Annotated in this window: 96 protein-coding genes and 1 pseudogene (2 of these 97 running past the window's edge); 55 read left to right on the forward strand and 42 right to left on the reverse strand. The window is 70.4% G+C overall.

The window, feature by feature from the left end; translation table 11 throughout:
• Positions 1-134: the 5' end (the start) of an ABC transporter ATP-binding protein gene (locus WMF28_RS33975; RefSeq protein WP_437597649.1), read on the reverse strand. 856 nt of this gene lie to the left of the window's left edge; only the first 134 of its 990 coding nucleotides appear in the window; its start codon is at positions 132-134; its stop codon lies off the left edge, out of view.
• Positions 135-313: 179 nt separating this feature from the next.
• Between WMF28_RS33975 and WMF28_RS33980 the strand changes: the two genes are divergently transcribed.
• Entirely contained in the window at positions 314-1,306 is a 993-nt protein-coding gene (locus tag WMF28_RS33980) for a phosphotransferase family protein (RefSeq protein WP_437597650.1), read from the forward strand.
• Positions 1,307-1,662: 356 nt separating this feature from the next.
• Here the strand turns inward: WMF28_RS33980 and WMF28_RS33985 are convergent, their stop codons facing one another.
• Together WMF28_RS33985 and WMF28_RS33990 are read right to left on the reverse strand one after the other, a co-directional pair.
• Positions 1,663-2,046, reverse strand: coding sequence for a hypothetical protein (locus WMF28_RS33985; RefSeq protein WP_437597651.1), 384 nt, complete (start codon positions 2,044-2,046; stop codon positions 1,663-1,665).
• A 55-nt stretch (positions 2,047-2,101) separates the two neighbouring features.
• Complete coding sequence (locus tag WMF28_RS33990) at positions 2,102-2,305, reverse strand: hypothetical protein (RefSeq protein ID WP_437597652.1); 204 nt, start codon at positions 2,303-2,305, stop codon at positions 2,102-2,104.
• Between the two features lie 332 nt (positions 2,306-2,637).
• Here WMF28_RS33990 and WMF28_RS33995 point away from each other — a divergent pair, with 332 nt between their 5' ends.
• A complete protein-coding gene (locus WMF28_RS33995; RefSeq protein WP_437597653.1) occupies positions 2,638-3,447 on the forward strand; it encodes a Uma2 family endonuclease in 810 nt (269 codons plus the stop codon).
• Between the two features lie 89 nt (positions 3,448-3,536).
• On the opposite strand, the gene WMF28_RS34000 is transcribed toward WMF28_RS33995, so the two are convergent.
• Positions 3,537-6,443, reverse strand: coding sequence for a glycosyltransferase (locus WMF28_RS34000; RefSeq protein WP_437597654.1), 2,907 nt, complete (start codon positions 6,441-6,443; stop codon positions 3,537-3,539).
• Between the two features lie 20 nt (positions 6,444-6,463).
• The gene (locus WMF28_RS34005) at positions 6,464-7,897 is read right to left on the reverse strand and encodes a formylglycine-generating enzyme family protein (RefSeq protein WP_437597655.1); all 1,434 of its coding nucleotides are present in this window, start codon (positions 7,895-7,897) and stop codon (positions 6,464-6,466) included.
• Positions 7,898-8,374: 477 nt separating this feature from the next.
• Here WMF28_RS34005 and WMF28_RS34010 point away from each other — a divergent pair, with 477 nt between their 5' ends.
• Together WMF28_RS34010 and WMF28_RS34015 are read left to right on the forward strand one after the other, a co-directional pair.
• Complete coding sequence (locus WMF28_RS34010) at positions 8,375-8,713, forward strand: hypothetical protein (protein WP_437597656.1); 339 nt, start codon at positions 8,375-8,377, stop codon at positions 8,711-8,713.
• 146 nt (positions 8,714-8,859) lie between these two features.
• Positions 8,860-10,119 (forward strand): hypothetical protein, encoded by a 1,260-nt coding sequence (locus tag WMF28_RS34015; RefSeq protein ID WP_437597657.1) that lies wholly within the window; start codon positions 8,860-8,862, stop codon positions 10,117-10,119.
• Positions 10,120-10,185: 66 nt separating this feature from the next.
• Here the strand turns inward: WMF28_RS34015 and WMF28_RS34020 are convergent, their stop codons facing one another.
• Positions 10,186-11,010: a tetratricopeptide repeat protein gene (locus tag WMF28_RS34020; RefSeq protein WP_437597658.1), complete on the reverse strand. Its 825-nt coding sequence runs from the start codon at positions 11,008-11,010 to the stop codon at positions 10,186-10,188.
• Between the two features lie 399 nt (positions 11,011-11,409).
• On the opposite strand from WMF28_RS34020, the gene WMF28_RS34025 reads away from it, so the two are divergent.
• The 3 genes from WMF28_RS34025 (at position 11,410) to WMF28_RS34035 (ending at position 15,234) form a co-directional block, all read left to right on the forward strand.
• A complete protein-coding gene (locus tag WMF28_RS34025) occupies positions 11,410-12,732 on the forward strand; it encodes an STAS domain-containing protein (RefSeq protein WP_437597659.1) in 1,323 nt (440 codons plus the stop codon).
• 174 nt (positions 12,733-12,906) lie between these two features.
• Positions 12,907-14,364 carry a lamin tail domain-containing protein gene (locus WMF28_RS34030; RefSeq protein ID WP_437597660.1) on the forward strand — a complete coding sequence of 486 codons (1,458 nt, stop codon included), beginning with the start codon at positions 12,907-12,909 and terminating at the stop codon, positions 14,362-14,364.
• 102 nt (positions 14,365-14,466) lie between these two features.
• On the forward strand, positions 14,467-15,234 hold the full coding sequence (locus WMF28_RS34035; protein ID WP_437597661.1) for a thaumatin family protein: 768 nt from the start codon (positions 14,467-14,469) through the stop codon (positions 15,232-15,234).
• Here WMF28_RS34035 and pssA read toward each other — a convergent pair.
• Both pssA and WMF28_RS34045 read right to left on the reverse strand, forming a co-directional pair.
• Complete coding sequence (gene pssA, locus WMF28_RS34040; RefSeq protein WP_437597662.1) at positions 15,210-16,127, reverse strand: CDP-diacylglycerol--serine O-phosphatidyltransferase; 918 nt, start codon at positions 16,125-16,127, stop codon at positions 15,210-15,212. The genes WMF28_RS34035 and pssA overlap by 25 nt on opposite strands.
• 176 nt (positions 16,128-16,303) lie before the next feature.
• Positions 16,304-16,660 (reverse strand): antibiotic biosynthesis monooxygenase family protein, encoded by a 357-nt coding sequence (locus tag WMF28_RS34045; protein WP_437480252.1) that lies wholly within the window; start codon positions 16,658-16,660, stop codon positions 16,304-16,306.
• 247 nt (positions 16,661-16,907) lie between these two features.
• On the opposite strand from WMF28_RS34045, the gene WMF28_RS34050 reads away from it, so the two are divergent.
• From WMF28_RS34050 to WMF28_RS34095, 10 genes are all read left to right on the forward strand, one after another.
• A complete protein-coding gene (locus tag WMF28_RS34050; RefSeq protein WP_437597663.1) occupies positions 16,908-17,474 on the forward strand; it encodes a DUF1003 domain-containing protein in 567 nt (188 codons plus the stop codon).
• 445 nt (positions 17,475-17,919) lie between these two features.
• Positions 17,920-19,038, forward strand: a complete 1,119-nt coding sequence (locus WMF28_RS34055; protein WP_437597664.1) for an NAD-dependent epimerase/dehydratase family protein — start codon at positions 17,920-17,922, stop codon at positions 19,036-19,038.
• The gene (locus WMF28_RS34060; protein ID WP_437597666.1) at positions 19,035-20,156 is read left to right on the forward strand and encodes an SDR family NAD(P)-dependent oxidoreductase; all 1,122 of its coding nucleotides are present in this window, start codon (positions 19,035-19,037) and stop codon (positions 20,154-20,156) included. Before WMF28_RS34055 ends, WMF28_RS34060 begins: the two co-directional genes overlap by 4 nt.
• The gene (locus tag WMF28_RS34065; protein ID WP_437597667.1) at positions 20,153-21,457 is read left to right on the forward strand and encodes a TIGR04295 family B12-binding domain-containing radical SAM protein; all 1,305 of its coding nucleotides are present in this window, start codon (positions 20,153-20,155) and stop codon (positions 21,455-21,457) included. Before WMF28_RS34060 ends, WMF28_RS34065 begins: the two co-directional genes overlap by 4 nt.
• Positions 21,450-22,637: a glycosyltransferase family 4 protein gene (locus WMF28_RS34070; protein WP_437597668.1), complete on the forward strand. Its 1,188-nt coding sequence runs from the start codon at positions 21,450-21,452 to the stop codon at positions 22,635-22,637. The genes WMF28_RS34065 and WMF28_RS34070 overlap by 8 nt, the downstream gene beginning before the upstream one ends.
• A 3-nt stretch (positions 22,638-22,640) precedes the next feature.
• Positions 22,641-23,777, forward strand: coding sequence for a CgeB family protein (locus WMF28_RS34075; RefSeq protein WP_437597669.1), 1,137 nt, complete (start codon positions 22,641-22,643; stop codon positions 23,775-23,777).
• The gene (locus WMF28_RS34080) at positions 23,774-24,910 is read left to right on the forward strand and encodes a CgeB family protein (protein WP_437597670.1); all 1,137 of its coding nucleotides are present in this window, start codon (positions 23,774-23,776) and stop codon (positions 24,908-24,910) included. Before WMF28_RS34075 ends, WMF28_RS34080 begins: the two co-directional genes overlap by 4 nt.
• Entirely contained in the window at positions 24,907-26,004 is a 1,098-nt protein-coding gene (locus WMF28_RS34085) for a CgeB family protein (RefSeq protein ID WP_437597671.1), read from the forward strand. Before WMF28_RS34080 ends, WMF28_RS34085 begins: the two co-directional genes overlap by 4 nt.
• Positions 26,001-27,011, forward strand: coding sequence for a UDP-glucuronic acid decarboxylase family protein (locus tag WMF28_RS34090; RefSeq protein ID WP_437597672.1), 1,011 nt, complete (start codon positions 26,001-26,003; stop codon positions 27,009-27,011). Before WMF28_RS34085 ends, WMF28_RS34090 begins: the two co-directional genes overlap by 4 nt.
• Positions 27,012-27,082: 71 nt before the next feature.
• Positions 27,083-27,325: an inositol-3-phosphate synthase gene (locus WMF28_RS34095; RefSeq protein WP_437604334.1), complete on the forward strand. Its 243-nt coding sequence runs from the start codon at positions 27,083-27,085 to the stop codon at positions 27,323-27,325.
• Here the strand turns inward: WMF28_RS34095 and WMF28_RS34100 are convergent.
• Complete coding sequence (locus WMF28_RS34100) at positions 27,267-28,913, reverse strand: cell wall anchor protein (protein WP_437597673.1); 1,647 nt, start codon at positions 28,911-28,913, stop codon at positions 27,267-27,269. The genes WMF28_RS34095 and WMF28_RS34100 overlap by 59 nt on opposite strands.
• A 1,924-nt stretch (positions 28,914-30,837) precedes the next feature.
• Here WMF28_RS34100 and WMF28_RS34105 point away from each other — a divergent pair.
• Complete coding sequence (locus WMF28_RS34105) at positions 30,838-31,926, forward strand: glucuronyl esterase domain-containing protein (protein WP_437597675.1); 1,089 nt, start codon at positions 30,838-30,840, stop codon at positions 31,924-31,926.
• Between the two features lie 692 nt (positions 31,927-32,618).
• Here the strand turns inward: WMF28_RS34105 and WMF28_RS34110 are convergent.
• A complete protein-coding gene (locus tag WMF28_RS34110; protein ID WP_437597676.1) occupies positions 32,619-32,840 on the reverse strand; it encodes a hypothetical protein in 222 nt (73 codons plus the stop codon).
• A 210-nt stretch (positions 32,841-33,050) separates the two neighbouring features.
• Between WMF28_RS34110 and WMF28_RS34115 the strand changes: the two genes are divergently transcribed.
• Complete coding sequence (locus tag WMF28_RS34115; RefSeq protein WP_437597677.1) at positions 33,051-34,877, forward strand: discoidin domain-containing protein; 1,827 nt, start codon at positions 33,051-33,053, stop codon at positions 34,875-34,877.
• Positions 34,878-34,901: 24 nt separating this feature from the next.
• On the opposite strand, the gene WMF28_RS34120 is transcribed toward WMF28_RS34115, so the two are convergent.
• A complete protein-coding gene (locus tag WMF28_RS34120) occupies positions 34,902-36,128 on the reverse strand; it encodes an RtcB family protein (protein ID WP_437597678.1) in 1,227 nt (408 codons plus the stop codon).
• Between the two features lie 280 nt (positions 36,129-36,408).
• Here WMF28_RS34120 and WMF28_RS34125 point away from each other — a divergent pair, with 280 nt between their 5' ends.
• Positions 36,409-37,485: a formylglycine-generating enzyme family protein gene (locus WMF28_RS34125; protein ID WP_437597679.1), complete on the forward strand. Its 1,077-nt coding sequence runs from the start codon at positions 36,409-36,411 to the stop codon at positions 37,483-37,485.
• Positions 37,486-37,804: 319 nt separating this feature from the next.
• On the opposite strand, the gene ric is transcribed toward WMF28_RS34125, so the two are convergent.
• Positions 37,805-38,509, reverse strand: coding sequence for an iron-sulfur cluster repair di-iron protein (gene ric, locus WMF28_RS34130; protein ID WP_437597681.1), 705 nt, complete (start codon positions 38,507-38,509; stop codon positions 37,805-37,807).
• 130 nt (positions 38,510-38,639) lie between these two features.
• Here ric and WMF28_RS34135 point away from each other — a divergent pair, with 130 nt between their 5' ends.
• The 3 genes from WMF28_RS34135 to WMF28_RS34145 are packed head-to-tail and all read left to right on the forward strand — an operon-like array spanning position 38,640 to position 40,571.
• On the forward strand, positions 38,640-39,623 hold the full coding sequence (locus WMF28_RS34135; protein ID WP_437597682.1) for a sigma-54 interaction domain-containing protein: 984 nt from the start codon (positions 38,640-38,642) through the stop codon (positions 39,621-39,623).
• Positions 39,624-39,678: 55 nt separating this feature from the next.
• The gene (locus WMF28_RS34140; protein ID WP_437597684.1) at positions 39,679-40,146 is read left to right on the forward strand and encodes a hypothetical protein; all 468 of its coding nucleotides are present in this window, start codon (positions 39,679-39,681) and stop codon (positions 40,144-40,146) included.
• Positions 40,143-40,571 (forward strand): hemerythrin domain-containing protein, encoded by a 429-nt coding sequence (locus WMF28_RS34145; protein WP_437597685.1) that lies wholly within the window; start codon positions 40,143-40,145, stop codon positions 40,569-40,571. The genes WMF28_RS34140 and WMF28_RS34145 overlap by 4 nt, the downstream gene beginning before the upstream one ends.
• Positions 40,572-41,221: 650 nt before the next feature.
• Here the strand turns inward: WMF28_RS34145 and WMF28_RS34150 are convergent.
• From WMF28_RS34150 to WMF28_RS34170, 5 genes are all read right to left on the reverse strand, one after another.
• Positions 41,222-41,491 (reverse strand): hypothetical protein, encoded by a 270-nt coding sequence (locus tag WMF28_RS34150; protein WP_437597686.1) that lies wholly within the window; start codon positions 41,489-41,491, stop codon positions 41,222-41,224.
• A gap of 1,768 nt (positions 41,492-43,259) precedes the next feature.
• The gene (locus WMF28_RS34155; RefSeq protein WP_437597687.1) at positions 43,260-43,847 is read right to left on the reverse strand and encodes a hypothetical protein; all 588 of its coding nucleotides are present in this window, start codon (positions 43,845-43,847) and stop codon (positions 43,260-43,262) included.
• Complete coding sequence (locus WMF28_RS34160) at positions 43,844-44,560, reverse strand: PD-(D/E)XK nuclease family protein (protein WP_437597688.1); 717 nt, start codon at positions 44,558-44,560, stop codon at positions 43,844-43,846. Before WMF28_RS34160 ends, WMF28_RS34155 begins: the two co-directional genes overlap by 4 nt.
• A gap of 204 nt (positions 44,561-44,764) precedes the next feature.
• Positions 44,765-45,082 carry a helix-turn-helix domain-containing protein gene (locus tag WMF28_RS34165; RefSeq protein ID WP_437597690.1) on the reverse strand — a complete coding sequence of 106 codons (318 nt, stop codon included), beginning with the start codon at positions 45,080-45,082 and terminating at the stop codon, positions 44,765-44,767.
• A 96-nt stretch (positions 45,083-45,178) separates the two neighbouring features.
• Positions 45,179-46,183, reverse strand: a complete 1,005-nt coding sequence (locus tag WMF28_RS34170; protein ID WP_437597691.1) for a hypothetical protein — start codon at positions 46,181-46,183, stop codon at positions 45,179-45,181.
• Positions 46,184-46,849: 666 nt separating this feature from the next.
• Here WMF28_RS34170 and WMF28_RS34175 point away from each other — a divergent pair.
• From WMF28_RS34175 to WMF28_RS34185, 3 genes are all read left to right on the forward strand, one after another.
• Positions 46,850-48,559: a hypothetical protein gene (locus tag WMF28_RS34175; RefSeq protein WP_437597692.1), complete on the forward strand. Its 1,710-nt coding sequence runs from the start codon at positions 46,850-46,852 to the stop codon at positions 48,557-48,559.
• Positions 48,556-50,706, forward strand: a complete 2,151-nt coding sequence (locus tag WMF28_RS34180) for an SWIM zinc finger family protein (RefSeq protein WP_437597693.1) — start codon at positions 48,556-48,558, stop codon at positions 50,704-50,706. The genes WMF28_RS34175 and WMF28_RS34180 overlap by 4 nt, the downstream gene beginning before the upstream one ends.
• 286 nt (positions 50,707-50,992) lie before the next feature.
• Complete coding sequence (locus WMF28_RS34185; protein WP_437597694.1) at positions 50,993-52,594, forward strand: reverse transcriptase family protein; 1,602 nt, start codon at positions 50,993-50,995, stop codon at positions 52,592-52,594.
• Between the two features lie 24 nt (positions 52,595-52,618).
• On the opposite strand, the gene WMF28_RS34190 is transcribed toward WMF28_RS34185, so the two are convergent.
• Both WMF28_RS34190 and WMF28_RS34195 read right to left on the reverse strand, forming a co-directional pair.
• On the reverse strand, positions 52,619-53,263 hold the full coding sequence (locus WMF28_RS34190) for a hypothetical protein (RefSeq protein WP_437597695.1): 645 nt from the start codon (positions 53,261-53,263) through the stop codon (positions 52,619-52,621).
• A 205-nt stretch (positions 53,264-53,468) separates the two neighbouring features.
• Entirely contained in the window at positions 53,469-54,542 is a 1,074-nt protein-coding gene (locus tag WMF28_RS34195; protein WP_437597696.1) for a protein-glutamine glutaminase family protein, read from the reverse strand.
• A 545-nt stretch (positions 54,543-55,087) separates the two neighbouring features.
• Between WMF28_RS34195 and WMF28_RS34200 the strand changes: the two genes are divergently transcribed.
• Positions 55,088-55,678 carry an NmrA family NAD(P)-binding protein gene (locus tag WMF28_RS34200; protein WP_437597698.1) on the forward strand — a complete coding sequence of 197 codons (591 nt, stop codon included), beginning with the start codon at positions 55,088-55,090 and terminating at the stop codon, positions 55,676-55,678.
• A gap of 38 nt (positions 55,679-55,716) precedes the next feature.
• On the opposite strand, the gene WMF28_RS34205 is transcribed toward WMF28_RS34200, so the two are convergent.
• The 11 genes from WMF28_RS34205 to WMF28_RS34255 form a co-directional block, all read right to left on the reverse strand.
• Complete coding sequence (locus WMF28_RS34205; protein WP_437597699.1) at positions 55,717-56,292, reverse strand: TetR/AcrR family transcriptional regulator; 576 nt, start codon at positions 56,290-56,292, stop codon at positions 55,717-55,719.
• A 13-nt stretch (positions 56,293-56,305) separates the two neighbouring features.
• Positions 56,306-56,926: a sugar O-acetyltransferase gene (locus WMF28_RS34210; RefSeq protein ID WP_437597701.1), complete on the reverse strand. Its 621-nt coding sequence runs from the start codon at positions 56,924-56,926 to the stop codon at positions 56,306-56,308.
• Positions 56,927-57,021: 95 nt separating this feature from the next.
• Positions 57,022-58,077: a glycosyltransferase family 4 protein gene (locus tag WMF28_RS34215; RefSeq protein WP_437597702.1), complete on the reverse strand. Its 1,056-nt coding sequence runs from the start codon at positions 58,075-58,077 to the stop codon at positions 57,022-57,024.
• Positions 58,068-58,934, reverse strand: coding sequence for a PIG-L deacetylase family protein (locus tag WMF28_RS34220; RefSeq protein WP_437597703.1), 867 nt, complete (start codon positions 58,932-58,934; stop codon positions 58,068-58,070). The genes WMF28_RS34215 and WMF28_RS34220 overlap by 10 nt, the downstream gene beginning before the upstream one ends.
• A 316-nt stretch (positions 58,935-59,250) precedes the next feature.
• Positions 59,251-60,138, reverse strand: a complete 888-nt coding sequence (locus WMF28_RS34225) for a glycosyl hydrolase (RefSeq protein ID WP_437597704.1) — start codon at positions 60,136-60,138, stop codon at positions 59,251-59,253.
• Positions 60,135-60,962 (reverse strand): TIGR04290 family methyltransferase, encoded by an 828-nt coding sequence (locus WMF28_RS34230; RefSeq protein ID WP_437597705.1) that lies wholly within the window; start codon positions 60,960-60,962, stop codon positions 60,135-60,137. Before WMF28_RS34230 ends, WMF28_RS34225 begins: the two co-directional genes overlap by 4 nt.
• Before the next feature lie 11 nt (positions 60,963-60,973).
• The gene (locus tag WMF28_RS34235; RefSeq protein WP_437597706.1) at positions 60,974-61,702 is read right to left on the reverse strand and encodes a sugar phosphate nucleotidyltransferase; all 729 of its coding nucleotides are present in this window, start codon (positions 61,700-61,702) and stop codon (positions 60,974-60,976) included.
• Positions 61,703-61,727: 25 nt separating this feature from the next.
• Complete coding sequence (locus tag WMF28_RS34240) at positions 61,728-62,798, reverse strand: CgeB family protein (RefSeq protein WP_437597707.1); 1,071 nt, start codon at positions 62,796-62,798, stop codon at positions 61,728-61,730.
• A gap of 17 nt (positions 62,799-62,815) precedes the next feature.
• On the reverse strand, positions 62,816-63,775 hold the full coding sequence (locus WMF28_RS34245; protein WP_437597708.1) for a DUF4202 family protein: 960 nt from the start codon (positions 63,773-63,775) through the stop codon (positions 62,816-62,818).
• A gap of 195 nt (positions 63,776-63,970) precedes the next feature.
• Positions 63,971-65,716: a hypothetical protein gene (locus tag WMF28_RS34250; RefSeq protein WP_437597709.1), complete on the reverse strand. Its 1,746-nt coding sequence runs from the start codon at positions 65,714-65,716 to the stop codon at positions 63,971-63,973.
• A 272-nt stretch (positions 65,717-65,988) separates the two neighbouring features.
• The gene (locus WMF28_RS34255) at positions 65,989-66,720 is read right to left on the reverse strand and encodes a penicillin-insensitive murein endopeptidase (RefSeq protein ID WP_437597711.1); all 732 of its coding nucleotides are present in this window, start codon (positions 66,718-66,720) and stop codon (positions 65,989-65,991) included.
• 150 nt (positions 66,721-66,870) lie between these two features.
• Between WMF28_RS34255 and WMF28_RS34260 the strand changes: the two genes are divergently transcribed.
• A complete protein-coding gene (locus WMF28_RS34260; RefSeq protein ID WP_437597712.1) occupies positions 66,871-67,728 on the forward strand; it encodes a CvfB family protein in 858 nt (285 codons plus the stop codon).
• A 91-nt stretch (positions 67,729-67,819) separates the two neighbouring features.
• Here WMF28_RS34260 and WMF28_RS34265 read toward each other — a convergent pair whose 3' ends face one another.
• Together WMF28_RS34265 and WMF28_RS34270 are read right to left on the reverse strand one after the other, a co-directional pair.
• The gene (locus tag WMF28_RS34265) at positions 67,820-68,290 is read right to left on the reverse strand and encodes a Dps family protein (protein WP_437597713.1); all 471 of its coding nucleotides are present in this window, start codon (positions 68,288-68,290) and stop codon (positions 67,820-67,822) included.
• A 194-nt stretch (positions 68,291-68,484) separates the two neighbouring features.
• The gene (locus WMF28_RS34270; protein WP_437597715.1) at positions 68,485-69,081 is read right to left on the reverse strand and encodes a YqgE/AlgH family protein; all 597 of its coding nucleotides are present in this window, start codon (positions 69,079-69,081) and stop codon (positions 68,485-68,487) included.
• Positions 69,082-69,245: 164 nt separating this feature from the next.
• On the opposite strand from WMF28_RS34270, the gene WMF28_RS34275 reads away from it, so the two are divergent.
• From WMF28_RS34275 to WMF28_RS34285, 3 genes are all read left to right on the forward strand, one after another.
• Positions 69,246-69,656, forward strand: a complete 411-nt coding sequence (locus tag WMF28_RS34275; protein ID WP_437575348.1) for a 6-pyruvoyl trahydropterin synthase family protein — start codon at positions 69,246-69,248, stop codon at positions 69,654-69,656.
• A gap of 64 nt (positions 69,657-69,720) precedes the next feature.
• Positions 69,721-71,202: a DEAD/DEAH box helicase gene (locus WMF28_RS34280; protein WP_437597717.1), complete on the forward strand. Its 1,482-nt coding sequence runs from the start codon at positions 69,721-69,723 to the stop codon at positions 71,200-71,202.
• Positions 71,189-72,409 carry a DUF790 family protein gene (locus WMF28_RS34285; protein ID WP_437597718.1) on the forward strand — a complete coding sequence of 407 codons (1,221 nt, stop codon included), beginning with the start codon at positions 71,189-71,191 and terminating at the stop codon, positions 72,407-72,409. The genes WMF28_RS34280 and WMF28_RS34285 overlap by 14 nt, the downstream gene beginning before the upstream one ends.
• A 7-nt stretch (positions 72,410-72,416) precedes the next feature.
• On the opposite strand, the gene WMF28_RS34290 is transcribed toward WMF28_RS34285, so the two are convergent.
• Together WMF28_RS34290 and corA are read right to left on the reverse strand one after the other, a co-directional pair.
• Entirely contained in the window at positions 72,417-73,502 is a 1,086-nt protein-coding gene (locus tag WMF28_RS34290; protein WP_437597719.1) for a PHP domain-containing protein, read from the reverse strand.
• Positions 73,503-73,700: 198 nt separating this feature from the next.
• Entirely contained in the window at positions 73,701-74,903 is a 1,203-nt protein-coding gene (gene corA / locus WMF28_RS34295; protein WP_437597720.1) for a magnesium/cobalt transporter CorA, read from the reverse strand.
• Positions 74,904-75,106: 203 nt separating this feature from the next.
• On the opposite strand from corA, the gene WMF28_RS34300 reads away from it, so the two are divergent.
• Together WMF28_RS34300 and WMF28_RS34305 are read left to right on the forward strand one after the other, a co-directional pair.
• A complete protein-coding gene (locus WMF28_RS34300; RefSeq protein WP_437597721.1) occupies positions 75,107-76,537 on the forward strand; it encodes a hypothetical protein in 1,431 nt (476 codons plus the stop codon).
• Between the two features lie 740 nt (positions 76,538-77,277).
• Entirely contained in the window at positions 77,278-78,888 is a 1,611-nt protein-coding gene (locus WMF28_RS34305; RefSeq protein ID WP_437597722.1) for a glycoside hydrolase family 1 protein, read from the forward strand.
• Positions 78,889-79,365: 477 nt separating this feature from the next.
• Here WMF28_RS34305 and WMF28_RS34310 read toward each other — a convergent pair whose 3' ends face one another.
• Both WMF28_RS34310 and WMF28_RS34315 read right to left on the reverse strand, forming a co-directional pair.
• The gene (locus WMF28_RS34310; protein ID WP_437597724.1) at positions 79,366-83,247 is read right to left on the reverse strand and encodes a protein kinase domain-containing protein; all 3,882 of its coding nucleotides are present in this window, start codon (positions 83,245-83,247) and stop codon (positions 79,366-79,368) included.
• Positions 83,248-83,427: 180 nt separating this feature from the next.
• Positions 83,428-83,769, reverse strand: coding sequence for a DUF2934 domain-containing protein (locus tag WMF28_RS34315; protein WP_437597725.1), 342 nt, complete (start codon positions 83,767-83,769; stop codon positions 83,428-83,430).
• A gap of 416 nt (positions 83,770-84,185) precedes the next feature.
• On the opposite strand from WMF28_RS34315, the gene WMF28_RS34320 reads away from it, so the two are divergent.
• The gene (locus tag WMF28_RS34320) at positions 84,186-85,334 is read left to right on the forward strand and encodes a sigma 54-interacting transcriptional regulator (protein WP_437597726.1); all 1,149 of its coding nucleotides are present in this window, start codon (positions 84,186-84,188) and stop codon (positions 85,332-85,334) included.
• An 826-nt stretch (positions 85,335-86,160) separates the two neighbouring features.
• Positions 86,161-87,453, forward strand: coding sequence for an HNH endonuclease (locus WMF28_RS34325; protein ID WP_437597727.1), 1,293 nt, complete (start codon positions 86,161-86,163; stop codon positions 87,451-87,453).
• Positions 87,454-87,706: 253 nt separating this feature from the next.
• On the opposite strand, the gene WMF28_RS34330 is transcribed toward WMF28_RS34325, so the two are convergent.
• Positions 87,707-88,003 (reverse strand): phage integrase N-terminal SAM-like domain-containing protein, encoded by a 297-nt coding sequence (locus WMF28_RS34330; protein WP_437597728.1) that lies wholly within the window; start codon positions 88,001-88,003, stop codon positions 87,707-87,709.
• Between the two features lie 192 nt (positions 88,004-88,195).
• Here WMF28_RS34330 and WMF28_RS34335 point away from each other — a divergent pair, with 192 nt between their 5' ends.
• From WMF28_RS34335 to WMF28_RS34360, 6 genes are all read left to right on the forward strand, one after another.
• The gene (locus WMF28_RS34335; protein ID WP_437597729.1) at positions 88,196-89,077 is read left to right on the forward strand and encodes a hypothetical protein; all 882 of its coding nucleotides are present in this window, start codon (positions 88,196-88,198) and stop codon (positions 89,075-89,077) included.
• Positions 89,078-89,398: 321 nt separating this feature from the next.
• The gene (locus WMF28_RS34340; protein ID WP_437297539.1) at positions 89,399-89,626 is read left to right on the forward strand and encodes a DUF433 domain-containing protein; all 228 of its coding nucleotides are present in this window, start codon (positions 89,399-89,401) and stop codon (positions 89,624-89,626) included.
• Positions 89,623-89,955: a DUF5615 family PIN-like protein gene (locus WMF28_RS34345; protein ID WP_437597730.1), complete on the forward strand. Its 333-nt coding sequence runs from the start codon at positions 89,623-89,625 to the stop codon at positions 89,953-89,955. Before WMF28_RS34340 ends, WMF28_RS34345 begins: the two co-directional genes overlap by 4 nt.
• Positions 89,956-90,429 carry a VOC family protein gene (locus tag WMF28_RS34350; protein WP_437597732.1) on the forward strand — a complete coding sequence of 158 codons (474 nt, stop codon included), beginning with the start codon at positions 89,956-89,958 and terminating at the stop codon, positions 90,427-90,429. It abuts the gene before it with no gap.
• A gap of 227 nt (positions 90,430-90,656) precedes the next feature.
• Complete coding sequence (locus WMF28_RS34355) at positions 90,657-90,857, forward strand: hypothetical protein (RefSeq protein ID WP_437597733.1); 201 nt, start codon at positions 90,657-90,659, stop codon at positions 90,855-90,857.
• A 10-nt stretch (positions 90,858-90,867) separates the two neighbouring features.
• Positions 90,868-91,290: a hypothetical protein gene (locus WMF28_RS34360; protein ID WP_437597735.1), complete on the forward strand. Its 423-nt coding sequence runs from the start codon at positions 90,868-90,870 to the stop codon at positions 91,288-91,290.
• Positions 91,291-91,557: 267 nt separating this feature from the next.
• Here the strand turns inward: WMF28_RS34360 and WMF28_RS34365 are convergent, their stop codons facing one another.
• Positions 91,558-92,445, reverse strand: coding sequence for an SDR family oxidoreductase (locus tag WMF28_RS34365; RefSeq protein ID WP_437597736.1), 888 nt, complete (start codon positions 92,443-92,445; stop codon positions 91,558-91,560).
• A gap of 110 nt (positions 92,446-92,555) precedes the next feature.
• On the opposite strand from WMF28_RS34365, the gene WMF28_RS34370 reads away from it, so the two are divergent.
• From WMF28_RS34370 to WMF28_RS34390, 5 genes are all read left to right on the forward strand, one after another.
• Complete coding sequence (locus WMF28_RS34370; RefSeq protein ID WP_437597737.1) at positions 92,556-93,464, forward strand: AraC family transcriptional regulator N-terminal domain-containing protein; 909 nt, start codon at positions 92,556-92,558, stop codon at positions 93,462-93,464.
• A 223-nt stretch (positions 93,465-93,687) separates the two neighbouring features.
• Entirely contained in the window at positions 93,688-93,843 is a 156-nt protein-coding gene (locus tag WMF28_RS34375) for a hypothetical protein (protein ID WP_437597738.1), read from the forward strand.
• Between the two features lie 263 nt (positions 93,844-94,106).
• Entirely contained in the window at positions 94,107-94,508 is a 402-nt protein-coding gene (locus WMF28_RS34380) for a hypothetical protein (protein WP_437597740.1), read from the forward strand.
• A complete protein-coding gene (locus WMF28_RS34385) occupies positions 94,498-94,869 on the forward strand; it encodes an HNH endonuclease (RefSeq protein ID WP_437597741.1) in 372 nt (123 codons plus the stop codon). Before WMF28_RS34380 ends, WMF28_RS34385 begins: the two co-directional genes overlap by 11 nt.
• A 197-nt stretch (positions 94,870-95,066) precedes the next feature.
• Complete coding sequence (locus WMF28_RS34390; protein WP_437597743.1) at positions 95,067-97,469, forward strand: alpha-amylase family glycosyl hydrolase; 2,403 nt, start codon at positions 95,067-95,069, stop codon at positions 97,467-97,469.
• A 19-nt stretch (positions 97,470-97,488) separates the two neighbouring features.
• Here WMF28_RS34390 and WMF28_RS34395 read toward each other — a convergent pair whose 3' ends face one another.
• Complete coding sequence (locus WMF28_RS34395; protein ID WP_437597745.1) at positions 97,489-98,511, reverse strand: NADP-dependent oxidoreductase; 1,023 nt, start codon at positions 98,509-98,511, stop codon at positions 97,489-97,491.
• A gap of 196 nt (positions 98,512-98,707) precedes the next feature.
• On the opposite strand from WMF28_RS34395, the gene WMF28_RS34400 reads away from it, so the two are divergent.
• Together WMF28_RS34400 and WMF28_RS34405 are read left to right on the forward strand one after the other, a co-directional pair.
• Positions 98,708-99,193, forward strand: a complete 486-nt coding sequence (locus tag WMF28_RS34400) for a hypothetical protein (RefSeq protein WP_437597746.1) — start codon at positions 98,708-98,710, stop codon at positions 99,191-99,193.
• A gap of 112 nt (positions 99,194-99,305) precedes the next feature.
• On the forward strand, positions 99,306-103,559 hold the full coding sequence (locus WMF28_RS34405) for a kelch repeat-containing protein (protein ID WP_437597747.1): 4,254 nt from the start codon (positions 99,306-99,308) through the stop codon (positions 103,557-103,559).
• On the opposite strand, the gene WMF28_RS34410 is transcribed toward WMF28_RS34405, so the two are convergent.
• Complete coding sequence (locus tag WMF28_RS34410; protein ID WP_437597748.1) at positions 103,504-104,541, reverse strand: D-alanine--D-alanine ligase; 1,038 nt, start codon at positions 104,539-104,541, stop codon at positions 103,504-103,506. The genes WMF28_RS34405 and WMF28_RS34410 overlap by 56 nt on opposite strands.
• A gap of 915 nt (positions 104,542-105,456) precedes the next feature.
• Between WMF28_RS34410 and WMF28_RS34415 the strand changes: the two genes are divergently transcribed.
• The 4 genes from WMF28_RS34415 to WMF28_RS34430 all read left to right on the forward strand — a co-directional run bounded on the left by WMF28_RS34415 (position 105,457) and on the right by WMF28_RS34430 (position 108,495).
• Complete coding sequence (locus WMF28_RS34415; protein ID WP_437597749.1) at positions 105,457-107,049, forward strand: ATP-dependent DNA ligase; 1,593 nt, start codon at positions 105,457-105,459, stop codon at positions 107,047-107,049.
• A 392-nt stretch (positions 107,050-107,441) separates the two neighbouring features.
• Entirely contained in the window at positions 107,442-107,579 is a 138-nt protein-coding gene (locus tag WMF28_RS34420; RefSeq protein ID WP_437597750.1) for a hypothetical protein, read from the forward strand.
• A complete protein-coding gene (locus tag WMF28_RS34425) occupies positions 107,576-108,136 on the forward strand; it encodes an RNA polymerase sigma factor (protein ID WP_437597752.1) in 561 nt (186 codons plus the stop codon). Before WMF28_RS34420 ends, WMF28_RS34425 begins: the two co-directional genes overlap by 4 nt.
• Complete coding sequence (locus tag WMF28_RS34430; RefSeq protein ID WP_437597753.1) at positions 108,133-108,495, forward strand: hypothetical protein; 363 nt, start codon at positions 108,133-108,135, stop codon at positions 108,493-108,495. Before WMF28_RS34425 ends, WMF28_RS34430 begins: the two co-directional genes overlap by 4 nt.
• 279 nt (positions 108,496-108,774) lie before the next feature.
• On the opposite strand, the gene WMF28_RS34435 is transcribed toward WMF28_RS34430, so the two are convergent.
• Together WMF28_RS34435 and WMF28_RS34440 are read right to left on the reverse strand one after the other, a co-directional pair.
• Positions 108,775-109,491, reverse strand: a complete 717-nt coding sequence (locus tag WMF28_RS34435) for a hypothetical protein (RefSeq protein WP_437597754.1) — start codon at positions 109,489-109,491, stop codon at positions 108,775-108,777.
• A complete protein-coding gene (locus WMF28_RS34440; RefSeq protein ID WP_437597755.1) occupies positions 109,478-110,668 on the reverse strand; it encodes an AAA family ATPase in 1,191 nt (396 codons plus the stop codon). Before WMF28_RS34440 ends, WMF28_RS34435 begins: the two co-directional genes overlap by 14 nt.
• Positions 110,669-111,011: 343 nt before the next feature.
• Between WMF28_RS34440 and WMF28_RS34445 the strand changes: the two are divergent.
• The 3 genes and pseudogenes from WMF28_RS34445 to WMF28_RS34455 form a co-directional block, all read left to right on the forward strand.
• A pseudogene (locus WMF28_RS34445) lies at positions 111,012-112,132 on the forward strand (transposase).
• Between the two features lie 438 nt (positions 112,133-112,570).
• On the forward strand, positions 112,571-113,245 hold the full coding sequence (locus WMF28_RS34450; RefSeq protein WP_437597756.1) for a hypothetical protein: 675 nt from the start codon (positions 112,571-112,573) through the stop codon (positions 113,243-113,245).
• A 26-nt stretch (positions 113,246-113,271) separates the two neighbouring features.
• Positions 113,272-114,295, forward strand: partial view of a hypothetical protein gene (locus WMF28_RS34455; RefSeq protein ID WP_437597757.1) — the 5' portion only. Its footprint extends 71 nt past the window's final position; only the first 1,024 of its 1,095 coding nucleotides appear in the window; it begins with the start codon at positions 113,272-113,274; the stop codon falls past the right edge of the window.

The following is a 114,295-nucleotide window of genomic DNA, read 5'->3' on the forward strand; positions in this document are numbered from 1 at the left end:
AACGAGACGCCCGCGAGCGCGTCGACGGCGCGGTAGCGCGGGCGCACGAGCCCGGCGACCGCGCCCCACGCGCCCGGACGGCGCTCGGCCACCCGGTAGGCCTTGCGCAGATCCTCGACGACGATCAGCGGCATGGCGGCGGCGAGGGTCGCACGGGTCGAGTCTCACCCGCCAGACTCTTCACGAGACGTCGCGCACCCAGGAGTGGACGGCGACCGTGCCGGGCAGGCCGAGCGTCGCTCGCCGGAGGCCGCATGGGCCGATTCCGCGATGGCGACCCTGACGCGCGCGGGTTAGCGTGCCCGGCGCGTCGATGCCGACCGATCCCAGCGCGCCCCCGGGCGATCGAGCCCTGTTCCCGCCGTTCGACGGCCCCGGCGGATTCGACCGGATCCGCGCCGATCTGGGCGCCTTTCTCCCGGCGATCCGCGCGGTGTGCGAGCGCCACGGCCTGACGACGAGCGGCCTCTCCGCGTTCGAGCGCGGGACCAACGTCGTTGTCTCGAACGACGCGGGCCAGATCATCAAGCTGTTTCCGCCCTTCCTGCGGCACCAGTTCGAGGCCGAGCGCCTCGCGCTCGCGCGGTTCCACGGGAAGGTCCCGGTGGCCACGCCGGAGATCCTCCGGGAAGCGGAGCTCGACGGATGGCCCTATCTCGTGTTGTCGCGCCTCCCGGGGCGCACGCTGGAAGAGGTCTGGCCCGCGCTGAGCGGGGCGGAGCGGGTCGAGGCGCTCGCCCGCATCGGCGAGATCATGAGGGCCGCTCACGCGCTGCCCACCGGCGGACTGGAGAGCATCGACCTCGGCTGGGACGCGTTCGTCGAGCGCCAGATCGCCGGATGCGAGGGCCGCCACCGGCGAATGGGCCTGCCCGAGCACCTGGTCTCCCAGATCCCGGCGTACCTGGCGTCCGCCCGTCCTCTCCTGCCGACCTCCGTGGTCCCGGTCCTCCTGACGGGGGAATACACGCCGGAGAACCTCCTCGTTACCCCGACGGGCGGGGCGTGGCGCCTCACCGGTATGATCGACTTCGCGGACGCGTGCCTTGGGCCGCCCGAGGTCGACCTGCTGGGCCCGTGCCTCTTCCTCGCCGCCGGCAGCGCGGACCTCCTGCGCGCCTTTCTGGGCGCCTGTGGATACAGGATCACCGACCTGAGCCCGGCGCTCGGCCGCAAGCTGATGGCGCTCGCGCTCCTGCACCGGTACAGCAACCTCCGATACCAGCTCAGGATCGAAGGATGGGAGTCCCAGGTCTCCTCGCTCTCCGAGCTGGAACAGAGGATCTGGCCGTTCTCGGCCCGCTGATCTCGGCGCGAGATCTCGTGACGGGGAGCCCGCGAGCCGCTGCCGCGGCGCGACGCGCGGCGTAGCCCCGCAGCACGGAGCCCCGCCACGGCGCCCGGCGGTTCCATCTCAAAGAGAAATATCTAACCACGACGTAAATTTTGAAGCTTCCCGTTGCATGGGTCCCTGGTCGCGAAGCACACCACAGGCGTCACAGGCACAACCAGCCTGTGATTTTCCTTTCGCTTCTTCGTTACTTGGATCGGTGATCCTCGTTTGCATCAAGGCAAGGTGACCATGCGTGTTCTTGGCGGTCTGAACGTGCGGCAGGCTCGACCGTGGCAGTGCGCGCGGTCGAGCCTTCCCCGTGAAAGCCCTCAAGCACAGAAATAGTGTAGCTCGCGCGTTCCTCCGGCGCGGCAGCGGACGACCAGCAGATCCTGCATGCCGCCGGGATAGGGCTCATACGGGCACTTGGGTCGCCGGGAGCTGCTCTTTGGCTCGGGCAGTCTCGGCGCGAAGATGATGCCCCGATAGCGGATCTCTGGACCTTCCCGGACAACCTCGTCGATCTGGTGATGAGCAGCCATCCGCAGGATGTGCTCGGCGAGGAGCCTTCCGTTCTCGATCTGCTGCCTGGAGCCGTCGATCCTGCCGGATTTCAGCTCGCACAGGAATACATACACAGGGTTTCCCGTCTCTTCGCGGTGCTGGTAGAAGATGATGTAGTCGCAGATCGAGTGAACCCCGGGCCGCGCCACGAAGAGCGGGAAGACGCGGTCACCTACCGAGAACGTGCGCGGGCAGTCGGTTCGCTCACACGCCCTCGGCCCCCGCGGCCGCCAGGAGCTTCTTGCCGATGCCCTCCAGCCCCTTCGGAGGCGTGCGCGGGAGACCGTACACGCTCCACGCGAAGTACGTCTTTCCCGTGTTGTTCGGCCCTGTGAGGACGATCAGGTCCTTGGACAGGTCCACCTCCGCCTCGCGCAGCGGTCCCAGGTTCTCGACACGGAAGCGCATGGTTTCACCCGCAAGCTACCCCCCTGCCCGCGCCAGGAGCAAGCTCTTCGCTCCGTCTCCTCGCGCGCTCCTGTGGCCGGTCGCCCCGGGCGGTCTGCGCCAATGGAGGAGGCCCGCTGTGGCCCTGCAGCGCGTCGCTGTACCCCGGAGCTCTCAACCCTGCGCGAGCAGCTCAAGCGCGAACGACGCTGGCCATGACCCTGTAAGCGCGCGGCCGCTGTGCGGCGTCCGAGCTACGGAAGAGCACAGCCAGACGTCTTGCCACGCCAGCTCTCACGCGTCTCCAGATGGACGCCGGGCCCTGCCCGGAATAGATCCACATGAGATATTCGATGACCGCGCCTCCCCGCCACCCTGTGACAGCCGACCAGCTTCGCCCGGGAGATCCCTACGAGCTGTCAGAGGGCCGCCTCGTCGAGTGCCTGCCCAGCGGTCGCCGCGGCGGCCGGAGCAACGGCACCGGGTTCGAGGTGCTCGACAGCGATCCGCTCGCCGAGGCCGCCGCGGTCGATCTCGGCGTCTCGCTGCGGCCGGAGATGCTGCGCGCGCCCGACATCGCGGTCGGCCCCATCCCGGACGAGCCCGGCTGGGCCACCGAAGCGCCGCCGCTCGCTGTCGAGTACGCGGACACAGGCCAAGACGAGGCGGAGCTGCAAAGCAAGATCGACGAGCTGCTGGCGGCCGGCACGCGCTGGATCTGGGTGGTGCGCCTTCAGGGCACGCGTCGCGTCGAGCTCTACGAGGCCTCGGGATCGGCCGGGCAGAAGGCGCCGGCTCGCAGGGCGCGGGCGAGCGTCGGCGCGCAGAAGACCCGGCGTCTGCCAGCGCGTGTGGCCTTCCCGGGCGAGGCGCTGGTCGCGCCGGGGGTGCTGAAGAACCCGGTGCTGGTCGAGGCGCTCTACGATCGCGAGGCCGCGCACGAGGCGACCCTGCGCAACCTGCTCCAGCGCAGGGGCTACGCAGACATCGAAGCGGTCCGGGAAGAAGGGCATACGCGGGGACTGCGAACCGCGGTGCGGGACCTGTGCGAGGTGCTCGGCATCGCCCTGCCACCGGACCGCGAGGCAGCCCTCGAGGCCATGGCGGGACCGGAGCTCTCTGCCCTGCGCGAGCAGCTCAAGCACGAACGACGCTGGCCCTGACCATGTAAGGGTGGGACCGCTGTGAGGCGTCCCTGCCAGGAAAGCGGACAGCCAGACGTCTGGCCACGGCCGCTCTCACGCGGCTCCCCTCACCTCCCCCGCCCCTCCCGCCCGCCCAGGCACACGCGCACGTAGTCGGCGACCATCCTCTCCAGCGAGAACCGCTCCCTCGCGCGCTCCCACCCCGCCGCGCCCATGCGCGCCCGCCGCTCCGGGTCTTCCGCCAGCTCCACGAGCGCCCCCGCGAGCGCTTCCGCGTCGCCCGGCGGCACCAGCCGCCCCGTCACGCCGTCGTCCACCTGCTCGGACATGCCGCCGACCGCCGTGGCCACGACCGGCAACCCCTCGGCCATCGCCTCCAGCGACGCGTTCGGGCACCCCGCGGGCTCGGCGATCAGCGCGAACATATCGAGATCGCTCAGGAAAGCGCGCGTGTCGGCGAGCTCGCCGACCCACTCGACCGAGAGCCCCGCCGCCATCCGCCGCAGCGCCTCGGCGTGCGCCTCGGCGCCGCGCTCGACGCCGCCCGCGATGCGCAGCACGTGCGGCGGCAGCCGCGGCGCGGCGAGGCGCAGCGCGGCGAGGAGCTCGTCGAGCTTCTTGTGCGGGTGGACGCGCGCCGCCGTCCCGATCACGAGCCGCGCGCGCTCGCCGCCGGACGCGAGCGGGCGCGGACCGAGCGTGACGCCGTTCGGCACCACGTGCGCCGGCGCCCCGAGCACCTCGGCGGCGAGCGCCGCCTCGGCCCCGAATTTGACGATCACCCCGGCCAGGCGGGCGCCGTAGTCGCGCGGGGCGCGGTACGGCAGCCCGCGGCGCGGCGACGCGAAATAGCGGCGCAGCGAGGCGAAATACATCTCGCCCGGGCTGATGTCGAAGAGCGGAACGTCGAGCAGCCCGTCGGCCAGCAGCACCTTGTGCTCGGCGATCACGTTCCACATCAGCACGGCCTCGGGCGGGTCCTCCTCGATCGCGCGCAGCAGGCGCTCCACCGCCTCGGCCGGCTCGACGTCGGCCGGCGGCGGCACCGCCAGCACCGGGATGCCCGCGGCCGCGAGCGCCCGCCGGCCCGGCGTCGGGTACTCCGGCTGCTCCTCGATCACGGCCGCACGGCCGCGCACGCCCGCCGCCGCGAGGCCGAGCAGCAGCCGCCGCGCGCTCGACTGGGCACCGCCGGTCGAGAAGTTGTTCGTGACGAGGAGCAGTCCGTCCCCCCGGCACAGGCCGCGGTTGCGCGCGATCGCCCGCGGGTAGATCCTCGCATAGCCCTCGGCCATCCGCGCGACGCTGAAGTGCCGCGCCACGACCTCCCGGCCGCCCGGCGGCGCGGCCCGATCGCGCGCCGCCGCCGCGATCGCCCCGGCGAACCGCTCCGGCGCGGCGTCGAGCGGCAGGTGGACAAGCGCCGGGGTCTCGGCCGCGATCTCCGCCGTGCCGCCGGCCCCGGTCGCGACGACCGGCAGGCCCGCCGCGAGCGCCTCGAGGTGCGCGAGGCTCAGCCCCTCGTGGGCGCTCGGCGATACGAGCACGTCGGCCGCCGCGAGCAGGCCGGCCACGTCGCCGACCGCCCCGGCGAAGCGCACCTCGGCGCGCAGGCCGAGCCGGTCGACCTCGCGGCGGAGCTCCGCCTCCGCGGCGAGCGCCGGCTCGCTGCCGGGCGAGGCGCTCCCGGCGATCACGAGCCGCGCCGCCCGCGGATCGCCGGCCGCCGCGAGCGCGGACCGCGTGGCCGCGAGGATCGCCGGCAGGAGGTGCAGCCGCTTCTGCGGCCGCGGGTTCGCCACGGCGAGCAGGACGAGATCGGCCGGCGCGATCTCGAGGCGACGCCGCCACGCTGCGGCCGCGGCCGAGCCGCCACCGCGGGCCTCCGGCGCGGCCTCGCGGGCCTCCGCCGGCCCCGCCGATCGGCGCGCCGCCTCCGCCGGCCCGAGATCGATCCCGTTCCAGACCGTGCGCCGCGGCACCGGCAGCGCGCACGCAGCGAGCTCCGCCTCGACCGCGCGCGCGCACGCCACGAGCAGCGCCGCGTCGTCCGGACCGAGACGATCGAGCCCCGCCGGCCAGCCCGCGGCCACGTTGTGCACCGTGACGAGCGGCCGGTACCCGCGCGCGGAGAGGCGCGCGAGGTCGTCGGCGTCGAGCAGGTGCGCGTGCGCGAGATCCGCGCCCCACGCGGCGAGCCCGCGGGCGAGCGCGTCGAAGCGCGCCTCGCGATCGCCGCGCGCCCCGGAGAGATCGAGCGTTTCCGGCGGCGCGTCGAACGTGGGGCGGGTCGGCCGGTACACCGCGTAGACGCGCGAGCGGATGCCGCGGCGCGGCAGCTCGGTCGCGAGGTCGATCGCGATCCGCTCGGCGCCGCCCTGCTGGAGGCTGGTCACGACCTGCGCGACCCGCGGCGCCGCGTCGTCGCACACGTCGAGCGGCGCGTGCCGGACCACGCGCGCGCGCCGCGCCGCGAGCTCGCCCTGGAGGGCGGCGTCGAGCGGATCGCCCGCGCGCAGGCGCGCCGCGACGCCCGCGGCGAGCGGGGCGTCGAGGTACACGCTCGCCGCGCGGGGCAACCCCGGTGGGCGGCGCGCGCGCGCGGCGCGGCTCAGCTCACCGCCCGTCGCCCGCAGCAGCTCGGCCCACGCCGCGGCGTCGGATGCCGTCGCTGTGCGCGCCGAGGCCGCGGTCGGCGCCGAGGCCGCGATCGGCGCGGAGGCCGCGGCTAGGTCGAGCGGCGCCAGCACGGCGCCGAACGCGCAGAGCGGCAGCCCTGTGTCGCTCGGCGGCGGGAACGGGTCCAGATCGAGCGCCGCGGACGGCGCGGGCCAGGCGCCCCCGCGCACGAGCCACACCGGCCCCGCCGCGAGCGCCTCCGCCGCGGCCGCGAGCGGCGCCGGCGTGAGGTCGACCGGCGCGAGCCCGGCGAGCCGGAGCGCGCGCAGCGTGCGGCCGGCGCGGGCGCGGTGCGCGGGCGCTTCGGCGAAGACGGCGCAGATCGGAGGGCGCATGCGGGACCGGGCGGCGCGGCTCAGTAGGCCGAGGGATAGCCGCGGAAGGGTGCGGCGACGGCCACGTCCGGCGCGCTCGAGATGCGCTCCCGCGAGCGACGCCCCCGCGAGCGATGACCGCCCCTGGCGGCGCGCGGCGCGGGAGAGGGCGCCGCCGCCCACGCGGCCGCGCCGAGCTGCTCCACCTCCACCGCAGACGGCGCGCCGCCCGTGTAGACGAACTGCCCGCGCGGGCTCGGCTCGATCGGGACGGACGCGCGCCGGATCACGCCCTTCACGAAGCAGCGGTAGTGGAGCACCGACCCGTGCAGGTGCGGGGGCGCGTTCAGCCAGAAGCCGTCGCCCTGCGGCCGGAACGTCACGCCGGGCGGCGCGCCGGCCATGGGCTTGCGGCGGGACGCGCGGTGCACGAGCACGCCGACGAGGCCGACGACGGCGCTCGCCAGGACGAGGCCTCCGCCGACGAACGCCACCGTCGCCGCGGTCGACAAGGAGCTCGAGCGCGGCGCCGCCGGCCCGGTCGGCGACGCGACGGCCGCGGGGGCGCTCGCCTCCAGCGCGGCGACCACGCGGAAGCCGTTGTCCGCGTTGCGGCTGCCGGGGTCGTTGCGGTACCGCGCCGCGGCGCGCAGGTGCTTCGCGTCCTTGAGCCACGACCCGCCGCGCAGCACGCGCCGGGGCTTGTCGCCGCCCGGCGCCGAGGTCTGCTCGGGGTCGGCCGCCGGGCCGGGGGCATAGGGACCGTACCAGTCGCGACACCACTCGTAGACATTGCCGCTCATGTCGTGCAGGCCGAAGGCGTTCGGCTGCTTCTGCCCGACTGGCTTCGTGCCGCTCCCGGCGTTGCCCTTGAACCACCCGAGGGCGGCGGCGGCCCCGTCGTCGTTCCCCGCATAGAACCGCGTCTGGGTCCCCGCGCGGTGGGCGTGCTCCCACTGCGCCTCGGTCGGCAGATCGAAGACGCGGCCGGTTCGCTGCGTCAGCCAGCGGGAGAACTCGCCCGCGTCCTTGAAGGTCACCAGCGTCACCGGGTGCTGGTCGGTCTGCGGGAAGCCGGGCGCCCTCCAGGTGAACTCCTTGCGCTGCGAGAGGCCCTTGCCATCGAAGCCGAACCCGCCGGAGGCGCCGACCTCGGCCTCGGTGCGGTAGCCGGTCTGCTCGACGAAGCGCTTGAACTGCCCGACCGTGACCGGAAACTTCCCCAGGTAGAAGGCGCGGCTCAGGGTCACCTCGCGGATCGCCTCGTCGTCGCCGCGGCCCGCCTCCGCCGGCGGCGAGCCCTGGCGAAAGCGGCCGGCCTTCACGAGCACCAGGTCGAGCTGCGCCCCCCCGAGGTCGATCGCGAGGGCGGGCGCCGGGTCCGCCGCCTGCGCGGCTGCCGGGGCGAGGAGCGCGACGGCCGCCGCAAGGACGAAGACAGGAGGGAGGTCGCGGGAGCTGGGGTGGAGCTGCACCGGCTCAGGCTACCAGACAGCGCGCGCGAGCTGTGCGAGCTCGACGCAACCGCAGCGGCCCAGGGGCCCGAAAGAGGCGCTCGCCGCGGTCGCCCTCGCCCCACGCCCTCCCCTCCCTACCGGAGAGAGGGGCGCGCCGGCCGCGCGGCGGGCAACGCAGGCTGCGCTCTTGCCCCCTTGCCGGACGCGCGTCATGCCTCCGTGTCGCACTCTCCATTCGACCGAGCGCGCTGGCCCAGGCCCGCTCGCGAACCAGCGAGCGACGCAGCCAACATCCCGTCCCTATCGATTGACCTCTTCGCCCGACGCCGACGACATCACGTTAGTCCAGATATCTTTGCAATTCTTAACTCGACACATCGAGCGCGCCCTGGCCACGATGCGTGGCTCGTCTTCCCGCGCGAGGACGTCGTATTCTTGCTACGCGATGGGGACATCGGGAAGCTCGACGCGGCGCTGAGCGTAAGGATCGACGCCGTGAGCGATACCGTCGAGGAGCGTCGGAAGAGACCGCTGGACAACGATGTTCTGACGCCGCGGACCCAGGCCGAGGTGCAGAGCGACCTGCTGAGCAAGGATGCCCTGGTCGTCGCGTTCGATCTGCTGCGAGGCGACGATGCAGGCATTGCTTTCGGCGGCGACACCCACTATTGCATCGGGGCGACGCTGGCTCGCCTCGAGGGGCGGATCGCCATCGACTCGCTCCTCAGCCACTTCCCCGAGATGGAGCTCGCGAGGCCGGCGGTGTTCGCTCCGCACCTCTCGATCCGGAAGATGTCCTCGTCACCCGTCCGCCTCCGGCCCGCCAGAGGATGAGGGCGGCTGCGGCCAGTCCGGCGCGGGACAGCCGGCGACGACCGATTTCCCTGGGCGAGCGCGACGCCGCCGCGGGGGGAACAATGCGCGCGCACGATCACCGGCGCGCGCACGACGTGAGACCAACACACAGCAGGGATCAACGCATGCGCACAACTACCTCGCTTATCGCTCTCCTCGGCGCCGTTGCGCTCTTCGGATGTTCTTCCTCGGACACAGGCACCGGGAACGAGACACCGGAGGACCAGCTGCTGGAGCCGCCGGCCGAAGGCGCCGGCGTGCAGTATCGGATGACCTCCACGATCCAGCCGGGGGAGGAGGTCGAGCGCTGCCAGCTCTTCGTGGCGCCGCCGGAGGGGCTCAATGTCAACCGGGAAGTCGTGCGGTACTCGGGCGGGAGCCACCACGTCCTCCTCTACACGACGCCGTACACAAAGATCCCGACCGAGACGATCAACGGTGTTGCCCTCGATGCGACCCAGGTCCACGACTGCAGCAACGGCCCCCAGGCCGAGTGGGACGTCAACGGCGTGGTCGCGGGCTCGCAGTCCCCCGACGGCAACTCCTTCCTCGGCGAGCTCCCGGAGGGCGTGGCGGTCAAGGTCGCCCCGGGCACGGTGCTCCTGATGAACACCCATTACCTGAACGCCTCGAGCGCGCCCCTCGAGACCGACGCGCGCATCAACCTCTACACGATCGCGGACGACGAGGTGGAGATCGAGGCGGGCATGCTCTTCCACTACAACCCGTTCATCAGCGTGCCGGCGCGCGACGAGTCCTCGGCGCGGATGCGCTGCACCACCGAGAAGGACATCTCGGTCGTGAGGATCCAGTCGCACATGCACCGCCGCGGCGTCGGCTACGTCGCCCAGAAGGTCGACCTCGACGGCAAGATGACCGAGCTGTACGCCCACGAAAAATGGGAGGGGGTCCCGTCGCAGGAGTTCACGCCGTTCCTCGAGGTCAAGGCGGGAGAGGCCCTGGACTACCGCTGCGATTTCAGGAACAGCGAGGATCGCGACATCGCGCAGGGCCTGACCACGAAGGACGAGATGTGCATGCTGATCGGGCCGTACTTCCCGCGCTCCCGGGCGTACGAGAATTGCGCGAGCGAGGAGGGGGGCTTCCGCGCCTCGACGTGGTTCGGCTCCGGGACGTCCACGTGCACCGAGGCGCTCTCGTGCCTGAACACGCCCGACCAGGACGAGGCCGCGTTCTACGGCTGCGTGGTGAACAGCTGCGAGAGCGTCGGGCCCCAGCTCTCGAAGGTGATCACCTGCCAGATCAGCGGGGGTTACGGCGCGTGCAACGAGGACTGCAGCCAGGACCCCGAGGCGTGCAACACGTGCATCACCACGGCGTGCGCCGCGGAGATGGAGGCCTGCGAGGCCGCCACGTGCGACTGACCTGACCAGGAGCGGCGCGGCGGGGCGGCTCCCGCCCGCCGCTCACGCCTCCCCCCACCGATCGCATCAGAACTTCCCCTGGATCTCGATGCGCCCGAGGCCCACTCCGGCGCTCCAGACCACGCCGCGCTGCGCTCGCGGCGAGGCGCCCGCGGCGTCGGGCGCGGCGTCGCCGCCGGGCCGGACCACGAGCAGCACGACGCCCGCCGCGGCCGACGCGGCGCCCACGATGAAGCTCACGGTGGACACATGGCCCAGCGTGGTCGCGGCGTCGGCATCGCCCTTCAGCTCGGGCGGGCAGCGCCGGCCGTCGCAGCGCTCCTCGATGTCGGACACCTTGGAGAGCGACACGAGGCCCGTCGCGGCCCCGACGCCGATGCCCACCGCCCCGAGCCCGAACGCGAGCCCAGCCGGCAGCAGCGAGCCGCCGCCCTCCGCGCCGCCCGGGGCGGGCGCGTCGCGGGGCGGGAGCTGAGGCGCGGCGGGCGCCTCCAGCGTCGCGCGCACCGCCGCGAGCTCGGTCTCGGCGTCCTTCCGCGCGTCGAGGAACGCCGGCGGCGGGTCCTCCGGGAGCGGCTCGGCGAGGACCTGCTCGTACAGCTCGCGCGCGGCCCCCAGCTGGCCGAGCTTGCGCTGGCACCGCGCCATGTAGAGCACGAGCGTCGGCGCGTGATAGAGCCCGTCCGCCTCCTTGAAGACCTCGAACGCCTCCTGCCAGCGGTCCGCGCCGTAGAGCTTGAGCCCCTCGTGCGCCCGGGTCCGGGCGAGCTGCTGCGTCTCGGCCGAGGCGCCGTCCGGCGGCTTCGCCGCGAGCGCCGGCGCCGCGGCCAGCAACGTCACCGCGAACGCGCACCGGCGAAGACAGTTCGAGAGCATCATCATCCTTTCCATCAGAATCAGAATCCATCCGAAGCAGAAGAGAGCGCCGCGCCTGTCGTCTGCTGCACGGCCTTGCGCGCCCGCACAGGCAAGCTCACCAGGGCGGTCGACACATTAAGGGGGATCGTGCGCCACCGTCCAGCGGCGTCACGGACGGTCCGGGGCGCGATCTCCTCCGATCCTGGACATTTCGGTCGCTCGGCCCAACGCGGTCACCGCGGCGTCGCCGCGCCGTGACACCGTGGCCAGGACCGGCGCGCAGATCGCGCCCGACGGCGCAGCGGCCCCCGCCGAGATCGCCTCGCCGCGGAAACCGATCGGATACATTGAGCGTGTTACGCCTCATGGATGACCGGTCTCATCAAACGCTCGGAGGAAGTGTCGACGAGAGCGCGATGGAAACTCGATAACGTGCTGACGGACGAGCGGTCGCTCGTGGAGCTGCTCCGGGTGGTCACCGTCGACGTGCACGAGGCGGCGAGCGTCGAGGAGGCGCTGCATCGCACCATCGCGCACATCTGCGGCCATCTGAGCTGGCCGGTTGGACACGCGTACGTGCCGGCGGCGGACGATCCCGCGCTGCTCCTCCCCACGGCGCTCTGGTACCTGCACGACGAGGTGAAGTACGCGACCTTCAAGGCGGTCACGGAGGCGACGCAGTTCACCGCGGGGGTCGGGCTGCCCGGGCGGGTGCTCGCCAGCAAGCAGCCGGTCTGGGTGCGCAACGTCACGGAGGACGCGAACTTTCCGCGGGCCAGGCTCGCGAAGAACCTCGGGGTCAAGGCGGGGTTCGCGTTCCCCGTGGTGGTCGGCGCCGAGGTGGTGGCGGTGCTGGAGTTCTTCTCCGACGCCGAGCACGCGGACGACGGGAAGTTCACCGTGACCATCGGCCGCATCGCGCGGCAGCTCGGCCGCCTGTTCGAGCGCAAGCACGCGCAGGAGATGCTGGGCCGCGAGCGGGACTTCATGGCGGGCGTCATGGACCTCGTCGACGGCCTCATCGTGGTGCTCGACGCGCGCGGGCGCATCGTGCGCATGAACAGCGCCGCCGAGCGGGCGCTGGGCAGCGCGCGCGGGTCCCGCGAGCCCCGGTACCTGCGGGATCTCACGCCCGATCCGGCGGCGTCGGCGCAGCTCGAGGGCCTCTTCGAGGAGCTCGGCACGGGCGCGTCGCGGAAGCAGGTGGAGGTCCCCTGGACGACGACGGACGGCGCTCGCCGGGTGACGGCCTGGTCGGGCGCCGTCCTGAGCGGCAAGGACGAGGGGTTCCGGTTCGTCATCATGACCGGCATCGACCTGACGGAGCGCAAGCGCGCCGAGGAGGAGCGCGCGCGGCTGCGGGAGGAGGTGATCCAGGCCCAGGACGCGGCGCTGGCGAAGCTCTCCATGCCGCTCATCCCCATCCGCGACGACGTGCTGGTCCTGCCGCTCATCGGCCCGCTCGAGGCCGGGCGCCTGCGTCGCGTGACCGAGGCGCTGTCGCGCGGCATCGCGAAGCGCCGCACGCGGATCGCCATCCTCGACCTGACCGGCGTGGACGAGCTCGAAGCAACGGCGACCGAGGCGCTGCTCGAGGTGGTGCGGGTCGTGGGCCTGCTCGGCGCGCGGGCGGTCCTCACGGGGATCCGCCCCGAGGTCGCCCACCGCCTCGCCGGGAGCGGCGTGGACCTCGGCCGGCTCGACGTGAAGAGCTCTTTGCAGAGCGGGATCGCCTTCGCCATGAGGGGCCGCTGAGCCCCGGCGTCGGGCGCGCCGAACCCCGCCGGGCGCCGCGACCCGGGACCGATGTCGTTCGTTCTCAACACGAACCGCATCATCACTGCATGGGACACGGGCGAACATGGCCCCCGCTGTGCCCCTGTTTCGTGTTGCAATGCAATGATCCCGAGAAAGGCCCGGTGCAACGATATGCGATCGATGTCTTCGATGCTGGAGCGGCTCGTACGGGTCCGGCTGCCTTTGCTTGTCGCGGCGCTGGCCGCGGCCGCATGCGCGGCCAGGTCGCCGCTGGACGGGGAAATAGGCCCGGAGGCGGCCATCCTGGGCGAGCACGCCGACGCGCTCTCGACGCGCGTCCGGCTCATGGCCGCAAACCTCACGAGCGGCAATCACCAGAGCTACGATCCGGGGCACGGCAGGCGCATCATGCAGGGGGTCCAACCCGATATCGCCCTGCTGCAAGAATTCAACTACGGCGGCAATACAACGTCCGACATTCGCTCCTTCGTGGACGTCACGTTCGGCGCCGGGTTCAGCTACTACCGCGAGGGAGGGGCGCAGATCCCGAACGGGATCGTGAGCCGGTGGCCGATCGTCGCGTCCGGCGAGTGGGACGACACGTCGGTCAGCAACCGGGACTTCGCCTGGGCGCGCATCGATGTTCCCGGCCCGACCGACCTCTGGGCCATCAGCGTCCACTTCCTGACGTCGGGCTCGGGGGCGCGCAACACGGAGGCGGAGCACCTCGTCTCGTTCATCAATACGCACGTCGATGAGGACGATTACCTGGTGATCGGCGGCGACTTCAACACCGGGAGCCGGACCGAGGCGTGCATCGGGACCCTCTCGGAGGTCGTCGTCACGTCCGCGCCCTATCCAGTCGACGGCAACGGGAACGGGAACACCAACGCCGGCAGGACCAAGCCCTACGACTGGGTGCTCGTCGACGGCGCTCTGGAGCCGCTCGAGACCGCCGTTGTCATCGGCGGGAGCAGCTTCGCGAACGGCCTCGTGGTGGACACGCGCGTCCATTCTCCGCTCTCGGCGATCAGCCCCGCGCTCTCGGCGGACAGCGGCGCATCGAACATGCAGCACATGGGCGTCGTGCGCGACTTCCTGATCCCCGCCGGCGGCGCCGGCGGCGGAGGCGGCGCCGGCGGCGGAGGCGGCGCCGGCACGGCCGTCGTGATCATCAACGAGGTCCTCGCGAACGAGCCGGGGAGCAACGTGGCCGGCGAGTTCGTGGAGATCGTCAATGTCGGCTCGGGGGCAGCGTCCCTCGCCGGCTGGACGATCTCCGACAGCACCTCGACGCGGCACACCTTCCCCGCCGGAGCGTCGCTCGCGCCCTCCACGGCCGTCGTGGTGTACGGCAACGCCTCGGCGGTGCCCGGCACCGTGAGCGGCGCCGTCGGCGCGTCCACGGGCTCACTGAGCCTCAGCAACAGCGGCGGCGACACGGTCACGCTGCGGAACGCCTCGGGCGCGACCGTAAGCAGCGTGACGTACGCTTCCACGCTCGCGAGCCAGGACGGCGTCTCGATGAACCGCAGCACCGATCTCGACGGGGGCGCGTCGTTCGTGCTCCATTCCACCCTCGGCGGGAGCTCTTCACCGGGCAAACGCGTGAACGGCGCGGCGTTCTAGCCGGCGTGGCGCTCGGGCGAGAACGGGGTGAACTCACCGCTTCTCGGCGGACTGAGCTTTCTGTATCCTCCTTCCTCCACCGAAGCGCAAGGGAGACCCGTCATGTCGCAACATTGGAAAATTGCGGCCGCACTGTTCACCTTTGCGCTGCTGGATGCCGGCTGCGCGGATGCCGAGCAGGACGCCTCCTCCGGCGCGGCGAGCGGCGGATCCACCTCGGTGAGCTCTGCGTCCAGCTCGACCGGCGGAGCCTCGTCGAGCGAAGCCAGCAGCTCGTCGACAGGCCAGCCGACAAGCAATCCGGTCGAGGTCGATTGCCGCACCCCCGGGGACGGGAAGTCCACCCTGGCCTTCGTCAACAAGTGCGACAAGCCGCTCCAGTTCCTGGGGAGCCTCATCGATGGCGGGGAGCTCGACCCGGGGCAGTTCGCGTGCCGCGACGTGGGCACAAGCGAGGAGCCGCTGTCGTCGCTACGCTACTGGGCGTATGCCGGGTCGGACCCCGGCGGGGGCCGACACACGCTGGCCGAGATGACCCTCAACACCGATTTCAACGACTTCGACTGGTACAACATCAGCCACGTGGACGCGCACAACCTCCCCATGGCGATCGTGCCCGTCGACCTGCCGGATTGCCGGACGCTGTCATGCCCGGAGAGCCTGCTCGCGCGGTGCCCGGAGGTGGGTCACCACAAGGACGCGAGCGGCGCGACGATCTCCTGCGTGAGCCCCGACCGGGATGATCCCACGAACCCCGTGGCCGCGTACTTCGAAGAGCAATGCAAGGACGCGTATTCCTGGTCCGGGGACGACCAGGAGTCGATGGCCGCCTGCGCCGGGGAAGACTACGACATCGTGTTTTGCCCTTGACCTGCTCCCTCACATCCCCGCTCGCCGCGCCGCCGCTCCGGGAGGCGCCAGAGCAACTCGGCCACGCCGAGCAGGACGTAGGCGCTGATCAGCCAGACAACGACGAACGCCGGCGCCCAGCGGGCCGAGATGATCGCGCTCGAGCCGACAACGAGCGCGACCGACAGCGCGGTGCGGGCGTCGAGGCGGAGATCCTTGAACGAGCGGAACCGGAGGGTCGACACCATCAGGAGCGAGAGGAGCAGCGTCGTCGCGAGGACGGCCGGCGCGGCGCCGGCGCCCCCGAGCCGCCCGTCCGCAACGCCATGCTCCATGACGATCGCGACAAGGATCCCGGCCGCGCCGGTGACGGGGAGGCCGACGATGTACCGCGGCGGCGTCGACGATCGGCCCGCCTCCCGGATGGAGATGACGTTGAAGCGAGCGAGCCGGATCGCGCCGCACGCCGCGAAAACGAACCCGCCGAGCACGCCGGCGAGGCCGAGGCGGTGCAGCGCCCACTGGTACACGAGGACGGCCGGGGCCACGCCGAACGAGACGAGATCGGCCAGCGAGTCGAGCTCCCGCCCGAACGCGCTCTCGGTCCTGGTCATCCGCGCGACGCGGCCGTCGAGCGCGTCGAGGAGCATCGCGAACAGGATGAGGAGCGCGGCGCGCTGGAAGTCGTCGTCGGACCGCGCGGACGCCGAGAGCCGTACCGCGTCGAAGCCGCAGAAGATGGATGACAGCGTGATCAGGTTGGGGAGGAGAAACAGCGTCTTCCTGGGGGTGCTCAGCGGCCGCGTCGTCTCGCCGCGCGGTCGCTCGAGACCCGCGCCTTGGCCCGATCGTGAGCTCGCGGGGCACAAGCGCTCGACGCCGGCGCCCCGTCCTCCTGGATTGAAATCTGACATGATGGCGATGTCGGCGGGGCACCAGCGCCGCGCGGATCTCGACCCGCGGCGCGACGAGCCCGCTCGCCCGGCCTCGTAGTACACGAGGCCACGCGCCTTCAAGCCGGGAGGCGCGCAGCCGCGCAGGCGGGAGCGCGCGCAGCCGCGCAGGCGCCCCCTGGCGGATCCTCGGGTCGCTAGCCCTGCAGATCGGTGCTGAGGAACACCTCGTGGATATCGATCTTGCTCGGCCCCGCGAACATCTCCTTCGGCGCGCGGTTCCGGTGCGCCTCCGCGAACGCGGGGCTCCTCGTCCAGGCGATGAAGTCGTCCATGGACTGCCACCAGGTCTTGACCTCGTAGAACCCCTGCGCGTCCGGGTCCGGGCTCCAGGCGCCGGTCGCGTGGTCCAGCTTCATCGGCTTCGGCCGGTGCACCTCGTTCCGGATGAAGCCGGGCGCGCGGTCGACCAGATGGACCCGGTTCTTGAAGCGGTCCTCGAAATCGGCCTCATGGCCCTCGGCGACGGGGATGCGGTTGGTGACGACGATCATGGCTCCTCCTTGCTGGTACCCGGGGGCCCGCGCCGGCGCGGGCGGCGGCGAGCTTAGCAGCGCTCCCCCCTTTGCGGGGTCCCCGCCTCGCACGTTGCCCCCGCTCGCTGCAAATTATCTTGGAAATTCTCGGAGCTCATCGCAACGCAGTCTGCGGCATGCAACCGGCCACGTCCGGTGTGGCAACTCCGCCGAAATTGGATTGACAGATCGGCCTTTCGGAGCCCTCATCTCGGGAGGTCCCGTCATGAACGACTCCGAGACGGCTCGCGACGTCCCGACAGGAGATGGGCTCGACCGCTCCGAGGTCGAGGGCGTCGTGCGCCGGAACATCCAGGCGCTCTTGCAGGTACGGAAGGAGCTCGAGCGGAACAAGGGCTTCCAGGAGACCCTCGCCGACGCGATCACCGGGTTCACGGGGAGCATGACGTTCGTCTTCCTCCACGCCGTCCTCTTCGGGGGCTGGCTCGTGGTGAACACGGGCGTCATCCCGGGCGTCAAGCCGTTCGATCCGTTCCCGTTCGTGATGCTGGCGATGATCGCGTCGGTCGAGGCGATCTTCCTCTCGACGTTCGTGCTCATCAGCCAGAACCGCATGCAGGCGCTCGCCGACAAACGCGCCGATCTCGATCTCCAGATCAACCTCCTGGCAGAGCACGAGGTCACCCGTCTCATCGAGCTCGTCGACGGCATCTCCAGGCACCTCAAGGTGCCCCGGGACAGCGACCCGCACCTCGAGGAGCTCAAGAAGGATGTCCACCCCGAGGTGGTGCTGGAGGAGATCGAGCGCGCGCAGCGGGACGTGAAGGAGTAGTCAATACGGGCTCTCCCTAGAAAGCGCCGGTCGCGCCTGACATCGCCGCGAGGTGAGGTGACGAGACCTCCACCGCCCGCAGCCCCCGCGCACCTCGCTTGTCTGGTACAGATTGGGTACCGATACCCCTGAAGACTGTCCGTGAAATCCCCGAAGGCCTTGTCGGGATTCGGACGCTCGCCAGCGTGATTGCAAGCTCGTACTGCGCGGGATCTTTTTGCATCTCTCACAAACCACTCTTGCAAGCACGTGAGTTAAGTGTTAATCGGATGGCGTCCGGGGCGTCGATTATACGATGTCCGCACTGGACAGAATTGGACACGGGCGCAGCGAGCCGTCCGGGCGCGGTGCCGCTGTGAGGGCACCTCGTTATCCAGCCTAGCCTAGCCTCTTTCACTCAGGTTCGTGGCGTTTTGCCACGCATTGACCATCGACCCAGAGGAATATGGCCAGTCACGTCCTCATCACCGGTGGAGCGGGGTTCATCGGCTCGCACGTCGCCGACGAGCTCCTGCGTCAAGGGTATCGCGTCCGGGCGCTCGACAGCCTCAACCCCCAGGTGCACGGCCCCGAGCGCCGGCGCCCGGCGTACCTGAACCCGGAAGTCGAGCTCATCGTGGGCGACGTCCGCGACCGGAGCGCGGTGAAGTCGGCGCTGCGCGGCGTGGACGTCGTGTACCACTTCGCGGCCAGGGTCGGGGTCGGACAGAGCATGTACAAGATCGAGGAGTACACCTCGGTCAACAACGTCGGCACCGCCATGCTCCTGGAAGAGATCGCCGAGAGGCCGGTCGCCCGGCTCATCGTCGCTTCCAGCATGAGCGTGTACGGCGAGGGGCTCTACCGGACCGCCTCGGGCGCGGTCATCCCCGGCACGAGCCGCCCGCTCGATCAGCTGAAGCGCGGCGACTGGGAGGTCCGGAGCGAGGCGGGGGAGGCGCTCGTGCCCGTCCCGACCCCCGAGTCCAAGGCGCCGGCGCTCGAGTCCGTCTATGCGCTCTCCAAGTACGACCAGGAGCGGCTCTGCCTCACGATCGGGCGCGCCTACGGCATCCCGACCGTCGCCCTCCGCTTCTTCAACGTCTACGGCCGCCGCCAGGCCCTCTCCAACCCGTACACCGGCGTCCTCGCCATCTTCGCCTCCCGGCTCCTCAACGATCGTCCGCCCCTCATCTTCGAGGACGGGCTGCAGCGGCGCGATTTCGTGAGCGTCGCCGACATCTCGCGCGCCTGCGTCCGGGTCCTCGGCGCCGACGCCGCGGTGGGCCAGGTGCTCAACATCGGCAGCGGGCGATCGACAACCGTGCGCGAGGTCGCCGAGCACGTCGGCAAGGTGATGGGGAAGGACGGGATCGACCCCGAGATCACCGGAAAATCGCGCCTGGGCGACGTCCGGCACTGCTTCGCGGACATCAGCGCGGCGCAGCGCAAGATCGGGTATGAGCCCCAGGTCACCCTCGAGGACGGGCTGCGCGATCTCGCCGGCTGGCTCGAGGGGCAGGTGGCGAAGGACGCTGTCGCCCAGGCCCGCGCCGAGCTGGAGTCCCGGGGGCTCACGGTATGAGCGCCGTGGGTCGCGATTCCAGCGGTGCGGCCAGGGAGCCGGCGCGCCCGGCGCTGATCACCGGCGGCGCCGGCTTCATCGGGTCGAACGTGGCCCACCGCCTGCTCCTGGCGGGAGAGTCGGTGATCCTCTTCGACAACCTCTCGCGCCCCTCCGTGGCGCGCAACGTGGACTGGCTGAAGCGGGTCCACGGCGACCGCGTCACGCTGATCACCGGCGACGTGCGCGACGCCGGCGCGGTCGCCGATGCGGTCCGGCGCGCCTCCAGCGTCTTCCATCTCGCCGCCCAGGTCGCCGTGACCACCAGCCTGGTCCAGCCGGTGGAGGACTTCGAGATCAACGCCCGGGGGACGCTCAACGTCCTCGAGGCGATCCGCGCAGAGAGCGCCCCGCCGCCGCTCCTCTTCACGTCCACCAACAAGGTGTACGGCGGCCTCCCCGACGTCCCGCTCCGGTGCAGGGATCGGCACCATGAGCCCGAGGACCCGGAGCTCCGCGCCTCCGGGATCTCGGAGGCCCGCCCGCTCGACTTCCACAGCCCGTACGGGTGCTCGAAGGGCGCGGCGGACCAGTACGTGGTCGATTATGCCCGCACCTTCGGGCTCCCCGCGGCGGTGTTCCGGATGAGCTGCATCTACGGACCTCGCCAGTTCGGGACCGAGGACCAGGGGTGGGTCGCTCATTTCCTCCTCCAGGCGCTCCGGCGCGAGCCGATCACCCTCTACGGCGACGGGATGCAGGTCCGGGACGTGCTGTTCATCGACGATCTCGTCGACGCCTTCCTCCTCGCCCGCAAGCACATCCGGCAGATCTCGGCGTCGGCGTTCAACATCGGCGGGGGCCCGGAGAACACCCTCGGCCTGCTCGAGCTGCTCGATCTCATCGAGGAGCTCGACGGCAAGCGCCCCGCGACCGGCTTCGAGGCGTGGCGGCCCGGGGATCAGCGCTATTACGTCTCGGATTGCCGCCGGTTCAACGCCGTGACGGGGTGGTGGCCGCGCGTCCAGTCGCGCGAGGGCGTGCGCAAGCTGTACGGCTGGCTGCGGGAGATGCACGGCGCCGGCAAGGCCGCCGCCGGCCAGGCGACCGAGGAGCTCCGCATGGAGGGCGCCGGGTGAGATTCGCGCTCGTCAACCCGCCCTGGAGCTTCGAGGGGAGCATCTACTTCGGCTGCCGCGAGCCCCACCTGCCCCTCGAGTACGGCTACGCCAGGGCGCTGCTCGCGGCCGCGGGGCACGAGGCGACGATCGTCGACGCCCAGGCCCGGAATCTGTCGCAGGACGCCGTCCGCGACGAGGTGGCCGCGCTCCGCCCCGACGCCATCGTGGTGACCACCGCGCCGAGCTACCTCTTCTGGCGCTGCGCCCCGCCCGAGCTGCGCGTCCCCCAGCAGACGCTCCACGCGCTGCGCGACCTGCCGGGCCTCCGGTTCGCCGTGGGCCCCCACGCCTCCACCACCCCCCGCGCCACCCTGCGCAAGCTCGCTGTCGACGCGGTGGTGATGGGCGAGTGCGAGGAGGTGCTCGTGCAGCTCGCCGATCTTCCCCCCCGCGCGCGGTGGGGCGAGATCGCCTCGATCGCGTACGTGGAAGGCGAGGAGGCGCGCGTCCAGGGCGGGCCGCACGCTTCCGACATGGGCCGGCTCCCGGCCCTCCGCTGGGACGCGGCGACGGTCGCGCGCCACGCCCACCACCACCACCGCTTCGACAGCACGCCGGTCGGGCCGGGCGCCGAGGTCGAGGCGTCCCGAGGGTGCCCGTACCACTGCACCTTCTGCGCGAAGGACAGCTTCCGCGATCGCTACCGCAAGCGCCCTCTCCCGGCGCTCCTCGACGAGCTCGATGGGCTCATCGCGCAGGGCGTCCGTTACGTCTATTTCATCGACGAGATCTTCCTCCCCGACCGCCCGCTGCTCGAGGCGCTCGTGGATCGCCCGGTGTCGTTCGGCGTCCAGATGCGCATCGACAACTGGAACCGAGAGTCGCTCGATCTGCTCGGGAAAGCGGGGTGCGTCTCGATCGAGGCGGGGGTGGAGAGCATCACGAAGGAGGGGAGGAGCCTCCTTGCGAAGCACTGCAAGCTCTCGACCGAGCAGCTCAGCGACCTCCTGATCCACGCCAAGAAGAGCGTCCCCTTCGTCCAGGCGAACCTGATCCAGTCGCGGACCGACGACCCCGCGGACGTCACCGCCTTCCGGGAGCGGCTCCGGCAGCACGGGGTGTGGGCGAACGAGCCGGTGCCGATGTTCCCCTACCCGGGCTCGCCCGATTACACGATGCGCTGGGGCAGCCCCGACGATCAGGCGTGGGAGCGCTCGGTCACGCACTACCTCGATCAGTTCGACCACTTCAGCGACCTCCAGGAGAGCCGTCCTCTCCCGCTCTCGGAGCTGGAGCTCGCCGCGCCCGGCCATGGTTGACGCCCTGCGCGCCCCCGGCTCCGTCCTGATGACCGCCGACACGCTCGGCGGCGTCTTCTCCTACGCGATCGAGCTCGCGCGCGCGCTCGCGGAGCGCGGGGTCCGGACGTCGCTCGCCACGATGGGCGGGCCGCTCTCGGCGCCCCAGCGCGAGGCCGCCGGCCGCGTGCCCGGGCTCTCCGTCGTCGAGAGCTCCTTCCGGCTCGAGTGGATGGACGATCCCTGGGACGACGTCGCGCGCGCCGGGGACTGGCTCCTCGAGGTCGAGGAGCGCGCCCGACCGGACGTGATCCACCTGAACGGCTACGCGCACGGCGCCCTCGGCTTCCGCGCCCCGAAGCTCGTGGTGGCCCACTCGTGCGTCCTCTCCTGGTGGGCCGCCGTCCTCGGCGGGGAGGCGCCGCCGCAGTACGATCGCTACCGCCGCGAGGTGGCCCGCGGGCTCGCCGCCGCGTCGGCGGTCGTGGCGCCGACCCAGGCGATGCTCGACGCCCTCGTGCGCCATCACGGCGCGCTCGCGTCCTTCCGGGGCGCCCGGACGGTGGTGATCCCCAACGCCGTCGCTCCCGACCGGTTCGCCCCGCGCCCGAAGGAAGGGCTCCTCCTCGCGATCGGGCGGCTCTGGGACCAGGCCAAGAACATCGCGGCCCTCGGCGAGGTGGCCCCTCACCTGCCCTGGCCCATCCAGGTGGCCGGGAGCGACGTCCACCCCGGCGGGGGCGCGCGGCCCATCCCGTCGCTGCATCCCCTCGGCGTGCTCTCGCCGTCCGGCGTCGCCGCCGCGCTCGCCCGCGCGTCGATCTACGCGCATCCGGCCCGCTACGAGCCCTTCGGCCTGTCGGTCCTGGAGGCGGCGCTCTCCGGCTGCGCCCTGGTCCTGGGCGACATCCCCAGCCTGCGCGAGGTCTGGCGGGACGCGGCCCTCTACGTGGATCCCGGCGACACGGCGGCCCTCCGGAGCGCGCTCCAGGCGCTCATCGACGATCCCGGCAGGCGCCAGGAGATGGCGTCGCGCGCCCGCGCCCGCGCCTTCGACTTCTCGCCGCGGCGGATGGCCCGGAGCTACCTGCACCTCTACGGCGAGCTCCTCCGGGACAGCTCCAGGAACGAGCGCTCGCCGGCGCGCGAGACGCGCGAGACGTCGAACACCGCCGCGGCGGCCGCCGCGGGAGACGAGTGAGCCATGCGCATCGCCCTGTTCTGCCACTCGCTGCTGTCCGACTGGAATCATGGGAACGCGCACTTCCTCCGGGGCGTGGTCACCGAGCTCGCCGAGCGCGGGCACGAGATCGTCGTCTTCGAGCCGCGGGACGCGTGGAGCCTCCAGAACCTCGTCGCCGATCACGGCGAGGCCCCGCTGCGCGAGGTGCGGGAGGTCTATCCGCACGTCGACCCGATCCGCTACGACCTCGCCTCGCTCGACCTGGACGAGGCGCTCGAGGGCGCCGCGCTGGTGATCGTCCACGAGTGGAGCGAGCCCGAGCTTGTCGCCCGCATCGGCGCCCACCGGACGGGCGCGTCGTACCGGCTGCTCTTCCACGACACGCACCACCGGTCGGTCACCGACCCCGGGGCCATGACCCGCTACGACCTCACCCACTACGACGGCGTCCTCGCCTTCGGCCGGGTGATCCGCGACATCTATCTCGAGCGCCGCTGGGCCCGCCGGGCGTTCATCTGGCACGAGGCCGCCGACACCCGGGTCTTCCGCCCGCGCCGCGAGCTCCAGCCCGAGCGCGACCTCGTGTGGATCGGCAACTGGGGCGACGAGGAGCGCACCCGCGAGCTCGACGAGTTCCTGATCGGCCCGGCGCGCGCTCTCGGCCTCTCCGCCCGCGTGCACGGGGTGCGCTACCCCGAGCACGCCCGCGCCGCGCTCGAGGCGGCCGGGATCGAGCACCGCGGCTGGCTCCCCAACCACCGCGCGCCCGACGCCTTCGCGCGGGCGAGGGTGACCGTCCACGTGCCGAGGCGGCCCTACGTCGCGTCGCTCCCGGGCATCCCGACCATCCGGCCGTTCGAGGCCATGGCCTGCGCCATCCCGCTCGTCTGCTCCCCGTGGAGCGACGCGGAAGCGCTGTTCTCGCCCGGCCTCGACTACCTCGTCGCGCGGGACGGCGCGGAGATGAAGAAGCACCTCGCGGCCCTCCTCGCCGAGCCCGCCATGGCCGCCGAGCTGGCGGAGCGGGGGCGCAAAACGGTCCTCGCCCGCCACACCTGCGCCCACCGCGTCGACGAGCTCCTCTGCATCTCGGCCGACCTCGGTATCGAGGTCGATCTCACCGTGCCCGCCATCACAACCCAGCGAGCCACGTCATGAATCGACACAACCAACGCCCGACCTCGAGTCGACAGCTCGACATCGCCTTCTTCGGATCGAGCCTCGTCTCCGCCTACTGGAACGGAGCCGCCACCTACTACCGCGGCATCATCCGCGCCCTCGCCGCGCGAGGGCACCGGGTCACCTTCTACGAGCCGGACGCCTACGACCGACAGGAGCACCGCGACATCGAGGATCCGCCGTGGGCCCGCGTGGTTGTCTACTCCGGCGCGGACGCCGCCGAGCCCAGGCGGCTCATCGAGCAGGCGAGGAGCGCCGACGTGGTCGTCAAGGCCAGCGGCGTCGGCGTCTTCGACGAGCTCCTCGAGGCCGAGGTCGCCGCGCTCGAGCGGCCGGGGCTGACGACCGTCTTCTGGGACGTCGACGCCCCGGCCACGCTCGAGCGGGTCCGCGCGAGCCCGTCGGAGCCGTTCCGCGCCCAGATCCCGCGCTACAGCCTGGTCTTCACCTACGGCGGCGGCGACCCCGTGGTGCGCGGCTACGAGGCGCTCGGCGCCCGGCGCTGCGTGCCGATCCCCAACGCGCTCGACCCCGAGACGCACTTCGAAACTGCATCAAGTCCTCGATTTGATTGTGATTTTGCGCTCCTCGCCAACCGCCTCCCGGACCGGGAGCGGCGCGTGGAGGAGTTCTTCCTGCGGCCCGCGGCCGCGCTCCCCGAGCTCCGGTTCCTGCTCGGCGGCAGCGGCTGGCAGGACAAGGCGATGCCCCCGAACGTCCGGTACGTCGGGCACGTCTACACCGCCGATCACAACGCCTTCAACGCGAGCGCCCGCGCGGTGCTGAACGTGGCCCGCGACAGCATGGCGTCGGTGGGATTCTCCCCGGCGACCCGGGTCTTCGAGGCCGCGGGCGCGGCCGCGTGCCTCATCACCGACGCGTGGGAGGGGATCGAGCTCTTCCTCGAGCCCGAGCGCGAGGTGCTTGTCGCCAGGAGCGGCGACGAGGTCGCGGAGCTCCTCCGGGCGCTCACGCCCGCGCGGGCCCGCGCCATCGGCCAGGCGGCGAAGCGGCGCGTGCTGGCCGAGCACACCTACGCGGAGCGGGCGAAGCAGGTCGAAGCGCTGCTGGCCCGCCCCGACGACGCACCCCTCACCGCGGTCGCGCCGTGAGGCCCATCTCCTTCGTTTTCCTGGGCCTGTCGATCACCTCGTCGTGGGGCAACGGCCACGCGACGACCTACCGCGGGCTCCTCAAGCGGCTGGCGGAGCGCGGGCACCGCGCGCTGTTCCTCGAGCGGGATCTCTGGTTCTACGCGGAGAACCGCGATCTGCCGCGCCCGCCGTACGGCCGGACCGAGCTCTACCAGGGGCTCGACGACCTCCGCGCGCGCTTCGGGGACGCGGTGCGCGACGCGGACCTGGTGGTCGTCGGCTCCTACGTGCCCGACGGGGTCGAGGTCGGCGCCTGGGTGACGGAGGCGGCGCGCGGGAAGACCGCGTTCTACGACATCGACACGCCGGTGACGCTCAGGAAGCTCGAGCGGGGCGACACAGAGTACCTGTCTCCGGCGCTGATCCCGCGCTACGACCTGTACCTCTCGTTCACCGGCGGCCCCACGCTCGAAAGGCTCGAGCGCCGCTACGGGGCGAAGCGGGCGCGCCCGCTCTACTGCTCCGTGGATCCGGACGAGTATTTCCCGGAGCGCACCTCGCCCCGGTGGGATCTCGGTTATCTCGGCACCTACAGCCCCGATCGCCAGCCCACGCTGGATCGCCTCCTTGTCGAGCCGGCGCGCCGCTGGGCGCAGGGCCGCTTCGCTGTGGCGGGGCCGCAGTACCCGGCGGACATCGGCTGGCCGGCGAACGTCGACAGGGCGGATCACATCCCGCCGGGCGAGCACCGCGGCTTCTACGGCGCGCAGCGCTTCACGCTCAACGTCACGCGGCGGGACATGCTCGAGGCGGGGTACTCCCCCAGCGTGCGCCTCTTCGAGGCGGCGGCCTGCGGCGTGCCGGTGATCAGCGACGACTGGCCGGGGCTCGCCGAGCTCTTCGAGCCGGGCAAGGAGATCCTCGTGGCCCGCTCCCCGGAGGAGGCGCTCCGCCTGCTCCGCGAGCTCCCGGAGCGGGAGCGGATCGCGATCGGGCAGCGGGCGCGCGGGCGCGTGCTCGCCCGGCACACCGCGGCGCACCGCGCCGAAGCGCTGGAGAGATACGCCCGGGAGCTCCTCGAGGAGCAGGGAAAGGAGGTCAGTGAGACATGAGCGCTGCGCTGCGCATCCTGGTGACCGGGGGCGCCGGCTTCGTCGGCTCCCACCTTTGTGATCGGCTGATCCGCGACGGCCACGAGGTCGTCGCGCTCGACGATCTCTCGACCGGATCCCGGGTCAACGTCGCTCACCTCCTTCCCCATCGCCGCTTCCGGCTGGTGGAGCACGACGTCACCCGACCGTACGACGTCGAGGTCGACCGCATCTACAACCTCGCCTCGCCGGCGAGCCCACCCCATTACCAGCGCGATCCGGTGCGGACCACGCTGGTCAACGTGGTCGGCACGTTCCACGCGCTGAAGCTCGCCGAGGGCCGCGGGGCGCGGGTCTTCCAGGCGTCGACGAGCGAGGTCTACGGCGATCCCGAGGTCCACCCGCAGCCGGAGAGCTACAGGGGCTCGGTGAACCCGGTCGGGATCCGCTCGTGTTACGACGAGGGGAAGCGCTGCGCCGAGTCGCTGATGATGGACTTCCACCGTCGTCACGGCGTCGAGGTGCGGCTGGCGCGGATCTTCAACACCTACGGTCCGCGGATGGCGCTCGACGACGGGCGCGTGGTGTCGAACTTCATCGTCCAGGCGCTCCGGGGCGAGGATCTGACGGTCTACGGCGCCGGCGCCCAGACCCGGAGCTTCTGTTACGTGGACGATCTCGTCGAGGGGATCGTCCGGCTGATGGAGCACCCCACCGAGACGGGCCCCGTGAACCTCGGTAACCCCGAGGAGTTCACGGTGCTGGAGCTCGCCGAGGAGGTGATTCACCTGACCGGGAGCCGGAGCCGGATCGCGTTCCGCCCGCTGCCGCAGGACGATCCGCGGCAGCGGCAGCCGGTCATCGATCATGCGAAGCGGGCGCTCGGGTTCGAGCCGAAGGTGCCGCTGCGGGTGGGCCTGCGCCGGACGATCGAGGGTTTCCGGAGCGCGCTCGGGCTGGCCCGTCACGCGCCTGCGCTGGCGGGGTCGGAGAGCGACACGCCGCTGCCCCGGGCCGCCAACGGCTGAGCTGGATCGAGGCAGGCCGGGAGCGGCTGAGCTGAATCCTGTCGAATCACCCGGCCATCTCGAGCTCGCAGATCTACGCCTGGGCGTGCCTCGAGGAGGGGGTCCCGTTCGCCAACGGGGCGCCGAACCCGACCGTGGATTTCCCTGCGGCGTGGGAGCCCGCCGCGACGGCGCCCGCGCGCGGCGGCTCGGACATCTCCAGCGGATCTCGGCCGCTCCTCGGCCGAGATCCGCTGTGTGGTCCTCTGTCTCGTCCTACTGGCGAGCGACGCGCTTCAGCGGGTACGGCGCGGCTTCTCTCTCGGTCATCGTGAAATATCCGGAGCCGTCCGCATCGTATTCGATGGACTCGCCTTGCCCCTCCACCGTGTCGGTGAGCGCGACGGGCGACGCCGCAAAGGCTGACTCGAAGCTCCCTCCGGCAGGCGCTCGGTACTCGTAGACGGCCCGGTAGGTGCGCAGCAGGAAGCGGTTGGCGCACGGATGGATGGTCCCGGCGGTGACCGACCGGGCGTTCTCGTCCGCGCCCAGGGGGATCTGGAGATCTGCCACGTGAATCAGCGTGGACATGGTGTTGGGCGCCGGAAGCGGCTTGGGGAACTTGTACGCCTTGCTGAGCCCTGTGGTGCCGACCTTCGTGACGACGTAGATGTCCCCCGTCGTCGGGTGCACCATGAGCGCCTCCGCGTTCTGCGGCGTGTCCGGATACTGGAAGGGGAACCTGTCGCCAGACACCGTGCCGCTCGTCTCACCCGCGGCGAGGTTCGGCTCCCGCATGCGGTACACGGCGAAGGTCGTCGGCTCGGGCGGCGGATGCCCGCTCTTCTTGCCGATGTCTGCCATGAAGATGCAGCTCCCCGCAGGGCACGGGCCGGTCGCGATGTCCTCCCAGTCCCAGGGGAGCACGCCGGCGACGTAGTTCCCGACGACCAGGGCGGCGTCGGTCTTGTTGATCGCCACGAAGTTCGCGTTGTTCTCGCTGTGCGCGTACAGGATGCCCGGGTTGACGCGGCTCGCGGCGAGCCCGGACACCTCGACGATGTCGGTCGAGGCCAGCTTCCCGAGCGTGGTGTAGGTGCTCGCGAACGTATCGCCCGCGGAGCAGCTCGGGGCGCCGGCCGGCCTCAGCGTGATGACCTGCGCGGTGTTCGTGTTGGGGAACGGAGAGGTGCCGCTCCACGCCGGCTGCGCGCCCGCAGCGCCGAGCTGCGCGTACGCCGCGTCGAACAGGAGACCCGTGGACGACGAGAGGAGGCACGTGTCAAAGGGCTCGGTGAAGCCCGAGGGCGGCTGGATCGGGCTCGCCGGGCAGGCCGAGCCCGCCCAGACCTGCGTGCCGAACCAGACCGCGACGCCGTTCGCCGCCGTCGTGGTGACCGCGGGCGCGGCCAGGGTCGCCGAGTTGCCGTTCTTCTGACCGCTCACCGCGTCGATCGGGTTCGCGGGATCGGCGCCGCTGAAAGCCACGATGCTCCCCGCCACGTAGGCAGAGACGTCGAAGCCGAAGGAGTAGCTCGCGGGCTCCGCGCTTGTCGCCACCTTCCAGAGGACCCATGACTTGATGGCGGACGCGCTCTGATCCGAGCGGAGCAGCGTCCATCCCGCCGGCGGAGCGATCACCGCCTCCACGTGGTTCCGGTTGGCGACGCGCGCGATCAGGACATCGCCTTGCACGACGCCCGCCGGCCTCGCGACGGCCAACGAGGTCACGTTCTTCGCCGTCGCTGTCGAGCTGGAGCGGAAGGTTACAGTCGAGAGGGGTTGAACGGCCTCGCCCACCTCACCGACGATGTCGCCCTCGAGGTCCGTGCCCTGGGGATCGGGGGAGGCGCAACCGGCCCATCCAAGCAGCGAGATCGCGCCAACGACGCAGGCTCTGGCGCCGAGATTCGTCAAGTTCAACGTCGGTTTCCTTTCGGTTATTGTTAAGCAGCTCTTCAGTCAAGCGGCTCGATAAGGGAGAGGAGACTAAACCACAAAAGACACATGGCGCAACCCGGGTGACGCCGACTGCGGACCATCCGGGGGTGGGTGAGCTCATGAGAGCGTCATTTACCCTGGATCTGCACGGTCACACTGGCACCTACACGACCCACATAGGAATCGACGCCGGGGAGGAGCGGAGATCCAAGTACCAGAAAGCCCGTGGCGAGCGTGTGCGCGGTGGACGGCCGCCCGCGCTGGTGCTCGGCGGCCCAGTACTCGCGGACGGCGCGGCGGGATTCACGAAGATCTCCACGGGGACGTCGCCGAACCAGCGCTGCAAACGGCGCGTAAATAAAAGAAGCCGGATCGCTGCGCGAGGAAGTGTGACGCGGCGAACCGAAGTGGCGGGACCGCGAGCGTCGTGACGCCGCTCCCCTTCTCGTAGGTCCCCACGAGCTTGACGTGCGCGAGGCCCGGAGACGATCCGGATGGATCACATCGACTACAACTTTGCTGAACATTTGCATTCTAACCAAACGCTGCCCGCTCGGTCGTACGATTCCCAGCGATAAGCGTGATCGAAGCGCCCTCCGCTGGGAATGGGCGTCTGGTGATGTCGTTCCGGCCAACCTTCTCCGAACCTCTCCCCCCAACGGCCCTCCTGCCCCTGCTCGTCGCGTGCGGCCCCAGCGATGGCGGCATCACAGTCGATGAGGATGACACCACCAGCACCGGCAGCCCGACCGGCGGCTCTTCGTCGGCTGGCACCACGTCGTCCGTGGCCGGCGCCGGCGGCGGTAGCACCCGTGGCGTGACCTCGGGAACGGGCGGTCCCTCGACGAGCGGTGCGGGCGTCGGCGGCTCGGACCCGACGGGCGGCGGGGGCACCACGCTGGTCGGGGTGGAGACCCCCGGCGCGGACTGTGCCGTGCCCAACATGCCCGCCTTCAGCGAGGCGGCGGGTGTGCCGGCAGCGGGAAATCTCGGAGATGATCCAGCACGACGAGACCGGCCCGAAGCAGACCAAGGAGGCCACCGTGACGGACAGCTGCGTCGCTGCGCCAGCTCCCAGACCACCGGCTCCGAGGCTCTTCCCTCCGGACCCGGCTGGACCGGAGGCGTCGTCCGGGAAGAAATTCTCCTCATCGAGCGACGTCCGCCCACCGCAGGCGACTGCAGAGAACACAGCGAGGAAGCGAGAGTTCGTGCTCGCGCGGAGCGCATAGCCAGATCCGGGACTTGCTCCCTCAGGCCTCGGGCGCGCCGCTCTCATAGCTCAGTTCACGGGTCCTCGGCTTGACGGCGAATGAATCGCACCGCGCCCTGAGACTTCTCGTTCACGTGCCATTGGCATAGTCACACCGCAAATTCGCACACATCACGAAAACAGCGTCACAAACGCGAAAAAACGCACAGATTTCACTATCGTCTGCTATAAACACCGCGGTTTTCCCGCGTGTCACGTACTACGTGTCATGCACCGCGTGTCGCATTCCGGCACTGCACTCGAAACATGGAGGCCTTCATGCCTGTCCGTTCTCGTGCCTCGCGCAAATTAGCCGCTCTCGCGATTCCCGTCCTCGCCCTCTTGAACTTCCCTGGCTGCTCTTCGGAAATAGGATCCGGCGGTGCCGGGGGAGACGCTCCGGGCACAGGCGGCGGGACATCGAGCGGGAGCGGGGGGGTCACCACGGGTGGAGGCTCCGCGACCAGCGGTGCTTCCGCGACCAGCGGTGCTTCCGCGACCAGCGGAGTCGCCGGTACGGGCGGCGGTGCTCCGACGGGTGGAGCCGGCGCGGGCGGCTCCACGACCAGCGGGACTGGCGGGACCAGCGGGACTGGCGGCGGCGACTTCACGTGTACCCTGCCCACTTTGCCTGAACCGAGTGGTCTGACCGAGGTGAACCGGAAACTCCCGGATCCGTTCACCTTCTTCGACGGAACGAAGGTCACGACCAAAGAGCAGTGGGAGTGCCGCCGCAAGGAAATCCTGGCGATGGCAGCCAAGTACCTCTACGGTCCAGTCCCCCCCGAACCGGATGAGGTGACCGGAACCGTATCCGGAGGTACCGTTTCAATCACTGCCAAGGCAGGTGGAAAAACAGAGAGCTTCTCGGCGAGCATCAGCGGATCCGGCGATGTGATCGCGCTCAAGCTGTCGGGCGGGATCTTTCCATCAGGCAGCAAGACGCTATCGTTTGGAAGCGGCTTTGAAGGCAAGATCAGAAATCTCTTCGGCCTGTCCGAGATCAACACCAACATCGCCAACGGATGGATGATCGACCGGGTGATGGACGTGTTGGAGCAGAACCCGGGCGGCGGGCATGATCCCACAAAGATGATGGTGTCGGGATGCTCCGGGTGTGGAAAAGGTGCTTACCTGGCGGGTGTCTTCAGTCGTGTACCGGTGGTTGTCATCGTGGAATCGGGCGGTGGTGGTGTAGCCAACTTGCGTCAGGCAGAGTGGTTCAGGCACGGCGAGGGTGGTGCTACTTGGCAGTGCCGAGATGCCAAACCTCAGAGCATCGACAACCTCGAAGACAGCGGCATCTGCGGCCCCTGGGTGACCGGTGCGGCCCGCTGGCTCCGAAACGACCCCTCGAAGGTATACAACCTCCCCTTTGATACGCATTTGCTCCTGGCGACTATCGCTCCACGGCATCTGGTGCACTTCACGAATGCCAATGGCAAGGACGCATGGTGTCACCTGGGGGGAACCTGTGAGGCGCTCTCCGCATGGGCCGCAAAACCGGTATGGAAAGCGCTCGGTGTTCCAGAGCGCATGGCTTTTCAGATGTACAGCGCAAACCACTGCGGCGCATCGGGCTCTCAAACCGCCATTGCAGGCGAAATGTTCAAGCGAGCATTCGACGGCAATGCCAGCGCAAACACGGACGTGATGAACATCCTGAACGATGGCGTTCAACAGCCGGTCAGCGAATGGAAAAGCATGTGGATTGACTGGGATATGGAGACAGTGCTGCAGTAGTGATGCCCTTGGGGGGCATGAAGGCCGTTCTGGCCTTGCCCTCCATTCGGCGTAATTCCCGGGCGTCGGTCATTCGCCGTCCAGGCCCGGCTCGCTCGCCGGCGACGAGCAGACGACCAGACGCTGCGAGATCGCGACGAGAGAAGCCTTGCTCGAAAAATGTCGCCTCATCGGATGCTCCACAAGCGCTACTTGGCGCGAGGCGGTCCCAGAACCGAGCAGGACAGATTACATCGGCTGCATGCATGATGTAACTTTGCGGCTGGACTGAAGGCTGCCCACGCCAGCGATGCGATTCCCAGCGATAAGCGTGATCGAACCGCCGTCCGCTGGGAACGGGCGTCCCAGGATGTCGCGCCGACCCAACTTCTCCCCCTGACCGCCCTCCTCCCTCTGTTCGTCGCGTGCGGCCCCAGCGATGGCGGCATCACGACGGATGAGGATGACCACCACCAGCTACGGCGGCCCGACCAGCGGCTCTTCGTCGGCTGGCAACACGTCGTCCGCGTCCGGCACCACGACCCGTTCACCATGATGGACGGCTCGAAGGTGACCACCCGAGCGCCGCGGGTGTGCCGGCATCGGGAAACCTCGGAGACGGTGCGCGTAAGCAAAAGAAGCCGGATCGCAGCGCGAGGAAGTGTGGCGCGGCAAACCGAAGTGGCGGGACCGCGAGCGTCGTGGCGCCTCGTTCATGGGTCGAGGGTCTCGCGGCGGGAGGCGCTCAGGAAGCTGCAGGAGGAGCTGAACATCGACGCCGTCGAGTCCACGCGGCTGCTCTGGGAGACGTATCGGCCGTACGAGATCTGGTACGCGTTCGCGGCGGCAGGGGTCGTGTCGCTGGTGGGGACGCCGATCTTCACGCAGCGGTCGAAGAGGTGGAAAGCAGCCCGTTCGGTGGGCGGACATGACACCGACGCACATCCTTTTTCGAGGAGGGAGGCAAATTAAACCACAAGCAAAGCAACGAGCTCTCAACCTGAAGCAGGCTCCCCGGCGCAGGCTTGACAACGCCGGGCAATACCGTATCTCATCTCCTTGATAGCTTTGATCTTGCTTGGTGGCGCCATCGCACACGCTCCCTCCCGGATGCGCGTGAAATGATCCACCGAAAGGAGACCTCCTTGAGCTTACGCACTACCGTTCCCACGCTGTGTGTCGCCCTGACGGCCGTTCTCGCGGGCTGCGTCGTGGGCGCCGATACGGGCGCTGACGAGGGCGCCGCGACGGACAGCGATCACGTCGGTGACCAGCGGCAATCGTCGCTCGCGGCGCCTGGCTGCACGGTCCGTCTCACGCCGACGAGCCTCGTCGCCAGCGTCGCGCAAGCCGAGAACCCGGCGGCGAACGTCGCCGATGGCAGCCTGGCCACCCGGTGGTCGGGCCGCGGCAAGGGCGCCTACGTGACGGCAGACCTGGGCGCGACGCAGCGTATCTGCGGCATCTCTCTGGGCTGGTACAACGGCGGGGTCGATGGGCGCATCTACGACTACGCGCTCTCGACGTCCACGGACGGCCGAGAATTCTCGCCGCTCTTCGCGGGGAAGAGCCTGCCCAGCACCTCGCTCCAGCCTGTCGAGCTCCAGGCCGTCGACGCGCGGTACGTCCGCCTCACGGTCAACGGGAATACCGTGAACGACTACGCCAGCGTGACGGAGCTCCAGATCTCCGCCAGCGCGGCCCCCGCCGGCGCCTTCGTCCATCCGGGCATCCTGGTCAGCAAGGAGCAACTGGATTTCGTCAAGGCGAAGATCGGCAGCGGCCAGGAGCCCTGGAGCAAGGAGTACCAGCTCGCCAGGGGCTCGAGGCACGCAAAGCGGAACTACGTCGCCAGCCCGGTGCCGGTCGTGAAGTGCTCCACGCCTGGCTCGAAGCAAAAAGCCCTCGATCTGGGCTACGAGCAAGCGGGCTGCAGCGAGATCGTCAACGACGCGAACGCCGCCTATACGCAGGCGCTGCTCTGGCACTACAGCGGCGACGCACAGTATGCCGAGAACGCGAGGCGCATCCTCGACGCCTGGGCGCGCACGCTGACCGCCATCCTGTTCGATCAGCCCCGCTTTTCGGACAACAACGGTCAGGTCTACGCCAACGGCCACTTCGCCGCTGGCTGGGCGGGCACCAACTTCCTGCGGGCCGCGGAGATCTTGCGTTACACGTACAGCGGCTGGACGGCCGAGGACACGGCGCTGCAAGAGAATCACTTCAAGACCGTCTACTGGGGCCTGGTGAAAGACGGCTGGACGGGCGCCGGGAACCGGACCTCCGTGATGAACGAGACGGCGCTCGGCATCGCGATCTTCACGAACGATCGCGAGAAGTACGAGTACGCCGTGAGCCAGGTGGAGCACTCGACCAAGGCCATGATCTACATGCCGAGCGACGGCCGCCAGCCGCTCTATCCGATCTACCAGGGCCAGCCGCGCTACACAAACGACGCGAAGGGCCAGCTCGCGGGGATCTGGACCAACCCGACGCGCTACATCGCCGGCCTGGAGCAGGAGACCTGCCGCGACCTCGGGCACATGCAGATGGGCATCAGCTCGCTGGCGAACATGGCAGAGACCCTTCGCATCCAGGGCGATGCTCGCAGCGCCTACAGCGACGACCCGGTTCATCACGAGAACCGCCTGCGGGAGGCGCTCGAGCTGAACGCCGATTACGTGCTGCAGTACCTCGACAATACGGGCAATCGGGTCGGCGTCGAGGTGACGCCCACGGGCTGGATGCCGGCGCGGAACTGGCCATGCAGCAGCTTCGCCAAGACCGCCGGCGGCGGCTCGGCGGTCATGGGCTGGGAGATCGGGTACAACGAATTCCGCAACCGGCGCGGGATCAGCATGCCGAAGACCCAGGAGCTCATCACGCGCGCCAGGGCGATGAGCAGCGCTTCCACCCGGGTCGGCAACCACATCGGCTGGGAGGCGCTGACGCACGCGGGCGCGCCCTAGCCGCCCCGCGCCGGGGCGCGCGGCTCACCCCTTCACGCAGACGACCTGCCGCAGGGTGTGGACGATCTCGACGAGATCCTTCTGCGCCCGCATCACGTCGTCGATCGGCTTGTAAGCGGCCGGCGTCTCGTCGATCACGTCCTCGTCCTTGCGGCACTCGACGCCTGCGGTCGCGGCCTCGTGGTCCGCCACCGAGAAGCGGCGGCGCGCCTCGCCCCGCGACATGACGCGCCCCGCGCCGTGGCTCGAGCTGCAGAAGCTCTCCGGGTTGCCGAGCCCGCGGACGATGAACGAGCGCGCGCCCATGCTGCCCGGGATGATCCCGAGATCGCCCGCCTGCGCGCGGACGGCGCCCTTGCGGGTCACGAGGACGTCCTTCCCGTAGTGGTGCTCGCGCGCCACGTAGTTGTGGTGGCAGTTCACCGCCTCCACGGTCGCGTCGAAGGGCGGCAGCTCGCCCGAGCCACGGAGCGCCTCGATCACCTGCGCCATCATCAGCTCGCGGTTCACCGCCGCGAAGTCCTGCGCCCACGACACGGCCTGCATGTAGTCGTGGAAGTGCCTCGTCCCGTCCGGCAGGTACGCGAGGTCGTCGTCGGGCAGGTTGATGAAGAAGCGCCTCATCTCCTGCCTGGCGAGCTCGATGAAGTAGCTCCCGACCCGGTTGCCGACGCCGCGCGACCCGCTGTGCAGCATGACCCAGACGCGGTCCTCCTCGTCGAGGCAGAGCTCGATGAAGTGGTTGCCGGTCCCGAGCGTGCCGAGGTGCTCGATGGCATAGCCGCGCCCGATGCGCGGGTGCTTCTCGACGATCTGCCGGTACCGCGGCTCGAGCTCGGCCCACGCCGCGACCTGGGCGGGGGGCGGCGAGCGCCACGCGCCGCGGTCGTTCTTCCCGCCGTTGTCGGTGCGGCCGTGCGGCACGGCGCCCTCGATGGCCGTCCGGAGCCCGCGCAGCGCGTCCGGCAGCCGCGACGCGGAGAGGCTCGTGCGCGCCGCCATCATCCCGCAGCCGATGTCGACGCCCACCGCCGCCGGGATGACCGCGCCGCTCGTCGCGACCACGCTCCCCACGGTCGCGCCGATGCCCTGGTGCGCGTCGGGCATCACGGCGATCCACTTGTGGATGAACGGCAGCGCGGCGAGGTTCTTGAGCTGCGCCTCCGCGGCGGGCTCGAACGGCACGCCGACCGTCCACGCCTTGATGGGCACGCCCGAGTCCGTGGGGATGACGTTGTAGCTTCGCTCCATGGCAAGATCTCCGGTGAGGGGTCGAGCCGTCCGGCCCGCGCCGCGACGCTCGTTCACGATGGGGTCCGTCGGTCTCTGTCGGTCTCCGTCGTTTCCGTCGGTCCGTCGTCGCTGCGTGTCGCACGGCGCGTGCCACTCGAAATCCAGGCGATCGCGGGCCGCTGGCCCTGCGGATTAGATGTGTGTATAAAACGGTTAGATAAAATTATATGACACGCAAGACCGCCGTGGTCCTCGGAATGCTCGGCCCGACGCTGGACTTCGTGGTAAGCGACGAGCCATGAATACAAGCGGTTCGATGACGTGCGCGATCGGTGTCGCTCTCTGGGCTCTCCTGATCGTACCCCTCGGCTGCCAGCCCGAGGCGGAGCGCCAGGAGCCCTCCGTCGTGCCGGCCAGCAACATGGATCCGGCCGGTCCGGAGGTGGCTGGCTGGGAAGCCGCCTCCGCCGATGGATCCGTGTGTCGGCATCCGGCGGTGGTGGCCGAGTGCGCGAATGGTTGGTGTCGCATTCCGCCGGGCTGCTTCATCATGGGCTCGCCGGAGAGCGAGCTCTGGCGTGGTGAACACACCGAGATTCCAAGGGCGGTCACGCTCGAGCGCGGGTTCGAGATCGGGCAGTTCGAGCTGACGCGCAAGCAGTGGTCGGAGCTCGTCAGCGTCATGCCAGAGAAGCCGGAGAAGGTGCGGGAAGGTCCGGTGACCTGCAAGGACGACGAGTGCCCGCTTCGCTATGCGACGTGGTTCGAAGCCCTGCTCTTCGCGAACCTGCTCTCCGCACGTCACGAGCCGCCGCTCGCGCCCTGCTTCGAGCTCTCCGAATGTCAAGGCGAGCTGGGCCGTGGCATGAGTTGCGGTCGCGTGGATCTCACGGGCGACGCGACGAGCGTCTACGAGTGCGAGGGCTATCGCCTGCCAACGGAGGCAGAATGGGAGTACGCCGCGCGCGCGGGAACGAGGACGGCATACTACGGAGGTGACATCACCGGAACGAATCCGGATGCGCGCTACGACCCCGAGCCGAGCCTCGAGCCCATCGCATGGTATGACGTGAACGCGGGAGGGCGTACGCACCCCGTGGGGACGAAGCGGCCCAATCGCTGGCTCTTGTTCGACATGCTCGGCAACGTCGTCGAGTGGACCAGCGATCGACCCGTCTTTCGCGAGGTCGAGGGTCCAGTGACGAACCCTGCCACGGAGATCGCCCTGAGGACCGACGCGCCGGATCTCCGCGTGGCCCGAGGCAGCAACGTTGCGGGCTCGCGGGATATGCTGCGAGTCGCCAGCCAGAATTACCCAGCGTCGGATTCGGTGGCCCGAGGCGTCGGCTTCCGTCTCGTCCGAACCATCAAGTGAGGCTCAGCCGCCGCGCGCCTCGCGGCGGAGGGCCTCGTCGGGCTGGGCGTCGGCGGCCGCGAGCAGCCCGGGATCGTCGTCGCCCTCCTCGCTCAAGCCCCGCGCCACCTCCAGCCGGTGTCTGGCCGGCGCGCGATCAGAAGACGATCGTGCCCAGCTCGATCCGGTCCGAGACGGTGGTGCCCTTCAGCTGGCCGACGAACAGGAGCCGGCCCGCGGCAGGCGAGGTCGGCGTGTTCCAGATGAACACGATGAGGATGTGGCCGTCCTGATCGCGGTCGCGATCGAAAATGGTGGAGGCGGCCTGCTCGGCGGACCCTCAGCCAGCCTGAGCGTCAACAGCGTCCCGACCGTGACCGAAGCGCGGCGCGAGGACGTGGTTCTCGAGGTGAACGTGCTGAAAGACGTCTCGCTCGATCGCCTGAAGCTCGCCGAACAGCGCGCGATAACTGCCGCAGGCCCAGTCGGGGAGCGCGAAATCGTCGCTCGCATCACGGAGGGTCTCGAGGAGCTTGGCCACCCCGAGGTGCTCGTCGCGCATCGCGGCGAGGGCCCGTGTTGTTTCCGGGTCGATGTCGGCGCCCGCCGAACGGAGCGCCGGAAACAGGTTCGCCTCCTCGTCGTCGAGGTGCGCCAGCAGGGTCTCCGAGAGCTCGCCCACGGCGCCGTCGAGGACGCGCAACTTCGGGTTGTGCTCCCCGTGAACCCGCGCGACCTTCGCCGCGAGCGGTCGCACGAAGGGCAGCGCCGTTCGCAGATACGCGTGGTGCTTGCCGACGATGTGGTCGATGAGAGCGGGCGTCGAGGCTTCGCGCATCGTGCCCGGCGTGTCGCCTCGCCGTTCCGCGATGGCTCGCTCGAGCTGCCCCAGCAGCGCGGTGAGCTCGACTCCGCGCTCCTTGGCGGCTTGCTCGAGGCTGAGCTCTCCGCGGCAGCAGAAGTCGATGCGATGCTGCTGGAAGACCTGGGCGCACTCGGAGTGATCAAGGACGATGTTGGCGACGGGTTGGGTTGGGCTCAGCACGGTGGACCTCCTGTCGTCCGTACAAGCAGGGCCCGTGCCGGCGCTCCATCGCCCGCGAATCCGCGTTGATTCGCTCTCGAAATCGCTGGCTGCCTTGCCTCTTGCCGTGGTGCGTTCCAGAATGGAACACATGGAACACACGTGCCCGCAGAGCTGCGAGGTTTGCGGCCTGATCCCGCTCGCGCCGCGCCTCTCCGGGGCGACCGACGTGGTCGCCCGCAGCGCCGCGATGCAGACCGTGTTTCGACGGGTGGCGCGCTTCGCGATGAGCGAGGCGCCGGTCGCTGTCCTGGGCGAGACGGGGACCGGCAAGGAGGTCGTCGCGCGGATGCTGCACGCGAACTCACCGCGCGCGTCCGGCCCCTTCGTTCCGGTCAACGTCGCGGCCTTGCCGGCCGAGCTCCTCGAGTCCGAGCTCTTCGGGCACGGCAAGGGAGCCTTCACCGGCGCCACGCAAATTCGGCGCGGGCTGTTCGAGGCGGCGAGCAAGGGAACGCTCTTCCTCGACGAGGTGGCCGAGCTGCCTCTGCCGCTGCAGGCCAAGCTGCTGCGCGCTCTGCAGGACGGCGAGATCCGGCGCGTCGGCGAGAACCAGGCCTTCGAGAGCGACGTCCGCATCGTCTGCGCGACGCACAGAGATCTCCTGCAGCGCGTGCGAGGGGGGACCTTCCGGGAAGATCTCTACTACCGCCTCAAGGTTCTCTCCGTGCAGGTTCCGCCCCTCCGTGAGCGGCGAGACGACATCCTCCCGCTCGCGCGCCGCATGCTGGGCGAGGAGCGCACCAGGGCGCATGGCTTCACCGACGCCGCGAAAGCCGTGCTCCTTCGCCACCCCTGGCCGGGCAACGTGCGCGAGCTGCAGAACGCCGTGAAGCACGGCGCGGCGCTCGCGACAGGCGAGTCGATCGACGCCGAGGACCTCCCGGAGGAGCTGCTCACGGCGCCGCCCCCACCTCGCGCGCCCGTCGCGCTCCGGTCGCTCGCGGAGGTCGAGCGAGAGCACATCCTCCGCGTCCTCGATGCTTGTGGCGGCGCTCAAGCGGAAGCCGCGCGCGTGCTGGGGGTCGGGCGCAACACGCTCTGGCGCAAGCTGCGCGAGTACAGCGCGAGCTGATGGCACGTCTCCTGCTTCAGCGTCCGGTGAAAGCATCCCGTGAAAGGAGTCGCCCATGCTCTCGACCCAGTTTGCCCACCACCTGTCGCTCGAGGTGTCGTGTCCCGCGTGCCCGGAGACCTACGCGGTCCCGCTCGACGTCGTCGAGCAGAGCCAGAGCCTCCTCGACGAATGCGGGCCCTGCTCCGGAATGGTCAGCTACGAGTGTCCGACTCCGTACCTCGCGTCGCTCGCGCCCCGAGGAGCGATCGCACGCCTGCATGAGGCGGTTCGCGCGTTCGAGGAGGAGGTCCGGGGCAGGGGCGCGCTGGCTGTATGGGCCGGAGGCCAACCCGACGCGCCGGACAACGGTCATCACCTCGGCAGCATCGTGAAGGCGTTGCTGGCCTCGGCAGGTCTGGCAGGCACAGCGGCGAACGTGGCCGCGCCCTCGAGGTCGCCGTCCGAGATCGTGGCGATCGCCGTGGAGCTCACGCGCTGGGACGACGACGGCGGCGCGCTGCGGGGACCGGAGCCGTCATGAAGCGCGATCGGCGGCTCCGCGGTCTGTCCTCCGAGCATCACCACGCCCTCGTCCTCGCCCGCGCCATCGAGCGGCAACTCGACGCCTGGTCGACGTCGGACGGCGCACGCCTCCGCGAGCAGTTCGATCGGCAGCTCGAGCCTCACTTTCTCGCGGAGGAGCAGGTCCTCCTGCCCGCGCTGCGCGCCGCGGGCCGGCTCGACCTCTGCGAACGCGTTGAACGCGACCACGCCCGCCTGCGACGCGCGGCCACGTCGGCGTCGGCGGGCGACGCGAGCGCCGCTCGGGCGTTCGGAGCAGAGCTCGCCGAGCACGTGCGCTTCGAAGAGCGGGACTTGTTTCCCGTGTGCGAGTCGCTCCTCGCCGACGAGGTCCTCGACGAGGTCGCGCGCCGAGGGCCCAAGGAGGATTCATCCTGCTCGTGACCCTCGGCTCTCGTCCACGGCAAGACGGGCTCATCGGCCTGCTGCTCGAATGCCACCAGCGCGTTCGCTTCTTCACGGCGCTCGCCGAGCGTATCGGTCGGGAACCGGCGATTTCAGACGCAGATCGGCGCGAAGCGTGCCGGCGGAGGTGACGTATCATCCGCCCGACGGCGTGCTCGAGCACCTGACCGACCCGCGCGCGTCGGAGGATGACCGAGCTCGTTCCACACGCGCTCTGTGCCGTCTTCGTGATAAGCCCCGTCGAGGGCGAGGTCCTGGGCGAGATCGCCGTCACGGCGCTCATGGTCGACGGCGAGTAGGTAAGCCGCCAGTTCCCCGCTATCCCCAGCGACGCACGCTCACCCGGCGAAGGGCTCGAGACACCGCGACGGGCAAGGGCCTGGAGCGCTCGCTTGCTCTCTGCCGACGTGGCGGCCGAGCCGGGCGGGAGGACGAGCAGCCGGCGGAGCGTCCGTCGATGCCGCCCGACGAGCCAGCAGCCCCCGTGCCCTCGGTCAGGCGCGCTGGCCGGAGCCGCCGCTACCCCTCACAGCCGAGCGAGCCGTCCGTCTTCGAGCAACACCCCGGGAGCTGAAGCCGAGTACGCCTCGGTTCCAGCGATGGGTAGACTCGGCGCGTCCGCAAGTCGCTCATTGGCCCTCCTTCATTCGCGGCTCAAGGGGCGGCTCGAGCGCATCGCCATGGATCTCGCGCAACAGGATCGCCGCGTGCCGAGCTCCGCTCTCGATCGCGTCGAGAGGATCTTCCCCAGATACATTGTAACTGCGCCCGTCGACTTCCACAGGGACAACCCAAGGCCACTTTTTCTCCGGTGGGTTTCGGGTCGGCTCGTGGATGCGAACCACGATGTCGCGCGGCTCGCCGTCCTCTCCGGTCACCTTGAAGACTAGTTCGATCATCACTTGCACCTCCTGTCGCAGTCTTTGAGGCATCGCCCAAGTTCTTCGGTGCATTGGCTCCGACAGTTCCTGTCCCCCTTTGGGCAGTCGTCGTAGCACCGTTCCCATAGTTGATCGCACTTTTCCTTGCATGCCTCTTTGCAGTCGGACGAGCTTGAGCCTGCCGCCCACCGACACGAGTCGCACGACTGCGCTCCGGAGCCGCTGCGAACCCCAGAGGCTTCTTCACATCGATCCTTGGCTTCGTCCAAACTCGCGTGCTCGCCCTGGTACCGCGTTGTGCAGCTACCGGCCGCGCCCTGGTTACTGCAAACAGCCGACCCCGCCTTCCACGTGACCGTGCATTCCACGGTTTGCGAGCACGGATCTCCATCGACGCCCGTGTGATCTTGCGGCTCCAGTGGCACATGCCACCCGAAGCCTCCAACCCCTCCTGTCGGCGTGATGATGCTGCCGCCGGCGCCTTCGTTTCCCTCACCCCGGACATAGCACTCACCTACATCGTAATTGCACGCCGTGAGACCAAAGCACAGAACAACAAATATCCTGTTCATATCGACTTTGCCTCAAATCTCCAGATGGGTCCAGTGGTCACCATCACGACCAGACTTCCAGGAAGAACGCGACTACCGCCGCCAGCCCAGTCCACATGGGCGCTGGTGGATACGCCCAAGGGCCCGGCGAGAGTGCCTGTGCCGGCGCCGGAACACTGACGAGCGCGCAGGCACAGCCGCACAGCACGAGCGCGCTCGCCCTCCCCCTCAGCCCGTGCCCCATGCCATCCCCTGATTCCAAATGCTCCTCCCACCGGAGTGTCGGCGTCAACTGTGGCGTGAGCCACATTACGTCCTCGCTGTCCCTGCCTCGGCGTGCCGAGCGCGGCGGGTCGCGTGGGTGGGTCGGGGCGCCCGCCAGCGAGCGCAGCGCCGTCGCCGTCCACCGGCTGACCGAGCACGACCTGCCCGGGCCTGGCGAGCCCTCCTACCCCGCGCTTACGAGCATCGACCCGGCTGCGTCACACCGTGTGACCTCCGTGTGCCCCGACGTCAGGGCACGGGGCTCCACGAGAGGGATCGAGAGGGTACGAGAGAAATCGAGCCCTCGATGGCCTCTGACACCGCTTCGACGCGTCCGACGCGGAATAACCGCCCAGCCAAGGGTATCGTGACCGCCCGTGCGACGCCGGTTACAGCGCAGCAACAGCTCCGCCTGACTGAGCCACGAGGCGTGCGGTGGCGTGACAAGCGTACGCACGCGCGGATGGTGGAGGCGCAGCCAGGTCGTTGTCTCATCCGCGCCGTGCGACGAGCCGCCGTCCCAGATCAGGTGCACGCTCTCGTGCTTTGCGGCCAGATTTGCGGCGTTCTCGCAGCACCACAGGATCTGTGGCGGCACGTTTGAGGAACGCTGCGTCGAGCTTCGGCGCCTTCCAGTACCGCGAACGATGAGGCTGAAGGTCGGCTGCGCGCAGGATCAACGAGACGGTCGAGTGCGAAATCTTCGGCACGATGCCGCGCTCGGCTGCGATTTGAGCGAGGGTGCGGGTCGATCAGTGGGTCATGTGCAGGTCGAGCCCCGCAGGATCGCAGCAGGCGAGCTTCTCAATTCCAACGCGCTGCGGGGGGACGAAACGCTCGCGGCTGGCCCTCCCGTGGAGCGTTCTGGACGACGTGCACCCCCGCCTCCTCGTACCGCCGGCAGAGGTGCCAGATTCTAGCAAACCCGCCACGACTATGTTGAAAGACTTGTCGAACAGTCCACTGGACGCTCAGGCCGCCAGCACTTCCCGGACCCGGGCCTCGAACTCCGTCCAGTGGGACCGCACTGACGCGACGAGGTGTTCGCGGTAGGGTGCGAGATCCTTCCAGTATTCGCCTGTCGCGGTCTCGTAGCGGTATGCGGGCCACCAAGCGCTGGAGGCGAGCTTGTGCTTCTTGAGGAGGCCGGCCTCTCCGAAGGCCGCACAAAGCTTCCTCGACAGCTCCTTGCCGCCGTCGATGTCGAAATCCACCCATATGCCTGTGTACGCGCAAGCAGGAGAGGTCGTGAAGTTCAAATGTCGCGACTTGTTCCACTCCAGGCCGATCCCGACCCTGGGGACGCGCTCGCCCTCGCGCGACGCGAACCATCCTGGCAAGACCAGCAGGATCTTCGGCCAGTCTTCGTCTTCCTCCAGAAATTTGTAAACGTCAACGTCTGGAGAGAGCTCGGAGGCAAGATCGGCGATCCCATCTGCGCACGAGCATAGAAACCCGTGCGTGAGGTCGGCGGCGGACTCGCGGAGGGCGGCCCACTCCTCGATGAGCGCCTGATGCCGGAGGTAGAAGACGGCACGCGGATCGTCGATGCGGTTCATTGAAACTCCCTCTCCAGGGTGACGAGATAGTTGGAGGCGGCCTCGCGCCCATGCGCCGTCGCGTCCTTGCCCGGCGCCGAGGCGAGCGCGTCGCGGAGCATCGCCGCGATATCGGCGTAGCTCATCGGCTTGAACGCCTCCCGCGCGTCGCCCGTGGCTGTCACGGGCGCTCGTCCGGATGGCGACAGGAAGATGAACAGCGCACCTGGCTCTCGACCGAAACTCTCGTAAAGGCGATCGCATTGCTTGGGCTGCTCACGGGCATCGACCTTGTTCTCGATCACGAGGCAGAGTCCAGGCCCAGCGACGACGACATCGGCGCGGGCATTGCCCCGGCTCACCTCGCGCGCGGACCGGGCGCGGCTCAGCTCGGCCGGCGGATCGGCTGTGCAGCGGCGGAGCAACGCCTCGAGGAAGCCAGAGCCGAAGCCATGTCGACCCTGGGGATCGAGCAGCCATGCCAGCAGCGTAGAGTGATACAGCTCCTGCCGGCTCTGCCCGAGGATGCTCAGGAGGTCGTCCGGTCCGCCTATCCAGTGGCCACCCCTCAGGAGCGCCTCTTGCTCGGTGTGGATCTCGGCGAGCTTTGCATCCCACACGGCAACCTGCGCCACGCGGTTCTCCTGCTCCCTTGCCACGGCGGCGCGCCATTCCCCGGCGAGGCCGGCGAGCCGGGGCTCGTCTGCTTCAGACGCCGACACGAAGATTGTCATCTACCTCGATCCTCCTTTCTGTGCTCTCCACGGGCCGCTGGACCGCCCGATGTTATAGGTGGCCATGGCTTGTAGCGACCGACCGGCCTGCGATGCGGACAGGTTACGCGCGCGCCGGATCAACAGTCAACGCCGAGCGCTTCGCGTAACGCCGCACGGACGCTGGAGCCAGGGCGAGGGGGTCAGCACATGGCGGCTGCCTGCCTACCCCGACGGCTGTCGCTTCGCCCGCGGGCTGCGCGGCGGCCTCCCGCGCGTCACCCCGGGCAGCGTGGCGCGGCGCAGCAGGACGCCGGGCTCGACGGCGAGCGCGTCGGCGAGCCGGACCAGGACCCCGACCCCGACGCTCGTCGTGCCCCTCTCGACGCGCTGCAGAAAGCCCGCGCTGATCTCCGCTGCCCTGCCCTTGCAGGCTGGGCACTCGAGGACATCGAGCGCAAGCCGCTCGGACGCAGCTCCTCGAGCATCGACTGTCGAGCTCGGTCTGGCGTTATTGACGGGGAGGATGGAGGCCGCGGTCATCGCCCCTCGACGGGACCACGCGCCCTGGAAGCCGGGACGACAGGCAAGCTCCTGGCGGTGGCCTCCGGTGCGCGTCGTGGGGAGCGGGTGCCGCGATCAGTAGTTGCAGGCGCCGAGGTCGGTCCACGCGGCCGGGCACCAGGCGGCCGGGCTGCTGGGCGAGCAGACCGGGTCCGACCACCAGATCTGCTGGTTCGCCAACCAGATGCGGCCGCCGTTTGTGACCAGGGTCGAAGGCGTGTACACCTGCCCCGACGCCCACGCGGGCAAGCTGTTGCAGGTCTTGCAGGCCTCCCAGGTCGACGGCGACGCGCTGAGATTCTTGTTCTGGTAGACGTAAGGAGGCTCGTCGTGGAACGACCAGGTGCTCGCGCCCGACATGTTCTGCCAGACGCCCGCGGTCGTCTTCAGCTGCTGGCGAACCATCTTGATGGGCGCCGAGCAGGAGATCTGCGGCTCGGTGTACTGCGTGCCGACGTCGCGAAAATGCTCGACGTCGTGCGTGTACATCTCGACGGTGGTGCGCTCGTCCTGGGCGAGGAACTGCCAGCCGTCGCCGTCCTTCATGTCGACATAGAGACAGAGCTGGGTGCCGGTCACGCTCGCGACGCGCTCGGGCGTGCACCACTCGTACTTGAAGACGACCTGCTGCCCGGGCTCCAGGTCGCCGAGCGAGCCGCCGCAGGTGCCCCCCGAGCCCCACTGGTTATTGCAGCTCGAGTGGTTCCCCGTGACCCCGTTGTCATCGCCGAAGTAGTAGACGAACCACCCGTCCGGGCTGTGGTAGATGCCGGACTCGAGGTTGTAGTACCACTGGCCCACCACGGTCCAGGCCGTGGACTCGTTCAGGAGCGCGGGGACCTCCCACTCGATGAGCCAGCCGCGGGTGTCCCCGATGGTGCCCGTGTAGCTGCTCGACAGATCGTAAGTCCCGAGCAGGAGCGCCTCCCCGAGGGGCTCCTCCTCCACGGCGACGCCGGAGGTGCAGGCGGCGGCGCCGACGGCTCCGAGGAGCAACAGCGCCGCGCCGACGCGCGGCCAGGCAGCGCGTGACGGACGACGAGGGTGGGTATGCATGGACTGGGTGCTCTTCTCGATCATGAGGTTCTCCAGGAAGCGAGGTTTTCCCCCGCGGCGTGAATAGCGCAGGCTGAGCCCGACCGCTATTCAGACGTGTTGAGCGATACGACGTCATCCTGGGATGAGGTGCTTGGCGCGCAGGTGGCCGTCCGCGAGGCTCGCGGCTTCGTCGCGGGGTGACTCGTTGCGCGGCGATACGGCTCGATTCGAGGCGGATCATTCGCCATGACGTCAAGCCCTCGGCCGAGTACACGCATCGCAGATGCGCGGGAGGACGTGGAGGCCCTGCCGGGCGCTCGTTTCGATGCCCCCGCGTGGTCTCGACCAGGCGCGAAGGCTCCACTTGAGCCGATGGCCTGGTCGAGACCAACTCATTTGTATGAAATGATCCATTTCTTTTGATCGGGACCTGTTCCCGGGCCGAAAAGATCCTCCGTGATGGGTCGTGACCTCTCCGCGGCCTCGTCACGAGCGCCGGCGTTGGTCGTCGCCTCTGGAACACCCTCTTTTGGGCCGGCCGGGTGTGTGTGCCCTACATCTCCGCGCGGGCGTTCGCCGAAGGGCTGGCGCGGCCTACGGAGAGCCGCAGCAGGCCGGCGTAGCCGCAGCAGGCCGGCGTTGTGGCGGCGCCCCGCGGCGGCGCCCCGCTTGACCGGCTCGGCGCCGGTTTCGTAGCATCCGCCGCGCATGAGCGCCGCGCGATCGCAGGCAGCGTCGACGCTCCTCCTCGACGAGCACTTCGAGGCAGGCGACGACCGGTTCGTCGACGAGGTGCTCGTGTCGGAGGCGGGCCGGAAGCTGAAGGCGCTCGCCCCGCGCTGGTACGCGGACCGGCGCCCGTTCGCGCGGCGCGCGCTGCTCCGCTACATCGACGACGGCTGCGACCGGCCGCACCACCGCGCGCTCGTCAAGGTCCTTTACAAACTCGCCGAGCAGGCAGGAGACGACGAGGTCGTCGGCCATTTCATGGTCGCCTTCGACCGCCTCGTTCGCCGCAAGCTGGTCAAGGTGCCCCGCTACGACTGGCAGACCAGGACGTCCCGCGACGAGCCCTGCCTCGTGAACGACACCCTCGCGCCCGGCCGCCTCCCCCCGGGCGACGTCGCGTCGCCGCGCTTCTCGGTGCGGACGCGCCACTACCTGCGGCGCCGGGCGTTCCGCTACTTCAGGCGGCTCGGCCGGCGCGACGCCGCCCGCTACGGCAACGCGATCCGCGCTGCGCTCGCGCTCTACCGCGACGAGCACCTCGACAGGCCCGAGCGCCTGCTCGACGCCTGGGGGCTGCTCCACGCGCTCTACTGGGGCTCGCCCGCCCTCGATCGCCTCCCGCGCGGCGTTCGCCTCGCCGAGGGCGCCGCCCTCGCCGATCTCGAGCCCGCGCCGCTCTACCCCGAGGCGTGGCAGGGCGCCTTCGAAGAGGTGCTCGGCCTGGTCACGGCCGCGAGGAGCCGCACGGTCCGGGCGTTCGCCGTCGGGCTCCTCGGCCACGCCTACGCCGCCGAGCTGCGCGGCCTGCCCCTCGCTCGTGTGCGCGCGCTCCTCGAGAGCCCGCACGACGAGGTCCAGACGCTCGCCGCCGGCCTGCTCCGGCACATCCCGGGCCTCGGGAGCCTGCCGATCGCGGACTGGCTCTCGCTGCTCCGGACCGAGAACGCCGCGGCGCTCGCCTTCCTCTGCGAGGCGGTGGTCGAGCACGTCTCGCCGGCGCGGCTCTCGCTCGCCGAGTGCGTGGACCTCGCCCGCGCGCGCGCCGCGCCGGTCGCGGAGCTCGGCCTGCGCTGGGCGAGGACGAAGCCCGTCGAGACCGCCGCCGATCTCGACACGATCGCGCGCCTCGCGACCGCAGGCGCCCCCCGCGTCCGGGAGGAAGCGGTCGCGTGGCTCCTCGAGGTGCTCGGGCGCTCGCCCCACGGCCGGGCCGAGCACGTGCGCGATCTCCTGGACTCCCGCCACGAGGACGTCCGCGCCCGCGCGCTCGAGCTCCTCGAGGCCGCCCCCCGCTTCCGCGACGACACAGGCCTGTGGGCCGCGCTGGCCGAGACGCCCCACGCCGACGCCCGCGCCTTCCTGATCCGGCACCTCACCGCGCGCAAGGCGGCCCTCGCGCCCGAGGCGCTGCGGCACGTGTGGGCGGCCGCGCTGCTCGCCGTCCACGGCGGCGCGCGCGACAAGCGCGCGGTCGTCAGGCAGATCGCGGACCGCGTGGTCGCCCGGCCTGGCGAGGCCGATGCGCTCTTGCCGCTGCTCGGCGTCGCGCTCCGCAGCGTGCGCCCGCCCGAGCGGCGCGCCGCCCTCGGCGCCCTCGCCCGCGCCGCGTTCCGCGCCCCCGCGCTCCGTGACGCCATCGCGCGCAGGCTCCCCGAGCTCCGGCTGTTCGCGGGGGAGGACGCGGCGTGAGCTTCGATCTCCGCTACCTCGGCAAGAGCGGCGTCAAGGAGCTCGGCGGCGGCGCCGCCCTCAGCTTCGCGCCCAACCTCGCGCGCCCCAGGGTCTTCTTCGACGGCGAGCTCGCGCGGCCGGTGCGCTTCCGCGAGGCGATCAGCGCGCTGCACGATGTCGTCGTGGGCGACCTGCGGCGCAGGCCGAGGGATCGCTCCGCCCACGAGGCGTGGAAGCAGCAGGAGGCCGAGCGCGAGGCCCGGCTCCGCCAGGAGATCCATGGCGAGGCCATGAAGGCCGAGCTCGCGCGCCTCGCGAAGGTGCCGCTGCCGCCGAACCTCGAGGCCGACTTCCGGGCGATGCACAAGGTCTACTGGGGCGCGCGCGTCCGCTGGGCGACGGAGCTCGCGCGGAGCGACCCGGAGCTCTTCCGCCACCTCGTCCCCTGCGATCCGGTCGTGACCGTCGCGCCCGATGTCGTCTTCTTCGAGTGTTTCTCCAAGGACGAGTCGAGCTACGGCTGCCTCTCGGTCGATCGCGACGCCTTCCGGGGCGCGCAGGACGCCGGCCTCGGCACGACGAACGTCGACTACTCGCTCGCGCTCCACGAGCACTTCCAGACGCTCCGCAGCTACCGGCCGACGCGGCTCCTCGTCGATCCGACCGGCTTCGAGGTCGCGGTCGACGGCCGCGGCGACTACCGCGAGGAGAAGATCGACCTCCCGCCCTCGTGGTTGCGCGGCTTCGGCCAGCTCCAGGCGGCGATGTGCCTCCCGAGCCGCAAGGTCGACGTCCCCGTGGAGGCGGCCTACTCGCTCCTCGCGCACCTCGATCGGCACCGCGAGCGCACGGGCCCGCGCAGCCTGCGCTTCCAGCTCACGCCGGGCAAGGCGCCGATCCTCGTGCTCGACCCCTGGGGCGTCTCCATCCCGTGCCGCGGCGTCACCTGCGACGACGTTCCCGTGGCCGCGGGGCCCCGGCAGGGCGCGGGTGGGTCCGGCCCGTACCGCTCCGCTGCGCCGAGGGGCGCGGGGGCGACCGAGGAGATCAAGGTGTGGGGGAGGCGCCGTCTCTCCGCGCTCGCGCGGCTCCTGCCGCTCGCCGACCGCATCGAGGTGCGGCTGCTCGGCTCCGGGCTGCCGAGCCTGTGGATCGTCTACATGGGCGAGATGCGCTTCACCCTCGCGCTCTCGGGCTGGACGGCGAACGACTGGACCTCGGGCTCCCACCTCGACGTCATGGCGGACGCCTTCACCCCGGACGCGCAGCTGGCGGACCGGGTCGTGCGCCACCTGGAGAGGGTCCGGCGCGCGTCTCCCGGCGAGCTCGCCGTGTCGCTGGGCGCGCCGGACGACGCGCTTCGCGGCGCGCTGCACCTCGCCGCGAAGCAGGGGCAGGTGGTTTACGACCACGCCGCGGAGTGTTATCGCTGCCGCCCGGTGATGCCGGTCGCCCTCTCCGACGCGCTCCTCGGCCCCGAGCCCCCGGAGCTCGCGGAGGGCCGCCGCATCGCCCGGGGCGGCGTGGAGATCGCGCGGGACGAGGCCCTCTCCGGCGGCCGCCGCGTCGTCGTGGCGAGGGCCGAGGCGACGAGCTGCGAGCTGCTCCTCGACACCGACGGTGCGATCAAGAAGGCGAAGTGCAGCTGCTCGTACTTCTACAAGAACCGGCTGCGCGCCGGCCCGTGCCGGCACCTGCTCGCGATCAAGCTCCACCTGTCCGGCCGCGGTGACGCGGGGCCCTCGCCGGAGCCGCCGCGGCCGGCGGAGGCCGCGCCGGGCGGCCCGCGGGCGACGGGCGGCCCGCGGGCGACGACGGCCGCCCCGCGCGGCGAGGCGGTGCCGTTCCCCGCGGAGCTCCTCGGTGAGATCGAGCGCGCCGCGGCGGCCCGGCAGGCGGGCCTCGCGGAGGTCGTCGAGGCGTCGTGGGACCTCGCGTTCGAGCGCATCCAGGGCTGCCGCTCCTGGGCCGAGGCCCTCGCGCTCGGCGGGCCGGAGGCGGAGCGGGCGCTCCGCGCGCGCGAGCTCCACGCGCCGGTCGTGAGGACGCTGGCGGTCCACGCGGCCGTGCTGGCCGAGATCCGGCGCGTCGCCGATCAGTTCAAGGCGAGCCCCGCCGCGGTGGTGGGCCTCGCGTGGCTCGTCGCCAGGCGATCGACGAAGTGAGGTTCACACAAGACCCGAGTGTCCAGTCCTGCAAGGAGGTCCGTCCGCTCGAGCCCAACATGCTGCGGCGCTCCGCCGTGGTGGAGGTTGTTCTTCCATGCATCCCCACCCCCGATGTTCTTTGGGCGCCTTTAGCACCTGTGCGGTTCCACCCAGAGGGACCTGACGGTCCTGGAACCGCACAGGTGCCCGGCGCCTGGGTGATCGGGCGTGGTCACGAGCAAGTAGTCGGGCGGACGGGCTTCCTTGGAGGGCTGGACCGGGGGCTGGCCAGCGGAACGTTCGAATGGGCTTCTGGGACAAGCTGAAGACGATGCTCGGCCTGGGCGGGGCCGAGCCGGGCGAGCGAGCGCCGGCCGGGCCCGCGGCCGAGCAGGCCGCCGTGCGGCCGGCCGCCCGCGCCGGGCAGCCCCGCGCCGCGGCGGCGGGCGCGACGCCGCGGCGCGCGGACCCGTACGACGCCCGCGGGATCCTCGGCCTCTCCGCAGGCGAGCTGCGCAGGCGCGCGCTCGAGATCAACCCGTACAGGACGGCCTGGATCGGCCGCGTGGACACGATCCCGCCGCAGAGCGACGAGCGCACCGCGCTCATCGATCGGGGCCTCATCCTGCGCGGCCTGCTCACCGAGGCGCAGATCGCCGAGATCCACCGCGTCGGCGATCTGTGGCTCACCCACCAGGACGCCGCGCGGCTCGCCGGCGCCGCCGCGGCGCGCTCGGCCGACGAGGCGATCGAGCAGCTCAAGCGCGAGAAGCTCGCCCGCAGGGAGGAGAAGCGGCGCCTGAGCGCCGAGCGCAAGCGGCAGCGCGCCGAGGCGGTGGCGCGCCGCCGGGCCGAGGACATCATTTACCTCGGCCCCGACGTCTCGGCGGGCCTCGCCGACCGGCGCTCGCTCGTCGAATCGCTCGTCGAGCGCGGTTTGCCCGTGCTGTCCACCCCGGCCGACCTCGCCCGCGCCCTCGGCGTCGCCGTCCCCCGCCTGCGCTGGCTCTCCTTTCATGGCGAGGCCGTCGAGCGCCCTCACTACGTGTACTTCGACGTCCCGAAGCGCTCGGGCGGGACGAGGCAGCTCGCGGCGCCCCACGCCTCTCTGGCGGCTGCGCAGGCGTGGGTCCTGCGCGAGATCCTGGAGAAGCTGCCCGTCGAGGAGCCCGCGCACGGCTTCGTGAAGGGGCGCTCCACGGTCACCAACGCGCGCCCGCACACGCGTCGTGACGTGGTCGTCAACCTCGACCTGTCCGAGTTCTTCCCGACCATCACGTTCCCGCGGGTGCGCGGCGTCTTCCATCGGCTCGGCTACTCCCCGGCGGTGGCCACGCTCCTCGCCCTGCTCTGCACCGAGCCGCCGCGGCGCCCGGTCGAGTACGACGGCCAGCGCTTCTGGGTCGCGGTCGGCGATCGCGCGCTGCCGCAGGGCGCCTGCACGAGCCCGGCCCTCTCGAACCAGATCGCGCGGAAGCTCGATCGGCGCCTCGCCGGCATGTGCGCCCGCGCGGGCTTCACCTACACGCGTTACGCGGACGACCTCACCTTCTCGGCGCCCCCGGGCAAGCGCGGCGACATCGCGATGCTGCTCGCCCGCGTCCGTCATATCGTCGAGGAGGAGGGCTTCGCCATCCACCCGGAGAAGGGCCGTATCCAGCGCGCGGGCGGGCGGCAGGTGGTGACGGGCGTCGTTGTCAACGACAAGCCCTCGGCGCCGCGCGAGGAGGTGCGCCGCCTGCGCGCGATCCTCCACGGGGCGAAGAAGACCGGCCTCGCCGCCCAGAACCGGCACGGCGTGCCGGACTTCGAGGCGCACCTGCGGGGCAGGATCGCGTATGTGCAGATGATCGACCGCGAGAGGGCCGCGCCCCTGCTGTCGGCCCTCGACGCGCTCACGGGGTGAGGGGGTCGGACGCGGGGCTGCCGGTCACTCGAGCTCCTCCCTCGGCGTCGTGAAGAGCGGGAAGCAGCCAATGCTGAGCTTGCCGCAGGGCCCCTCGAGCAAATAGGCGCCCCGGTCGGTCTGCTCGTAGAAGTCCATGGTGAGCGCGCTGCACTCGGGGAGCACGTCGTACGAGTACGCGCGAAATTCGGCGGCGCACGCGTCGATCTCGGCGATCGTGGCCGTGCACTGCGCCGGTGTCCCGCAGGGCTCCGCCTCGACCGTCGCGATGGCCTGTTCGATCATCGATTCCACCTGATCCGTATCGGCCATGCACGCCTCGAAGCGCTCGGAACAGCGCGCCCGCAGCCCGGCGTCGTCCGTCCCGGGCTCGTCCTCGTCCATCGCGCCGAGCACGCCCCTCATGCGACACACGTGCTCCGGGGTCAGCCTCTCGGCGCTGCAGCGGCGATATCCCCTGCACGCCTGCTCGACCTCCGCCGGCGAGAGCTCGCTGACGAGGGCCGACGTGTCGAGTCCGGAGCAGGACGCCTCGCCGTCTCCCCCGCCCTCCTCCGACCCCGCCGGGCCGCCCGGCGTCGCCCCGTCATCGTCGCCACCGCAGCCCAGCCCCGAGAGGCCGCACGAAAGGCACATCCCCACCACACCAGCCCAGAACGTCGATCGCATGGTTACGCGCTCCCCTCGAAGGAATAAGGATTGAGCTCCGCCCACCGGCAGAACCACCCTTCCCTACGCAGGGCCGCCGTCATTTCTGCCCTGGCGCGGCCGTCGCGATGCTGCTGTCTGCGCGCCGCGACGCCGGGACCTGCTGCGCTGCGCTGCCTGAGGGCGAGGCGCCGGCGTGTGCACGAGGCGAGGTGCACGTGCCTGGTCAGAACTCGGAGATCGTCAGGACCACGGGCTGGCTGACGTGCGCTCCGTTGGCCGCCGTCACCTGATACTCGCCGGGGTCATACCCGTATGCGAGCAAGAGGCTGCGCAGGGTGTAAGATTCGATAGGGACGCTCTCGTCGACGCCGTTTCCTGTGACGCGCACGGTCGTCACGCCTTCGACGAAGTTGTCCCCGATGACGTAGATGGGGAAGAAGACCGAGCTCTCCAGCCGGTCCGTCCTGAAATGCCGGATGGTCGGCGGGCGGTTCTCATCGGGCGTGGGCTCGGCTTCGCATTCGACCCACGTCGGGCAGTCGCCGAGGACCCGGTACGGATCACGTCCGAGGATCTCCTGAACTCCCCATTCGGCCGTCAGCCGCATGTGCAATCCGGCGTTGGACCCGATCTGGGGCGGCGACGGCTCCACGGGCGCGGCGTCGAAGCACCCGTCCCCGACGGCGTGGTCGCGGCACAACGCCACGTCGAACTCTCCGGCGACGCTGAACCGGGGGAGCCACTCGTCGATCGGGAGAGGCGCCTTCGGCTCGACGGCAGGGTCGAGGATCATGAGCCGTCCATCGACGCGGACCACGGGCGCGACGTGATGAACCCAGCGCACCTGTCCGCCCGGCTCGTTGTCCGTCCTGAGGATGAGCCGCTTGGGCAGCTTCACCAGGACCCTGGCATAGTAGGGCGTCGGGTAGTTCCAGCTCTTCAAGTAATAGCTCGCTGCCTCGGCCCGGTCCTCGCACCCGTTGTCGGCCGCGAGCCAGGGGATCCGCCGATCGAAATCGGGATCCTCTGGCAAGATGATCATCCGCCGGTCGCGGATCTCGGTGAACCCGTCGTTCAGCTGCTCCTGGGTCCACGTGGGGACGCAGCCGCCTTGCAGGCTCCCGGGCGGACCCTTCATCTGATGCACCGTGCGTGGACCGTCGGGCAGCTGGCAGCTCCCGCTCGCCTCGGCGTCCGCGTGTTGCAGCAGGACCCCGTTGTCGGAGCTGTCGATGTCGAGATCCGGATCGGGGTGGGCGCCGTCGCCGCTGCCGCAGGCCGCGGAGGCAAGCGCCACTGCCGCGACACAAGCAAACTTCGTCAAAGCAAGATACGACTGTCTCATGGATCGGCTCTCCCTGCGTGCGAGACACGAAGCGTCTCGAGGATGAACAGCCGCGCTCGGAGCCTATCGGGTCGCACGATGTATGGCCCAGCAGCCCCTGAAGGCCCCTGCAGACTGGAAAATGACGCTGCCCCGACGACTCCAGCCGTCTGGATCTCGGGGCCCGACGCGATCCTGCGCCACGGCTCGGCTGTTACCTGGTGAATGCCGGCGAGGTCGGTCGTCCTTCGCTCGAATCGCACCGGACCTCGAAAGATCCAGGACGTCGCCCGGTACCGCGAGCGCCGCGTACGGACCGTCACCCCCGTCGGAGCGGTGCGTCATGGCCCTCGGATCGGCCGTCGCGTGCGTCGGAACGAGCCGTCAGGTGTGGTGGACCCCCTGAGGCATCCCCTCTGTAGAGCGACAGGAAGGATGGCTCTCCCGCACTCTTGCTGAAGGAGAGGAACAGGCTCGTCCAGCGTCGTTGATCGCAGAGCGCGGGCAGGACGCGCGCGGTGCTCGACGCCGCCAGGGCCGCCAGCGTCGGACACCTCGTCTACTCCTCCGTCGCGAGCGCCGATCGTGGCACCGGCGTGCCGCTCTTCGACAGCAAGTTCCAGGTGGAGGGGCACCTGCGCTCGCTGGATGTCCCCTTCACCATCCTCGGCCCGGCGTTCTTCATGGAGAACTTCCGGCGCGTCTTTCTCCTGCCCGGCCTCCGCGAGGGCAGGCTCCTCATCGCCATGTCAGGGACGCGGACGCTCCAGCAGATCGCGGTCGCCGACGTCGCCCGGTTCACCGCCCTGGTCCTCGAGCAGCGCGAGCCGTTCCTCGGCGCGCGAATCGACATCGCCTCGGACGAGGTCTGCGCGCTCGACGCAGCGGAGGCGATCACCCGCGCGTCCGGCAAGAAGATCCAGTACGTCGAGCTCCCGCTCGCTGCCGTGCGCGCCGGCAGCGAGGCCATGGCCACGATGTTCGCATGGTACGAGCGCGCCGGCTTCACGGCCGACATCGTCCGGCTCCGGCGCGATTACCCCGAGGTCGGGTGGCATTCGTTCTCGGCGTGGGCGGCGGAGCAGGACTGGACCTTGCTCGACACCTGAGGCACGGGGGCGACGGCGCCGGGTGAGGCACCAGCAAATCAGCGGGTGAAGCGGTGGATGGCGTGCCGGATCTGCCCGGCCGTCATCGGATCCGTGGACAGCGCGCTGTGCAGCACGAGGCCCTCGATCAGCGCGTCGAGCTCCCGCGCCGTCACCGGGTCGAAGTGGAGCTCCAGCGCGCGTCGGCTCCGCAGCATCCAGGCCTGGGTGACGGCGCGCAGCGCGGGCCTCCGGGCGGCAGCGACGTAGAGCTCGACGCTGAGCACGAGGTCGCGCGGCGAGCCGAGCAGATCCGCGGTGAGGTGCTCGACCAGGAGCTCGACCGCGGCCGCGCGGTCGCAGGCGGCGCGCATCCGCTCCTCGAAACAGGACGCCACGGTCTCCGCATGCCGGCTGAACGCCGCGGCGAGGAGCTCGTCGATCGAGGCGAAATGATACGTCGTCGAGCCGAGCGGCACGTCGGCGGCCCGGGCAATGGAGCGGTGCGAGGCGCCGGCGACCCCCTGCTCGGCGATCACGTCGAGCGCCGTCGCCACAAGCCGGTCCCTGCGCCCCGGGTCGTGGCGCCGAGCCCGGCGCGCCGGCGCGGCGGTCCCCGCCCTCGTCGCGCTCATCGCGCCTCCGTCGTCACCCGCCGGTCTCGCCCTGCGCCGGCGCGGACGCGGCCACGGCGCCGTCGAGCGTGCGGATCACGCGAGCGGGGTTGCCCACGGCGACAACATTGGCCGGCAGATCGCGCGTCACGACGGAGCCGGCGCCCACCACGGTGTTGTCCCCGATCGTCACCCCGGGCAGCACGATCGCACCGCCGCCGAGCCACACGTTGTTGCCGATCGTGATCGGCTTCGCAGCCTCCCACTTCTTCCGCCGCGGCTCGGGCTCCACCGGATGGGTCGGCGTGAGCAGCTGCACGTTCGGCCCGAACTGAACGTCGTCGCCGATGGTGATCGGCGCGACGTCGAGCGCCACAAGCCCGAAGTTCGCGAAGCAGCGCGCCCCGATCGTGATCTGCGCGCCGTAATCCACGTAGAACGGCGGGCGGATCTCGGTGCCCTCGCCGATCGATCCGAGCAGCTGCTCCAGCAGGCGACGGCGCAACGGGCGCTGGCGCACCGAGGTCGCGTTGTAGGCCGCCATCAGGTCCAGCGCAGCGGCGCTCTGCTCGGCGATCTCGGGATCGTCGGCGATGTAGAGGTCGCCGGCGAGCATCCGCTCGCGCATGGACCGCGTGTCGGCAGGGTTCGTCATATGTACCATCGTACACATCATAAGAACGACTGTCCACATCGCCGGCGAGAAGAGATCGCCGCGGCCCCGCCAGGGCCCGCCTCGCCGCGCCCCGCTCACCCCTCGCGCAGGATCCGGCGGTACGTCTCGAGATACGCCGCCGACGTCCTCGCCGCCGAGAAGCGCTCCTCGGCCGCGCGGCGACACGCCGCCGGGTCGAGCCGATCCACCGTCGCCATGGCCTCGGCCATCTCCGCGGCGCCGTCCACGAGGTACCCCGTCCGGCCGTGCTCCACGATCTCCGGCAGCGCGCCGGCGCCGCGGAGCGCGATCACCGGCGTGCCCGAGGCGAGCGCCTCCATGGCGACGAGGGAGCTGGTCTCCTGGACCCGGCTCGCGACCAGCAGACACCGGGCCGCCCCGAGCAGACGGCGCTTCCGGACGAGGCCGACCGGGCCCAGGAAGCGCCGCACCGGCCCGGCGCCGCCCAGCATCGGCAGGAGGACCTCCCGGAGATACCGCGTGTGCTCCTCGTAGCCGAACGCCTGCCCGGCGATGAGCAGCGGCGACCCGGCGCGGACCGCGGCCTCGACCGCCACATGAACCCCCTTCTCCGGGCAGAGCCGGCCGAGCGCGAGCGCGAAGCCGCGCCGGTACCGCCTCGGCCGGTAATGCTCCAGCCGGACGCCGTTCGGGATCTCGGGCAGGAGCCGCGCGCCCGGCGGACAGGCGCGTCGCTGCGTCGCGGAGACGCAGTGGAGGAACGTCCTCGGGCGCTCGATCCGGAACACCGCCGGCGAATAGAAGCTCGGCGGGAGATGCAGCGTCGCGAGCACGGGCACGCCGGGCTCGGGCAGGTAGCGATCGAAATCGACGCCGTGCAGGTGGACGAGGTCGATCGAATACCGATCCAGCGCCCGGACAATGGCGCTCCGGTGGTGGCGCCAGGCGTGCTCCCTGGCCGCCTCGTCGAGGACCGCGCCCGGCGGAGGCGCGGGCGTGGCGACCAGCGTCCCCGCGCACGACGAGCCCGCCGGGGCGACCACGATCGACCGGTGGCCGCCGCGCGAGAGCGCCTCGTCGAGCATCGAGAGCACCTGCTCGGCGCCGCCGACGGCGTCCGGTCCCACGGGCGCGAGCGGATAGCCGACGTGCAGGACCGTCAGAGGCACGGCTCACGCTCGAGGCCGAGCAGCGTGAGCGTCTTCACGGCGAGCTTCCGCCAGCGCGCGCCGTCGATCGGAAAGCCGAGGCGCTCGTAATGGAGCGCCCCGTCGTGCGGAGGCCTCCGGAAATCGTACGCGGGCGCGGGCCGGAAACGCTCGACCTCGGCGGCGAACGGGGCGAGCGTCTCGCGCTGGCTGGTGAAGCAGGCCAGCATGGCGCGCTTGCGCGACGCCTCCTCGTCCGAGAGCCGGAGGGCGATCTCGGGGACGCCGAGGTGCGCAATGAACTCGCCGGCGACGAGATGACCGCGCGCGGCGTGGTACGAAGCCGCCTCGAAGATCAGCGGCGAGGTGACGCCGTTCCAGAGGGCGAGCACCGCGGCCGAATGCACGGCGAGCGCCGCCGCGTCGTGATCCGGATGGCCGCCTTCGTACGGATGGGTGAACACCACCTCGGGCCGCGTCCGGGCGAACAGCTCGAGGAGCTTCCGGGCGAGGCTCGGGGCCTCCTCGATGGCCTCCTGATCGACCGCGCCGAGACACCTGAGCCTCGACGCCGGCACGTTGCCCAGGGCGAGCGCGCGAATCACCTCGTCGCGCCGGAGGGCGGTGTAGCGCTCGCGCCCGATCTCGACGAGCTCCGCCGGCATGAAGCGGCTGTCGCGGGGCGCCCCGTCGGTCACATGGACGACCTCGATCGGGTGGAGCCGGCCGATCCGCGCGCCGAGCCCGAGGGTCTCGTCGTCCGGATGGGCGAGCACGACGAGGCAGCGCGGCGCCCGTCCCGACGAGAGCCACGAGAACGGCGGCCACGCGAGCTCCGGCGGCGTGCGGCCCTGGCGGCGGAGCGCGGCGAGGTTCACGACAGCGCCTCCCTCGCCACAAAGAGCCTGCCGCAGGGCCCGGCGCGCCTGTCGGATCCCCCCGAAAAGCCGCCGTGCTCCTCGGGCCTCTCTCGCTTCGGGCTGCTCGCGACGTGGGACATGAGCCACCTGGAGTGCGTAACGTCAGGTCATCCGGGCGCCGAACTCGTCGACCTCCACCCTACCAAACGGCTACGCGGTGCGCCAGATGGGCGCGTCAACCGCGGACAGACGAGCAGGCGAGCCCGGACGAAACAGGAAGGACAGCCCGCAGGCGGCGCAGAGATGTGATTTCCGCCAGCACAGCTGCTGGCGCCTACCCCGTATAGCGTCGCGTCATCCGGGCGCAGAACTCCGCGAATTCCTCTATCCGCTGCGGGGGGCTCGTGTGGTGCGGCCGGACGCCGGCGTGCTCCGGGGTGAAACAGTAGGTCAGGGTCACGTCGAACGGCTCGAGCGCCTTCATCTGCCGGTCGAACCAGGCCTCCGCGCCGGGGCGGAAGCTGTCTGCCCAGCTCAGGCCGGTGCGGAGATGGCGCACCCCGAGCTTCTTCAGCCACTCCACCGCGTCGTCCAGCCGGTGATCCTCGAAGTGGAACCACTGGCACAGACCGAAATCGGGGGTGCACTCCGGGAAGAGCCGGAGCGCGCGCTTGGGCGTCCCGTCCTCGCGGAGCAGGCCCATGTAGAAATGCCGGTAGTACGACGAGCCCTCGGCCTCGCGATGCCGGGTCGTCGCCGGCCACGCGCGCGGCAGATCGTAGAGGCTGTACCAGTGGACCCGATCCACCTTGCCGCGGAGCAGCTCGGCGCTCCGCCTGAGGCCGAACTCCTGCACCTCCTCGGCGCCGAACGTGGAGACGCCGATCTCGGTGATCCAGAGCGGCTTGTCGGTCACCGCCCGGATCTCCTCGAGCTTGCTCGGCCACTCGTGGAGCTGCCAGTGGTTCCAGTCGAGCGGGAAGCCGTGCACCGCGACCACGTCGACGTGATCGAGCACGCCCTGACGGCCCATGTTGGCGATGAACCCAGGATCGATCGGCGAGACGCCGCCCAGCACGCGGGGCAGATGAGGGCGCTCGCTCCGGATCGCCTCCGCGGCGAGCTTCACCATCGACCCGTACGTCGTCCACGCGGGATCGATCTCGAAATCCCAGTGCGACTTGTTGTTGGGCTCGTTCCAGAGCATCACCGCCTCGATCATGCCTGCTCTCCCTTCATGCCGGCTCGCCTGCCCGGGTAGACCGCGCCCGGCGCGCCGTCCGCCTTCTCGCGGCGGCGGCAGATGTACACCTCGGGCTCGGGGTGGTTCACGATCTCGAAGCCGGCGCTCCGCAGCATCGCCTCCGCGCAAGCGCCGTTGGGCACCCACCAGTTGGTCGGGTCGTGCGAGTAGCTGCGCTCCACGAAGTGGAGCCGGGGATAGCCCGCCTCGTCGAAGATCCGCCTCTCGGAGAAGGGATAGTCCTCCTGGAGCGGCGTCACCTCGGCGCTGCCGCGCTGCATGCTCTGGAAGACAAGCGTCTGCCCGACCACGTGCTCGTGCAGCAGATCGAGCGCGAGCAGCGGGTGGCGGAGGTGGTACAGGACGCCCATGAAGAGCACGAGATCGAAGCGCTCTCCGAGGCTCCCGACGTCGTACACGGAGAGGTTCCGGAACTCGATGTCCGCTCCGGAGACCTCCGCGGCGAAGCGCGCCTGCGCCAGGTAGTCGTCGTCGCTGTCGATCCCGAGGACCCGGGCCGCCCCGCGCCGCTTCATCTCGAGCGAGTAGAAGCCCGCGTTGCAGCCGATGTCGAGGACCGTCTTGCCCGTGAGATCCGCCGGGATCGCGTGGGCGAAGCTCTTCCACTTGAACGCGGGATAGTCGCCCAGGAAATGGTCCGGCGCCGTCTTCACCCCGCCGAGATCGATGTTGTGGAACCACTGCCCGAGCCCGCGCACGCGCTCCTGGATCTGCTCCCGGGTCCACTTCACCGCTCTGTCAACGCTCCGCACGTTCCGCCCGCTCCGCACGCTCCTCTCCATGGCTCCTCCGATCACTCCACCACGCCGCTGAGGAGCTGGATGGCCTCGCGGTAGCCATGCAGCGTCCCCACGTCGACATACGCCTCGCCGGCCCGCGCCGCCCGCGCGCTGCCGCCGCGGGCGAGGTACTCGTTCACCAGCGTCCCGATGTACGGATCCGTCCGCCCGCGCTCGCACCAGAGGTCGTGGAGCTCCAGCATCACCGCCCCCGTGAGCTTGAAGGCGCCCCAGACCCACCGCGAGCGCGCGTCCCGCTGCTTGACCTGGATCTCGAGCACCCAGCCCTGCTCGTCGGTGACCACCGCGTCGAAGAGCTCCGGGTGCTCGACCGGAAAGAGCAGGAACGAGAGGCCCCCGCCGTCGAGCGAGCGGAGCCCGTGCTCCGGGAACCAGACCGTATCGGGGAGCCCCACGAGGACCTCCTCCTCCGGCTGGAGCCAGGGGAGCGCACGGAAGATGGCGTCACAGAGCCCGGCGGCGACCGGCTGCACAACATAACAGATGTGCGCCGGGCCGACGCTCGCGCCGTAATACTCGACGATATCCGACTTGCCCGGCGAGATCACCATGCAGATCCGGGTCGCGCCGGCGAGGATCATCCGATCGATGAGGTACTCGCTGACCGCGCGCGGCCGCTCCACGTCGCCGTCCCTGCGCGTCCCCACCGGGAGCAGCTCCTTCGAGAACGCGAGCGGCTGGATCCTGCTCCCCAGGCCCGCCGCCGGAATCACTCCCCACATCGTCCTCTCCTTTCGTTCCATTCCTTCATCGAGCCGTGACCGACTCGAGGATCGCCACGAGCTCCGCCGCGCGCCTCGCCGCGGTGTGCTCCGCGAGCACCCGCTCGCGCGCCGCGCGGGCAATGGCCGCGACCTCGGCCGCCGGCCGCGAGAGCGCCGCGACGGCCTCGTCCGTGGTCGTCGCCACGAGGATCTCCTCCCCCGGCGTGAAGAACCGGTCGAGCCCCTCCCAGCTGTCGCTCAGGATCGGCGTCCCGCACGCGGCCGCCTCGAAGAGCCGCCCGGAAGGACAGTACCCCATCGCCGCCATCGCGCCCCGGGTGACATTGAGCGTCAGCGGCGAGGAGCAATAGAACGCCGGGTGATCCGGCGGCGCCACGTGGCGCATGTAATAGATGTTCTCCGCCCACGGGAAATTCTCGGGGTAGAGCGAGCCGCCGATGACGAACCGCTTCTGCGGCAGCCGCCTCGCCACCTCGAGAAAGAGGGCAGAGAGCGCCTCCTGCCGGTCGGCGGCGTACGTCCCGAGATACGAGAGGTCCCCGCGGAGCTCCTCCCGCGGCGCGACCTGACGGTGCACCGCGGGGTCGGCGCTGCCGTAGAGCGGGAACACCCGCCGGGCGCCGAGCTTCGTCTGGAGCTGATCGAGCGCGGCGCCGCCCGTGTAGCTGAGCACGCAGTCGAAATCGACGAGGCCCCGCGGGCCGATGTACCCGACCGACTGGCCCGCATCGAGCCGATCCAGGGTCACCGGCGTGTCGAGATCATAGAAGACCTTGAGACCGCGCGACTCGAGGACCACCTCCGTCGCCGCGCCGCCGTCGGGACAGTACGAGGTCACCATCGCCGCGTCCGCCTCCCGGACGGCGCGCCGGGCCTCGGCGAGGATGTCGTCGAACGAGGTGTAGAGCCGGAGCTCGTTGCCGTGCGAGAGCGAGCATAGATCCCGGTGCGCGGCGTAATACGGGGCGTCGCGCTCGAAGAAGGTGACGCGGTGCCCGGCCCGCCCGAGGGCGTCGAGCACGCCGCGCCACAGCGTCGCGTGGCCGTTGCCCCAGGACGAGCTGATCGTCAGACCGAAGATGACGAGCCTCATGGCGAACCAGCCCTCCTCTAGGCCTGCGTCTCCGCCGGGGCAGGCGCCGATGTCCGCCTCGGCTCGCCGAGGATCATCGCCTCCACCTCGGGGCGGCAGCGGATACGCGGCAAGAGCGCCCTCGCCTCCGGGCGGAGGCGGCGGAGCGTGTACACCACCTTGGCGCGGGTGTGCTCGGGACCGTAGTAATCGAGGAACCCGGCGCTGTTCAGCGAGAAGAACGAGAGCGCGTCGGCGTCGTTGAGCAGGGCGAGCTCGGCGTCGTCCCCCGGCCGCTCGTGCGACCCCACCAGGGCGCCGATCCGGTCGAGGACCTCGGGCGGGAGCCCGACCCCGGCGAGCGCGGCGCACGCGAGGGCCGCCCCGCGCCGCGCGTGCTCGTCCTTGAAGGCCTGGTAGTCCGCGGCGCGGTGCTCGATCCGGACGTTCGCCTCGGAGACGAGCCGCTCCACGTCATGGAAGAGCGCCGCCGCCTGCGCGGCCACGCCGGCGCGCGGATCGAGGCGGAGCATCCATTGCCAGACGTCGATCGCATGATCGTGGTCGGCCCGGACAAGCGGCCTGTCGAGATCATAAAGCTCCCGGTGCCGCCCGAGGACCCGGGCGAAGACCGCGGTCGCGGAGGCGAGGTTCCTCCTGCGGAGGAAGCGCTGACAGCGGGTGAGGACCTCGTAGGCCGCGCGCGCGGCGGCCTCGCGGTCGAGCCCGCCGAGCCGGATATCGAAGGGGCCGCGGGCGTCGAGCGCGTGCAGGTGGGTGTCGAGCGCCCACAGATCGAGCGCCGAGGCGCGCCACGCGCGGGCGTCGACGGCGGCGTGGGGCGCGTCCCCGGGCGGACAGGGGGCGTCGATCTCCACGCCGGGGAACTCCCGGGAGAGCGCCGCCTTGTCCGAGGGGGAGAGCAGCGGTGTCCCACGGGCCCAGGGTTCATCGCTGCTCGAAGAAGAGCTGGCAATGAGGATCAGGCGCTTGAGCATGGGGTTGCGTTCTTCGGTCAACCACGGGCGCTTCGCCCGGAGCAGCTTCCGGAGACGGCTGCCGCAGACGAACAAGGGGTGAGTCGTCGAGAACCTATCTCCGCAACGCCCGCCGCACCATCGCGGAAATTCCGTACAGCAGCGTCGGGAAAGAAATGAGCACGAGACGTGAGCGCCGTAGCCGAGCCAGCGGCGCTACCCGAGAGCGCCCGAGAAGGCCGAGGGGGCGAGCCCCTCGATCAGGGCCGCGCGATAGCGATGCCGCGCCGCCATGAAGCGCCGCGCCTCGCCCTCGTCCGGGAGCGATGCCGCGGCCATCGCGGCGTAGCCGAGGCGCAGCAGCGAGTAGGCCAGCAGATACGCGGGCAGACGCCGCTCGGGGTCGTCGCCGGAGCGGCGCCGGTAGCGCTCGAGGAAGGCGCGCCGGGCGTCGGGCGCCATCCGCCACTCGATGATGGCCCCGGCGAGATCCCAGGCGATGTCCGCCGGGCCAGGAAGGAAGTGATCGTCGCCGTGGCCCGATGCGTCCACCTTGAAGAGCTCGCCCGAGGAGGACCCGAGCCACTCGTGAGGATCCATCTTGCCATCGACGAGCGCGGGACGCGCGATCTCCAGGTGGAGCTCGTCCGGGAGGTCATCCCCCATTTCTGTTGATAAATTGGTGCGTGCCATCGCAATGAGCTCGTCGACCGCGGGGCTCGGGACAGGGAAGGCCGTGGCGCGGTAGGCGCAGTAATCGGCGAGGCGCTCGAGCACGGCGGCGGACAGGTCGCCGGCCTGGAGCGGCCGGCCCGGGAGCCACGGATACGAGAGGAAGCCCTGACCCTCGTCACGCGGCTCCGGACCGAAGCCGGCCTGAGCGACGCTGCGAGCCCGCTCCAGGCACTCGGCCCCATAGCGGCCCATCCCTTCGAACTTGAGAATCCGGCTGCCGTCACGGGAAAGACACTTGAGGCGCTCCATGGACGTCCAGGACGGCGGCCAGCGCAATTCGTCATCATAGCAGCGGCGGCGCCACGCCCCGGCGCCGATGAACTCACCTGCATCGCCCGGGAGCTGCGTCCCGCACTCGACGCGCTCCGCGCGGAAGGACCGCCAGCGGCGGGCGCCGTCGGGCGCGATGAGCGCGTCGGGATCCATCGCGCGGGAGCCGAGGAAGACGACGTTCCCGCGCGGGACGCCGGCGCTGACGAGGGCATCGCCGGTGGAGAGGAACGAGGAGCCGCTGAAGCCCGGCCCCTCGTCGGCGACCCAGAACTGCGCTCCCTCGGCGATGCCGTCCTGGACCCACCGGAGCTCCCGGGCGCCGAGCTCGACCCGGCGATCGTAGGGGTGTCCGGACGGGCGCACGGTGATGCGCCCCGCCCGGATCCCCTGCCGACGGAGCGCCGCGGCCGTCACCGCGCTCAGGGTCGTGCCGATGCTGCGGATCCCGACGACCCGGACCGGCGCCGCGGGGGACGCGAGCCGCTCGGCGAGCCGGGCGAAATCGAGCGGGTGGAGCGCATAGAAGGAGAACCCTTCGGGCGGCGAGATCCGGACCGTCGCCGGGACATCGATCACCGCGAGCGCGGCGAGGGCCTCGGGCGTGGTCGGACGTCGGGCCGTCCGTGGCCAGACGTCGGCCCCTCCGTGGTCGGACGTCGGGCCGTCCGAGATCGCGAGCGCGCCCGCGTCGTCACCGCCGACAAGCATGGCGGCGAGGTCGTCGGTGAGCCCCGCCAGCAGGGAGGCGCTGCCCGCGCCGGCGTCAGCGAGGATGGATTCGAGCTCGCCGGCGCGGATCAAGGCGCGGAGCACGACCCCGGGGCGGCGATCGGCGCCGGCGGGCGCGGCGAGCGCCCGGAGGTCGTCCGCGAGCTCGGCGACGAGCCGCTGCCCTGGGACGTCGCGGCGGCCGCTGCGGAACACGTACATGCTGTATCCGGAGCTGTCTGTCATGGAGGGCGTCCGCGGGGATCGGCTCGCAGGGGCCGGGCTGGCTCTCATGAGCTCGCCCGGCCGCAAGGAGCGGTGTGCGCAGTCCGGCCCGCGCACCGGCGTGGTGCTCGGTCTCCCGGGCTGCTCCCGCTGCGTGGGGCGGGCGGGAGGCGATGCCAAGCGGGGCGCGCCGTAGCGCAGGGAAGCCCGGACGGCGGCGCCGGCGCGCACGTGGTCGGCGGCGCCGGCGCGCACGTGGTCCTCACGTGTCGTGTCCTGCCCGGAGGCTCCGCTCAACGAGGGGCGCCGAGCGCGAAGTCGATGTGCGCGTGCTCGTCGTGGCGCCACCAGACCTGGCGCCGGAGGATCGACCCGGCGAGCGGGCCCAGCTTGCGGCCCGCGGGGCTCGCGAGGAGCAGCGGCACGTACTCGGGGGCGAGGATGATCCGCTGGATCCGGAGCCCCCTTGGCCTGGCCTTCTCGTCGAGCTCGGAGAGGAGCCGCGCGAGGTCGTCGAAATCGATCGTCAGGTCGCCGCGGCGGCCCTGCGCGTCGAACTCGAGCCCATAACCGAGCTTGTTCCAGGGGTAAGTCGCGACGTCCGCGGGCTGACCCTCGCTGTCGCGCAGCGGAACGAAGACGTCCACGCTCAGCCCGTTCTGGTGCGTGCGATGCGGCCAGAGCGGGCCGCCGCGGCGGTTGCCCGTCTCGCCCACGACGAAGCGCCGCCCGGGCCTCGCGGCCGAGACCGCGGCGAACGCCTCGCGCAGCGCGTCGCGCACCGCGCCGTGCACGTACTGGCGCCCGAGGCTCGCCCCCAGGTAGGAATAGGTCACGTAGCCCGGACCCGACGGAGGGATCGCGTGTCCATGCAGCAGGCGGCCCTGCGCCGGGGTGCCGGCGCTCTCCGAGGGCGCCCCGTCGTCGAGCCAGACGCGGCCGTGCGCCACGACGAAGGGCGCGAGGAGGAGGAGCCCGGCGGCGAACGCGAGGCGCTTTGCGAGCCGGTGGTGGCCCCTGGGCATCTGCCGGTGTCGTATCAAGCTCCTTGCCGCCGGTCGAGGCGCTGCGCGGGCGCGCGAGGGAGCGCGGAGCACCGGTGTTCGGGAACCCGGCAGTCTCGTGTTCCTCATGGCCGACGACACCCCGCGCCGCGTGTGCAAGACTGCGCGCCGATGCCCTACGACGATCTCCTCGGCCGCGTCGTGACCCTGCCGATACGGCGGTTCGGCCCGCCGGGCGCGTTCCTCTCGCCCGATCCGGGCGACCTCCGCCCGAACGCGCCGGTGCTCCTCCTGCCGGGCGGCGAGGTGCCCGAGGGGGCGAAGGAGGGAGACGAGCTCGAGGTCTTCGTGCACCTCGACTCCGAAGATCGCCCGATCGCGACCGCGCGCCGGCCGAAGGTCGCGCTCGGCGAGGTCGCCTTCCTCGCGGTGACCGACGTGGCACCCTTCGGCGCGTTCGTCGACTGGGGCCTGCCGAAGGAGCTGCTCGTGCCGCACGCGGAGCAGACGCGCGATCTGCGGGTCGGACAGCGGCACCCCGTGGGGCTCGTCGTGGACAGGACCGGGCGCCTCGCGGGGACGATGCGCGTGAGCGAGATGCTGCGCGACAAGGGCGAGTTCGATCTGGACGAGTGGGTCGAGGGCGAGGCGTGGCGCAACGAGCCGGAGCTCGGGCTCTTCGTCATCATCGAGCGCCAGTTCGTCGGCCTGGTCCCCGCGGACGAGCCGCACGCGCTCGCCCGCGGCGAGGCGGCGCGGTTCCGCGTGACGAGCGTGCTGCCCGACGGGAACGTCGAGCTGTCGCTGCGCGGCCACGCGCACGAGGAGCTCGAGAACGACGCGCAGAAGATCCTCGCGGGGCTCTCTCGCCCGGGCGCCCCGCGGATCGGCGACCGCTCCAGCCCGGACGAGATCCGGGCGATCTTCGGCCTGAGCAAGAAGGCGTTCAAGCGCGCCGTGGGCCGCCTCCTGAAGCAGCGCGCGGTGGCGGTCGACCCCGAGGGGTTCCTCGTCCCGCACCGGCGCTGATCCGGGTACCCATGGCCCGGCTCGCCCGGGCCATGGGTACCTGGCCAGCCCTGCCGTCGCCCGAGCTCGGTCGGCCGGCGAGGCGGGGGGGCTACTCGAGCAGGCTGCGCAGCATCCACGCGGTCTTCTCGTGGAGCTGCAGGCGCTGGGTGAGCAGGTCGCAGGTGGGCTGATCGTTCGCCTTCTCGGCGACCGGGAAGATCTCGCGCGCGGTGCGCGCGACTGTCTCGTGGCCCTCGACGAGGCGCTTGACCATGTCGGTGGCCTTGGGGATGCCGTCCTCCTCCTTGATGGAGGCGAGCGCCGCGAACTGCTTGTAGGTCCCCGGCGCGGGGAGGCCGAGGGCGCGGATGCGCTCGGCGACCAGGTCCACGGCGAGCGCCAGCTCGTTGTACTGCGTCTCGAACATGAGGTGCAGCGTCTGGAACATGGGCCCTGTGACGTTCCAGTGAAAGTTGTGTGTCTTCAGATAGAGCGTGTACGTGTCGGCGAGGACACGGCCCAGCCCCGCGCCGATCTGCTCGCGGTTCTTGGCGTCGATTCCGATATTGATCTCCATCATGGCTCCTCTCGCGTGTCGTATGCTCTCGGCTCGGTGGCCCGTCAACAGCGCCGGGAGAGCCCTCCCTGCGGCGTCCTCCCCGCGCGCGCTCCTGGCGACCCGCCAACCTTCGTCCCACCGACCGCCGCGTCAATCAGGCCGCCCCCGCTCTCTCCTCTCCCGGAAGCCGAGGAGGCCGTCAGCGGGCGTGCCCCTCAGGCCTCGCCGATGCTGCGCATTGACAGCATTTCAATCGGGCGCAGCCCGAGCAGCCCATATGACTTCTCCCAGCGCTGCTCCGCCGCCACGTCGAACAGGATCCGCTCGTCGAGGGGCACCGGCAGCCACGCGCCCGAGGCGATCTCGCGCTCGAGCTGCCCTGGCCCCCACCCGCTGTAGCCGAGGAGCACCGTCCTCCGCCGCGAGTCCGTCGCGGCCGCGCCGCGCACGGCGTCGGCCGCGAGCGTGTCGAACGCGCTCCGGGACGACGTGACCCGCACCCGCGAGCCCACCGGGATCACGCCCGTCTCCTCGGCCCCGAGCGACGGATCGAGGCACAGGATCCACCCCGAGCTCGGCTGGACCGGCCCGCCGAGGTAAACAGGCGCCGGGTCCTTCAGGTCGTTGCCGTAGCCGGCGAACGACAGGAGCTCCCCGAGCGACATCGGCGCCGGCCGGTTCACCACGAACCCCAGCGCCCCGCCCTCGCTGTGGACCGCCAGGAGCACGACCGTCTTGTCGAAGTTCGGATCGCCCAGGGGCGGCGACGCGATGAGGAACCCAGGGGCCAGCACGCTCGCTTCGCGGTTCATCGGTGATCCTCCCTCGCAACGGCCAACCGGCCACTTCGTCCCGCACGAACCTGCCTGCCCATGTAGCGGGGCCGGACGGGGAGCCGTCCGCACCTTACCCCCGCGCGCCGCGGCAGGCGATTGCGATCTCCCTCCAGGGCCGGGAAGGCGGGTATAGTGTGGCCATGTACACGGTCGGCGTCCGCGATCACATCATGGTGGCCCACAGCCTCAAGGGCGAGCAGTTCGGCCCTGCACAGCGCCTGCACGGCGCGACCTACACCGTCAGCGTGGAGGTGGACCGGGAGGAGCTCTCTCCGCTCGGACAGGTGGTCGAGACGAGCGTGCTGCGGGACAACCTGCGCGGCGTGCTCGCCGAGATCGACTACCGCAACCTCGACGATCACCCTGCCTTCGAGGGCAAGCGCTCGACGCCGGAGCTCATCGCGCGCTACATCCACCGCGAGCTCGGCCGCAGGCTCCCGCTCAGCGCCGGCACCGCCCTGACGATCACGCTGCATGAGTCTCCCCTCGTGTGGGTACGCTACCGCGCGCCGATCCGCGGCGCATCGATGATGCCGACCGAGCTGGCCTGATCGCCGCTCTCCGACGCTCTCCGGGCTTGGCACGGGGCCCTGGCCGCGGCAAAAGAGCCCGCCGATGACCGAGCCGGTCCGCACAGCGCCGATCGTCCTGAGCTTCCAGGGCGGCACCCTCCGCATCGAGGGCGTCGCGCCGCGCCCCGCGCTGGCGCCGGCCGGCGAGCTCGACAGCAGCGCGCTCCCCGCGGAGGCGCCCGACGGCGGCGGACCGCCGGGCTCGTCCGCGGAGGGCGCGCCGCTCGACCCCGCGTGCCTCCCCGCGTCCTGCCGCTGGGACGCGCGCGAGCGCGTCTACCGGGTGCCGGCCATCGACTACGCCGAGCTCGTCCTCAGGCTCCGCGCCCGCGGCGTCCCCTTCACCGACGCCGCCCGCCGGTACGAGGCGCTCCCGCTGGCGCCGCTCGCCAAGCACGACCCCTTCCCGTACCAGCGCGAGGCGCTCGACGCGTGGGCCGGGCGGCGCAGCCGGGGTGTCGTCGTGCTCCCGACGGGCGCGGGCAAGACGTTCGTCGCGACGCTGGCGATCGCCGCGCGGCAGCGCAGCGCGCTCGTGGTCGTCCCGACGCTCGACCTCCTGAACCAGTGGTACGACGGGCTCTCCGCCGCGTTCGGCGTCCCGATCGGCCTGCTCGGCGGCGGTTACCACGACGTCCTCGACCTGACGGTGACCACCTACGACTCCGCGCACGCGCACATGGACCGGCTCGGCGCCCGCTTCGGCCTCGTGATCTTCGACGAGTGCCACCACCTGCCGAGCCCTTCGTATGCGCTCGCCGCGAAGATGTGCCTCGCGCCCTTCCGCCTCGGTCTCACCGCGACCCCCGAGCGCGCCGACGGCCGGGGCTACGACGATCTCATCGGCCCGATCGTCTTTCGCCGCGAGATCACCGAGCTCTCCGGGCAGTACCTCGCGGCCTACGATGTCGTCCGGCTCGACGTCCCGCTCTCGGAGGACGAGCGCGCCGCGTACGAGGCGGCGCGCGCCGTGTACATCGGCTTCCTGCGCGCGAACGGCATCCGCATGCCCGAGGGGTGGGGGCAGTTCATCATGCTGAGCTCGCAGTCCGACGCCGGCCGCCGCGCCTTCGAGGCGTACCGCCGCCAGCGGAGCCTCGCCCTCTGCGCGCCCGGCAAGATCGACGTCCTCGCGCGGCTGCTCCACGCCCACCGCGCGGATCGCACCCTGGTCTTCACCGAGGACAACGCCACGGTCTACCAGATCTCGCGGCAGTTCCTGCTGCCGGCGATCACCCACCAGACCAAGGTGAAGGAGCGCAGCGCCATCCTCGAGGCGTTCAACCGCGGCACGCTGTCGGCGGTGGTCACGTCGAAGGTGCTGAACGAGGGGGTCAACGTGCCCGAGGCGAACGTCGCGATCGTCCTGTCGGGCAGCGGCTCGGTGCGGGAGCACGTCCAGCGGCTCGGCCGCATCCTGCGGCGGAGCGAGAACAAGACGGCGATCCTCTACGAGCTCGTGGCCCTCGGCACGAGCGAGCAGCGGGTGAGCGACAAGCGCCGGGAGCACGTTGCTTACCAGTGACCTCGTCCGCGTCCGCCGGCGGGGCGGGCTGGTGATGCCGCAGTACCTGCGCGGCGCGGCCGCCGAGCGCCTGCTCCCTGTCGCGCGCGCGTACATCGACATCCTGTCCCAGCGCGTCGGCGAGAGCCGCGACGAGATCGAGGCCGCGCTCGACGCCATCGAGGTGCCCGCGCGGGATCGCGTCGCCGCGCTCGGCCTGAGGAAGGTGCTCGAGGACGGCTGCGAGTACGAGGTGCAGGAGGGCGTCGATCCCGAGGCGCTCCGGCGCGAGCTGTTCCTGGCCGCGGCGGCGGCGCACCGCGCCCTCGACGTCCGCGCCCGCTTCGACCGCGCCGCGGTGCTCGACGAGGTGGCCGCCCGGCTCGGCACGACGCCGGCGGCGATCGAGGCGGGGCTCTACGCCGACCTGCGCGGGGCCGAGATCCTCCGGCGCGCGGCGACGGATGCGCCCGAGATCCTGCTGGATCGGTACAACCTCTCGCTGGCGCAGTCGATCCTCCTGCGGGCGACGCAGGTGACGATCCGCGTCGAGGGGGAGAGCGCCCCGCGGTACCGGCGGCTCTTCCGCGCGGCCCGGTTTCACGGGCTGATCCATGTGGTCCAGGGCGATCCGGCCACCGGCTACACGATCGTGCTCGACGGCCCGTTCAGCCTGTTCGACGCCGTGCAGCGCTACGGCTTGCGGCTCGCGATGTTCCTGCCGGCGGTGCTCGCGTGCGCCTCGTTCCGGCTGCGCGCCGAGCTGCGCTGGGGGCGCGACAAGGAGCCGCTCGCGGTGGAGATCGGCCCCGCGGACGGGCTCCTGTTCCACGGGCGCGAGCTCGCGGAGACGACGCCCGAGCTGGAGGCGTTCTGCGAGGGGTTCAGGAAGCTCGGGTCGCCCTGGACCGTGGCGCCGAACGAGCGGCTGTTCGCGCTGCCCGGAGAGGTGGTGTGCGCCCCGGACCTCGTGTTTCAGAACGCGGAGACCGGGGAGGAGGTGTACCTGGAGGCGTTCGGGTTCTGGAGCCGAGACGCTGTGTGGCGGCGCGTCGAGCTGATCCGGAAGGGGTTTCCGGCCAGGATCCTGCTCGCGGTCGGCAAGCAGCTCCGCGTGAGCGAGGAGGTGCTGGGGGAGGAAGAGGCGGGGGAGATCTATGTGTACCGGGCGACGATGTCGCCGCGGGCGGTGCTGGGGCGGCTCGACGGCAAGCGCGGGGGGGCGTGAGGAGCTCTCACGGCTCCAGGGTCGCGTAGGCCGCCGTCCACGCCCGCTTCCCGTCCGGCCGCGTGATCCGCGCCCGCACGTAGCGCTCCCCTCCGCGGAGCCGGTACGTCGCCCTCCCTGCCAGCGGCTGCTGCCGCTCCAGCACGCGCCCGCCCCGCCCGACGAACTCGACCTCCACGCCCGTGGCCACCGGCCACACCGAGAACGCATCGTCGGCGACCTTGATCCTCCGCAGCCGCGCGCCCGACGACGCGTAGAGCCGTCCCCGGGCGAGCGCGCTGCAGATCGCGGCGCGCGACACCTCGCGCGAGAACACCTCGATGAACCCCCGGCCCGGCCCCGCCGGCGGCGCGTTCGACCCGGCCACGAGCTGGTGCATGTCGTCCACCGCGACCCCGACGATCCCCCCTCCGGCGAAGCCGCGCGCCGTCAGCACCGTGTCCCACAGCGCCTCGTGGGACGGCCGCGTCGCGTCGCCCGCCGTGTACACGTACGGGTGCCCGCTGTGGATCTCCAGCAGCTCCGCCGCGGGCGCCCCCAGGAGGTCGCCGGCCGAGAGCACCCAGTCGAAATTCGGATGGTTGATGAGCGCCACGCCGCCCTCCGCCCGCACCCGCCGGATCGCCCAGCTCAGCGCCTCGCCCTTGGTCGGGAAATCGCCGCCGCCGATCGTCGCCCGCGTGCAGAGCGCGTTCACGTGCACAGGCCGCCCCTCGGCCGACATCGTGACCTCCTCGCCCGGGATGACGGTGAAGCGCGACGGCGCCTGGAGCTCCTCGAAGCTCGCAGGATCGACGCGCCGGTTGTGGTCCGTGAGGGCCACGAACGCATACCCGTTGTCGCGGTACCAGCGGACGACCTCGCGCGGCTCGCTGTCCCCGTCGCTCAGCGATGTGTGCGTGTGGAGGTTGCCGCGCTGGAACACCTGCACGTCGAGCGCCTTCTCGAACCGCAGGCGACCCGGCGGCCCGTCCGGCAGAGCGGCCGAGTCGGAGTCGGAGGCGGACGAGGCGCGCACCTTCCAGCAGGCGAACGCGAGGACCGCCGCTGCGCCGATAAACAGGAGAGCTCTCGAGCGTCCGCGCGTCCTCATATGGATGACCAGGACAACAGTATACAGAATGCATCTGCCGCCACCAATCCAATGCGGCGCCTCCGCTCGTCGGCTCTCCGGCGCGCCCCTCCCCCGTCGGCCCCTCTCCTACCCAACGTCGCGGCGCCCTCGCGCCCGGCTGCCTACGTCCTACGCGCCGCGCCCCTGACGCCGCGCGCCGCTCACCATGACGGCCGCTCAGCCGCCGTCGCCGTCCTTCCCGAGCCAGCCCTTGCGGCGGTAGTACGTGAGCAGCCCGATGACGCTCGTCAGCATCAGGCACCAGACGAGCGGATAGCCGTAGTACCAGTCGAGCTCCGGCATGTTGAACGGCGAGCTCTCGTGGTGGAAATTCATCCCGTAGATGCCCGCGATCGCGGTGACCGGGAGGAAGATCGTCGAGATGATCGTGAGCACCTTCATGATCTCGTTCATCCGGTTCGACATCCCGGAGAGGTGGAGATCCATCAGGCCCGAGCTCAGCTCGCGGTAGGTCTCGATCATGTCCATCAGCTGCACCGCGTGATCGTACGTGTCGCGCAGGTGGAGCCGCGTGTCCTTCGTGATCATCGGGTTGTCCTCGCGGATCAGCGCGTTCACGAGGTCGCGCTGCGGCCAGATGGCGCGCCGCAGCGTGAGCAGATCCCGCTTCAGGTCGTGGATCGGCTTCGACATCGTGCGCTTCGGGTTCAGGACCTCGATCTCCAGGTCCTCGATGCGCTCGCCGAGCCGCTCGAGCACCGGGAAGAACCCGTCGACCACCGCGTCGAGCAGCGCGTACGCCAGGTAGTCGGCGCCCCGCTGCCGCACCACGCTGCGGCCGACGCGGATGCGCTCGCGCACGGCGTCCATCGCGTCCCAGTCGGCCTCTTCCTGGACGGTCAGGACGAAGGTCTTGCCGACGAGGATCGCGAGCTGCTCGGTGCGCAGCTCGCAGCGCTCGGTCACCTGCGCCATCCGCGAGATGATGAGGACGTGCTCGCCCCCGAAGACGTCCGCCTTGGGCCGCTGGGGCACGTTGACCATGTCCTCCAGCGCGAGCGGGTGGATGTGGAAGATCTCGCCCAGCCGCTCGAAGGTGGCCTTGTGTCCGAGCCCTCGGACATCGACCCACGTGATGGAGGGCCGGTCGTCCGTGAGGTACGGGATGCACTCGTCGAGGGTCTGGATCTCCTTCTCGGCGACCACCTCGGCGTCGTAGTCGATGACGAAGATCTTCGGCCGCCGCGTGTCCTCGATGACGAGCGTTCCGGGCGGCGACGCCGGCGGCGGCTCGTGCCCGAGCCGATCGCGCCTGGGCCGCAGCGTCCGGTCGAGGTCGGCCCGCTCCTGGGTCCACGAGGTGCGCATCGGCGGCTCGCTGCTGCGCCGCGATTCAGGGGGTAGCGTGGTACTCGTCACGGGGGTGGGATGGTAGACGAAGATCCCCCGGCAGCGAGGGCGCACTGGCGCTCGCTCCGCGGCGCCGCGTGGCGTATGCTGATCGGGCCGCGGAGGGGAACGGGCGCTCGCGGGGCCACCTCGTCCTCCTCGTCCTGCCGGCCGGGGGAGCGCCGCGGGGGCGCGCCGGTCTGCGCCTCGCGCCCTTGCCCTTCTGGATGCCCATGGGAACGACCCTCGACATCGCGATCGGCCTCGTCAGCGTCTTCTTCCTGCTCAGCGTCCTCTGCTCGGCCATCTACGAGGCGCTCGCCGGCGTCTTCCGGCTGCGCGCCCTCAACCTCGCGCAGAGCATCGAGATCATGCTGGCCGATCGCGCCCTCGACCCGCACGTGCTCCGGTCCCTCGCGGCCCACGATGCCGCCGCGCACGGGGCCACCGCCCCGCGCGAGCCTGTCACGACGCGCTTGATCCGCCACGCGGCCGAGCTCGTGCGCGTCCGGCTGATGCCGGGGCCGCCCCCGAGCCCGCTCGCGGCGGCGCTCCGGCAGCACCCGCTGATCAAGGACCTCAAGTACGGCTGGGTGGGGCCGTCCTACATCCCCTCGCACGTCTTCGTGGCCGCGCTCATCGACACCCTGCGGCACATCGAGTGGCACAACGGCGACGCGCCGTCGCTGCCGAAGGCCGGCGCCGCCGCGCCGTCGCTCCCGCAGGCCGGCGCCGCCGCGCCGTCGCCCCTGCTGGCGAGCGCCGCCGTCGCCCCCACCGCGACCCCTGCGCCTGCTCCGGCAGGCGACGCCGCGCCCTCGTCCCCGGCGAGCGCCGCTGAGCCTTCCCCCCCGTCCGCCGGCGCCGCGCCCCCGCCCACCGGCGCCGCGCCCCCGCCCGCCGGCGCCGCGGCGCCTCCGCCGGGCGGCGGGGCCGCGCTGCCGAGCTGCGACGAGGAGCCCCTCGACGAGCTGAAGGGCCTCATCCAGCGCATGCCCAGGGAGAGCGATCTCCGGCGCGCCCTCGCCACGATCGTCGACGGCACGGTCCGGGACATCCGCGAGGCCAACATCCGGCTGGAGCGCTGGTTCAACGACGCCATGGACCGGGCCGCCGGGCGGTACAAGCGCCGCACGCAGCTCCTCATCAGCGCGACGGCGCTCGTCCTGTGCATCGGGTTCAACGCCGACAGCATCAAGCTCGCGGGCGCCCTCTCGCGCGACGCCGTGGTCCGCGCCGCCATGATCACGGCGGCGCAGGAGATGGCGAAATCGGCGCCCCGCGCCGCCCCGCACACCGGCGGCATGGACAAGGACGAGGACATCATGGCCGCGCTCGCCCAGGGCGGAGGCGCGCACTCCCAGCTCACCGGGCTCGATCTCAAGATCACCTGGGGCGTGCAGGCCCCCGAGCAGACGAGCACCCCGGGGCTCTGGAAAGCGCTCTCGGCGATCCTCGGCCAGGGCCTTGTCGCCTGGATCCGCGGGGTGCTCGACCGGCTGCTGAGCCCCGGCATCCTCATCACCGCGGCCGCCGCCTCCCTCGGCGCGCCGTTCTGGTTCGACCTGCTCAACAAGCTCGTGAACCTCAGGACCGTCGGCAAGAGCCCCGAGCCCTACGAGCCCCCGAAGGGCGCCGGACCGGACAGCAGCGTGAACCGCTGACCGGCGCGCGCAGCGGCCCGCGCCGGCCAGGGCAGCGCAACGTCCATCGGCTCGACGCTCGGCTCGGCGAGAGGCGCCGCGACGACGTCAGGCACGCCAGGAGAAGAGGTGGTTTCGGTCCATCACGCTATCACGGTCGCTCCCCTCCCGTACCACCGGGCAGAGCGGGCTCAGTCCCGCCCCGTCTTCACACCGATCTCCGGCGCTCGAGGTGCGGCGCCCGCGCCGAGCGCCGCCGAGCCTCCCCCGCCCCAGGGCGCTCCCGGCGCGGCGCCCCGGCCCGCGCCCGAGCGGCCCGCGATGGTCACGCCGCTCGAGGTCACGGTGCGCGGCGAGGCGGAGGCGCCGCCCGCCGCGAGCTTCAGCTATCCGGCGCGCTACAGCCGTCACACCGGCGGCATCGTCGCCGGCGAGACGAGGCCGCCGCTGCCCGAGGCGCACGGCGAGGGCGCCCTCAGTGAACCTCCTCAGGAGCGATGTCGACGCCTCGATCGACGAGCGCCTCTCCTCGGCATCCCCACCGAGCCGCCGCCCATCGCCAGGGCCACAGACCGGTGGTGGCCTAATTTGCCCCGGAGTGATTCACATGAAGGCGGGAAGATCATTGATCTTTTCTTCCCGCCTTCATGTTCAAATCAGGCCACCACCCGAGCGCCTGCCCGCGTTGGGGGCCCGCGCCGTTCTGCCTTTCGTGATCCGGCCGGCTCGTCCTGGCCTCCGGGGTCGTGGTATACAGAGCCGTGAGACCTCATTCCTACGAGAGCATCTTCCAGCTGACCACCACGCTGCTTCTCCTGCCCGTCGTCCTTGCCGCATGCTCGGGCGACGAGGAGGAGCCATCACCCTTGGCGCAGGAGCTCGAGTTCCCAGCCTTCGGATCGTCCTCGGCGGCCTCTGGCAAGGGCAGCTTTCGATTCGGAGCGTCGAGCTCTGCGACCCAGATCGAGGATCAGAACGAGGACACCGACTGGTATCTCTGGACCACGCCGGAGCCGGACGGCCTTGGCAAGGGATCCATCATCGGTGACGCGGTGCATGGCTATTCGAAGGCCCTCGACGACGTGAACCTGATCGCCGACATGCACCTCGACGCGTACCGCTTCAGCTTCGAGTGGGCGCGGATCGAGCCGACGCGAGACGCCATCAACGAGGAGGCGCTCGAGCATTACAGCGACGTGCTCGACGCGCTGCGGGGCAACGAGATCCACCCGATGCTCGTCATCCACCATTTCTCGAATCCTGTCTGGGTGGATGACCCGCGCGACGTCGGGTGCGCGGACGGCCCGACGGACGCGAACCTCTGCGGGCTGAACCACCCCGAGGGCGGGGACCTGGTGGTGCAGGAGCTCGCAGACCATGCCCGGCTGCTGGCGGAGCGGTTCGGCGATCGCGTCGATGACTGGGGCACCCTCAACGAACCCATGGTGTATCTCCTGTCCGCCTACGGCTTCGGCGGGGGACCTCCGGGGAAGCCTGGGTTCATCACGGATTTCCAGGGCGGTTTCGTGCCCGCCGTGCGCAACTTCCTGAGCGCGCACGCGGCGATATACAAGGCCATCAAGGAGGCCGATCAGATCGATGCCGACGGAGATGGGGTCGCCGCCAGCATCGGAATACCCCACAGCGTGCAGGTGTATGTGCCCGTCCGCGACGGGCAGCCGAGCGAGGACCCCGAGGACCTCGCCGCCGTGGATCGGCTGCGGTGGTTCTTCGAGTACTCCTTCATCGAGGCGCTGCAGCAGGGGTCGTTCGATACCGACATGGATGGCGAGCTCGACGAACCCCACCCGGAGTGGAGGGACACGCTCGATTGGCTCGGCCTCCAGTACTACGCCAGGGTCGGGGTGTCGGGCTTGCAGCCCAATGTTCCCGTCATCGATATCAGCCTCTGCGCTGGCCCGACGTGCATGCCGCCCGTCGACCCGACTTACCTCGTTCCGGCGATGGGATACGAGAGCGATCCCGCCGGCATCTATTCCCTGCTGAAGAGCTACAGCGCCCGTTGGCCCGACATGCCCCTGCTCGTGACCGAATCAGGGATCGCGACCGAGGTCGGCGCCCGCCGCGCCGAGGTGATCGTCCGGGCGCTCGAGCAGATCGCGCGGGTCCGCGACGAAGGGGTGGACGTGCGCGGCTACTACCACTGGAGCCTGCTCGACAACTTCGAGTGGGCGCACGGCAACGAGCCCCGCTTCGGGCTCTACCATGTCGATTACGAGACGTTCGAGCGCACCCCGAGCGAAGGAGCCACGGTGCTCGGCGAGATTGCCAGGACCCGAAGGCTCTCGGACGCGACCAGGGCGAAATACGGCGGGAACGGTCCGATGACCCCTGAACCTGCCATGCGCTAGATCTGCATGAACGAGCGCTGCTCGGCCCGCGTGGCGCCGAGGGCGCGGCTGCGGCGCTCTCGACGTCACCGGCTCAAACGCGAGCCTGGGCCCGCGACCAGCTCGCCCGTCGCCGATTCAGGATCGGCTATCTAGTCCAGGCCGTACTACAGTTGCACTTCGGCGAGGCAGCCGGCCCCGTCCTGCCGCCGCAGGCGTTCGGGTCGGCCAAGTGCCGGTAGCGCTTCTCGCACCGCCTGCCGGGCGTCCGCAGCCCTTCACGCCACCGCTGCCGGGCGTCCGCAGCCCTTCACGCCACCGCTGCCGGGCGTCCGCAGCCCTTCACGCCACCGCTGCCGGGCCTCCACAGCCCTTCACGCCAAGCCATCGCACCCGCCCGCCCTGTCTCCGTCCCCCCCTCCGTGGCGCTCTCCTTCCCCGAGTCGCTGCACCCGACCCGACGCCGCCCCCGCGCTCCGCGGGCGCACCCGCCGCCCCTCACCGCTCACCGCGGTCGAGCCACGTGCGCGCGTCCTTCTCCAGCAGCGGATCCCCGAGCCGCACCGACAGCTCCAGCAGGTCCTCGTACTCGCGCCGCGCCAGCGCGTCGTTGCGCGCGTTCTTCAGCAGCATCGCCGCCGCCCAGCGGCCCTGCAGCACGTCGCGCCAGTAGCCCTGCTCCTCCGCCTGCGCGGTGAGCTCCTTCAGCCGCTCGCGCGCGTCCCCCACCCCCTCCACCCCGTCGAGGTACGCGAGGAACATCCGGTTCGAGGCCGCCACCCGGTCGTACCCCGCCTCGTCGGCCCGCTCCAGCGACTCCGCGAACAGCGCCCGCGCCCGCGCGAGATCGCCCTGCCGGACGCACGCATAGCCCAGGTTGTGCAGGTTCATGACCCCGTCGAAGCGGAGCCCCAGCGACCGATCCAGCTCGAGCGCGCGCTCGCACGCCCGCACCGCGGCCCGGAAATCCCCCGCGTAGAGCTCGACCATCGCGAGCAGCTTCGCCCGCACGGCCTCCACGCCCAGGTCCCCCGACGCCGAGGCGGCCTCCGAGCGCGACAGCGCCTCCATCGCGCCGGCCCGATCGCCCGACGTGGCCCGCGCCAGGGCGACCGACAGGAGCCCCCGCAGATCCTCGATCGGCCCGAGCGCGTCGAGGTCGAGCGCCGCGCGCCGCGCGCGCGCGAACTGCCCCTGCAGGCACGAGACCTCCACGTCCACCATCAGCGCCTCGCGCAGGAGCTCGCGGCGCCCGACCGCCATCTCGACAACGTCGTCGAGCAGGTCGTGCGACAGCCGGAACAGGTTCGTCGCCCCGAGCGCGCGCGCGAGCTCGATGCGCGCCCTCACCCGGAGCTCGAGCGACGCGCCCGCGTCCACGCGCGTCAGGATGCGGTCCGAGACCGCCGAGAGCGACGGCGCGCGCCGCCCGTGGCCGACCGCCCTCGAGAGGACCGCCACCCACCCGCCGAGCTCGCCCGGGTCGCGCCGCGCGACGTCCACCAGCTCGAACGCCCGCGTCATCGCGGCGATCGCCTCGTCGAACTGGCCCACGCGCGCGCGGACCCCCGCCGCGCGCGCGAGGTGCCCCGCCGCGCCGTCGGCGTTCCCGAGCGCGAGCGCCTCCTCCGCCGCGCGGCCGAGGTGCCGGTCGACCAGCGCGAGCGCCGCCGGATCGTCCCCGCCCACGCGCTCCAGCCACTCGGCCGCGAGCCAGTGGCCGAGCGCCCGATCCGCGTCCGTCAGCATCTCATACGCCGCGTCCCGCACGAGCGCGTGGCGGAACGCGAGCTCCACCTCCCCCCGCAACATCGACTCGGGCCGCGGCTCGAGCAGCTCGCGCTTCTCCAGCGTGAGCAGCCACGACTCCAGCTGCGGCACCTGCCCGCCCCCGCCGAGCAGCGCCTCGAGCCCCCCCCGCCAGAACACCTCGCCCATCACCGCCCCGGCGCGCAGCACCCGCCGCGCCTCGGGCTCGAGCGCCGCGATCCGCGACTGCATCATCGCGAGCACCGTCTCCGGCACCTCCCCCGCCCGCCGCTCCACCGTCGCGCGCACCAGCTCCTCGAGGAAGAACGCGTTGCCCGCCGACCGGTCGATCAGCGCCGCGAGCTCGGCCGCCGGCAGCTCGTCGCCGAGCACCTCCCGCACGACCCGCTCGCACGCGCGGCGCGACAGCTCCCCGAGCCGCATCTCGGTCGCCTCGCGCTCCTCCCACAGGTCCGGGAACGCCTCGCGCACCCCGGGGCGCGCCAGCGCCAGCACCATCAGCGGCTGGTGCCGCAGGAGCCGGAGCGCCGCGTCGATGGTGTCCACCGTGCCGCGATCGCTCCAGTGCACGTCGTCCAGCACGATCAGCACCGGCTGCGCGTCGCTCTCGGCCCGCAGGAGGTCGAGGAACGCCCGCCGCGTCTGCTCCTCCAGGACCGCGCGGTCCTGCCGGGCCGCCCGCAGCGCCGGGCTCTCCGGGAACGGCGCCTCGCAGAGCTCGCCGAGCAGCTCGGTGACCCGCTCCCGCGCGGCGGCGCCGACGTGCCGCGCGACCCGCGCCGCGAGCTTCTCCCGCCGCGCCTCGATCGGCTCGTCGCCGCGCAGGCCCGCCTCCCGCCGCACGAGCTGCGCGAGCAGCCCGAGCGCCGCCCCGCCGCGCATCGGATCGCCGTGCGCGCGCCACACGGCGACCGGCTCGCTGCGCGCCCCGACCCGCCGGATCAGCTCGTCGCCGAGCCGCGACTTGCCGACGCCGGCCCCGGCCGTGATCAGCACGACCCGCGCGACCCCCTCGGTGGCGCACTCGTCGAGCAGGTCCTCGAGCGCCCGGAGCTCCCGCTCGCGCCCCACGCACGGCGTCGCCTTCCCGAGCACCTTGCGCCCGCCGTCCTGGGGCTCGCGCGCGCCGAGCAGCGTGGGGCCCTGGCTGCCCGCGGCGATCTCGAAGCGGTCGCCGAGGAGCGCGGCCGTCATCCGGTCGATGAGCACCGGCCGGCCCGACGACGGATCGTCCGTGGCGTGGCGGACGCGCGCGTCGAGCAGCGCGCCGGCGCGGTCGATGACCTGCCCCACCGCCTGCGTCCCGGCGATGACGTCCCAGCCGGTCGCCAGCGCCACCCACGCCCCGGGCAGGAGCGCGTGGATCGAGAGGGCGCAGCGGGCGGCGTTCCCGGCGAGATCGGTCGGCGAGCCCGCGCCGGCGACGACGGCGGCGACCGAGCCGTCGGCGAGCACCTCCAGGACCGCGCCGTGCGACTGCGCGGCCTGCCGGACCTCGTGGAACGGCGTGGTCGGCGGCGGCGCCGGCCGGGGCTTCACCAGCGGCATCGGCGCGAGCAGGTCCGCGGGCAGCGCCTCCTTGCTGCCGGACACGACGGTGGCGTGGTGGCCCGACAGCATCGTGTCGTCGATCCGCGGCGGCGGGCTGAACAGCCCCTGCGGGCGGCCCGACGGCGGGCCGCGCTTGCCGGCGCTCATCTCGGCCGCGAGGACGACGCTGACGAGCCGCCGCTCGCTCTTCGTCAGCGCGGGGGTCGGCAGGCCGTTGCCTGTCGACGTGTTGCCCTCGACGACGCTCAGCATGCGGAGCTCGGCGGCGACCTCGCCCGCGTCCCCGGGGCGCTCCGCGGGGTTCTTCGCGAGCAGCCGGGTCACGAGCAGATCGAGCGGCGGCGGGATGTTCGGGCAGAAGGTGCTCGGGCGCGGGGCGGCCTCGAAGAGCACCTTGGCGAGGACGGACAGCGGGTGCTGGGCGACGAACGGCGAGCGCCCGGTGAGGCACTCGAACAGGAGGCACCCGATCGAGTAGAGGTCGGCGCGCGCGTCGACGTCGAGATCGCCGCGGACCCGCTCCGGCGCCATGTAAGCGGGCGTGCCGATGGCCGAGCCGGTGAGGGTGAGCTCGTAGGTCGCGTCCGCCTGGCGCGCGATGCCGAAGTCGATGAGCTTCGCGCTCCCGATGTCGCCGCGGGGCAGGAACACGTTGGTCGGCTTGAGATCGCGGTGCACGATGCCGCGCTCGTGGACGGCGGCGAGCGCCTCGGCGACGCGGCCGACGAGCATCAGGCTCGGCTCGATCCCGAGCGGCCCGCGCGACAGCCGCGCGCCGAGGTCCTCGCCCTCGAGCCATTCCATGGCGAGGTAGTAGAGCCCGTCGGCCGTCACGCCGTGGTCGATGTAGCGAGCGACGGCGGGGTGCTCGAGCTCCGCGAGCAGGCGCGCTTCCCGCTGGAAGCGCACGACGTGCTCCCTGCCCTGGTTGAAGATCACCTTGAGCGCCACCGCCTGGCCGCTCTGCCGGTCGACCGCCCGCCACACCGCGCCCATCCCGCCGGAGCCCGCGAGGCGTTCCAGCTGGAAGCGGTTGGCGAGGACGTGACCTGAATGCATGGCGCAAGTATCGGGGTGCTGACCTTCGCGGTCCAGAGCGGCGTCACGCAGCTCTCGCCCTCCCCGTCCGTGGACACCCTTGCTGGATCTCGCGCCAGCGCGCCTGTCGGTCTCGCGTGGGCCCGAGTGGGCCCGGGCGCGACGGCGCGGCGCGCCGCCTGCGCCGCCGCGGCGGGGGCCTCAGCTGGCGAGGCGCTCGATCCGCGCGTCGACCTCTCGCTCGGCGTTCAGCCAGTCTTCAACGGGGTTGTTCCGGAAGCCGGCCCTCTCGGCATATCCGTAGGCCACCTTGGCGATCAGGCGGTGCCGCTCCTCGCGCGACAGGCGCGAGGGCGGAGGCGCGGCCTTCGGGGCCTCGACGCGCGGGCGGCCGGCCGCGCGCGCCGTGGCCGGAGAGGGCCTCTCGACGGCGGCGGGGGCGGAGACCGCGCTCGGCGGCTGCGCCGACGTGGCCGGGGCAGCGAGCGGGCTCGGGACCTTCGTGGTCTTGGTGCGGGCCGGGGTCTTGCGCTTCGAGCTCATCTCGTCGTCTCTCCTTTCGGGTACAGGGGTCGACTAACCCAGGTCCGCGCTCACGCACAAATTTTGAGCACGTAGTTCCTCGTCGGGCAATCCACGTCCTGATGACGCCCGGCGACGCCCGGCGACGCCCTGATGGCGCCCGGCGGCGCCCGGCGATGCCCCGTCGGGATCTCCCTTCCACCAGAACGTGGTTCGCGGTAGAGTGGATGTCGCTGACCGGGTGAGATCATCCGGCATATGTCAGTCATCGTCCCTCGTTGGTCCTCGTCGCGGCTCGTCCGCCATCGTCCATCGTCGTACCGGGTGGCTCATCGCTGGTCGCCGCCTGCGCTGAGGGCAGCACGGTAATGTAGACAACGGCAGACGCGGCGCCCGCCGTCTGCCCTCGAATTATCCACGAATCGAGGAGATGCGATGTGGAAGCAAGCGCAGCCCCTTCCCGGCGCACGGAACACCTCCGCTGGTTCGGCGGCGGGATGACGCGCGTCCTCTGGCTCGAGGATGACAGCGAGGTGCGCGTCGTCGGCGCCTCGGAGCGCTGGGTGCGCGCGATGGAGCGGCTGCGCGAGCTCTCGGGGCACGAGCGCGCGCCGCTGCTCATCGCGGGCGAGCCGGGCACGGGCAAGGAGCTCTGCGCGCGCCTGCTGCACGCGGCGAGCCCGCGGGCGGGCGGGCCGTTCGTGGCGCTGAGCGCGGCGCGGCTCCCGGCCGAGCGCCTGCGGGAGGAGCTCTTCGGCGTGGGGGCGGGGGCGGGGCTGGGGGGCCTGGGGGCGGGACTGGGACTGGGGATGGGCGCGGGGGCCGACGGGCGGCATGCGGCGCGCCCGGGGCTGCTCGAGCTGGCCCAGGGGGGCACGCTGTTCCTCGACGAGATCGGCGCGCTCCCGCTCGAGCTCCAGCCGCGGCTGCTGAGTGTGCTCGACGGCGAGCCGTTCTGCAGGAGCGGCGGCGGGGAGGCGCTTGTCGCGGACGTGCGCGTCATCGCTGCCACGAGCCGCGATCTCGCCGCGCGCGTCCTGGACCGCTCGTTCGACGAGGGTCTTCACGGGCGGGTCAGCGCGCTCGGGCTCGTGCTCCCGCCGCTGCGCGAGCGCGACGGCGACGTGCGCCGGCTGGCCGAGCACTTCCTTTCGCGCCAGAGCGTCGCGGCGGGGCTCCCGAGCGGCGGGATCTCCCCGCGCGCGCTCGCGCAGCTCGAGGCGTACCCCTGGCCGGGGAACGTCGGCGAGCTCCGGAGCGTCGTCGAGCGCGCGTTCCTCCTGGCGCACGGCGCGCCGCTCGATCTCGAGCACCTGCCGCCCGAGATCGGCGCGGCGGCCCCGCGGCCGGCCGCACCGCCGCGGTCGGGCCCGCCGGGCGCGCTGCGGCCGTCGCCTCCGGCGCGGGGCAGCGCGTCGCTCGGGGAGGCCGTGCGCCGGCACATCCTCGCGGTCTACGCCGCCCAGGGCGGCAACGTGACCCGCACGGCGAGCGCGCTCGGGATCACGCGGGTCTCGCTTCGCCGGCACCTGCGCCAGTACCTCGCCGCGGGCGCGCGCGACAAGGAGCCGCTCAGCAGTCGCTAGATCTGCGGGCTGCTCGGAGCACGTCGGACTACGCACCGCCGGCGCAGGATGGCGCCCGTCGGGCGGTGATGGCTTGGGGTTGGGGTTTGGGGTTCTCCACGAACACCGGCGAGGTGACACGGCTCCGTTACCGAAGGGCGCATCGGCCGGCCGCTGACGTCTCGACCTCCGGCAAGGTCGCCGCCTCCACCAACCCGTCGCAACCTTGCGTCGTTCGAGTCGCCTGATCGCCGCGCACCGACGGGTTGACATGTCGGGTTGGCGGTAGGCTACGCTACCCCCTTCACGATGCGCAGGAGGGGCACGATGGGTGGGATCAGATGGTTCGGCGGTCGACCCAGGAGCGGCGGTCCGTGGGCCCGGAGGCTGATCACGCCGAGCTGGCCGCGACCGCGTGAGGCCTTGACCGCATCCTCATGCGCGCGTGCCTGCTGCGGATCGACGGGCCGGCCGAGCGCACGCGCCCCCTCGAACTCGATGGCCCCTCATGACGCCGGCGACGCTGGGCGTGCGGGCGCCCGGCGATGGCGAGCCACGGCGCCCAGGGCCGCCGTCCCCACCCGGGTCAATCACCCGACCAGATTCGCCGGGACAAACGAGGCGGGATTTCCGGAACCAACCATCGGATCGAGGCTATTTTGCCCGGATCCCGGTCGCACGGTGCGCGGTACGATCTGTACCGATCTCGTGGCGCGATCAGCCGGGGCGTCAGCGACCTAGCGACGGAATACGTGGTTATGCACCGGCGGTCTACTTCCGGAGTTGTGCTGATAGGTCGCGGAGGTCGCGGCCTACCTCCGTAAATACAGAAATAGACCACGGAGAGATGCGGCTCATCCGCGGGAATACGAAGATAGGTCGCGGCGGCTCGCGACCTACATGCTGGACGACGGAGATAGGCCGCGCGTCACAGCTGATTGCGACGTTAGGCAGGAGAAAGGACCTCGACGTGATTTGTCCATACTGTGGCTACGACAAGGATTGTGCATTGTTCACCGATGAGCATGTGCTCCCACGTGCGCTAGGCGGGAACGTTCAACCGACGAACCCGTTCCGTTGTCGGGTTTGCAAAGATTGCAACTCTGCATGCGGTCGGTGGATTGATGGGCGGTTCGCCAAGAGCTGGCCGATTCACAACTGGAAGACAGATGCAGCCCGCCGGACATACGACCCCAATGCAGAAGTTGCATTCCCTCCGTCGTACATAGGCACTCGCTCGGACTGGAACCAAGCAGATGGCACAATCTGTGAATTCTGGCTAGGACCAACAGGCGATCATATATACCACTTCCATGAACCGTACACGGACGCCGACGTGTTTGCGGGGCGCCCTCCGCACATCCCCGCCACCAAAGTCGATCCGGGGACAGTATTTGTCGCGTTCGTCGGGACCAATCCTGTCTGGCCACCAATTGTGTACCGAGGCGCGCGAGAGACATTCGACGAGGTGACGCCTATACATCTTGTAAACGCAGCGCCTCACCGCGATAGCGTACCGTATCCAGCGCTAACGACCAGCAGACAACAGGCGCAGTACAACTGGATTAAGAGCCGACCTGAGGGAGTGATGGTGCCAGCGCAGCTCGCGATGGATGTGGACTGGGGCGAACGGTTCTTGATCAAATTTGGTATCGGCTTGGGGGCAACGCTACTGGGAGGCAACTTTGTTACGTCTCAGCATTCAGGTGTCCTTCGAAAAGCCCTCTGGGAACGGAAGCCGGAATCACGCGCGCAACTGGGTATTCGGGGCTCCGCTTTCCTTGCGCGTGACGAGATGCAGATGCCTATGTTTGCAATTCCACAATGTCACACGATCGTGGTAATGCCCGTTCAAGGGCGGCTCATGGCGCTACTGAATTTGTATGGCCGGCATGAGGGAATGATCCAGATTAGCGACGACCAGCAACTGTGGGAGTGTTTGATACCCGAGGAAGGGCGAACATGGACCATCGCTCCGGCATTCCGTCGGTTCGTTGGGCCTGTGTCTATCATCGATTTTATGAACAACGGAGAACCCGAGACATCACCGCTACGGAAGCAAATTGATGCAATTCTCGATAGCGGAGTACCACTTCCTCCATACCACTTAACGGACCCGACGGAACCAAAGTCCGCCTAACGAAATAGCGTTTTCGCGGCGACGGAGTGGCGCTCGCGAAGCGAGCGACGCTCCGACCGGCGTTAAAACGCTGGTTGAACAAACCCGCCCGGATGGCAGCAGCAGGAGACTGGGGACTTCACGCCGGCGAAGGCACGGCGGCATCCCTGCGAGGGCGGTGTGTGGAGGGGCGAGCGAGGATCTGGGGGGGTTCATGGCCGCGGACGGGCGATGTCGGCGGGATTGAGGAGCGGCGATCGTGATGTTTTTCGGGTCATGCGCGCACGTGTCCCTTGGAACGCACGGGGCATCCTTCGTCCTCGTCCGTGAGCGCCTCCGGCTCCCGCGCTACCCGATCGATGAACGGCCGCACCGAGAGCAGGTATCCCTCCTGAGTCCGCGGTCGAAAATCGCGCAGCCGCATGTCCTCACTCATTCGCCCCCGCCAGGTCGTAAGCGTCACCATGGTCGTCTCCGTCGAACGCGCGGCGACACTGCATCGCCGTGCGAGGACAAGAGTGCCAGGCGCCGACATGGGCTGGCAACAGGCAAGCGATCTCATGAGATACATGGTGAGCGCGCGCAGCGACCAACGCTCCTATCGGCGTGTGCCGCAGTCTGGAGCTACCGCGCTTGCGCGGTTTCGTTCAACAACCCGCTGCACCCGACGGTTTGCCCCGCCGCGCGCCGCGCGGCAGGACGCCCCGCGGGGGACCGGGTAGCCGTTGGGCAGCCCCCGGAATAGCCCAAGGAAACGGTAGCGATGCCAGCACGTTCGAACATCCTGCAACGCTTGGTGCTCGAGGTTCACAAGGATCTCGGTCCTGATTGGACCGTTACGGAGTCCCGCCTTTTGCGTGACGCACGCACTGGCGAAGATCGCGAGGTGGACGTCGTTGCCGAGTCATCCGTCGGTGGGTACTCGCTCATGTTAGGGATCGAGGTGCGGGACCGAAGTCGCCCCGCCGACGTCACATGGGTGGAAAGCATGGCCCAGAAACATGCCGACCTTCCAACGAACAAACTGATCCTCTGGTCGGCGAACGGCTTTACCGATGCGGCGAGACGCAAGGCCGAATCATTGAAAGCGGTAGCGGTTGATCCCGTCGAGAGCACCGCCGTCCCGTGGTCCAGTTTCGCGCGCAACCTCGTGGGCGGTTTCATCAAGCTCGTGCACGTCCAGTTTGACACTGTGATCGATGTAACGCTCGCTGACGGCGCCGGCGCGCGGTGGCAGGCGGGCCGAGAGACGATCTTGATGGACGAGGTTGGAACCCGCGCCGCGACAGTAGGGGAGATCCTTGACCAGGTTACCCCCCACTTGCGCACCGCGGTGCTCGATCATGCGAAGAATGGCGCCGGCGACTTCCACGCCGTCTTCACGCCGCCGCTTCCCTGCTGTGTTGTCGGTCCAACCGGTGAGACCGGGGGTGTGCGGAGAGTGATCTTCTCGATGGCGACGCAGACGGATACCGCCGCCTTGGATACCCGCTCCGTTCTTTGGAACGACGCGGTCACCAGCATTGCTGAAGCACAGTTCGAGAAGGGCGAAGTGCGCGTTGTCGCGCGCGAGACGGCGAACGCGTCGGCTGAGATCTCCGCTGTCCAGCTTCCCCGACCTGAGCGAAGTAAGGGTCGTCCATGACCAAGGCTGCCCAACAAGGGCTTACAGCACGACGGGGCACCCAGGGTAGCTTCAATCGCCAGCACGCCCTGAGGCTGAAACCCAAGCCGTTGGGCGGGCACAACGGCCTGTCGGACAATTCCTGCACCGCGCCCGCCAGGGAGCGGCGGCCGCTTGCAGCGGAAACGGTGGACGGACTGTTGGCGGCCGCCATCACGACGCTGAACCGACTGCGGCCGCCCCCGCCGAGCATCTGCGCCTCGCACGATTCCCGACCCCCAGCTGAGCGCCTGCGCAGCTGGCCATGTTGACGCCGGGAGCGCGCCCGTTTATCCTGCTGGCATGAACTACCAGCAGTTAATCACGATCGAGCCAGGCAAGCGCGGCGGTAAGCCGTGCATCCGCGGGTTGCGGATTACAGTGACTGACGTTCTGGAGTATCTCGCTTCTGGCATGTCGGTAGAGGAGATCCTTGCCGACTTTCCAGATCTGACTGCGGAAGACGTGCGTGCCTGCCTGGCGTTCGCGGCCGACCGAGAGCGTAGGCTTTGGGCGGTGCCGCCGACGTGAAGCTGCTGTTCGATCAGAACCTGTCGCATCGGCTCGTCGCCTTGCTGGCGGAGCACTATCCTGCATCCGTTCATGTCCGGGATGTCGGGCTCGGCGCTGCCGATGATCAAGTCGTCTGGAGCTTTGCCGCCCAGAACGGACTTGCAATTGTTTCGAAGGACTCAGACTTCCAGCAGCGGGCATTCCTCTACGGCCATCCGCCCAAGATAATATGGGTGCGCTTAGGGAACTGCACGACAGCCGCAGTTGCAGCCTTGCTCCGAGCGCGGTACGACGACGTGCTCGCCTTCGAAGCGGACCCGACGGCAGCCTTCCTCGTGCTGTCTTGATTGGCTGAGGAGCAGCCCAACAAGGCGCTGGTGCCGACGCCGCTTCGCGGCGTGGCACACCGCCAGATCGTTGGGCCGCAGGAGAAGTCGATGAAACGCACGTGGACAATCATTGGGGTCGCTGATGTGGGTCGCAGCTTCAACTGGTATCAGTCGCTCTTCGGTCAGCCAGAATCGGCACCTGCTCATGATTATTTCGGGCAAGTCCTCGACACGGACGGGACGGTCCTGCTCTGTCTTCACAAGTGGGGAGGCCATGAGCACCCAACCCTGATCAGTCCCGATCGAGCGGAGCCTGGCAATGGGCTATTGCTGTTCTTCCGGGTGGATGATTTCGACGAGGCGCTGTCACGCGCCAGAGCACTTGTCAGTCAACTCGCGGAGGAGCCCCAGACGAATCCGGCCACCGGGACCCGAGAGTTCGCTCTCCGCGATCCGGACGGTTACTACGTCATGGTCAGCGCACTCGCTTGAACGTGTATACGTTGATTCGCGCGGCGGAGCATGGCTTCCGAACAGTGCACGTCGTCGGCGCGTAGCACCGAACCGACTGGGCATTCGAGCATCGTGGGCGGCGTAGAGGTGTCGATCGAGCCGATGGATCGTGGACATGAGCCGGGCCCGACGGGCTGCTCGCCGAGGCGGCAACGCTTGCGGCGATGAGCGACCCATGGTAAGATCACTAGCCGAGGTAACGCGTCATGTCCCTCGTAGAACTGCTCCCGGATATCCAGTCTTTGCCGCGTGCTGATAAGCTCAAGCTGATCCAGTTCCTCGCACAGGAGCTGGCGGAGGCGGAGGAGCTACCCGCGCTCAGGGCGGGCCAGTCCTACCCCGTGTGGTCGCCCGACCAAGCGTTTGAGGCGGCCGAGACGCTCCTCCAGACCTTGCGCACCGAATAGGAACCGCGACGTGCCCGCTACGGGTCAGCAGTTCTCCTTCCTGGCGCGCTCCTCTGAGCATGCCGCCGGAAGCCTTGCGCCGATGCTCCCGCTAACGCTGGTGGGAGGGCGCAGCGTGCCAGCGTTGGGCCTGCTCGACACGGGGGCTGCGGTCAATGTCCTGCCCTACGCGATCGGTGTCAGCCTTGGGTTCGACTGGGATCAGCAGAGCACCGTGGTGCAGCTCAGCGGGAACCTGGCGATCGCCGAGGCGCGCGCCGTCCTCGTGTCGGCGGTCGTAGCGGGCTTCGCACCGGTGCGCTTGGCGTTCGCCTGGGCAAGAGTAGACACCGTGCCTGTCATTCTGGGCCAGATCAACTTCTTCCTGGAATTCGACGTGTGCTTCTTCCGCGCGCGTCAGATTTTCGAGATTCGACCTGCGCAGCGACCATAGCTGCGGCGCCACCATCGCGAAGACGCTGCGAGGCGAATACCTTCCAGTCGCGCTGCATGATGTGGATGAAGAAGGCACCAACACGGGCTGTGTGACAGGTCAGTCAGCCCACGATAGACATCGTGGGCGCACGCAGCGACCAACACTTCTATCGGTGTGTGCCGCAGTCTGGAGCTACTGCGCTTGCGCGGTCTCGCTCAACAACGCGATGAATCCAGGCGCCTCCGTCGAGGTTCGTCCTCGAGAAGAACGACAAGCCCTATAGAGCTACGTGCGCGCGAAGTACGTGCCGTGCTCGAGATCGGCGAGCAGGCCGGGCTGCTCAGGCTTCCAGCCGAACCGCGCCTGCGTGAGCGCGCTCGACGCGGGGGTGTCGAGCGCGAAGAACGCGCCGAGCCAGCCAAAGTGCTCCTTGGGGACCGACTCGACCGGCAGGCCGAGCTTGCGGCCGATCACGCCGGCGATCTCGCGGGTCGGAATCCCCTCGTCGCCCACCGCGTGGAGTCGCGCGCCGGCCGGCGCCTTCTCGAGGGCGAGCGCGAACAGCCTCGCGGCGTCGAGCCGGTGCACCGCGGGCCACCGGCTTTCGCCATCACCGATGTACCCGGAACGCCCGCTCTTGCGCGCGATCTCGATCAGCATCGGGACGAACCCGTGGTCGTCCTCACCGTGGACCGACGGCGGCAGCCGCAGCGAGGACACGCGCACGCCGCGGCTCGCGAACGAGAAGGCGAGCTGCTCGGAGGCGGCCCGCGCGCCACCGGTCGACACGTCCAGCATCTCGTCCTCGGTGACGGCGCGGCCCGGCGTGAAGCGCGCGATGCCGGAGGTGATGACGAGCGGGCGTTCGGAACCGACCAGCGCGCTGCCGAGCGCCTCGATCGCGTTGCGGTCCTTCTCGCAGTTGCCGGCGCGGTCGGTGAAGTCGTCGTGGGAGAACGCGCAGTGGATCACCCCGTCGCAGGCGGCGGCGCCGCGGCGCAGGCCATCGAGATCCATGAGCTCGCCGCGGTGCACGTCGACGCCGGCGGCGGCGAGCTTGGCGGCGGACGCGTCCGACCGCGCGAGACCGAGCACTCGGTGGCCGGCACGGAAGAGCTCCGGGACGATGGCGGAGCCGACGAAGCCGCTGGCTCCAGTGAGGAAGACACGCATGGGACACCTCTCCTTCTTTCACGAACACGATGGCACCGCCGCGGCGCGCGCGAAATACACGGTCGTCTCCAGTTCTTGCCCGATCGTCTACATGGGGCTAGGCTGCCACCGTGTTCGCCGGGCGGGACCAGTTGAAGATCCTCATCGAGCGGTGGTGCCCCAGCGACGGCGTGCACGCCTCGCCGGTGCCCGGAATTTCTTGCATCAAAGTCTCGCGCCAGGATCAGCGCGCCAAGCGGCACTGGCGTGCGTCGTTCTGTATCATCGTGCAGGGCACGAAGGAGATCCTGCTCGAGGGGCAGGTCTATCGCGAGCGCGAGCCGCACTACATCGTTAGCCCGATCGACCTGCCGGTGACGAGCCGGGTCGCGGGCGTGTCATCGGCGCACCCGTTCCTGGCCCTGAAGATGGACTTCGATGCGGTCGCGCTGCGCGAGGTTGCGGCGCAGCTCGACCGCGCGCGGCCGGAGGACCTCGAGCCCCCGGGGCGCGCGATCTTCATCGGCAAGGCGAGCGACCGCATGCTCGACGCCGCGCTCCGGCTGGGCGCGCTGTTCGTGACGCCCGACGACGCGACCGTGCTCGCGCCGCTCGTGATGAAGGAGCTGATCTTTCACCTGCTGAAAGGCCCCGACGGCCCGGCGATCCGCCAGCTCGTGCGCGCGGGCAGCCAGGCGCACCGCATCTCCGAGGCGATCCATCGCCTGCAGGCGTCGCTCGACAAGGACGCCGACATCGCCGCGCTCGCGCGCACCGCAGGGATGAGCCGGGCGGCGTTCTTCAAGCGGTTCAAGGAGGCCACCGCGATGAGTCCGCTGCAGTACCAGAAACGCCTGCGCCTGCTCGAGGCGCGCCGCCTGATGGTCGAAGAAGGCCTGGGCTCCGAGGCCTCGGCGTTCCGCGTCGGCTACACGAGCGCCTCGCAGTTCAGCCGCGAGTACTCGCGCATGTTCGGCAACGCGCCGCTGCGCGATACCCGCGCGCTGAAGCAGATGGCCGCGGTCGTCCAGGACATGTAGTCCGTAAACGCCAAACCCGGCAATCGCTTGCTGGGCCGGTATCTGTGCGGTCATGCCGATCCATGCCTTCGCTGGGAGCACAAGCGAGGAGATCGGCCACCGAACCCGCGGCGGCCGCGGGCAGGAACGGCGATGTCGCGGCGCCTTTCATCACGGATATCGTTCCCGCCATCTCGGGATCCAACATCCGCGAAGTCGCCTGACCCCAGCGCAACGAAACGCGATGAAACACGTCTTCGTCGAAACCAGCTTCCTCATCGAGCTGCTCCGCCCCTTCCCGTCGAAGGATTCCGAGCAGCTCTTCGCACGCAACGATGGCGTGGATGTGCGCTTGTATATCCCGTCCCCTGAAGCAACCACCTCCTGGATGACAATCTGACGCGCACAATGGCCACGGAGCGGCCCTACAAGCGCATGCAGCCGGCGCCGCTTGGCGATGCGGCTGATGCGCTAGCTACGGGTACTGTGATTCGTACGGAAACGGGCTCCGGCCCGAACGGATGCAGGCGGACGGACTCGCCGGGGCCATCTGGGACGGGTCGTGAGCAGCGTCCTCCTTGGCGTTCTCTTCCCGGGTCTCGCGGCGCTTGATCGCCGGACAGCGCGGAGTAACATGTAGGCATGGCTGTTCAAGCTGTAACCGTGAACCTCCCGGAGCCGCTGTACGAGCGGCTGGCTCGACGCGCGATCAGGACCCACCGCACGGTCGAGGCCGAGATCGTCGAGGCGGTCAGCAGTTCGCTTCCCGAAGAGCCCGGCGAGCTGCCGGCCGACATGGCGGAGGCGATCGCCGCGCTGCATCTCCTAGACGACGAAGACCTATGGCGAGCCGCCAGGACGTGCCTCGCCCCCGAGAAGGCTGCCGACCTGGAGGAGCTCCATATCAAGCGTCAGGGGGAGGGGCTGTCCGCATCAGAGACGGAGGCGCTCGCGACGCTCATGAGCGAAACCACGCGGATCATGCTTGTTCGCTCCCGAGCTGCTGCGCTGCTCAAGCAGCGAGGACATGACGTCTCGGGGCTGCGCCAGGAACATGAGCCGTAGCTACGTTCCCAAGGCGCTGCGGGAGCAGATCACCGCGGACGCGCGTCATCGTTGTGGGTACTGCCTTACCTCGTCGAGCATCACCGGCACGCCGATGGAGCTGGACCACATCATCCCGGTGTCGCTGGGCGGACCTACTGCCAGAGAAAACCTCTGGCTCGCATGCTCGATGTGCAACGATCATAAAGGCAACAGGATCGCCGCCTCCGACCCGCACACCGGAGAGATCTCGCGCATCTTCGACCCACGGCGGCAGGTCTGGCAAGACCATTTCGGCTGGAGCACAGAGGGGGGACATTGTCATGGGCAAGACGCTCACTGGCAGAGTTACGATCGCCGCGGTTCGTCTGAACCGCGCTGAGCTCGTGGAAGCCCGACGGGGTTGGATCATCGTCGGCTGGCATCCGCCCAAGGATTGAAGCGGAGATAGAACCAGCGCCGCGCCTGTGGGCGACGCGACAGTATGGGCGGAGCGTCGCTCTTCTCCGCGCCGCTCGGGTCGACTTTCCGCGACGCCTGCGCAGACACGTCTCCTGCGATCGGATATTCCTCGAGGCCATGTTGCGCCGCCGCATTGCCCTCGTGTTGGCCGCTGTCTCCGCGGCCACGCTCCTCACCGTCCCGCTCGCGTGTGGGAACGATCACGAACTCGACACCGGTCACGGAAAGGGCACCGGCGGCGCCGGGGCGGCCAGCGGCGCCGGGGCAGTCGGCGCCGGGGCAGCCGGCGGCGGCGCCGGGGCAGCCAGCGGCGCCGGGGCAGCCGGCGGCGGCGGCGGCAGCGGTGGCGGCGATTGGCAGGGCGACCTGCTCTGTCCGACGTCGTTCACGTTCACCGCGCCCCCGGGGGCCACGGACGTCCGCCTCCCTGGCGAGTGGAACGGCTTCGATCTCGGCTCCGCCCCGCAGCTCCTCGAGGGCGGCGCACAGGGCCAGCCCGTGGCCACGGTCGACCTGCCGCCGGGGCTCCACGCCTACAAGATCGCCTATCGGTCCGGCAGCGACGTCTCATGGGTGCTCGACCCGGCGGAGGGGCGCCGCAAGTACGTCGACGGAATCGAGAACTCGGCCGTCAAGGTCCCCGACTGCCGCCTTCCGGCGTTCTCGGTCGCCTCGAGCCAGGTGACCCGGGCCGCCGCCGGAGAGGGCGCCTTCGAGGCGCGGCTCGCGTACCGGGACGGCATCGAGGGCGCGGGCCCGGACACAGCCGCGTTCGAGGCGATGCTGCAGGACCAGGACGGCGAGGCGCGCCTGCTCACCGAGCAGGAGCTCTCGGTGGACGAGCGCGGCGACGTGCGCATCGACGTGCGGGGCCTCGCCGACGGCAAGCACCGGATCACCCTGCGCGGGGCGACCCGGAGCGGCCGTGTCGGCGAGCCGCTCCGGCTCGTCTTCTGGGTCGAGGCCGAGCCGTTTTCCTGGGAGGACGCGCTCATCTACATGGTCGTCACCGATCGTTACCGCGACGGCGATCCGGACCTGAACGCGCCCGCCACGCCGGGCGCCGATCCGCGGGGCGACTGGGCCGGCGGGGATCTCGAGGGGCTGAGGCAGGCGATCGAAGAAGGCACCCTCGACGCGCTGGGGGTGCGGGCCATCTGGCTCACGCCGTTCCAGGAGAACCCCGCCGGCGCGTACCCGGCGAGCGATGGAGTCCACCAGGTGACCGGGTATCACGGGTACTGGCCCATCAAGGCGCGCGAGGTGGATCCGCGGCTCGGCGGCGCCGAGGCGCTGCGCGCGATGGTGGCCGAGGCGCACCGCCACGGGATCCGCGTGCTCCAGGACTTCGTTGTGAACCACGTCCATGAAGATCACGAGTACGTCGCGTCGCATCCGGACTGGTTCCGGACGGGGTGCGTCTGCGGCACGGACGGCTGCGACTGGACGTCGCACGCGCTCGACTGCATGTTTGCGGGGTATCTCCCCGACGTGAACCACACGGTGCCGGAGGCCAACGCCGCGTTCGTGGAGGATGCGGTCCACTGGCTCGATGCGTTCGATCTCGACGGGCTCCGGGTGGACGCCGTGAAGCACGTGGAGGAGATCGCGACGCGCAACCTCGCCGCGGAGGTCCGCGAGACGTTCGAGCCGGCCGGCACCCGTTACTTCCTGATGGGCGAGACGGCGATGGGCTGGAGCGACTGCGGGCAGGGCGCGTCGTGCAACGACGAGAATTACGGGACGATCGCGAAGTACATCGGTCCTCAGGGGCTGGATGGCCAGTTCGATTTCGTCCTCTACCACGGCGTCTCTTACCGCACGTTCGCCTGGGGCGATGCGGGCATGCTGCACGCCGCGTACTGGGTCGAGGACGGGCAGAAGCGGTGGCCGGAGGGCGCGATCATGACGCCGTACCTCGGCAGCCACGACACGGCCCGGTTCGCGACGCTCGCCGACTACCGGGGTCAGGACGCGGCGCACGATCGGGATGTCCCGAACCGCCAGTGGTCGGACACCGCGGAGGGCCCGGACTCGCCCGAGGCGTATGCCCGCGTGCGCCTGGCGATGGCGTGGCTCCTGGGCCTCCCCGGCGCGCCGCTGCTCTATTATGGCGACGAGTACGGCGAGTGGGGCGGCGTCGACCCGAACAACCGCAGCCTGTGGCGTCCGGAGGACGACCTCGCGCCCGACGAGCTGGAGACGCTCGATTTCGTGCGCCAGCTCGGCGCCGCGCGCCGGGACATCCCCGCGCTCCGCCGCGGCGCCTACGTGAACCTCACCGCCACGGAGGACACGCTGGTCTTCGGCCGCCGGCTCGCCGAGGGGAGGTCCGCGGTCGTGGCGCTCACGCGCGCTGCGACGGCGCAGAGCATCTCGGTCGAGGTCGCGCACGCGCTGGGCCTGCCGGCTGGCACCGAGCTCACCGACGCGCTCGGCGGCGAGGCCGAGGTGGTCTCCGCGGCCGGCATGCTCTCGATGAGCATCCCGCCGGGCGGGGCGGTGATCCTCGCGCCGTGATCCCTCGGCCCGGCGCCGCTCACGACGCGACGCGCACGAGCAGCTTGCCGAAGTTCTCGCCCTTGAGCAGCCCGATGAACGCCTCGGGCGCCTTCTCCAGCCCCTCGACGACGTCCTCGCGGTACTTGATGCGGCCCTCGCCGATCCAGCGGCTCACCTCCCGGAGGAACTCGGGGTGCTGCTCGGCGAAGTCGCTGACGATGAAGCCGCGCAGCGCCAGGCGCTTCGACAGCACCTGTCTCATCAGGCCCGGCAGGCGGTCCGGCCCGGGCGGCGGCGCGGTGTCGTTGTAGTGGGCGATGAGGCCGCACACCGGCACGCGAGCGAAGGGGTTCAGGAGCGGCAGCACCGCATCGAACACGGCGCCGCCCACGTTCTCGAAATACACGTCGATCCCGTCCGGACAGGCCTCCTTCAGGCGCGCCGCCAGCTCGGGGCTGCGGCGGTCGAGGCAGGCGTCGAAGCCGAGCTCGCGCACCACGTAGTCGCACTTGCGCTGCCCGCCCGCGACGCCGACAGCGCGGCAGCCCTTGATCTTCGCGAGCTGCCCCACCACCGAGCCCACCGCCCCCGAGGCCGCCGCGACCACCACGGTCTCGCCCGGCTTCGGCTGACCCAGGTTGAGCAGCCCGGTGTAGGCCGTCATGCCCGGCATGCCCAGCACCCCGAGCGCCGTCGAGACAGGGCCGAGCGCGGGATCCACCTTGCGCAGATCGCTTCCATCGGTGATCCCGTACGTCTGCCAGCCGGTCCGCCCCTCGACAAGGTCGCCCGGCGACAGACCGGCGACGCTCGACCGCAGCACCTCGCTCACGGTGCCCCCGACCATCACATCGCCGACCTCGACCGGCGGCGCGTACGACGGGCCGGCGCTCATGCGGCCGCGCATGTACGGATCCAGCGACAGGTAGAGCGTGCGCAGCAGCGCGCGGCCCTCGCCGGGCTCGGCGAGCTCCTCCTCGATCAGCTTGAAATCAGACGTCCTGGGCTCGCCGACCGGCCGGGCGGCGAGGACGATCTTGCGGCTTCGCAGGGTGCTCATGGTCCGGCAATCCTGCTCGAACCGGGCGCGATTTCCAGAGGAATTCGGCGAGATTCGGCTTGCGGCGAGCGGCGCCCGCGAGCGGCGGGCTGCCTCGCGGCAGCGGCGGCGGGCGGCGGAGGACAGCAGGAATGCGGCCTCGGCCGCGCTGTCCGATTGAGCTCCGCCGCCGTCGCGAGTATGTCGAAGTCGAACGATGGAGTCACTCAACGCGATCGAGTTGCCCGGGGAGCTGCGCGAGCCGCCCCCGCGTCCCTGGGCGGCCCTGCGGCACGCCCGGCATCAGCTGGCCGGCGTCGGGTACGCGCTGGTCGTCTGGGCGGGGCTCCTCGGGGTCGGCACGTTTTTTCAGAGCATCGATTTCGTTGCGATGCTGCTCGCCTTCTCGTTCGCGGTCATGCCGTTCGTGCTCCTGTACAAGGTGCTGGGCAGCTACACCGCCTGCCGCCTGGCGCTGCGCGGCGCGCCGTCGGCCGCGCAGATCTACGAGGGTGTCGTCGTGACGAGGTTCGGGACGGTGCAGATATGGCACGTCGTCGTCGCCGGCCAGCACGTGCGGATTCGCGCCGACGCCCCGCTCGTCAAGAGCATGGTGGTGCTCGTGACGCCCGAGACGAGCGGGGGAAAGCGCCGGATCGGCGTCTATCATCCCCGGATCGGCATCTGCACATCGCTCGTGTGAGCCGCGCTCACAGCGCCGCTCGGGTGTGAGCCGCGCGCGCGGCGCCGCTCGGGTGTGAGCTGCGCTCGCGACGCTGTTGTGGCTGGCGGGCCCGCGTGAGACATTCGCCTGTATGCGAGCAGGGTCGGGGCTTCGTGTGCTGGCCATGGCCGTCCTGGTGCTGGCCGTGGTGGGGTGGATGGGCGCGCTCGGGTGCGCGGCGGGGCACGACGGCGCGGCGGCGGCGGCGGCGGCGCTCGTGCAGCGCCGGTTCCCGGCGCAGGCCGCCGAGGTGCTGGGCAGCGGTGCTCCCGGCGCGCCGGCGGCGACCGGCGACGGCTTCGCGCTGGGCGCGCCTGGCCTGGCGGGGCGCGGGCCGCGTCTCCAGGCCGCGCTGCCGCGCGACGGCGGCGGCTGGATGCGGCTCTCGGGCCCGGGCGGCTTCGAGGTGCGGGTGCGGGAGACCGGCGCCTCCGGCCCGGGGGCGGTGGTCGACGGCGCGGTGATCTACGGCCGCGCGGGCGGCGCGTCGTTCTGGCGGGCGGCCGACGGAGGCATCGAGGAATGGCTCACCGTGGAGCCGGGCGCCGTACCGGCGGGCGAGCCGGCGGCGGTCTGGGAGGTGGACGGCGCGGCGCTGCGGCAGCGCGGCGAGGCCGTCGAGGTGGTGGACGCGGCGGGGATGCCGCGGCTGCGCGTCACCGCGCCGCGAGCGTTCGCGGAAGGCGGACGACCGATCGCGGCGCGCCTCGAGGCGCGCGGGGCGGAGATCGCGCTGCTGGTCGAGGCGTCGGGGGAGCTCCTGCTCGTGGATCCGCTGTGGCGCCCCGTCGGCGCGGTGGCCACGAGGCGGGACGCCGAGCATACGGCCACGCGGCTCGGCGGTGACGACGGGCGGGTCCTGGTCGTGGGCGGCCATGGCGACGAAGGCTATCTCGCGAGCGCGGAGCTGTACGATCCGGCGGACGACAGCTGGGCGCCGACGCGGCCGATGAGCGAGGCGCGCGGCCGGCACGCCGCCCTGCTGCTGGCCAGCGGGCAGGTCCTGGTCGTGGGTGGCCGGGACAGCGATGGCTTGTTGATGAGCGCAGAGCTGTACGACCCGGCGGAGGACCGCTGGACGCCGACGCGACCGATGAGCGCCCCGCGCGAAGGGCACACGGCGACGCCGCTCGGCGACGGGCGGGTCCTCGTCACGGGCGGCCTCGACGGTGAGCTCGCGCTGGACAGCGCGGAGATCTATGACCCGGCCGAGAACATCTGGACCGCCGCGGCGCCGATGAGCGTTCGTCGTTACCAGCACACGGCGACGCCGCTCGGCGACGGGCGGGTCCTCGTCACAGGCGGACTCGAGTGGCGGGGCGCGCTGGACAGCGCGGAGATCTACGACCCGGTCGAGAACATCTGGACCGCCGCGGCGCCGATGCGCATCGCGCGCCAGGAGCACGCGGCGACGCGTCTGAACGACGGACGCGTCCTCGTCACGGGCCTCTCGACGAACGACCGGAACGACGAGGGCGAGGAGGAAGAGGAAGAGGGAGAGCTCGCGAGCGCGGAGATCTACGACCCGGCGAGCGACAGCTGGGCGCTCACGGCGCCGATGAGCGTCGGGCGCGCTCGCCACACCGCGACGCTGCTGGACGGCGGATCGGTCCTCGTCACGGGCGGGTCCGCGTCGTCCGAGTCCGGGCCCCTGGCGAGCGCGGAGATCTACGACCCGGCGGCAGGCTCGTGGTCGAACGTGCCGGCGATGGTCGCGGGCCGCAGCGCTCACACCGCGACGCTGCTCCCGGGCGGCGATGTGCTCGTGACGGGCGGCAACCAGGACTTCGAGGCGAGCACAGAGATCTACGACCTGGCGGGCGCGAGCCCGTGGTCGGAAGCAGCACCGATGCTCGACGCGCGCTACGACCACACGGCGACGTTGCTGAGCGACGGGCGGGTCCTCGTCGCGGGCGGCTACGGAACCGCTTATGTCAGCCTCTCGGGCGCGGAGATCTTCGACCCGGCGCAGGGAACTTGGACCGCGGCGGAGGCGATGAGCGACTCGCGCAGCGCGCACACGGCGACGCGGCTGAACGATGGGCGGATCCTCGTCGCGGGCGGCCAAGGGATCGACCATGTCAGCCTCTCCAGCGCGGAGATCTTCGACCCCGACACGCGCGGCTGGAGAGCGGTAGAGCCGATGATCACGGCGCGCCAGCTCCACACGGCGACGTTGCTGAGCGACGGGCGGGTCCTCGTCGCGGGCGGTTATGGGGCCGACTATACCAACCTCTCGAGCGCGGAGATCTTCGACCCCGACACGGGCACCTGGTCGGCGACAGAGCCAATGAGCACCGCGCGCCAGGGTCACACGGCGACGTCGCTGAGGGACGGGCGGGTCCTCGCCGCGGGCGGTTATGGGGCCGACTATACCAACCTCTCGAGCGCGGAGATCTTCGACCCCGACACGGGCACCTGGTCGGCGACAGAGCCGATGAGCGCCGCGCGCCAGAGCCACACGGCCACGCTGCTCGATGACGGCCAGGTCCTCGTCGTAGGCGGTTATGGGGCCGACTACGCCAACCTCGCGGCCGCGGAGGCGTATGATCCGGCGACCGATCGCTGGACGGCACGGGCTCCCATGAGCGCCGCGCGCCAGCGCCACACAGCCACGTCGCTCCTGGACGGGCGGGTTCTCATCGTGGCGGGCATCGCCGGCGCTTATGGCTATAAGGGGAGCGCGACCGCGGAGGTGTACGACCAGGCCACCGACAGCTGGTCTCCGGCAGAGACGATGTACTTCCAGCGATCCAACCATGCGGCGACGCTGCTGAGCGATGGCAAGGTCCTGGTCACTGGCGGCGACGGGCCCGGCGGCATCCTCGCCGACGGCGAGCTCTTCACCCCTGCCCTCCCCGGCGATCCTTGCGACACCGACGCGGACTGCGCCGGCGCCTCCTGCGTCGACGGCGTCTGCTGCGACGCCCCTTGCGCGGGCGCGTGCATGGCCTGCTCCACCGCGAAGAAGGGCGCCGGCCCCGACGGCGCATGCGGGCCCATCCAGGCCGGCGCCGATCCGGACGACGACTGCGCCGCGGAGCCTGCCTCCTCCTGCGGCACCACCGGCGTCTGCGACGGCCGCGGCGGCTGCCAGCTGCAGGCGCAGGGCGTCCCCTGCGGCGCGGCCTCGTGCAAGGGCACCTCCGGGCTCGTCGAGGCCTCCCTCTGCGACGGGCGCGGGGTCTGCGCCGAGGGCGACACGCGTTCTTGCGCCGAGTACCGCTGCGTCGCGGGCGCCTGCCTCACGGGCTGCACCTTCGACACCCAGTGCGCCGACTCGGCCTACTGCGCGGCGACCGGCGGCGACTGCCTGCCGAAGAAGCCCGTCGGCGCCGCGTGCTCGCTCCCGAAGGAGTGCCTCAGCGGGCAGTGCAGGGCCGGAGCCTGCGAGCTCGACACCGACGAGGACGGCATCGCCGACAGCGAGGACAACTGCCCTGCGGTCCCGAACACGCTCCAGGCCAACACCGATGGTGGCCTGTCGGCGGGCGACCTCCTCGGCGACGCCTGCGATGACGACGACGACGCCGACGGCGTCATCGACACGGTGGACAACTGCCCTCTCATCGCGAACCCCGACCAGGCCGATGTCAACGGCGACGGGACCGGCGACGCCTGCGATTGCTCCAGCCCGCGCAAGCCCGACGGCAGCTCCTGCGACGACGGCAACGCCTGCACGCAGACCGATACCTGCCAGAACGGCGTTTGCGTTGGCGGCGATCCCTTCCTCTGTCCGCAGCCCGACTCCTCCACCTGCCGGCGCGCCGTCTGCGAGCGGTCGACCGGCACCTGCGAACGGCGCTACAAGCTCGAGGGCGCGCCCTGTCCGGGCGGCGAGTGCATCGCCGGGGGCTGCTTGCTCGCGGAGACAACCGGCGGCGCGGGCGCCGGCGGCGCGGGCGGCGACGCCGGCGCGGGCGGCGATGGCCAGGGCGGCGGCGCCGCCGCGGCGACCGGCGCGGGCGGCAACGGCGGCTCCGGTGGCGCCGGCGACTCCGGTGGCGCGCCGCCGGCCCCGGAGGTGAGCGGCGGGCCGCGTGTTCACGGCAACGGCTGCGCCGTGGCGCCCATCGCCGGCCCTGTCCAGGCCGGCGCGCTCGCGCCCTGGCTGCTCGCTGCGGCGCTGATCGCCGCGCGGCGCCGCCGTCCGGCGACACGGCGCGCGGGCAGCACCGACGGCGATCGACGGCTCGCCGGGCGTCGCCGGCAGGGATCCGCGACCATGCCAGTCGCGAATCGCCCAAGCAGAGGCCTGCCGGGCCGCCCCCCGGGCGGGGCGCCCGCCCTCAGACGGCCGACTTCACGAGGCGCAGCCGCTTCTCGGCCTGTCCGCGCTCGTTGAGCCGGAGCTCCGAGGCGGCGGGCGCGCGGCGCCGCACCGGCTGGTGCAGCCGGGCGCTCGCCAGCATGGCCTCGCACAGGTCGCCGAAATCGTAGCCTGCGGCCGCCGCGATCTTCGGCAGGAGGCTCGTCTGGGTCATGCCCGGCAGGGTGTTCACCTCGAGCACGTACTCGTTCTCTCCGCCGGTCACGAGCAGATCCACGCGCACAGCGCCGGTGCACCCGAGCGCCTGGGCCGCCCGCTCCGCCAGGTTCAGGACCCCGCGATAGCGGGTCGGCGGGAGGCGCGCCGGCATGTGGTACTCGGTCATCCCCGGCGTGTACTTGGCCTCGTAGTCATAAAGCCCCTTCTTCGGGACGATCTCGATCGCGCCAAGGACCTTCCTGTCCAGGATGCCCACGTTGACCTCGGTCCCCGCCACGAACCGCTCCACGATGGCGGCGTCGTCGAACTCGAACGCCAGCGCGAGCGCCGCCTGGAGCTCCTCGAGCGACCCGACCTTTGTCACCCCGAGGCTCGACCCCTCGCCGCGCGGCTTCACGATGACCGGGAACCCGAACGAGCCATGGATCGCGTCGAGCTCCGCGAGGTCCTGGTGCGCACCCACAGTGTAGTAGGGAGGCGTCGGCACGTTGTGCAGCCGGAACATCTCCTTGGCCTTGAGCTTGTCCATCGCAAGGGCGCTCCCGAGCACGCTCGACCCGGTGTACGGGATCTGGGCGAGCTCCAGGAGGCCTTGCACGCACCCGTCCTCACCGAGCCGCCCATGTAGGGCCAGGAACGCCGCGTCGAGCCGCGCGCGCTGCAGCGTGGCGCAGAGCTCCGCGCCGAACCGGTCCCCGAGCGTGATCCGGACGACATCGTACCCGCGCGCCTCGAGCACCTCGGCGACGGCCGCGCCCGAGCGCAAGGACACATCGCGCTCGCCCGACGAGCCGCCCATCACGACGCCGACCCGCTTCCGGACTTGCCGCTCCACCATCGAAGAACCTCCGTCGCCTTCCCGTGAGGACACCAACACCACGCCAGCGCCTCCCGTTACAGCCAAGCTGCCGGAGAGGTGCTGCGCAAAAACCAAGCCAGCTGCTCCCAAGGCCAAAAACAGACGGCCTTTGCAGCGGGGGGCGCTATTCCTGAGCTGTTGTTGAGGAAAACGGCGCCCGCCCGCCGTGTTCACCTGCCCACGGCGCGCTGACAGCCAACCCGGTATCAAGGCCAGCGGCGGAGGTCAACTAAACGGAGCGATCGTGCCGTCGGGGGGGCGGGCGCGCCGGGGCCCTCGGGTTGTGGCGTGCTCGGTAGTCGAGGGACGAGGAGGATCGCTCCGCGCGCCCCTCCGCCCCGGGGCGGCGCAGGCGCGTCGGCCGCTTCGCGCCCCGCGACTCGCCACGCGCGGCACACGGGATCTTGGAAGGGCGGGCGGCGCTTTCGCCGGCTCACGGCGCGGGCACCGGAGAAACGCAGGCACGCATCGGAAACCGAAATGGTCCACCCGCTGAAGAAGTAATGCGAGGCGCCCTGTCGCCCCTTGCGGCGCATCGATCGAGCGCCGCACGAAGGCCCCGAGTCTGCTGCGCGAGACACGCGAGGCACGCGGGGTACCGAAGAGCACGGGTCAGCGTTCGCAGGTGAATTCATGTGATAATCTCCAGCGACTACCCGTAAGTGGTCGCAAGGGACAATCGTCGCGATTCGGCACGAAAAAGCGCTTTTCTGCCCCGCGGCCTTACACCCTTTGGTAGGCTCTCTCTCAGCCCATGCGGAGTGCTCTTGGCGCCTGTGGGTCCGGTCTGATCCTGCGGAGTTCCTCGGCTCGGTTGTAGAGGACACACCGCGGCGGCCTCATCACACGGCCCCTCGAGCGTGCGCTCTCGAAGGGCCAGGGTAGGATATCTGCGTGCTCGTTTCCGACCTCGTTGCCACGTCTGATCGTGTTGCCGCGACCTCCAGCCGTCTCGAAAAGATCGGTGCGCTTGCCGGCCTCCTGCGCCGCCTCTCGCCGGAGGAGGTGCAGATCGGCGTCGACTGGCTCGCCGGGCGGCTGCGCCAGGGCCGGATCGGGTTCGGGCCCGCGATGGTCACCGAGGCCCGCCGCGCCGGCCCGTCCGCCACCGAGCCCACGCTCACCCTGGTGGAGGCCGACGCGGTCTTCAGCGAGATCGCGCGCATCTCGGGCCCTGGGTCGGCGGGGCAGCGCCGCGCGGCGCTCGGTGGGCTCCTTGCTCGGGCCACCGAGCTCGAGCGCGACTTCTTCGCGCGGCTCCTCGTCGGCGAGCTCCGCCAGGGCGCGCTCGAGGCGGTCATGATCGAGGCGGTGGCGCGCGCCGCGGGGCTGCCGCCGGCCTCGCTGCGGCGCGCGGTCATGCTGGCCGGCGACGCGGCCGAGGTCGCCAAGGCCGCGCTGCTCGAGGGGGCGCTCGGGCTCCAGCGCTTCTCGCTGCAGCTCTTCCGCCCGGTGCAGCCGATGCTGGCGCAGGCCGCCGACGACGTCGCCTCGGCGCTGGGCGAGCTGCGCGCGGCGGCGCTGGAGTGGAAGCTCGACGGCGCGCGCGTGCAGGTGCACAAGGCCGGCGACGAGGTGCGCGTCTTCAGCCGCAGCCTCGGCTCCGTCACGAACGCGGTCCCCGAGATCGTCGAGGCGGTGCGGGCGCTCCCTGTCCGCTCGGTCGTGCTCGACGGCGAGGCGATCGCCTTTCGCGCGGACGGCGCGCCCCACCCGTTCCAGGTCACGATGCGCCGCTTCGGCCGCATGCTCGACGTGGCCGCGCTGCGGGCCGAGCTGCCGCTCCGCGCCATCTTCTTCGACGTGCTGCACCTCGACGGCGAGGACCTGCTCGACCGGTCCGGCGGCGAGCGCGCCGCCGCGCTCCGGCAGGTGCTCGACAGGTCGCTGCGTGTCCCGCGCATCGAGCTGCCGACGGGGACCGAGGGCGAGGCGTTCTTCGCCGACGCGCTCGCCCGCGGCCACGAGGGGGTGATGGCCAAGTCGCTCGCCGCCCCCTACGAGGCCGGGCGTCGCGGCAGCTCGTGGCTCAAGGTGAAGCGGGCGCACACCCTCGATCTTGTCGTGCTCGCGGTCGAGTGGGGCAGCGGCAGGCGCCGGGGGTTGCTCAGCAACCTGCACCTCGGCGCGCGCGACCCCGGCTCCGGCGGGTTCGTCATGCTCGGCAAGACGTTCAAGGGCATGACCGACGAGGTGCTCGCGTGGCAGACGCAGCGGCTGCTCGAGCTCGAGATCACCCGCGACGCGTACACGGTCCATGTGCGGCCGGAGCTCGTCGTCGAGATCGCCTTTGACGGCGTGCAGGCGAGCCCGCAGTACCCCGGCGGCGTCGCGCTCCGCTTCGCGCGCGTGAAGCGGTACCGGCCCGACAAGACGGCGGTGGACGCCAGCACGATCGACGAGGTGCGGGCCATCCATGCGGGCGCGCTCGCGCACGAGGCGGCCGAACGGAGGGAGTCGGGGGCTGGAGGAGAGAAGGGCGGATGACGCTCGAGGCGACCCGTCCGTCTCAGAGCGGCAGGTGCGCGAGGAGGAAAGCCCATGGGATGGTAGTGCTGCACTTTGGTTTTGAGTGCTGCACTTTGACTCCGGACCTCGCCTGACGGGCTAAGTTCGGCCGAAGAAGTGCAGCCCGCGTCGGCGGCAACCGACCGGGCTGCGTGGCCGAACCCCGAGCGACGAGGTCCGACATGTCCGTCGTACACTTACGCCCGAATTTGGGCAAAGGGAGCGGTGCGCCCAAGGGGCGACACGGCTCGGTCGTCCTGACCCGAGAGGAGAGCGCCGCCCTGCGCGCGGTGCTCTAGAACCTGAACCGCAGCCGCACGTGGGCGGAGATCGCCCGCGAGATCGGCGTCTGCTGCAACACCGTTCGCTTCGTGGCGAACGGGCGGACGCCGGGGTCCGCAGGGCTCGCGCTGCGCGTCGCGCGGCTCGCTGGTCTCGGCCTGGAGCGCATCCTGTCGCCCGGGCCGGTCGATGCCGGCAAGTGCGACCGCTGCGGGAGGCCCATGTGAGCCGCCAGCGGAAGGGGGGCCGACGCCCGCCTGCCGCACGACATCCCAGGAAGAAGCCGACGATGCAGGCGATCCTCGCCGAGCGCGGCATCATCCTCGCCACGCTGGCTGGCATCCCGAAGCGCGACCGTGCCGACGTGGAGCAGATCGTGCTCGTCGCCGCGTGGCGCGCTGTGAGGCGGGGGCTCTACCGGCCGGACCCGAAGTTGAAGCCCCGGGACGCGCTGCGGAAGTGGCTCCACGGCATCGCCTGGCGGCAGGCGTCGCACTACTTCGGGAGCGCCTACGTGCGGCGCTTCATCCTGGACCCGCAGCCGCTCGGCAGGCTTCGCGGGATCGTCGGGCCGGACCTCCACGCCCAGGTCGAGGCGCGCGACCTGCTCCGGGCGATCGCACGGCTGGAGCCGCGCCATCAGGAGATACTCCTGGCTGTCGACGCTCCGGAGAGCCTCTCGGCGTTCGCCCGGCAGCGCGGGATGAGCCCGTTCACGGCAGCGTCGCGCCTACGCATCGCGCGTGAGGCGCTCGCCTTGCGGCTCCTGAGGTGGCGGCGATGAAGATCAACATCCGCGACCCCAAGCACCGGATGAGCGTCACGTTCCCCAGGAAGCCCATCACGCGCCGCGTCTCGCCCGACGACATCGAGGCGTACCTCCGCGCGAACGGCTACCGGCCGACTGTGTCCATCGCACGCGACTGGCCGCAGGACGTCGCGTCCTCCTGGATCCCGCCCGAGTGGCCTGACCCACGCGCCCCGCCGTTCCCCATCCGGCCTCACATGGTGCCGGGTCCGAGGCTCTGCGGGCAGCCGCTGGAACCCGTCATCGAGGCCATCGCCCACAACGAGGGGCGCACGCCGGGCGAGGTGCTGCGCGAGATCGCCGTGATGGCTCAGATGGCCGAGGACGGCGGGTAGGTCGAGGCCGAACGCGACGCTGTCGCCGAAGCCTGCGGCGCCCTCCAGATCCTCAACGCCATCGAGCGGATCTACGTGCGGAGGGAGTAGGCGCGCCACCATGCCACAGCGGTTCGTTTCGCCCGGAGGCGCTAGAACTGAAGCTCCGCACGTGGCGGAGATGAACGGGCGCAAGCCCACGCGGCGCACCAGCCAGCACGACATCAAGGGATAGGCGCCCGGCACTTCTCCGGGCGCAGCAGCAGCTTGAGCGGCCATAGCGAAGGCGGCGAAGTGCATCTATGCAGCCAGAAATCGGTTCAATGCGTCGACGAGTTCTCCGAGGCTGGCCATTCGATCGGCAAGACTGAGGTATAGGTGCTCGTAATCGAGCGCGTCAACGGTGGCTTGGACCTGAGCCCCCCTTTTCTGGTAACGGCATCCACCAAGTGCATACACATCATTGAGATCCTTGGCCGGATGATCCCTTTGCTCCATGTTTTCAGCGCTTGGGTCAAATCCGAGAGAACTTGCAATGTCAGCCAGCGAAATCCCGGTGCCGATGTGCGCGAAGTGGGTATGTTCACCCAGGAACCAAGCCTCTACCTCCATCACCGCAAGCACATTGCTTACTTGAATTGGCTTGGTTTTCTGACCATAGGTAACCAGCTGGCGAATCTTCTGGATCTCGGCGCGCGCCCTTGGGTAAACGTCTCGCACACCGATAATGGCCTTAAACTGCTGCCGAACAAGACTGTCATAATTGTCGCGAATGTCCGACGCAACCCTGTCGTCATTACAACACTCGACGATCTGGACATAATAGCGCGCGAGCGGCTCAGGCCGCTCTACTGTCATCGCGACCAATCTACGTGGTGCCCCGCCCTGACGGCCTCCCAGCGCTTTAAAGGAGACAATCCGGACGTTCTGGGCACCGGCAATCTGCTCAACAAGCTTCCTGACGAAGATCTGCTCGGCCTGCCCTTCAACGAAGACCGCAAGCTTACTCTCGCTCATCGAGCCCCTCCTCGAAGAATCGCGTGGCCAAGAAGTCGAAGTTGTTGAGCCCAGTGTATGCGAACTCGTCGAACGTCTTTTTGTGAGTCTCGTAGTTGTAGACTTTTACTTGTGTCCCATTCCCGTGCGCGGCGCGTCCACGGCTCAGCACAGTCCAGTATTCGAGCGGCACGCTGTTCATAACGAAGCGATCATTCGTCGCCATGACAAGCTGAACTCCGGCACTCTTCGCCTTTTCGATGAGCAGCTCGATCAGAATGCAAGAGCGCTCATAATCGAGCCCTTCACCAATGTCGTCGATAATTACGCAACTTGGCTGACCGCTTATGGCCGCATGGTTAACGCGCATAATAATTGAAAGCGCTCGAAACATCCCGTCCGACATGTTGAACTGATCAACCGGATCGGCGAGCCCTTCTTCTGCAATGCAGAGACAAACAGGGTCAGTCATGCCCTTGTCCTGAAGCTCCTTGGGCACGCCGTCGTACGACCGCAGCACGATATCTGTCAGTGGGTAACCAAGCCTGCGCATATCGACCAAGACAGAAGACTTGAATTCGTTTGCGTAATTCTCTGCGCCAATCTTGTAAACAAGATGAACGGGCCAAGATGAAGGATGCGCTCCTTTGTCAGGAGATTCGACAGGGCGAAACGACACAATATCAAGCTTCCCGAGATCCAGGCTGTTGAATCGATAATAAAATGACGCCTGTCCCCATCCATGCAGCTCGTCAAGATATGGGTGTTGAATCGAGTCGCGCCGATTCACAGATGCAAGCTCGTCCTCGGGGGTTTGGAATTCGAGGAACTGTGCCAGCTTGTCAAAGTATATGTGGCCCGCCCCTCCCGCTCCTCTCACGATTTTGTCGGCGCCATTGATCCTGAGCATCTCCTCAGTGATGCGAGAATCCACTATCTTCAATGTATACGCGGTCTGGGCTCCAGATGCGTCGGCGGCGAAGTTGGCGATATAAGATACGTCCTGTTCGCGGCGCGCGCCTGGCTTCATTGTTCCAGACACGAACCTTGCAAGGTTGCCTATCGCCCTCAGAGTTCTGCTCTTGCCGCAAGCGTTCTTGCCGACTACAAGGTTGATCTGCTGCAGGGCGAGCCGCTCTAAGCGCCACTCCAGCGGCTTGTTTTCGGACTGGACGAAATCGATCGAGCGGAGCATCATGGTGTCACCGGGGTATTCAGAGAGGTGGCCAACTTAGTCGACCCGCCCGGCGTGGCGCAAGCCCGAGGCGATCTCGGGCGCCTGCCCTGGGCGCTACGCGCCTCGTCACGCCCGGACTGCAGTACCCGCCAGCTCGCCGTGCACCCCGCGCAACGCGCCCGCTCGGCTATGACATCCGATGTCCTAGCGCCCCCTCCTCCGCACCGTTCCGAGCGGTTTTCCTCGGCAAAGCCGCTATAATCAGGGGACCTTAGACGAAAGCGCCCGCCCTCGGCTGGTACCCGAAGACGGGGCTGCGGAACACCGGACGGTGGCCCGTCCAGCGCACTACGCGACGCGCAGCATGGGCCGACGCCGGGGGAAAGGCAAGGGTCCCGTGGCGAACGTGCTCCCGGCGGAGAAGCGCGTGCGCGTTCTGGCTGCCCTGCTGGATGGCAACAGCATCCGGGCGGTCGAGCGCATGACCGAGGTCAACCACCGCACCATCACGCGCCTTCTGCTGGCGCTGGGCGCCGGTGCGGTGCGGTGCGCCTGCATGACCGCCTCGTGCGAGACGTGCAGTGCAGCCTGGTCCAGGTCGACGAGATCTGGTCCTTCGTCCAGAAGAAGCAGTCTCGCGTGACCGAGAAGGACCCACCCGACGTGGGCGAGGCGTACACCTTCGTGGCCATCGACGCGACGAGCCGCATGGTCATCTCCTGGCGTGTCGGCAAGCGCGAGCAGGCGACGACGGACGCCTTCATCGCTGACCTGCGCGCCCGCATGCTGGTGATGCCGCAGCTCACGTCGGACGGCTTCGCCCCGTACATCTCCGCGGTGGGCGAGTCCTTCGGTAAGTCCATCGACTACATGCAGACGGTCAAGAACTACCGCTCCGGCAGCCGTGGCCGGCGCGACGATGACCACCGGTACGAGCCACCGCGGGACCCGTTCATCACGAAGACGACCGTCTACGGGGCGCCCGACCCGGCCAAGGCGTCGACGTCCTACGTGGAGCGCCTGAACGGCTCCACGCGCCACAGCAACGGGCGCATGCGGCGGCTCTGCTACGCCTTCAGCAAGAAGGCCGACCACCACGCCGCCGCCGTGGCGTTGAACTACGTGGCCTACAACCTGACCCGCGTCATCCGCACGCTGCGCGTCACGCCCGCGATGCAGGCCGGCATCACCGACCACGTCTGGACGCTGGACGAGCTGCTGGACACGCTCCTGACCGAGGCAGAGGGGCCCGCCCCCGAGGCGAAGCCGCTCACTCATCGCGAGCCCTCCGCGCCAGCACGGGCGCTCCCGAACAACCGGGGCTTCCTGCGCCTCGTGACCGAGCCGACGCCCGCCCTGAAGAAGCGCCGGAGCGAGCCTCCGCCTCCGCCGGCATCCCCGGTCCAGGCCGTTCCTCCGCCTCCTCCCGAGCCGCCGCCCGGGCCGGTCCAGTTGTCGCTGTTCGATCCCCCGGAGGGGTCGTGAGTGCTGCACTTCGCTTCCGCAGAGTGCTGCACTTTGAGTGCGAGTGCTGTACTTCGGGGCAAAGTGCAGCACCACCCATGGGATCGTATTCGAGTCGAGACCGGGAGACGGCGCCGGTGATCCGGGGCGGACGCCGCCGAGTTCGTGCCTTCTCAACGAAAGCTGAGCGGCGCGAGCGTTCGCGAAGCCGCGCTCGAAAGAACGCCCCAACTCTGCGCTGCTGGTGAGGGGCGGGATCACGGTGCTCCCCCGGCCCGGTGAACCGATGTTCGGCCGGTTCACCGAATCGCGTGCGGAGCCCCGACCAGCGGCAGCGCATGGGCGCCGGTCACCGTCCCCCGTGTGGTCCTTCGGGCCTTGACCTGCGCGGAGCGGCGCTGGTAAGGTTGCCCACCATCCGCGGGGGGCGTGGATCGGTCAATCTGGGAGGGGAAACCGATGAACCATCTGCGCGGCGTCTTGCTCGTTCTGTTCACCTGCGGCTGCTCTATCGTGGATCCCGGCGACCGCGACGAGCTGCGAGACCAGATCGCGATGATGCCACGCGAGGAGAGATCAAGGCTCAAGACTTTGGGCATGAACTCCGCGGCGATCGATTGGCTCAAGGGCAGGCCAGAGGGCGATCAAATGGGTAAGATCCAGTGCCGCTACCAGGCTGGCAGTCATTGGACCAACTGGGCCGACCAGGAGCCGCCGTTCATTGTGGACGACATGCGCGATTGTCTCATAAAACGGCCTTTCTTGGTGACGTACCTGATGTGCATGGACGAGTGGGCATCCGTGGAGCGTCAAGCAAGAAAAACCAATCTCTTGAACAGCCTGCCGATCCCGGGCGGAGCGACCGTCGAGTGCCGTTTCGTGTGGGATTTTCGCTATGACCCGGAGAAGGCGCCGGCCGAGGTGACGGACCCCGGTGCGGTCGACATCGACGACATCATCAATACCCTGATCGCGCTACCCGCGCCTCCTCCTGGATGGGCCTTTCCTCGCCTCGTCCCTCTCCTCTGCCCGCTCGGCGCTGGACCGGGCTGGGGTTGCCCGCCCAGGCCCACGGACCCGACGGGCGGACAGCCCACGGACCCGACGGGCGGACAGCCGGGAGATCGGCCATGAGGTGGCTGGCGAAACTCCCCCCTGGAATGCTCAACGTGCGTGAGGCAGGTTACGGATACGGCCTGTTCACGACCAAAGATCCCGCTCTCTGGAAATGGCACATCGAGAATCTCGGCCAGCTGTGCGCTGAAGCATGGGACGATGACCTGGCCGAGGAAGATCGCGCATGGGCAGAGTCGTATCGCAAGAAATTCAGCCGGTGGATTGACGATTCCGGATGCCCTTGTATCGGCCACAAGGCGAATGCGGGGGATCTCCAGAGCCGCCATGGGCGCTTCGACGGAGAGCCCACGCCACCCTGGCTGATGCTGCTGGAGGCCGTCAAGAGCGCATGCTTTGCCATGATCGAGGGCTTAACGAAAGAGCGCACCGGCGCGACCGAGCGTGACGCGGCCGATCCGACATCGCGCCTCCACAGGAGCTATCTCTGGCGGATGCTGACATCCGACGAGACCGCTGAGGAGCACCGGGTCGAGGCGCTCCGCGCTTTCCGGAGGGGCTTTCGGATCGGGCGCCGCGGAAAACCGAAGACGCTGACGAGGCCCATCCCCCCGATGCTGGCGCCACCCGCTATCTGGGAGATCGGGGCACCTGCGCTTCCCGGTCCAAGCGCCGCGCGCGAGCGAGCCATCAGGGCGTTGCCGATTCCGGACGATCCGAAGGAGCTTACGGCACGCGAGCAGGAGTTGCGCGCGCTGTATGCGAGCGCATGGCGAGAGGACGTGCGGGAGGAGGACCGCATCTGGGCAGAGGCGTACCGCGACACCTGCACGATGTCGGTCAACCACCGCCGGCGAACTGCCCTCGCGCAGAGCGCCTACGAGGGCTATCTCCAGAGCAGCGATGGACGCTTCGGCGGCGAGCCTGCTGGACCGTGGCGTAGCATGAGCACCTTCGCAAAAGAACCCTGGTGTTCTTTCGTGGACCGCGTCGAGGATGCGCCCGAAGGTGAGAGCGAGACGGCGACGGCCGAGGCGGCAGCGTGGGAATACTGGGACACGCTCTACCGGGTGGCTCCGCCGTGGGACAGCGACCCGGCCCAGCCGCACT

It is taken from the genome of Sorangium sp. So ce590, assembly GCF_051521365.1.
Lineage (GTDB): Bacteria > Myxococcota_A > Polyangia > Polyangiales > Polyangiaceae > Sorangium.

What these genes read in the sequence shown, in the direction of transcription:
- WMF28_RS33980 (WP_437597650.1), top strand. Translation starts at nt 314, where the DNA reads ATGCCGACCGATCCCAGCGCGCCCCCGGGCGATCGAGCCCTGTTCCCG.
- WMF28_RS33990 (WP_437597652.1), bottom strand. Translation starts at nt 2,305, where the DNA reads ATGCGCTTCCGTGTCGAGAACCTGGGACCGCTGCGCGAGGCGGAGGTG.
- WMF28_RS33995 (WP_437597653.1), top strand. Translation starts at nt 2,638, where the DNA reads ATGACCGCGCCTCCCCGCCACCCTGTGACAGCCGACCAGCTTCGCCCG.
- WMF28_RS34000 (WP_437597654.1), bottom strand. Translation starts at nt 6,443, where the DNA reads ATGCGCCCTCCGATCTGCGCCGTCTTCGCCGAAGCGCCCGCGCACCGC.
- WMF28_RS34015 (WP_437597657.1), top strand. Translation starts at nt 8,860, where the DNA reads ATGCGCACAACTACCTCGCTTATCGCTCTCCTCGGCGCCGTTGCGCTC.
- WMF28_RS34020 (WP_437597658.1), bottom strand. Translation starts at nt 11,010, where the DNA reads ATGGAAAGGATGATGATGCTCTCGAACTGTCTTCGCCGGTGCGCGTTC.
- WMF28_RS34030 (WP_437597660.1), top strand. Translation starts at nt 12,907, where the DNA reads ATGCGATCGATGTCTTCGATGCTGGAGCGGCTCGTACGGGTCCGGCTG.
- WMF28_RS34035 (WP_437597661.1), top strand. Translation starts at nt 14,467, where the DNA reads ATGTCGCAACATTGGAAAATTGCGGCCGCACTGTTCACCTTTGCGCTG.
- pssA (WP_437597662.1), bottom strand. Translation starts at nt 16,127, where the DNA reads ATGTCAGATTTCAATCCAGGAGGACGGGGCGCCGGCGTCGAGCGCTTG.
- WMF28_RS34045 (WP_437480252.1), bottom strand. Translation starts at nt 16,660, where the DNA reads ATGATCGTCGTCACCAACCGCATCCCCGTCGCCGAGGGCCATGAGGCC.
- WMF28_RS34050 (WP_437597663.1), top strand. Translation starts at nt 16,908, where the DNA reads ATGAACGACTCCGAGACGGCTCGCGACGTCCCGACAGGAGATGGGCTC.
- WMF28_RS34055 (WP_437597664.1), top strand. Translation starts at nt 17,920, where the DNA reads ATGGCCAGTCACGTCCTCATCACCGGTGGAGCGGGGTTCATCGGCTCG.
- WMF28_RS34060 (WP_437597666.1), top strand. Translation starts at nt 19,035, where the DNA reads ATGAGCGCCGTGGGTCGCGATTCCAGCGGTGCGGCCAGGGAGCCGGCG.
- WMF28_RS34070 (WP_437597668.1), top strand. Translation starts at nt 21,450, where the DNA reads ATGGTTGACGCCCTGCGCGCCCCCGGCTCCGTCCTGATGACCGCCGAC.
- WMF28_RS34075 (WP_437597669.1), top strand. Translation starts at nt 22,641, where the DNA reads ATGCGCATCGCCCTGTTCTGCCACTCGCTGCTGTCCGACTGGAATCAT.
- WMF28_RS34080 (WP_437597670.1), top strand. Translation starts at nt 23,774, where the DNA reads ATGAATCGACACAACCAACGCCCGACCTCGAGTCGACAGCTCGACATC.
- WMF28_RS34090 (WP_437597672.1), top strand. Translation starts at nt 26,001, where the DNA reads ATGAGCGCTGCGCTGCGCATCCTGGTGACCGGGGGCGCCGGCTTCGTC.
- WMF28_RS34120 (WP_437597678.1), bottom strand. Translation starts at nt 36,128, where the DNA reads ATGGAGCGAAGCTACAACGTCATCCCCACGGACTCGGGCGTGCCCATC.
- WMF28_RS34125 (WP_437597679.1), top strand. Translation starts at nt 36,409, where the DNA reads ATGAATACAAGCGGTTCGATGACGTGCGCGATCGGTGTCGCTCTCTGG.
- WMF28_RS34135 (WP_437597682.1), top strand. Translation starts at nt 38,640, where the DNA reads ATGGAACACACGTGCCCGCAGAGCTGCGAGGTTTGCGGCCTGATCCCG.
- WMF28_RS34140 (WP_437597684.1), top strand. Translation starts at nt 39,679, where the DNA reads ATGCTCTCGACCCAGTTTGCCCACCACCTGTCGCTCGAGGTGTCGTGT.
- WMF28_RS34145 (WP_437597685.1), top strand. Translation starts at nt 40,143, where the DNA reads ATGAAGCGCGATCGGCGGCTCCGCGGTCTGTCCTCCGAGCATCACCAC.
- WMF28_RS34150 (WP_437597686.1), bottom strand. Translation starts at nt 41,491, where the DNA reads ATGATCGAACTAGTCTTCAAGGTGACCGGAGAGGACGGCGAGCCGCGC.
- WMF28_RS34155 (WP_437597687.1), bottom strand. Translation starts at nt 43,847, where the DNA reads ATGAACCGCATCGACGATCCGCGTGCCGTCTTCTACCTCCGGCATCAG.
- WMF28_RS34160 (WP_437597688.1), bottom strand. Translation starts at nt 44,560, where the DNA reads ATGACAATCTTCGTGTCGGCGTCTGAAGCAGACGAGCCCCGGCTCGCC.
- WMF28_RS34165 (WP_437597690.1), bottom strand. Translation starts at nt 45,082, where the DNA reads ATGACCGCGGCCTCCATCCTCCCCGTCAATAACGCCAGACCGAGCTCG.
- WMF28_RS34170 (WP_437597691.1), bottom strand. Translation starts at nt 46,183, where the DNA reads ATGATCGAGAAGAGCACCCAGTCCATGCATACCCACCCTCGTCGTCCG.
- WMF28_RS34175 (WP_437597692.1), top strand. Translation starts at nt 46,850, where the DNA reads ATGAGCGCCGCGCGATCGCAGGCAGCGTCGACGCTCCTCCTCGACGAG.
- WMF28_RS34185 (WP_437597694.1), top strand. Translation starts at nt 50,993, where the DNA reads ATGGGCTTCTGGGACAAGCTGAAGACGATGCTCGGCCTGGGCGGGGCC.
- WMF28_RS34190 (WP_437597695.1), bottom strand. Translation starts at nt 53,263, where the DNA reads ATGCGATCGACGTTCTGGGCTGGTGTGGTGGGGATGTGCCTTTCGTGC.
- WMF28_RS34205 (WP_437597699.1), bottom strand. Translation starts at nt 56,292, where the DNA reads ATGAGCGCGACGAGGGCGGGGACCGCCGCGCCGGCGCGCCGGGCTCGG.
- WMF28_RS34210 (WP_437597701.1), bottom strand. Translation starts at nt 56,926, where the DNA reads ATGACGAACCCTGCCGACACGCGGTCCATGCGCGAGCGGATGCTCGCC.
- WMF28_RS34225 (WP_437597704.1), bottom strand. Translation starts at nt 60,138, where the DNA reads ATGATCGAGGCGGTGATGCTCTGGAACGAGCCCAACAACAAGTCGCAC.
- WMF28_RS34230 (WP_437597705.1), bottom strand. Translation starts at nt 60,962, where the DNA reads ATGGAGAGGAGCGTGCGGAGCGGGCGGAACGTGCGGAGCGTTGACAGA.
- WMF28_RS34235 (WP_437597706.1), bottom strand. Translation starts at nt 61,702, where the DNA reads ATGTGGGGAGTGATTCCGGCGGCGGGCCTGGGGAGCAGGATCCAGCCG.
- WMF28_RS34240 (WP_437597707.1), bottom strand. Translation starts at nt 62,798, where the DNA reads ATGAGGCTCGTCATCTTCGGTCTGACGATCAGCTCGTCCTGGGGCAAC.
- WMF28_RS34245 (WP_437597708.1), bottom strand. Translation starts at nt 63,775, where the DNA reads ATGCTCAAGCGCCTGATCCTCATTGCCAGCTCTTCTTCGAGCAGCGAT.
- WMF28_RS34250 (WP_437597709.1), bottom strand. Translation starts at nt 65,716, where the DNA reads ATGACAGACAGCTCCGGATACAGCATGTACGTGTTCCGCAGCGGCCGC.
- WMF28_RS34255 (WP_437597711.1), bottom strand. Translation starts at nt 66,720, where the DNA reads ATGCCCAGGGGCCACCACCGGCTCGCAAAGCGCCTCGCGTTCGCCGCC.
- WMF28_RS34260 (WP_437597712.1), top strand. Translation starts at nt 66,871, where the DNA reads ATGCCCTACGACGATCTCCTCGGCCGCGTCGTGACCCTGCCGATACGG.
- WMF28_RS34265 (WP_437597713.1), bottom strand. Translation starts at nt 68,290, where the DNA reads ATGATGGAGATCAATATCGGAATCGACGCCAAGAACCGCGAGCAGATC.
- WMF28_RS34270 (WP_437597715.1), bottom strand. Translation starts at nt 69,081, where the DNA reads ATGAACCGCGAAGCGAGCGTGCTGGCCCCTGGGTTCCTCATCGCGTCG.
- WMF28_RS34275 (WP_437575348.1), top strand. Translation starts at nt 69,246, where the DNA reads ATGTACACGGTCGGCGTCCGCGATCACATCATGGTGGCCCACAGCCTC.
- WMF28_RS34280 (WP_437597717.1), top strand. Translation starts at nt 69,721, where the DNA reads ATGACCGAGCCGGTCCGCACAGCGCCGATCGTCCTGAGCTTCCAGGGC.
- WMF28_RS34290 (WP_437597719.1), bottom strand. Translation starts at nt 73,502, where the DNA reads ATGAGGACGCGCGGACGCTCGAGAGCTCTCCTGTTTATCGGCGCAGCG.
- WMF28_RS34300 (WP_437597721.1), top strand. Translation starts at nt 75,107, where the DNA reads ATGGGAACGACCCTCGACATCGCGATCGGCCTCGTCAGCGTCTTCTTC.
- WMF28_RS34310 (WP_437597724.1), bottom strand. Translation starts at nt 83,247, where the DNA reads ATGCATTCAGGTCACGTCCTCGCCAACCGCTTCCAGCTGGAACGCCTC.
- WMF28_RS34315 (WP_437597725.1), bottom strand. Translation starts at nt 83,769, where the DNA reads ATGAGCTCGAAGCGCAAGACCCCGGCCCGCACCAAGACCACGAAGGTC.
- WMF28_RS34325 (WP_437597727.1), top strand. Translation starts at nt 86,161, where the DNA reads ATGCGGCTCATCCGCGGGAATACGAAGATAGGTCGCGGCGGCTCGCGA.
- WMF28_RS34330 (WP_437597728.1), bottom strand. Translation starts at nt 88,003, where the DNA reads ATGTATCTCATGAGATCGCTTGCCTGTTGCCAGCCCATGTCGGCGCCT.
- WMF28_RS34335 (WP_437597729.1), top strand. Translation starts at nt 88,196, where the DNA reads ATGCCAGCACGTTCGAACATCCTGCAACGCTTGGTGCTCGAGGTTCAC.
- WMF28_RS34340 (WP_437297539.1), top strand. Translation starts at nt 89,399, where the DNA reads ATGAACTACCAGCAGTTAATCACGATCGAGCCAGGCAAGCGCGGCGGT.
- WMF28_RS34355 (WP_437597733.1), top strand. Translation starts at nt 90,657, where the DNA reads ATGTCCCTCGTAGAACTGCTCCCGGATATCCAGTCTTTGCCGCGTGCT.
- WMF28_RS34365 (WP_437597736.1), bottom strand. Translation starts at nt 92,445, where the DNA reads ATGCGTGTCTTCCTCACTGGAGCCAGCGGCTTCGTCGGCTCCGCCATC.
- WMF28_RS34375 (WP_437597738.1), top strand. Translation starts at nt 93,688, where the DNA reads ATGAAACACGTCTTCGTCGAAACCAGCTTCCTCATCGAGCTGCTCCGC.
- WMF28_RS34385 (WP_437597741.1), top strand. Translation starts at nt 94,498, where the DNA reads ATGAGCCGTAGCTACGTTCCCAAGGCGCTGCGGGAGCAGATCACCGCG.
- WMF28_RS34390 (WP_437597743.1), top strand. Translation starts at nt 95,067, where the DNA reads ATGTTGCGCCGCCGCATTGCCCTCGTGTTGGCCGCTGTCTCCGCGGCC.
- WMF28_RS34395 (WP_437597745.1), bottom strand. Translation starts at nt 98,511, where the DNA reads ATGAGCACCCTGCGAAGCCGCAAGATCGTCCTCGCCGCCCGGCCGGTC.
- WMF28_RS34400 (WP_437597746.1), top strand. Translation starts at nt 98,708, where the DNA reads ATGGAGTCACTCAACGCGATCGAGTTGCCCGGGGAGCTGCGCGAGCCG.
- WMF28_RS34405 (WP_437597747.1), top strand. Translation starts at nt 99,306, where the DNA reads ATGCGAGCAGGGTCGGGGCTTCGTGTGCTGGCCATGGCCGTCCTGGTG.
- WMF28_RS34410 (WP_437597748.1), bottom strand. Translation starts at nt 104,541, where the DNA reads ATGGTGGAGCGGCAAGTCCGGAAGCGGGTCGGCGTCGTGATGGGCGGC.
- WMF28_RS34430 (WP_437597753.1), top strand. Translation starts at nt 108,133, where the DNA reads ATGAAGATCAACATCCGCGACCCCAAGCACCGGATGAGCGTCACGTTC.
- WMF28_RS34435 (WP_437597754.1), bottom strand. Translation starts at nt 109,491, where the DNA reads ATGAGCGAGAGTAAGCTTGCGGTCTTCGTTGAAGGGCAGGCCGAGCAG.
- WMF28_RS34440 (WP_437597755.1), bottom strand. Translation starts at nt 110,668, where the DNA reads ATGATGCTCCGCTCGATCGATTTCGTCCAGTCCGAAAACAAGCCGCTG.
- WMF28_RS34450 (WP_437597756.1), top strand. Translation starts at nt 112,571, where the DNA reads ATGAACCATCTGCGCGGCGTCTTGCTCGTTCTGTTCACCTGCGGCTGC.